Source organism: Streptomyces sp. NPDC016845, from assembly GCF_044332585.1.
Taxonomy (GTDB): Bacteria; Actinomycetota; Actinomycetes; order Streptomycetales; family Streptomycetaceae; genus Streptomyces.
On record NZ_JBIRPI010000001.1, the window covers coordinates 953,401 to 1,068,743 of the forward strand.

At 72.1% G+C, this 115,343-nt stretch carries 86 protein-coding genes, 1 tRNA gene and 1 pseudogene (1 of these 88 running past the window's edge); 62 read left to right on the top strand and 26 right to left on the bottom strand.

Features of this window, described 5'->3' with window-relative positions:
• The 6 genes from ACH4RC_RS04000 to ACH4RC_RS04025 form a co-directional block, all read left to right on the top strand.
• On the top strand, positions 1-888 hold the 3' portion of the coding sequence (locus ACH4RC_RS04000; RefSeq protein ID WP_398194752.1) for an MBL fold metallo-hydrolase. It extends 186 nt beyond the left edge of the window; the window shows 888 of its 1,074 coding nt (coding positions 187-1,074); the start codon falls outside the window, past its left edge; it ends in the stop codon at positions 886-888.
• A 75-nt stretch (positions 889-963) separates the two neighbouring features.
• Complete coding sequence (locus ACH4RC_RS04005) at positions 964-1,773, top strand: alpha/beta hydrolase (RefSeq protein WP_398195703.1); 810 nt, start codon at positions 964-966, stop codon at positions 1,771-1,773.
• Positions 1,770-2,576 (top strand): SDR family NAD(P)-dependent oxidoreductase, encoded by an 807-nt coding sequence (locus ACH4RC_RS04010; RefSeq protein ID WP_398194755.1) that lies wholly within the window; start codon positions 1,770-1,772, stop codon positions 2,574-2,576. Before ACH4RC_RS04005 ends, ACH4RC_RS04010 begins: the two co-directional genes overlap by 4 nt.
• A gap of 59 nt (positions 2,577-2,635) precedes the next feature.
• The gene (locus tag ACH4RC_RS04015; protein WP_398194758.1) at positions 2,636-3,649 is read left to right on the top strand and encodes an alpha/beta fold hydrolase; all 1,014 of its coding nucleotides are present in this window, start codon (positions 2,636-2,638) and stop codon (positions 3,647-3,649) included.
• A 43-nt stretch (positions 3,650-3,692) separates the two neighbouring features.
• On the top strand, positions 3,693-4,172 hold the full coding sequence (locus tag ACH4RC_RS04020; protein WP_398194760.1) for a cupin domain-containing protein: 480 nt from the start codon (positions 3,693-3,695) through the stop codon (positions 4,170-4,172).
• 191 nt (positions 4,173-4,363) lie between these two features.
• The gene (locus ACH4RC_RS04025) at positions 4,364-5,212 is read left to right on the top strand and encodes an alpha/beta fold hydrolase (protein WP_398194762.1); all 849 of its coding nucleotides are present in this window, start codon (positions 4,364-4,366) and stop codon (positions 5,210-5,212) included.
• Between the two features lie 244 nt (positions 5,213-5,456).
• On the opposite strand, the gene ACH4RC_RS04030 is transcribed toward ACH4RC_RS04025, so the two are convergent.
• The gene (locus tag ACH4RC_RS04030; protein ID WP_398194764.1) at positions 5,457-8,228 is read right to left on the bottom strand and encodes a helix-turn-helix transcriptional regulator; all 2,772 of its coding nucleotides are present in this window, start codon (positions 8,226-8,228) and stop codon (positions 5,457-5,459) included.
• A gap of 49 nt (positions 8,229-8,277) precedes the next feature.
• On the bottom strand, positions 8,278-11,130 hold the full coding sequence (locus tag ACH4RC_RS04035; protein ID WP_398194766.1) for an AAA family ATPase: 2,853 nt from the start codon (positions 11,128-11,130) through the stop codon (positions 8,278-8,280).
• 242 nt (positions 11,131-11,372) lie between these two features.
• Here ACH4RC_RS04035 and ACH4RC_RS04040 point away from each other — a divergent pair, with 242 nt between their 5' ends.
• The 16 genes from ACH4RC_RS04040 to ACH4RC_RS04115 all read left to right on the top strand — a co-directional run bounded on the left by ACH4RC_RS04040 (position 11,373) and on the right by ACH4RC_RS04115 (position 30,870).
• Entirely contained in the window at positions 11,373-11,672 is a 300-nt protein-coding gene (locus tag ACH4RC_RS04040) for a hypothetical protein (protein ID WP_398194769.1), read from the top strand.
• Between the two features lie 43 nt (positions 11,673-11,715).
• Positions 11,716-13,281, top strand: coding sequence for a TIGR02677 family protein (locus tag ACH4RC_RS04045; RefSeq protein ID WP_398194772.1), 1,566 nt, complete (start codon positions 11,716-11,718; stop codon positions 13,279-13,281).
• Complete coding sequence (locus tag ACH4RC_RS04050) at positions 13,278-14,483, top strand: TIGR02678 family protein (RefSeq protein ID WP_398194774.1); 1,206 nt, start codon at positions 13,278-13,280, stop codon at positions 14,481-14,483. The genes ACH4RC_RS04045 and ACH4RC_RS04050 overlap by 4 nt, the downstream gene beginning before the upstream one ends.
• Positions 14,480-18,568, top strand: coding sequence for a TIGR02680 family protein (locus tag ACH4RC_RS04055; RefSeq protein ID WP_398194776.1), 4,089 nt, complete (start codon positions 14,480-14,482; stop codon positions 18,566-18,568). Before ACH4RC_RS04050 ends, ACH4RC_RS04055 begins: the two co-directional genes overlap by 4 nt.
• On the top strand, positions 18,565-19,845 hold the full coding sequence (locus ACH4RC_RS04060; RefSeq protein WP_398194779.1) for a TIGR02679 family protein: 1,281 nt from the start codon (positions 18,565-18,567) through the stop codon (positions 19,843-19,845). Before ACH4RC_RS04055 ends, ACH4RC_RS04060 begins: the two co-directional genes overlap by 4 nt.
• A gap of 385 nt (positions 19,846-20,230) precedes the next feature.
• On the top strand, positions 20,231-21,298 hold the full coding sequence (locus tag ACH4RC_RS04065; RefSeq protein WP_398194782.1) for a ScbA/BarX family gamma-butyrolactone biosynthesis protein: 1,068 nt from the start codon (positions 20,231-20,233) through the stop codon (positions 21,296-21,298).
• The gene (locus tag ACH4RC_RS04070) at positions 21,298-22,338 is read left to right on the top strand and encodes a 3-oxoacyl-ACP synthase (protein WP_398194783.1); all 1,041 of its coding nucleotides are present in this window, start codon (positions 21,298-21,300) and stop codon (positions 22,336-22,338) included. The genes ACH4RC_RS04065 and ACH4RC_RS04070 overlap by 1 nt, the downstream gene beginning before the upstream one ends.
• 73 nt (positions 22,339-22,411) lie before the next feature.
• On the top strand, positions 22,412-22,654 hold the full coding sequence (locus tag ACH4RC_RS04075) for a phosphopantetheine-binding protein (RefSeq protein ID WP_398194785.1): 243 nt from the start codon (positions 22,412-22,414) through the stop codon (positions 22,652-22,654).
• Positions 22,651-23,889, top strand: coding sequence for a beta-ketoacyl-[acyl-carrier-protein] synthase family protein (locus ACH4RC_RS04080; protein ID WP_398194787.1), 1,239 nt, complete (start codon positions 22,651-22,653; stop codon positions 23,887-23,889). The genes ACH4RC_RS04075 and ACH4RC_RS04080 overlap by 4 nt, the downstream gene beginning before the upstream one ends.
• A complete protein-coding gene (gene fabG / locus ACH4RC_RS04085) occupies positions 23,886-24,599 on the top strand; it encodes a 3-oxoacyl-ACP reductase FabG (RefSeq protein WP_398194790.1) in 714 nt (237 codons plus the stop codon). Before ACH4RC_RS04080 ends, fabG begins: the two co-directional genes overlap by 4 nt.
• 35 nt (positions 24,600-24,634) lie before the next feature.
• Entirely contained in the window at positions 24,635-25,618 is a 984-nt protein-coding gene (locus tag ACH4RC_RS04090) for a 3-oxoacyl-ACP synthase III family protein (protein ID WP_398194793.1), read from the top strand.
• 30 nt (positions 25,619-25,648) lie between these two features.
• Positions 25,649-26,377, top strand: a complete 729-nt coding sequence (locus ACH4RC_RS04095) for an SDR family NAD(P)-dependent oxidoreductase (RefSeq protein ID WP_398194796.1) — start codon at positions 25,649-25,651, stop codon at positions 26,375-26,377.
• Positions 26,365-27,078: an HAD family hydrolase gene (locus ACH4RC_RS04100; protein WP_398194798.1), complete on the top strand. Its 714-nt coding sequence runs from the start codon at positions 26,365-26,367 to the stop codon at positions 27,076-27,078. The genes ACH4RC_RS04095 and ACH4RC_RS04100 overlap by 13 nt, the downstream gene beginning before the upstream one ends.
• Before the next feature lie 140 nt (positions 27,079-27,218).
• A complete protein-coding gene (locus ACH4RC_RS04105; RefSeq protein WP_398194801.1) occupies positions 27,219-28,799 on the top strand; it encodes an MFS transporter in 1,581 nt (526 codons plus the stop codon).
• On the top strand, positions 28,796-30,439 hold the full coding sequence (locus ACH4RC_RS04110; protein WP_398194802.1) for an FAD-dependent monooxygenase: 1,644 nt from the start codon (positions 28,796-28,798) through the stop codon (positions 30,437-30,439). The genes ACH4RC_RS04105 and ACH4RC_RS04110 overlap by 4 nt, the downstream gene beginning before the upstream one ends.
• Before the next feature lie 41 nt (positions 30,440-30,480).
• Positions 30,481-30,870, top strand: a complete 390-nt coding sequence (locus ACH4RC_RS04115; RefSeq protein ID WP_398194804.1) for a PPOX class F420-dependent oxidoreductase — start codon at positions 30,481-30,483, stop codon at positions 30,868-30,870.
• A gap of 16 nt (positions 30,871-30,886) precedes the next feature.
• Here the strand turns inward: ACH4RC_RS04115 and ACH4RC_RS04120 are convergent, their stop codons facing one another.
• The 3 genes from ACH4RC_RS04120 to ACH4RC_RS04130 all read right to left on the bottom strand — a co-directional run bounded on the left by ACH4RC_RS04120 (position 30,887) and on the right by ACH4RC_RS04130 (position 36,742).
• On the bottom strand, positions 30,887-32,236 hold the full coding sequence (locus tag ACH4RC_RS04120; protein ID WP_398194806.1) for an MFS transporter: 1,350 nt from the start codon (positions 32,234-32,236) through the stop codon (positions 30,887-30,889).
• The gene (locus ACH4RC_RS04125; protein WP_398194808.1) at positions 32,233-35,631 is read right to left on the bottom strand and encodes an AfsR/SARP family transcriptional regulator; all 3,399 of its coding nucleotides are present in this window, start codon (positions 35,629-35,631) and stop codon (positions 32,233-32,235) included. The genes ACH4RC_RS04120 and ACH4RC_RS04125 overlap by 4 nt, the downstream gene beginning before the upstream one ends.
• A 268-nt stretch (positions 35,632-35,899) precedes the next feature.
• Entirely contained in the window at positions 35,900-36,742 is an 843-nt protein-coding gene (locus ACH4RC_RS04130; protein WP_398194810.1) for an alpha/beta fold hydrolase, read from the bottom strand.
• A 65-nt stretch (positions 36,743-36,807) separates the two neighbouring features.
• Between ACH4RC_RS04130 and ACH4RC_RS04135 the strand changes: the two genes are divergently transcribed.
• Entirely contained in the window at positions 36,808-37,341 is a 534-nt protein-coding gene (locus ACH4RC_RS04135; RefSeq protein ID WP_398194812.1) for a cysteine hydrolase family protein, read from the top strand.
• A gap of 20 nt (positions 37,342-37,361) precedes the next feature.
• Here the strand turns inward: ACH4RC_RS04135 and ACH4RC_RS04140 are convergent, their stop codons facing one another.
• A complete protein-coding gene (locus ACH4RC_RS04140; RefSeq protein WP_398194813.1) occupies positions 37,362-38,327 on the bottom strand; it encodes an aldo/keto reductase in 966 nt (321 codons plus the stop codon).
• Between the two features lie 164 nt (positions 38,328-38,491).
• On the bottom strand, positions 38,492-39,451 hold the full coding sequence (locus ACH4RC_RS04145; protein WP_398194815.1) for an aldo/keto reductase: 960 nt from the start codon (positions 39,449-39,451) through the stop codon (positions 38,492-38,494).
• A 113-nt stretch (positions 39,452-39,564) separates the two neighbouring features.
• Here ACH4RC_RS04145 and ACH4RC_RS04150 point away from each other — a divergent pair, with 113 nt between their 5' ends.
• Together ACH4RC_RS04150 and ACH4RC_RS04155 are read left to right on the top strand one after the other, a co-directional pair.
• Positions 39,565-40,014, top strand: a complete 450-nt coding sequence (locus tag ACH4RC_RS04150) for a hotdog fold thioesterase (protein WP_398194816.1) — start codon at positions 39,565-39,567, stop codon at positions 40,012-40,014.
• Between the two features lie 24 nt (positions 40,015-40,038).
• On the top strand, positions 40,039-40,524 hold the full coding sequence (locus tag ACH4RC_RS04155) for a MarR family winged helix-turn-helix transcriptional regulator (RefSeq protein ID WP_398194819.1): 486 nt from the start codon (positions 40,039-40,041) through the stop codon (positions 40,522-40,524).
• Positions 40,525-40,580: 56 nt separating this feature from the next.
• On the opposite strand, the gene ACH4RC_RS04160 is transcribed toward ACH4RC_RS04155, so the two are convergent.
• Entirely contained in the window at positions 40,581-41,609 is a 1,029-nt protein-coding gene (locus ACH4RC_RS04160) for a ketoacyl-ACP synthase III family protein (protein ID WP_398194822.1), read from the bottom strand.
• Positions 41,610-41,719: 110 nt separating this feature from the next.
• Here ACH4RC_RS04160 and ACH4RC_RS04165 point away from each other — a divergent pair, with 110 nt between their 5' ends.
• A complete protein-coding gene (locus ACH4RC_RS04165) occupies positions 41,720-42,526 on the top strand; it encodes an enoyl-CoA hydratase-related protein (RefSeq protein WP_398194825.1) in 807 nt (268 codons plus the stop codon).
• Positions 42,527-42,739: 213 nt separating this feature from the next.
• Here the strand turns inward: ACH4RC_RS04165 and ACH4RC_RS04170 are convergent, their stop codons facing one another.
• Both ACH4RC_RS04170 and ACH4RC_RS04175 read right to left on the bottom strand, forming a co-directional pair.
• A complete protein-coding gene (locus ACH4RC_RS04170) occupies positions 42,740-43,120 on the bottom strand; it encodes a MerR family transcriptional regulator (protein WP_398194827.1) in 381 nt (126 codons plus the stop codon).
• A 34-nt stretch (positions 43,121-43,154) separates the two neighbouring features.
• The gene (locus ACH4RC_RS04175; RefSeq protein ID WP_398194829.1) at positions 43,155-44,177 is read right to left on the bottom strand and encodes an MDR family NADP-dependent oxidoreductase; all 1,023 of its coding nucleotides are present in this window, start codon (positions 44,175-44,177) and stop codon (positions 43,155-43,157) included.
• Positions 44,178-44,633: 456 nt separating this feature from the next.
• Between ACH4RC_RS04175 and ACH4RC_RS04180 the strand changes: the two genes are divergently transcribed.
• Genes ACH4RC_RS04180 through ACH4RC_RS04190 form a run of 3 tightly spaced genes read left to right on the top strand, consistent with a single transcriptional unit; the run spans position 44,634 to position 46,623 of the window.
• On the top strand, positions 44,634-44,876 hold the full coding sequence (locus tag ACH4RC_RS04180) for a hypothetical protein (protein ID WP_398194832.1): 243 nt from the start codon (positions 44,634-44,636) through the stop codon (positions 44,874-44,876).
• Entirely contained in the window at positions 44,873-45,460 is a 588-nt protein-coding gene (locus ACH4RC_RS04185; protein ID WP_398194834.1) for an RNA polymerase sigma factor, read from the top strand. The genes ACH4RC_RS04180 and ACH4RC_RS04185 overlap by 4 nt, the downstream gene beginning before the upstream one ends.
• Positions 45,457-46,623 (top strand): hypothetical protein, encoded by a 1,167-nt coding sequence (locus ACH4RC_RS04190; RefSeq protein WP_398194837.1) that lies wholly within the window; start codon positions 45,457-45,459, stop codon positions 46,621-46,623. Before ACH4RC_RS04185 ends, ACH4RC_RS04190 begins: the two co-directional genes overlap by 4 nt.
• A 60-nt stretch (positions 46,624-46,683) precedes the next feature.
• Here the strand turns inward: ACH4RC_RS04190 and ACH4RC_RS04195 are convergent, their stop codons facing one another.
• Together ACH4RC_RS04195 and ACH4RC_RS04200 are read right to left on the bottom strand one after the other, a co-directional pair.
• Positions 46,684-47,202 (bottom strand): RNA polymerase sigma factor, encoded by a 519-nt coding sequence (locus ACH4RC_RS04195; RefSeq protein ID WP_398194839.1) that lies wholly within the window; start codon positions 47,200-47,202, stop codon positions 46,684-46,686.
• Positions 47,203-47,279: 77 nt separating this feature from the next.
• Positions 47,280-48,728: a protein kinase gene (locus ACH4RC_RS04200; RefSeq protein ID WP_398194841.1), complete on the bottom strand. Its 1,449-nt coding sequence runs from the start codon at positions 48,726-48,728 to the stop codon at positions 47,280-47,282.
• Positions 48,729-49,073: 345 nt separating this feature from the next.
• Between ACH4RC_RS04200 and ACH4RC_RS04205 the strand changes: the two genes are divergently transcribed.
• From ACH4RC_RS04205 to ccrA, 3 genes are all read left to right on the top strand, one after another.
• A complete protein-coding gene (locus ACH4RC_RS04205; RefSeq protein WP_398194843.1) occupies positions 49,074-57,830 on the top strand; it encodes an amino acid adenylation domain-containing protein in 8,757 nt (2,918 codons plus the stop codon).
• On the top strand, positions 57,823-61,680 hold the full coding sequence (locus ACH4RC_RS04210) for a type I polyketide synthase (RefSeq protein WP_398194845.1): 3,858 nt from the start codon (positions 57,823-57,825) through the stop codon (positions 61,678-61,680). Before ACH4RC_RS04205 ends, ACH4RC_RS04210 begins: the two co-directional genes overlap by 8 nt.
• Positions 61,681-61,763: 83 nt before the next feature.
• Positions 61,764-62,999, top strand: coding sequence for a crotonyl-CoA carboxylase/reductase (ccrA, locus tag ACH4RC_RS04215; protein ID WP_398194848.1), 1,236 nt, complete (start codon positions 61,764-61,766; stop codon positions 62,997-62,999).
• Positions 63,000-63,070: 71 nt separating this feature from the next.
• Here ccrA and ACH4RC_RS04220 read toward each other — a convergent pair whose 3' ends face one another.
• The 3 genes from ACH4RC_RS04220 to ACH4RC_RS04230 all read right to left on the bottom strand — a co-directional run bounded on the left by ACH4RC_RS04220 (position 63,071) and on the right by ACH4RC_RS04230 (position 65,506).
• A complete protein-coding gene (locus ACH4RC_RS04220; RefSeq protein ID WP_398194851.1) occupies positions 63,071-63,694 on the bottom strand; it encodes an enterobactin synthetase in 624 nt (207 codons plus the stop codon).
• A 79-nt stretch (positions 63,695-63,773) separates the two neighbouring features.
• Positions 63,774-65,252: a class I adenylate-forming enzyme family protein gene (locus ACH4RC_RS04225; protein ID WP_398194853.1), complete on the bottom strand. Its 1,479-nt coding sequence runs from the start codon at positions 65,250-65,252 to the stop codon at positions 63,774-63,776.
• Positions 65,252-65,506 (bottom strand): acyl carrier protein, encoded by a 255-nt coding sequence (locus ACH4RC_RS04230; RefSeq protein WP_398194855.1) that lies wholly within the window; start codon positions 65,504-65,506, stop codon positions 65,252-65,254. The genes ACH4RC_RS04225 and ACH4RC_RS04230 overlap by 1 nt, the downstream gene beginning before the upstream one ends.
• A 437-nt stretch (positions 65,507-65,943) precedes the next feature.
• On the opposite strand from ACH4RC_RS04230, the gene paaA reads away from it, so the two are divergent.
• From paaA to ACH4RC_RS04285, 11 genes are all read left to right on the top strand, one after another.
• Positions 65,944-67,050, top strand: coding sequence for a 1,2-phenylacetyl-CoA epoxidase subunit PaaA (gene paaA / locus ACH4RC_RS04235; RefSeq protein WP_398194857.1), 1,107 nt, complete (start codon positions 65,944-65,946; stop codon positions 67,048-67,050).
• Positions 67,047-67,433 carry a 1,2-phenylacetyl-CoA epoxidase subunit PaaB gene (gene paaB / locus ACH4RC_RS04240; protein ID WP_398194860.1) on the top strand — a complete coding sequence of 129 codons (387 nt, stop codon included), beginning with the start codon at positions 67,047-67,049 and terminating at the stop codon, positions 67,431-67,433. Before paaA ends, paaB begins: the two co-directional genes overlap by 4 nt.
• Positions 67,417-68,220, top strand: coding sequence for a 1,2-phenylacetyl-CoA epoxidase subunit PaaC (gene paaC, locus ACH4RC_RS04245; RefSeq protein ID WP_398194862.1), 804 nt, complete (start codon positions 67,417-67,419; stop codon positions 68,218-68,220). Before paaB ends, paaC begins: the two co-directional genes overlap by 17 nt.
• Entirely contained in the window at positions 68,217-68,717 is a 501-nt protein-coding gene (gene paaD / locus ACH4RC_RS04250; RefSeq protein ID WP_398194865.1) for a 1,2-phenylacetyl-CoA epoxidase subunit PaaD, read from the top strand. Before paaC ends, paaD begins: the two co-directional genes overlap by 4 nt.
• A 65-nt stretch (positions 68,718-68,782) precedes the next feature.
• The gene (locus ACH4RC_RS04255) at positions 68,783-69,934 is read left to right on the top strand and encodes a 2Fe-2S iron-sulfur cluster-binding protein (protein WP_398195706.1); all 1,152 of its coding nucleotides are present in this window, start codon (positions 68,783-68,785) and stop codon (positions 69,932-69,934) included.
• A gap of 74 nt (positions 69,935-70,008) precedes the next feature.
• Positions 70,009-70,785, top strand: coding sequence for an SDR family oxidoreductase (locus ACH4RC_RS04260; protein WP_398195709.1), 777 nt, complete (start codon positions 70,009-70,011; stop codon positions 70,783-70,785).
• A 59-nt stretch (positions 70,786-70,844) separates the two neighbouring features.
• Positions 70,845-71,699 (top strand): tryptophan 2,3-dioxygenase, encoded by an 855-nt coding sequence (locus tag ACH4RC_RS04265; RefSeq protein WP_398194868.1) that lies wholly within the window; start codon positions 70,845-70,847, stop codon positions 71,697-71,699.
• Positions 71,689-72,522: an alpha/beta hydrolase family protein gene (locus tag ACH4RC_RS04270; RefSeq protein WP_398194871.1), complete on the top strand. Its 834-nt coding sequence runs from the start codon at positions 71,689-71,691 to the stop codon at positions 72,520-72,522. Before ACH4RC_RS04265 ends, ACH4RC_RS04270 begins: the two co-directional genes overlap by 11 nt.
• Complete coding sequence (locus tag ACH4RC_RS04275) at positions 72,519-73,769, top strand: kynureninase (RefSeq protein ID WP_398194872.1); 1,251 nt, start codon at positions 72,519-72,521, stop codon at positions 73,767-73,769. Before ACH4RC_RS04270 ends, ACH4RC_RS04275 begins: the two co-directional genes overlap by 4 nt.
• A gap of 338 nt (positions 73,770-74,107) precedes the next feature.
• Positions 74,108-74,860 carry an esterase/lipase family protein gene (locus tag ACH4RC_RS04280; protein ID WP_398194875.1) on the top strand — a complete coding sequence of 251 codons (753 nt, stop codon included), beginning with the start codon at positions 74,108-74,110 and terminating at the stop codon, positions 74,858-74,860.
• 74 nt (positions 74,861-74,934) lie between these two features.
• Positions 74,935-75,546 carry a class I SAM-dependent methyltransferase gene (locus ACH4RC_RS04285; RefSeq protein WP_398194878.1) on the top strand — a complete coding sequence of 204 codons (612 nt, stop codon included), beginning with the start codon at positions 74,935-74,937 and terminating at the stop codon, positions 75,544-75,546.
• A gap of 84 nt (positions 75,547-75,630) precedes the next feature.
• On the opposite strand, the gene ACH4RC_RS04290 is transcribed toward ACH4RC_RS04285, so the two are convergent.
• A complete protein-coding gene (locus ACH4RC_RS04290; RefSeq protein ID WP_398194879.1) occupies positions 75,631-76,332 on the bottom strand; it encodes a hypothetical protein in 702 nt (233 codons plus the stop codon).
• Between the two features lie 225 nt (positions 76,333-76,557).
• On the opposite strand from ACH4RC_RS04290, the gene ACH4RC_RS04295 reads away from it, so the two are divergent.
• Positions 76,558-77,127, top strand: coding sequence for a hypothetical protein (locus ACH4RC_RS04295; protein ID WP_398194880.1), 570 nt, complete (start codon positions 76,558-76,560; stop codon positions 77,125-77,127).
• A gap of 405 nt (positions 77,128-77,532) precedes the next feature.
• Here ACH4RC_RS04295 and ACH4RC_RS04300 read toward each other — a convergent pair whose 3' ends face one another.
• Together ACH4RC_RS04300 and ACH4RC_RS04305 are read right to left on the bottom strand one after the other, a co-directional pair.
• Positions 77,533-78,120 carry a TetR/AcrR family transcriptional regulator gene (locus ACH4RC_RS04300; protein WP_398194881.1) on the bottom strand — a complete coding sequence of 196 codons (588 nt, stop codon included), beginning with the start codon at positions 78,118-78,120 and terminating at the stop codon, positions 77,533-77,535.
• Positions 78,121-78,250: 130 nt separating this feature from the next.
• Positions 78,251-79,144 carry a sigma-70 family RNA polymerase sigma factor gene (locus tag ACH4RC_RS04305; RefSeq protein WP_398194883.1) on the bottom strand — a complete coding sequence of 298 codons (894 nt, stop codon included), beginning with the start codon at positions 79,142-79,144 and terminating at the stop codon, positions 78,251-78,253.
• An 84-nt stretch (positions 79,145-79,228) separates the two neighbouring features.
• On the opposite strand from ACH4RC_RS04305, the gene ACH4RC_RS04310 reads away from it, so the two are divergent.
• Positions 79,229-79,999, top strand: a complete 771-nt coding sequence (locus ACH4RC_RS04310; protein ID WP_398194886.1) for an SDR family oxidoreductase — start codon at positions 79,229-79,231, stop codon at positions 79,997-79,999.
• Positions 80,000-80,051: 52 nt separating this feature from the next.
• On the opposite strand, the gene ACH4RC_RS04315 is transcribed toward ACH4RC_RS04310, so the two are convergent.
• Both ACH4RC_RS04315 and ACH4RC_RS04320 read right to left on the bottom strand, forming a co-directional pair.
• Positions 80,052-80,609, bottom strand: a complete 558-nt coding sequence (locus tag ACH4RC_RS04315) for an SUKH-4 family immunity protein (protein ID WP_398194887.1) — start codon at positions 80,607-80,609, stop codon at positions 80,052-80,054.
• A 74-nt stretch (positions 80,610-80,683) separates the two neighbouring features.
• Complete coding sequence (locus ACH4RC_RS04320) at positions 80,684-82,276, bottom strand: nucleic acid/nucleotide deaminase domain-containing protein (protein WP_398194889.1); 1,593 nt, start codon at positions 82,274-82,276, stop codon at positions 80,684-80,686.
• A 395-nt stretch (positions 82,277-82,671) separates the two neighbouring features.
• Here ACH4RC_RS04320 and ACH4RC_RS04325 point away from each other — a divergent pair, with 395 nt between their 5' ends.
• From ACH4RC_RS04325 to ACH4RC_RS04370, 10 genes are all read left to right on the top strand, one after another.
• Positions 82,672-83,625, top strand: a complete 954-nt coding sequence (locus ACH4RC_RS04325; RefSeq protein WP_398194892.1) for a helix-turn-helix domain-containing protein — start codon at positions 82,672-82,674, stop codon at positions 83,623-83,625.
• A gap of 102 nt (positions 83,626-83,727) precedes the next feature.
• Positions 83,728-84,552: an ABC transporter ATP-binding protein gene (locus ACH4RC_RS04330; protein WP_398194895.1), complete on the top strand. Its 825-nt coding sequence runs from the start codon at positions 83,728-83,730 to the stop codon at positions 84,550-84,552.
• A 77-nt stretch (positions 84,553-84,629) separates the two neighbouring features.
• Complete coding sequence (locus ACH4RC_RS04335; RefSeq protein WP_398194898.1) at positions 84,630-85,718, top strand: iron-siderophore ABC transporter substrate-binding protein; 1,089 nt, start codon at positions 84,630-84,632, stop codon at positions 85,716-85,718.
• A gap of 38 nt (positions 85,719-85,756) precedes the next feature.
• Complete coding sequence (locus ACH4RC_RS04340; protein ID WP_398194901.1) at positions 85,757-87,859, top strand: iron ABC transporter permease; 2,103 nt, start codon at positions 85,757-85,759, stop codon at positions 87,857-87,859.
• The gene (locus tag ACH4RC_RS04345; RefSeq protein WP_398194903.1) at positions 87,856-88,995 is read left to right on the top strand and encodes a peptidase C39 family protein; all 1,140 of its coding nucleotides are present in this window, start codon (positions 87,856-87,858) and stop codon (positions 88,993-88,995) included. The genes ACH4RC_RS04340 and ACH4RC_RS04345 overlap by 4 nt, the downstream gene beginning before the upstream one ends.
• A 204-nt stretch (positions 88,996-89,199) precedes the next feature.
• Positions 89,200-90,444: a GNAT family N-acetyltransferase gene (locus ACH4RC_RS04350; protein ID WP_398194904.1), complete on the top strand. Its 1,245-nt coding sequence runs from the start codon at positions 89,200-89,202 to the stop codon at positions 90,442-90,444.
• 204 nt (positions 90,445-90,648) lie between these two features.
• Positions 90,649-91,122 carry a DUF2563 family protein gene (locus tag ACH4RC_RS04355; RefSeq protein WP_398194907.1) on the top strand — a complete coding sequence of 158 codons (474 nt, stop codon included), beginning with the start codon at positions 90,649-90,651 and terminating at the stop codon, positions 91,120-91,122.
• Between the two features lie 70 nt (positions 91,123-91,192).
• Entirely contained in the window at positions 91,193-92,959 is a 1,767-nt protein-coding gene (locus ACH4RC_RS04360) for a hypothetical protein (protein WP_398194910.1), read from the top strand.
• Positions 92,960-92,961: 2 nt separating this feature from the next.
• On the top strand, positions 92,962-94,287 hold the full coding sequence (gene mycP / locus ACH4RC_RS04365; RefSeq protein ID WP_398194912.1) for a type VII secretion-associated serine protease mycosin: 1,326 nt from the start codon (positions 92,962-92,964) through the stop codon (positions 94,285-94,287).
• Between the two features lie 8 nt (positions 94,288-94,295).
• Positions 94,296-94,372: transfer RNA gene (locus tag ACH4RC_RS04370), tRNA-Trp, on the top strand.
• On the opposite strand, the pseudogene ACH4RC_RS04375 reads toward ACH4RC_RS04370, so the two are convergent.
• From ACH4RC_RS04375 to ACH4RC_RS04385, 3 genes and pseudogenes are all read right to left on the bottom strand, one after another.
• Positions 94,363-95,007 (bottom strand): annotated as a pseudogene (locus ACH4RC_RS04375) (cytochrome P450); the annotation flags it as partial. The gene ACH4RC_RS04370 and the pseudogene ACH4RC_RS04375 overlap by 10 nt on opposite strands.
• Before the next feature lie 132 nt (positions 95,008-95,139).
• Positions 95,140-97,185: a GxGYxYP domain-containing protein gene (locus tag ACH4RC_RS04380; protein ID WP_398194914.1), complete on the bottom strand. Its 2,046-nt coding sequence runs from the start codon at positions 97,183-97,185 to the stop codon at positions 95,140-95,142.
• A 118-nt stretch (positions 97,186-97,303) separates the two neighbouring features.
• Positions 97,304-97,990, bottom strand: coding sequence for a DsbA family protein (locus tag ACH4RC_RS04385; protein WP_398194916.1), 687 nt, complete (start codon positions 97,988-97,990; stop codon positions 97,304-97,306).
• Positions 97,991-98,351: 361 nt separating this feature from the next.
• On the opposite strand from ACH4RC_RS04385, the gene ACH4RC_RS04390 reads away from it, so the two are divergent.
• Entirely contained in the window at positions 98,352-105,098 is a 6,747-nt protein-coding gene (locus tag ACH4RC_RS04390; protein WP_398194918.1) for a glycoside hydrolase domain-containing protein, read from the top strand.
• 234 nt (positions 105,099-105,332) lie between these two features.
• Here ACH4RC_RS04390 and ACH4RC_RS04395 read toward each other — a convergent pair whose 3' ends face one another.
• Together ACH4RC_RS04395 and otnK are read right to left on the bottom strand one after the other, a co-directional pair.
• Positions 105,333-105,965 carry a class II aldolase/adducin family protein gene (locus ACH4RC_RS04395; RefSeq protein ID WP_398194921.1) on the bottom strand — a complete coding sequence of 211 codons (633 nt, stop codon included), beginning with the start codon at positions 105,963-105,965 and terminating at the stop codon, positions 105,333-105,335.
• A 5-nt stretch (positions 105,966-105,970) separates the two neighbouring features.
• Positions 105,971-107,257, bottom strand: a complete 1,287-nt coding sequence (gene otnK / locus ACH4RC_RS04400) for a 3-oxo-tetronate kinase (protein ID WP_398194922.1) — start codon at positions 107,255-107,257, stop codon at positions 105,971-105,973.
• 176 nt (positions 107,258-107,433) lie between these two features.
• Between otnK and ACH4RC_RS04405 the strand changes: the two genes are divergently transcribed.
• From ACH4RC_RS04405 to ACH4RC_RS04415, 3 genes are all read left to right on the top strand, one after another.
• Entirely contained in the window at positions 107,434-108,825 is a 1,392-nt protein-coding gene (locus ACH4RC_RS04405; RefSeq protein WP_398194925.1) for a homoserine dehydrogenase, read from the top strand.
• Positions 108,822-110,180 carry a gluconate:H+ symporter gene (locus ACH4RC_RS04410; RefSeq protein ID WP_398194928.1) on the top strand — a complete coding sequence of 453 codons (1,359 nt, stop codon included), beginning with the start codon at positions 108,822-108,824 and terminating at the stop codon, positions 110,178-110,180. The genes ACH4RC_RS04405 and ACH4RC_RS04410 overlap by 4 nt, the downstream gene beginning before the upstream one ends.
• A gap of 127 nt (positions 110,181-110,307) precedes the next feature.
• On the top strand, positions 110,308-111,099 hold the full coding sequence (locus ACH4RC_RS04415; protein ID WP_398194931.1) for a DeoR/GlpR family DNA-binding transcription regulator: 792 nt from the start codon (positions 110,308-110,310) through the stop codon (positions 111,097-111,099).
• A gap of 134 nt (positions 111,100-111,233) precedes the next feature.
• Here ACH4RC_RS04415 and ACH4RC_RS04420 read toward each other — a convergent pair whose 3' ends face one another.
• Entirely contained in the window at positions 111,234-111,725 is a 492-nt protein-coding gene (locus ACH4RC_RS04420) for an FBP domain-containing protein (protein WP_398194933.1), read from the bottom strand.
• 77 nt (positions 111,726-111,802) lie between these two features.
• On the opposite strand from ACH4RC_RS04420, the gene ACH4RC_RS04425 reads away from it, so the two are divergent.
• Genes ACH4RC_RS04425 through ACH4RC_RS04435 form a run of 3 tightly spaced genes read left to right on the top strand, consistent with a single transcriptional unit; the run spans position 111,803 to position 115,112 of the window.
• Positions 111,803-112,378 carry a TetR/AcrR family transcriptional regulator gene (locus ACH4RC_RS04425; protein ID WP_398194935.1) on the top strand — a complete coding sequence of 192 codons (576 nt, stop codon included), beginning with the start codon at positions 111,803-111,805 and terminating at the stop codon, positions 112,376-112,378.
• 45 nt (positions 112,379-112,423) lie between these two features.
• Positions 112,424-113,617 (top strand): GDSL-type esterase/lipase family protein, encoded by a 1,194-nt coding sequence (locus ACH4RC_RS04430; RefSeq protein ID WP_398194938.1) that lies wholly within the window; start codon positions 112,424-112,426, stop codon positions 113,615-113,617.
• Between the two features lie 34 nt (positions 113,618-113,651).
• Positions 113,652-115,112 carry a glyceraldehyde-3-phosphate dehydrogenase gene (locus tag ACH4RC_RS04435; protein ID WP_398194940.1) on the top strand — a complete coding sequence of 487 codons (1,461 nt, stop codon included), beginning with the start codon at positions 113,652-113,654 and terminating at the stop codon, positions 115,110-115,112.
• Positions 115,113-115,343: the final 231 nt, after the last annotated feature.

Here is a 115,343-nt window from a genome sequence, read left to right on the forward strand (position 1 = left end):
GGGTACTTCGTGGGTCGGATCGACGGAAATCTTCACTGGGTCACCGACGGGTTCTACCAGGCGATGTTCCTCAGCACCCGGGAAGGCGTCGTCCTGGTCGACGCCCCGCCGACCATCGGGCACAACCTCCTGCGGGCGATCGCCGACGTGACGCGGGTCAACGGCCGTCCCGCGAAGGTCACGCACCTCATCTATTCGCACTCGCACGCCGACCACGCCGGGGCCGCCTCGATCCTCGGCAAGGACGTGGTGCGCATCGGTCACGCCGAATGCCGGCGCCTGCTGCTGCGTGACAACGACCCGAACCGGCCGGCGCCGACCGTGACCTTCGAGGACCACTACACGCTCCATGTCGGCGGCGAGCGCCTGGAGTTGGCCCACCACGGGCCGAACCACAGCCCCGACAACATCTTCATCCACGCCCCGGAACACAAGACCCTGATGGTCGTCGACGTCCTGTACCCGGGCTGGGTGCCGTTCAAGAACCTCGCGGTCTCCCAGTCCATCCCGGCCTGGCTCCGGGCACAGGACATAGCGATGGGGTATCCCTGGCGGACGCTGGTCGGCGGTCATCTCGGCCGGCTCGGCAGACGCGCGGACGGCGACCTCCAGCGCGCCTACATGGCCGACCTCGTAGCCTCCACACGCGCGTCGATGAACCTGGACCCCACGCCGTACTTCGACAAGTACGGCCCCCAGGGCAACTCCTGGGCGGTCTTCAAGACGTACCTCGACGCGGTGGCGGCGCAGGCCGCCGCGCCGGTGGCCGCGAAGTACACCGGTGTTCTCGCCGCGGCGGACGTGTTCACCCTCGACAACGCGGCGACGCTGGTCGAGTCCTTCCGCATCGACGCCGGGACGCTCGGCCCGTTCGGCATCCACCCCTGACCTCCGTACCCGTATCTCCGTACCCGCGTCTGCGTACACGTCCGCTGATTCCGTACCCGAGGAAGGCCGATGGCCGTGACCCACCCGTTCCCGGTTCTCTTCATCCATGGGCTGTGGCTGCACAGCACGTCCTGGCAGCCCTGGATCGACCTGTTCCGTAAGGAGGGCTATGCGCCGTCCGCGCCGGGCTGGCCCGGCGACCCCGACACCGTCGAGGAGGCGCGTCAGAACCCGGAGAGCATCGCCGACCGCGGGATCGACGACGTCGTCGACCACTACGCGGCGATCATCCGCGGCATGGAGGCGCCGCCGATCCTCGTCGGCCACTCCTTCGGCGGCATGATCGCCCAGAAGCTCCTCGGCCAGAACCTGGCGGCGGCGGCCGTGGCGATCGACGCGGCCCAGATCAAGGGGGTCCTGCCGTTGCCGCTGTCCGCGCTGCGCTCGACGCTGCCGGTGTTCAGGAACCCGGCGAACAAGCACCGCGCGGTGTCCCTGACCGCCGAACAGTTCCGCTTCGCGTTCGGCAACGCCCTGACCGAGAAGGAGTCCGACGCACTGTACGAGCAGTGGACCATCCCCGCGCCGGGCAAGCCGCTGTTCGAGGCCGCCGCGGCGAACTTCAACCCCTCCTCGCCGGCCAAGGTCGACACCGCGAACTCCGGGCGCGGCCCGCTGCTGCTGATGTCGGGCGGCCAGGACCACACCGTGCCGGAGACCGTCACCCGCGCCACGGTCAAGCAGTACCGGCATTCCGAGGCCGTCACCGAGTTCCTGGCCTTTCCCGACCGCGGGCACTCGCTGACCATCGACAGCGGCTGGCGCGAGGTGGCGGACGAGGCGCTGGCCTGGCTGCGGCGACAGCACCTGGAGGCCCGACGGTGACCGCTCCCGCCTTCGACCTCGGCCTTGCCGGTCAGCGCGCCGTCGTCACCGGCGCCGGCCGGGGCATCGGCCTGGCGGTCACCGAGGGGCTCCTGGCAGCGGGGGCCCGGGTGGTCGCCGGGACCAGGAACCGTACCGAGGCACTCGACGCCCTGGTCGCGAAGGGCGCCGAGCTGACCGTCGTCGAGGTCGACCTGGCCACTCCTGGCGGCCCGGGCACGCTCGTCGCCGCCGCGGCCGAACTCCACGGCGGGCTCGACGTCCTGGTGAACAACGTCGGCGCGGTACGACCACGGGTCGACGGCTTCCTTGCCACGACCGACGCGGACTGGGACTGGACCTTCACGACCAACCTCATGAGTGCCGTCCGCGCCACCCGCAGCGCGCTGCCGCACCTGATCGCCACCGGGGACGGCCGCATCGTCACGGTCTCCTCGGTCAACGCCCGGCTTCCCGACCCACTGGTCATCGACTACGGCGCCGCCAAAGCGGCCCTGGTCAATTTCTGCAAGGCGCTGTCCAAACAGGTCGGGCCGCAGGGTGTGCGCGTCAACTCGGTGAGCCCCGGCCCGGTCGAGACCTCGCTGTGGAAGGGCGCCGACGGCGTGGCCGCCACGGTCGGGGCCAGTACGGGCCTGGCCCCCGGCGCTGTCGCGGACACCGCCGCGGCGCAGGCGGTCACCGGCCGTTTCACCCTGCCCTCCGAAGTGGCCGGCCTGGTCGTGTTCCTGGCCGGCCGGCGTTCGGGCAACGTCACCGGGGCCGACTTCGTCATCGACGGCGGCATGACCGACGCCCTCTGATCCTGCCCCCGGACTGACCATTCACCACTCACCAGTCGCAACTCACCTTGGAGCACCGAGTGAGATTCCCCCTGCCCAAGAACCGTCGGCTGTTCGGCATCGTCCTGGCCGTGGTCATCGCCCTGGGCACCGCCACGACGACCGCGGCCCCCGCGGCCCCCACCCCCGTGTCGGCCCCCACCCCCGTGTCGGGCTCGAGCGCCGGCGAGCGGCTGCCCGCCGGGTTCAGTGAGCACAAGACCCGCGTCGCCGGCATCGGCCTGCACTACGTCACCGGGGGCCACGGACCGACGCTGGTGCTCCTCCACGGCTACCCGCAGACCTGGTACGAGTGGCACGACGTCATGCCGGCCCTGGCCGCGCACTACACCGTCATCGCCCCCGACCTGCCCGGCGCCGGCCAGAGCGACGCCCCGCGCTCCGGCTACGACAAGAAGACGATGGCCGCCCAACTGCACGCCCTGCTGGTGTCGCTCGGCAAGGACAGCGACGTGCGGATCGTCGGCCACGACATCGGCACGATGGTCGCCTACTCCTACGCCGCGCAGTACCCGGCCACAGTGAAGAAGCTCGTCCTGAGCGAGGCCCCGATCCCGGACCTCAGCATCTACAAGATCCCCTCGCTGACCGCGCGAGGCCCCGGGGTGTGGAACTTCGGATTCTTCAACCTGGCCAGCGGCCTGCCGGAAGACATGATCAAGGGCCGCGAAGTCGCCTGGACCGCAGGCTTCATCGGCGGGTTCGAGGGCGTCCCCGGCGCGGTGAGCCCGGCCGACATCCGGGTGTACGCCCACTACTTGCGCGATCCCGCCCACATGAGGGCGAGCCTCGCCTGGTTCCGCGTGTTCCCACAGGACATTCGCGACAACGAGCAGTTCCAGAAGGTCCCGCTGCGGATGCCGGTGCTCGCCATCGGCGCCTCGGGAAGCCTCGGTGAGGCCGTGGGGGACCAGGTCGAGCAGTACGCCTCCGACGTCAAGGGGGTCACCGTCCCGGACTCCGGCCACTGGATCTACGAAGAGCACCCCGAGGAGCTGACCGCCATGCTGCTCGACTTCCTCGGCCGGAACTGACCGCCCCGACCCGCCCCAACGGCCCACCGCCCCAGGAGCGTCGATGATCAAAGGATTTCCCTCCTTCGAGGCCACCCCCGCGCGTGAACCGTTCTGGTTCCTCGGCGGGCAGGCCCGGATCCTGCTTCCGGGCTCCGCGACCGGCAACGCCGTGAGCCTCATGGAGTTCTCGGACCCGACCGGCCACGCGCCGCCGCAGCATGTGCACGAGAACGAGGAAGAGCTCTGGTTCGTCCTGGACGGCGAGGTGTCGTTCTTCGTCGGCGACGAGCGCCATGACCTGACCCCCGGGCAGGTGGCCCACGGCCCGCGCGGCGTGCCGCACAGCTACCTGGTCCGCTCCGACGGAGGCGCCCGGCTCGCGGTCGTCTTCAGCCCGGCCCGCATCGAGGAGTGGTTCAGGGCCAACGGGACCCCGGTCGCCGAGGCCGGCGACCTGCCGCCGGCCTTCGACCTGACGGCCGTCGTGGCCTCGGCCGAGGCTTTCCGCCTGCGCGTCACCGGCCCGCCGCCGACCCTGTGACCCGGCCCTGTGATCCGGCCCACTGATCCGGCCCTGCGACCCGTACCTGCGACGCGTACCAGTGACCCGGCCCTCTGACCCGTACCCGTACCCGTACCTGGTGTTCCACGGCCCACGGCCCACGGCCCACGGCCCACGGCCCACGGCCCACGGCCCACGGCCCACGACCCACGACCTCTGAGGAGATCGAGATGACCGACATCGCGCCCGCGCCGCCCCGCGCCCGGCCTCTGTGGCGCCGTAGAAGCGTCGTGATCCCCGCACTGGTGGCCGCCCTCGTCGCCATACCGGCGAGCTCCCAGGCCACCCCGAGCACGTCGGGCACAGTGGCCGCGCACCCGGTCAAGCCGACGATCGTCCTGGTGCACGGCGCCTTCGCCGACTCCTCGAGCTGGGACGGCGTCGTGGCCCGGCTGGAGCATGAGGGCTACCCGGTCGTCGGCGTGGCGAACCCACTGCGCGGCCTGGAAGGCGACTCCGCCTACCTGTCCAGCGTCCTCGACACCATCCCTGGGCCGGTGGTCCTGGTCGGGCACTCCTACGGCGGCGCGGTCATCACCGACACGGCCGCCGATCACGCCAACGTCAAGGCGCTGGTCTACGTCGCGGCCTTCGCGCCCGACCAGGGCGAGAGCGCACTGGAGATCACGGGTGGGCATCCGGGCAGCCAACTGCCGTCGGCGCTCGTGGTGCGGGCGTTCCCCGGCGGGCAGGACGCCTACATCGATCCGGCTTCCTTCCGGAAGGTCTTCGCCGCGGACGTGCCGTCCCGCGAGGCCCGCCTCATGGCCACCGCGCAGCGCCCGGTCGCCCTGGCCGCGTTGGGGGCGCCCAGCAGCGCACCGGCCTGGCGGACCATCCCGTCCTGGTACCTGGTCGCGGGCGCCGACCGGGCCATCCCCCCGGCGGCGGAGAAGGCCATGGCCCAGCGCGCCCACGCCCGCACCGTGACCATCCCGGGTGCGTCGCACGCCGTGACGGTCTCCCACCCAGGAGCCGTCGCGGACCTCGTCGAGGCGGCTGCCCGGGCCACCAACTGACCCGGCGCCTACTGATGGGCGGGACCACGCGAATACGTGTGGTCCCGTCGTCTCCTGTGGGTAACTCCTGTGGGTAAGCGGACCCCTACTCCGGGGCCCGCGACCACCGGCTCGTCCGGAGTCGGCCTCGGACCCGGCGATGACGGTTGGCGCCTTGGTCGGAGGGACGTGTCGGGCCGCCCCCCAGCGAACGGTGAACGCGGTCGGCTGGAGGAGGGCTCCGGTGGTGCGGCTCCGCCCGGCCTCAGCCCTCCTCGCTCAGCACGGAGCGCAGCCGCCGCCGGGAGGTGATGTCGAGCTTCCGGAACACCTTGTTGAGGTGGTACTCGACGGTCGACCGAGTGACGAACAACCGAGCCGCGATCTCGGCGTTCGTCGATCCCGCGGCGGCCAGGACGGCGATCCGCCGCTCCTGCGGCGTCAGTTCGTGGCCGGTGTGCGAAGTTCGTTTCCGGGCGCGCTCGCCGGTGGCCAGCAGTTCGACCCGCGCGCGCTCGGCGAAGGCATCCGCGCCCATGCACCTGAACATCTCGTGCGCGGTGCGGAGTTCGATCCGAGCGTCCGCGCGTCGCCTGCGCCGGCGAAGCCATTCGCCGTGGAGCAGGTGCGTCCGCGCCAGGTCCGTCCGCACCCGCGTGCGGCCGAGCAGGGTCACTGACTCCGCGAAGAAGGCCTCGGCCTGCTCGTCGTCGGCCATCAGCGCCCGGCAGCGGGCCAGCAGCCCCAGAGCCCAGTCCGTACCGGCCAGCGGCGCGCGCTCCTCCAGCCGTCTGAGGGCCTCCTTCGCTTTGCGGTGCTCACCGCAGCGCACCGCGGCCTCGACGAGGTCCGGCAGTACGCGGGGGACGGCTCCGGCGTTGTCGTGGGCGAAGGCCACGTCGGCGTGGGCCACGGCCTCGGCGTAGCGTCCGAGGCTGAGCTCCAGCACGGTCAGGCAGTTGCGGGCCCAGTCGCCCAGGCCACCGTGCGCATGGCGCGTCGCCAGGTCGCGGACGAGTGCCTCCGCAGCGGACCGGGCCTGCGTTTCCTGGCCTCGCCATGCCAGTAACTCGACCCGGAAGGCCAGGCCCGACGGCTGGCCTATGACGGCCGCGAGGTCCTCGGACTCGTCCAGGCAGGCCGTGGCCGCGGCGAACCGGCCGGCCCGCAGCTCCCAGGTGGACCGGACCAACAGGGTGGACCGCAGCGCGCCCAGTGCGCCGATGCGGCGCTCGTGCACTTCGAAGAGCCTGGCGGCCTCGTCGCCCGCCTCGTCGTCCCAGATTTCCTCGGCGGCATAGAGAGCGAGTGCCGCCAGGCGTACGCCGTGTTCGGTCACCTCGCTCTCCCGGCCCACGGCGGCGAGCGCTGCCCGGAGCACGGGGACCGCCGGGGGATAACCGCTGTGCACCCGCAGGGCGAAGCCTCGAAGGAGGAGATCCGCGCCGGTCGGCGCTGCGGGCCGCAGGGCGGGCGAGGCCAGGGCCGCCGCACCGAACTGCTCGAGCGCGACCGGGTCGTGGTCGCTGCACAGTGCCGCGAGAAGGCCTTCCATCAGCATCGACCGGGCCAGGGCGGGGTCGGAACCGGCCACCGTGTCGGCCGCGGCCATGAGCCGCGACAGGACGCCCCCGATGCGCTCGAAGTAGATGTCGGTCGTCGCCCTGGTGTGCAGAGCCCGGGCACAAAGCATGGGGTCGCCGGAAACGAGGAGCGGATCGGCCTGTTCGAGCATGGTCTGCGCCGTGGCCGGGTCGCCGAGGACGAGGTGGGCCCGGGCGGCTGCGACGAGCCGGACCGCCCGGTCCGCGACCGACAGCCGCGCCGCACGGGCCAGGAACGCGGCCTGCGCGGCGTAACCTCCCCGGGCCCGCGCCAGTTCCGAAGCCGCGTCGAGCTCATCGGCCACTTCGTCGTCGAGCCCGATCGTCGCTTCCGCCCGGTGCCAGGCCCGGCGCTCGGGGAGCCGGAGCCGATCGCTGGCCGCGGCGAGCGCGGCGTGGACCCGGCGGCGCTCGACGGCGTCGGCGCCGCCGTACACGGCCGACCGGATGAGCGGGTGGCGGAATTCGATGCGCTGGTCGTGGATGAGTACGCCGACTGATATCGCCGCGTCCGCGGCTGTGGCGGGGACGCCGAGTTCGCCGGCGGCGCACCACAGGAGCAGCGCGTTCTCGGGCGCCGCCGCCAGGAGTACCAGGAAGGTCCGGGTCTCGTCGGGCAGGCCCTGGATCAGCCGCCCGAAGTGGTTCTCCAGGCGGGCTCCGACCGGGAGCGGCTCGCGCAGCGGCGCCGTCCCGGCGAGGTGGGCCGGGCTGAGCGTGTCGGCGCTCTCGATCAACGCCAAGGGGTTCCCGCCGGTATCGGCGATGATGCGCGCGGACACCGCCGGGTCCAGCCGGCCGGTGACGTTCCGGCCGAGCAGCTCGTGCGCGTCGGCGTCGGCCAGGCCGCGTACCGGCAGGACGACGAGCCCTTCGAACGCCCCCGGCCCGGGCATGTCCTCACGGCCGGCGACGACGAGACCGACGGCTTCGGCGCCGAGCCGGCGGCCGACGAACGCCAGTGCGTCGCGTGACTCGCGGTCGAGCCACTGCAAGTCGTCGACCAGGCACAGAAGAGGTTGTGCCGAAGCCGCGTCGGCCAGCAGCGTCAGGGCCGCCAGGCCGATGAGGTAGCGGTCGGCGGGCGGTCCGGCGAGCAGCCCGAAAGCCGAGGCGAGGGCCTCGTGCTGGGGAGCCGGCAACGTGTCGAGGCGGCCCAGGAACGGACGGAGCAGGCGATGCAGTGCCGCGAAGCCCAGCTGCGCCTCGGACTCGACCCCGGCAGCCCGGACGACGCGCAGGTCCGTCGAGACCTCCGTCAGATGGTCGAGCAATCTGGTCTTGCCGATGCCGGCTTCGCCGACGAGGACCAGAGCCGCACTCATGCCGTCGCGGACGCCTGCCAGCAGGGTGGTCAGGACCTGCAGTTCTTCGTGCCGGCCGATGAGCGGAGTCCGGCGGGGACGGGCGCCGACCGGGAGGTGTCCTGCCATGGTTCCCAGAGAAGCACTCAGCTCCCCGGGGGGACCCTAGGGACGGACCCTAGTCCGGTCGCCGACGTGTCTCGGGCTGCTGCGTCCGTAGTGATCCCGCCAGCTGGCGACGGGATGATATGCCGAGTTTGGTGTAGATGTTCGATAGGTGGTACTCCACGGTCTTCTGGCTGATATAGAGCTCTGCCGCGGCCTCCTGGTTCGTCCGCCCGCCGGTGACGAGGTGTGCCACCGACAGCTCTCGCTCGGTCAGGGCCGGCGCATGACTGCGGGCCTGTGCGGGGGCGGTGAGCCCGATCGCTGCCAGGTCCGCGTCGCAGCGCTCCAGGAACGGTGCGGCCCGCAGTGCGCTGAACCGGTCGCGGGCCGACTTGAACCATTTCGCGGCCTCACGGCGGGAGCCGGAACTGGTCGCCACCAGAAGCCTGCCGTAGCCGTGCTCCAGCATCGCGCGGAACAGGGGAGCGGTGTCACCGCCCTCGTCCGGCGCCCCGGTGACGGCGTGTGCGTAGATCGCCAGCGCGTCTCGCGGCCGCCCCTGGGCTTCGGCCAGTCGGCCGCCGAGCCGGGCCAGGACGACCCGCAGGTACCCGGTACCGTCGTAGCCCGCTCGGAGGTCGTCCAGCGCGAGGGCCGCGGTGACCAGTTGTCCGGTTCCGGTCAGCGCTTCGACCAGCAGCGACTGCTGCCACAGCCAGAAGGGCTTGAACCGAAGGCGGATCCTCTCGTCTCCGTCCGCGGCCTCGCGGTCGATCAGCGGTTCAAGCGACCGCAGCATGGCCGCGTGGTCGGCCCTGGCCTGCGCCAGCATCGCCTGGGCCAGCGCGGCGTAGACGGTCTCCGTCCGCGGCGACCCCAGTGTCTCGGTGACCCGGCTCAGGGTGTCGGCATGACCTTGCGCGGCCTCCCACTGTCCGCGGCCGGCCTCGACACACACGGCCGCGAACCAGGCCGCCGCGTCACCGAAGACATGGTCCTGGATCGCGGCGATCGCGAGCGCCCGATCCGTCGCGGACTCGCTGGCGTTCCAGTCGCCCGCCAGATATTCCAGGACCGCCAGCATCGACAACGACAGATGGCTGAGTTTCGACCCCGCGCCTTGCTGGTCGCGCCGGGCCACCGTCGCCAGATCGGTGCGCGCCGCGGGGAGCCGGCCCAGGAACAGATGCATGACTCCGCGGGTGGCCAGCGTGTCGAGTTGGTGGTCCGCCGCCTCGGCGGCCACGGCGGGCAGGTGCGCCACGTCCAGCAACGCGGCGCGCGGCCCCTGGTCCCACATCCGGCCGGTCGCGAGCACCGCCCGGGTCAGGTCGGACGTGGCGGGGTCGAGGTCGCCGGTGGCCAGTGTCTTGCCGGCGATGTCCACGGTCTCGGCGCCGCGGCCGTGCCGGATCGTGACGACGGTCAGGAACGTCCCCGCCAGGACGGCGGTCCAGGCCGAACCAGGATCGGCGAGCGCCTCGCGCCAGGCCTCGGTGAGCCGGGCCTCGGCGGCGACGAACCGGCCGTCCAGCAGGTCCATGACACCAAGGACGCAGGTGCGCAGGGCTCCCGGCGCGCACTCCTCGACCCGCGGTCTCAGCTTCACGGCGGCCAGCGGCTGCATGGTGAGCAGCGACTGGGCGCAGGCGGTCAGCAGACGCCGTTCCCGGTCCGCGCGGTCGACGGACAACGACGAGGCCCACAGCAGGCGCGTGGCCGCCAAGGCGTTGTGGCCGACGACGGCCTCGGCATACGCGGACCGCTCCAACTCCGCGGCCAGGGCGGGATCGGTGGACGTGGCCGCGGCGACCCGGTGAGCCCAGGCCGCGGCCGTGCCGACCGCGCCCGCGGCGGCGGCATGCAGGGTGCGGCGGCGCTCCGGATCGATCGCGTCGTAGACGGCGTCCCGCTGGAGAGGGTGCGTGAGGGCGACAGGGCTCTGCGGTTCGGTCGGCCACCATCGCGCGAGCCCGGCCGTAAGAGCTGGTTCGAGTGCGCGGACAGGGTCCAAAAGCGCGGCTGTCTGCGCGACGGTCACGAGGGGAAGCCGGGTGTCCAGCACCGCCATCGCTTCGAGGAGCGCCACGGAATCCGGGGGAAGGCGGTCAAGGAGAGACGTGACGCCGACCCGGAGTGTGCGGGCGATCGGCCACCGCTCCACCGCCTCGTCCTGGAGCGTCGGGACCGGCACCTCGGCCAGAACCGTCCGCAGGTGCAGAGGGTGGCCCCTCGTGTAGCTGTGCAGACGCTCGACGAGGCCCGGCGCAGGACGGACATCGACCAGCCGCCGGACCACCCGCGCCACATCGTCCTTGTCGAGCCCGCCGATCTCGACCCTCACCGCCCGGTCCAGGGACCGGACCAGTCTGTCGAGCGTCTCGAGTGTGCGCTCCGCGTCCGACCGGGTCAGCAGAACGGTCAGCACGCGGTCCGCCCAGAGCCGGCGGAGCGCGAACCCCAGCACCTGCAGCGACAGCGGATCGGCCCAGTGAACGTCGTCGACGACGACGGCGACCGGGCCCCGGGACTCCTGCAGCGCGCCGAGCAGCAGCAGTAACTGGCCTCCGATGGCGTGCGGCGACACCCCGGCCATGCTGTCCTGAGCCAGCAACGGGAACGCGGCCACCACGTCGCGGTCCACTCGCCGCGTCAGTTGGCTGACCACACCGCCGGGGAGGTCGGTCTCCGACGGATCGCCGGTCGCCCACAGGACCGTGAAGTCCCGCAGCGAAGCCGCCGTCCGACGCGCGAGAGCGCTCTTGCCGATACCGGCCTCGCCCTCGACGACCGCCAGCCACGCCTCGCCGTCGCGCGCCTTGGCCGCACAGGCCACGAGCTGGTCGGTTTCACGAAGGCGACCGACGAATACCTCGCCCTGGCCGTCTGCGGTCGCACCCGCCGTGCTGAAGGCCCCACTCATGGTTCGGTCTCCCAAAGACGGTCGGCCGGTGGGGCGGCGCGAGCGCGAGCGGGATCATACTAACGATGCTCCGAGCTGCTGGGGCGGTTGCGAACCGCCGAATCACCCGTGTGCGGCGCGTAGTTCCGCGGATCGCGTCGTACGGGGGCCGGCGGGGCGCAGGTGAAAGGGCCGTTTTCGAACGGTCCTTTTCTGTTTTCGGCCCGCTCCCAGGGGGCGCGGGAGCGGGGTCGGGTGCGGCGGTGCCCGAACCGAGGCGCCAACACCACGTCAGGAGCGCCCGCGCGCCCGCGAGCCGGTTCGTCCTTGCGTGCAATCTGCGTGCGAGGACGGGGCTCGGGATCGAGAAGCCGGACGAGTGGACGGGCGACGACCGGGACGGTCACCGCGGGCAGGTGCCGGCCCACCTGCTGCTGCGGGCCGCGCACCGGGCGCGGGTGTCCGATCGCGGCGTCGACGACATGGCGGCGCTGGTCCGAGCGGCGATGCCGACGCAGGGCAAGGGCGAAGAGTCGCTCCGTGCCGCCGCCCGCAGTACGTGAAAACGCCCCTGGCGGCGTCGTTGATCAGGAAGAATGGACCGCGATGACATCCTCGGACGGCGGCCGGGACGCGCCTGACCTCACATCCCTCTCGCCCTTCACGCCCTTCACCCACCTGACCGTTCCGCACTCCGCCCTCTACCGGGACATCATGGCGGCGTTCCTCGCCGCCAAGGAGCGGTTCGCCGTCCATCTGCGGCCCGAGGACGTGTACGCGGCGCTTTCGCCGGAGCGGCGGCCCGGCGAAGTCGAGGCTGTCGGCAAGGCGCTGGACGCGCTGGTCGGGTGGGGAAATTTGCGGGCCGACCCGGACACCGCTCGGGTCACGGCGGTCGAGGACTTCTACCGCAAGCGTTTCATCTATCAGCTCACCAAGGCGGGTGAGGCCGCCGAGGAGGCGCTCGCCGTGTACGGGGACGCGCTCGGGCGGCGTGGTGCGCTGCAGGCCGTGGCGCTGCATGACATCGTCACGCAGCTGCGGGCGCTGCTGGTCCTCGCGGCCGAGGACGCTCCGGACCCGGCCAAGGTGCATCTCGCGCTCGATGCGCTGAGCAGCCGGTTCGCCGCACTCGCGGAGAACGCTCGCGCGTTCATGGGGTCGTTGCAGCGCACCATCGATCTGCACGAGATCGAGGTCGATGACTTCCTCGCCTACAAGGACCGGCTGATCCAGTATCTGGAGCGGTTCATCCAGGACCTGATCACGTTGGGCGGACGCATCGCCCGTCTGATCACCGAACTCGATGAGTGCGTCGAGCCGTTGCTGCGCATCGCCGCCGCACGCGAGGCCGCCGACGCCTCGCCCGGTGAGGCGGAGTACGCGGAGAAGGCCGCCCTCGATCGGTGGCGCGGGCGCTGGTCGGGGCTCGGGGCCTGGTTCCGTTCCGAGGAGGGGCGCGAGGCGCAGGCGCGGCTGCTGCGCGGCCGGGCCCTCGGAGCCATCCCTCAACTCCTGGCTGTGGTACGGGTGTTGAACGACCGGCGCAGCGGGCGGTCGGACCGCTCCGCCGATTTCCGGACGCTGGCCCGTTGGTTCGCCGAAGCGGACGGCGACGACGAGCGGCATCGCCTGTGGCGCGTCGCCTTCGGACTGTATCCGGCCCGGCACCTGACCATCGATGCCGATACGCTCGCCGCGCGCGACGCCACCCCGGTGCCACCCGTCACCCCCTGGGCAGCCGCCACACCCCTGCGGATCAGCCCGCAGTTGCGGCGCACCGGCAGCTACGAGCGGCGCGGCAAACCCCGCCGTGTCGCGGACCGGTCGGCCGGGCGGCGCCGGCTCGCAGAGATCGCGGCGCGCCAGAACGCTGAGATCTCGGCGGCCCGCGAGCGGCTCGTCACCGACGGGGAGACACGCCTCTCGGAGCTCGGCGAACTCGACCCGGTGGCGTTCGGCCTGTTTCTGCAACTGCTCGGTGACGCCCTCGCGACCTGGCGGCCCGGGATGACCCGGACCGTCGCCACCAGCAACGACGGCTCGATGGAGATCAGGCTCGCGCTGCTGCCCGGCGACACCGTAGCGGAGATCCGTACCCCGCACGGCACCCTGCGCGGCCCCGACCACCGCGTGCGCATCGTCGACCTGACGGAGGTGCGCGGGCGATGAGCACGCCACTCGCCGAAGTACTCGACGGGCAGCGCGACGCGGAACTGCGCCGCGCCGCCCGCGCCCTGCTCAAACGGCCACTGCTCCTCGCCCACGGCGGGTACGCGGACGAGTTCCGGCTGGTGCGCCGCCACGCGGCCGAGCTGCGCGAGTGGTTCGAGCGGAACACGGGCTGGGGGCTCCAGGTCGACGCGGAGTCCGCCCGGCTGCGCAAGACGCCGGGACGGCTGGACGACGCCGGCCACCCGGCCCGCGAGACCAACCGCGCACAGGCTCCCTTCACCCGCCGCCGCTACGTCCTGCTCTGCCTCGCTCTCGCCGCTCTCGAACGCGGCGAGAACCAGACCGCGCTCGGGCGGCTCGCCGACCACATCGTCCAGGAAGCCTCCGACCCCCGACTCGTGGCCGCCGGTGTCGAGTTCACGCTGGAGCGCCGGGACGAGCGCCTCGACCTCGCCGCCGTCGTCCGCCTGTTGCTGGAGCTGGGGGTCCTGCGGCGGGTCGCCGGGGACGAGGAGGCGTACATCAGTGGAGCCGGTGACGCCCTGTACGACGTCGAGCGGCGCGTCCTCGCCGGGTTGCTCGCCACCCGCCGGGGGCCCTCCACCCTGACCGTCGCCTCCCTCGACGCGCTGACCGCGGAGAGCGGACTCGACACCGACGAGCTGCGCTTCCGCGCCATCCGCCACCATCTGACCCGCCGCCTCCTGGACGACCCGGTGCTCTACTACGACGAGCTGAGCGACGCCGAACTCGCCTACCTGACCAAGCAGCGGCCGTTCATCCTCGCGCGGATCAACGAACTGACCGGCCTGGTCGCCGAGGTGCGCGCAGAGGGCATCGCGATGGTGGATCCGTCCGACGACCTCACCGACGTACGGATGCCGGAGCAGGGCACCCACGGGCATGTCACTCTGCTGCTCGCCGAGCACCTGGCGGGTGTGCGGCGTCCCGTTCGCGACTCCGAACTGCGCAGTCGTGTACGGGCGTTGGCGGCCGAGCACGCCGGATTCTGGTCGAAGTCCGCCAAGGCGCCCGGCGCCGAGGCCGAACTCGTCGAGCAGGCGCTCGTCAAGTTGGCCGCGCTCGGCCTCGTCGACCGTACCCCCGAGGGAGCCGTCGCCCGCCCCGCTCTCGCCCGGTACGCCGTCGGTGCCACGGTCGTTGTCGAAGCCGCTCCACGAAAGGCCCACCAGCAGTGACCGTACCCCGTACGCTCCCCGCCCCTGCCCGCACCCGCTGGCAGCCCCTGCGAACCGGACTCGTCGACCTCTTCTACTACGACGACGAGGAGTTCTGGTTCCGCGACGGGAGGCTTCTGCTGCGCGGGAACAACGGCACCGGCAAGTCCAAGGTCCTCGCCCTGACCCTGCCGTTCCTGCTCGACGCCGACCTCGCCGCGCGCCGCGTCGAACCCGACGGCGACCCGAAGAAGCGCATGGAATGGAACCTGCTGCTCGGCGGCGAGCACCCGTACCCCGAGCGGCTCGGCTACACCTGGATCGAGTTCGGGCGGACCGACGAGGCGGGGCGAGTCCATTTCCGCACGCTGCTGTGCGGACTCAAGGCAGTGGCCGGCCGTGGCATCGCACGCCACTGGTTCGCCGTCACCGAACAGCGCATCGGCGAGGAGCTGTCCCTCCTCGACGCGACCGGCACCGCGCTCGCCCGTGACCGCCTCGCCGAGGCGATCGCCGGACACGGCATGGTCTACGACCAGGCGGGGGCCTACCGCAGGGCCGTCGACGAGGCACTGTTCGGCCTCGGTGAGCAGCGGTACGGGGCACTGGTCGACCTCCTCGTGCAGCTGCGGCAGCCACAGTTGTCGAAGCGGCCCAACGAAGCGGCCCTGTCCAAGGCGCTCACCGAGGCACTGACGCCGATGGACCAAGCCGTCGTCGCCGATGCCGCCGACGCGTTCCGTTCACTGGACGAGGAGAAGGACGAGCTGGCCGCCGCCGTCGAGGCACAGCGCGCGGCGGACGCCTTCCTGGAGCACTATCAGCGGTACGCGCGCGTGGCCTCGCGCCGCCGGGCCCGGCTGCCGCGCACCGAGCACGCCCGTTACGAGCACCTGCACCGCGAACTGGCCCAGGCGCAGGATGAGCGGGCCACGGCCGAGCAGGAGCGGGAGGCGGCCGAGGAGCGCGGCGCCGCACTGGAGGAGCAGGCCGCGCGGCTGCACGCACAGGACGCGGCGCTCCGCGCCGGACCCGAGATGCGCAGCGCCCGGGAGCTGGAGCGCGCCGCCGGGGAAGCGGTGCGCACGGACGAGGCGCGGCGACAGGCCGAGGCCGACCGCGAGCAGGCCGCGCGCACCCACACCCGGGCCCTCGAACGGCTTGCCGCCGACCGGAACAGGCTCGCGGCGGCGGGGGAGCGGGTGACAGGCACCCTCGCGCAGGCACGGCAGGCCGCGACCGCGGCGGCCCTCGACGGTGAACCGCGTACCGAGGGCGGTGCACTGCCCGAACTGCGACGTGCGGCGGAGGAGTCGGTGGACCGCCGCCGCCGTACCGTCGACCACGTCGACCAACTGATGGTCAGCGCCGAGCGGGCCGCCGCCGAGCGGACCACCGCACAGAACCGGCTCGACGAGGCCGCCACCGAACTCGGAGAGAGTGTCCAGCGGCAGCAGCGCGCCGAGCGGTCGGCGGCCGAAGACGGACACGCGTTGCTGGGACGGGTACGCGAACATGTCGACCGCTGCGTCGAGTTGGCTGTCCCGGACCCGGTCGGGCTGCTCGACGAGTTGCAGGACTGGGTCGTCCATCTGGAGGGCCCGTTCCCTGCGCGGCGCGAGGCGGAAGCCGCTCATCGAACGGCGAGCGGGCACCTCGCCGACCGCACCGCCGAACTGGGCCAACGGCAGGAGCTGACCGGCGAGCGGGTGCACGCGGTACGTGCCGAGCTGGAACGGCTGGAGTCGGGCGGCCAGCGCGGGCCCGAGGCGCCCGCCACCCGCACACCGCGCGTACGGGACGGCAGACCCGGCGCGCCGCTGTGGCGCCTGATCGACTTCCGCGAGCACGTCGGTGAGCCCGGGCGGGCCGGACTCGAAGCCGCACTCCAGGCCTCGGGACTGCTCGACGCCTGGGTCCTCCCCGACGGGACGGTCCTCGGCGCCGACGGTCACGACGTCCTGCTCGCCCCGTCCGCACCCGTGACCGGGGCCGTACTCGCTCAGGCTTTGCGGCCCGCTGTCGACCACGGGGACCCACGCGCCGTCGCGGTCGGCGAAACGGTGGTGGAGCGGATCCTGGGCGCTGTCGGTCTCGGCGAGGGTGCCGGCACAGTCGGCACGTGGGTCTCCTACGACGGGCGCTTCCGGATCGGCGCGCTCGCCGGAAGCTGGGCGAAACCGGCCGCCGAGTACATCGGCGAAGGAGCCCGCGAAGAGGCACGGCGCGCCCGCATCGACGTACTCCGCCAGGAACTCGGTGCGCTGGAAGCGGAGTTGACCGGCCTGCAGGAACAGCGGGCGGCGCTCACGGGGCGGCGACGGGTGCTCGACGCCGAGCTGGCCGCGCTCCCCGGCGACACCGCGCTGCGGCAGGCCCACGCCCGCGCCGCGGCCGCCATCGACGACACCCGGCGCGTCCGTGAGCGGCACGCCGAGCGAGCCGATCGGCTTGCCACCGCCGTGCGCGGTGCCGAGCAGGAGGCCGCCGTCCTGGCCGAGACCGCCGCGGACCTCGGGCTGCCCGCCGAGCGGTCCGCGCTCGACGCGGTGAGCCGGGCCCTGACCGACTACACCGTCGCGCTCGCCGCCCTGTGGCCCGCCCTGCGAGAGCACTCCGCGTCCAAGGACGCCGTGGCGGCGGAGCAGGCCGAGGCCGAGCGGGCCGGCGCTCGCACCGCCGAACTCGCCGCGCGCACCGAGGAGTCGACCCGTGCGGCGGCCGCTGCCCAGGAGCACCACACCACCCTCCGCTCCACCGTCGGCGCCGCCGTCGCTGAACTGGAGCGCCTTCTCACCGACACGGCCCGCGCCCTCGACGACACCGGTCGGGCTCTGCGCGCCGCACACGACGCGCGCACCTCGGCGGACCGGCGCGCGTACCGTGCCGCCGGCCGTATCGAGCAGTTGGAGCAGGACGTTACCCAGGCCACGGCCGCCCGCGCCGACGCCATCGTCACCCTTCAGCGGTTCGCCGCCACCGGACTCCTCGCCATCGCGCTGCCCGGCCTCGCCGTCCCCGACCCGGCGGGTGAGCCCTGGGCCGCGACCCCCGCCGTGGCCCTCGCGCGGGCCATGGAGGCCGAGCTCAGCCGCACCGACGACTCCGACGCCGCCTGGGAGCGCGTCCAGGGCCTGCTCAACGCCGAGTACAAGAAGCTTCAGGACGCCCTCTCCCGGCACGGGCACACCGCCTCCGCCCGCATGGTCGAGGACGGCATGGTCGTCGACATCGTCTACCAGGGCCGCGAGCGCGCCGTGCCCGAGCTCGCGACCGCGCTCGCCGTCGAGGTCGCCGAACTGCAGCGGATCCTGTCCGCACACGAGCGGGAGATCCTGCAGACCCATCTGCTCATCGAGGTCGCGGGCACGCTCCAGGAACTGATCGGCGCCGCCGAACGACAAGTGCAGGAGATGAACCGGGAGCTGCAGGAGAGGCCCACGTCCACCGGAATGCAGCTCCGCCTGGTGTGGCGGCCCTCGCGCAAGGCGCCGCCCGGCCTGGGCCAGGCGAGGGAGCGGCTGCGGCAGTCGGCCGACGCCTGGACGCCCGAGGAACGCACGGCGGTCGGGGAGTTCCTGCAGGAGCAGATCGCCCGGCACCAGTCGGGGGACGCAGCGGGCAGCTGGCTGGAACATCTGACCGCGGCGCTCGACTACCGTGACTGGCACGAGTTCGCCATCGAGCGCCGTCAGCACGGCCGCTGGGTACCGGCGACCGGTCCCGCATCCGGCGGCGAACGCGTCCTCGCCGTCTGCGTTCCCCTGTTCGCCGCCGCCTCCTCCCACTACGCGAGTGCCGCGAGCCCGCACGCGCCACGTCTCGTCACCCTCGACGAAGCGTTCGCCGGGGTCGACGACGACTCCCGCGCCAAGTGCCTCGGTCTGCTCCACGCGTTCGACCTGGACGTGGTGATGACCAGCGAACGCGAATGGGCCTGCTACCCGCAGGTGCCCGGCGTCGCCATCGCCCAGCTGTCCCGCGTCGACGAGATCGCTGCCGTACTCGTCACCCGCTGGGAGTGGGACGGCACTGCGGTGGCCCGTGGCACCGACCCGCGGGCGGACGCGCCACCGACGGCCGTCGATGAGGGACTGTGGGCGTGACAGTGGACCTGGAGCGACTCCGACGCCTGCTCGGCACCGGTGAGCTGACCTGGTTCGTGGACCGGGCCCGGCGGCGTATGGCCCGAGAGGAGCTGTTGACCGGGCCGGTCACCCTGACCGCGCCGAGCCCGGCCCAGCGCGCCGCGGTCGAGCGACTGCTCGGCCGTTCCCCGGGGGCGGGGCGATCTCTGAGCGTGCGCTTCGAGACGGTGGACGCCGTCCTGCGCCGCTCCGGCATCAGCCCCGACGGACTCGCTCCCGCGTTGATCGCGCTCGGCGGTCCCGTCGAGGCGGTCCGCACAGCGCGCGAGCGCGAGGACCGGGCCTGGCGGACCGCGTACGCGCCCCTCGCCGAACTCGCCACACGCGCCGGCGGCACGCTGGCCGAGTGGGCGGAGCGGCTGCCCCGCGAAGGGCTCGTACGCCGCCTGTCCCCGACGCCGGCGGATGCAGCGGCCATGGTCGGCCGGGCTGTACGCGCGCTGCAAGCGCTGCCCGCCGAACCCCCCTGCTCCCTCAGCGCCTTCGCCGCCCGTGTGCTCGGCGACGCCCACGCCCTCGACGACGGAAAACCGCTGGCCACCGTCCTGCTCTCCGGAGTACGGGCGCTCACCGGGCGCGACCGGGAAAGCGGTGCGCAGGGGCGTCGGTCCGCATGGGCCGCGGTCGGGCTCCTCAAGGACGACGTCTCCTCGACCGTGCTCACGCTGGGCCTGCGCGGTACACCGGCCCTCGACTGGCATGCGGACGCGGGCGAACCGGCCGTCCTGACCCTGCGGCAACTGAGCCGGCATCCACCGGCCCTCCAGCACGCAGAGCTGCGGATCTGTGAGAACCCTGCCGTCCTGTCGGGTGCCGCGGAGGCGTACGGACAAGACTGCCCGCCCCTGGTCTGCCTCCAGGGCCAGCCCTCGGCAGCCGCCCTCACCCTGCTCCGCCAAGCGCACTCGCAGGGGATCACCCTGCACTACCACGGCGACTTCGACTGGGGCGGCGTCAGAATCGCCGCCGGACTGCTGCGGCACGTGCCCTGGCAGCCATGGCGCTTTCGCACGGCCGACTACCGTGAGGCAGCCCACCGCCCCGACCTTCCGCCGCTCACGGGGCCGCCCGCGGCGGCGCCATGGGATGCGGAGCTGGCACCCGCGCTGCGGAAGCTGGGCGTACGTGTGGAGGAAGAGACCGTCCTCGACGACCTGCTCGGAGATCTGGACGCGCAGCGGGCGACCCCTGAGGACGCCGGAGAGCGTCCGGACCGCCCTGTCATGGGTGCTTGACCGAGGTGAGCGGCGGCGGGCCCGGTGGAGGCGGGAGCGGATGGTGCCCACGGGGCGGGGAAGGGTTTCGGCCAAATCTTCGTGAAGTGACCCGGGAGAGCGCAGAAGTGAGCTGAGCGGTCCGTCGTTCGTACCCGCGGCCCGTCGCCGAACACCTGGCGACGGGCCGCTTTCACGTCTCCACAAGGCCCGGACCAGCGGCTGGCGGGCATCGGTCGGACGTCTGCGGCGCTCGCTTACACGCTCCGACAGAAGGACGAAAGACCCCGCGACTAGCTTCTCGCTCTGTCGGCGGCCGCGGAGTTGCAGGGACGCGGCGCCACACGACGAGACAACGAGAGCGGCGCGTGAACCGCCGCGCTTCACGGGAAGGGGGTGCCCGCAGATGACGGTGACGACACATGGCTCCGCTCGACGTCCGGGCGACTTCGAGCAGCGGCTGCGCTTCGACGAGCCGTTGGAACGGGCGCTGGTGCACCGCCATGCGGCCGACGAGGTCTTCGTCACCGATCATGTCGCGCTGGACGACGGCCGCTTCGCGGTCGCGGCCCGGCTGCCCTCCGCCCACCCGTACTTCACCGACGACCCGCGGCCGGGGGCGCCCCTCGACGCGATGCTGCTGCTGGAGTGCTCGCGGCAGGCCGGAACCGTGGTGGCCCACCGCCACCTCGGTGTCCCGGCGGACACGGCGTTCCTCATCGCGGAGTGGTCCATCGCCCTCGATGACGAGCTGCGCGCCCCAGCGCTCGCAGTGGGCCCCAAGGGCGCCGGCCTCGGTCCCGGTGAGCTGACGATGATCACCGAGGTGCGAGATCCGAAGCAGCGCGGCGAGGCTCTGCTCGGGGCGACGCTGCTGAGTGAGCTGTACCTCGCCGGGCGCCGGGTGGCGACCAGCACGGTGATCACCGGATACCCGTCCCGGCCCGGGTACGAGAGCTTCCGGACCCGGCGCCGCGACTCACCGGCGCCGCTCTCCGACGCCATGCCCCCGCGCCTGGGCGGTACGCCGGCGGACAGCCGAGCGGTGGGGCGCACGAGCGAGGCGAACGTCGTTCTGTCGGGGGTGCGCCGTGCTGACGGGCAGATCGTCGCGGGCCTCGATGTGCCCGTCGCGCATCCGGTGTTCTACGACCATCCGCTCGACCACGTACCGGCCACCGCCCTGCTGGAAGCCGCTCGCCAGGCCGCGCTTCTGGCAGTGGCCCCGGAGGCGGGCCCGGTCGGTGAGGCGGCAGCCGCCTGGCGGGTGAGCGCGCTGAGCGCCCGGTTCGAGCGCTTCGTCGAACTGGACAGCCCGGCGGAGGTCTCCGCGCGCGTGGAGCGCGTCAGGGACGGTCACGCCGTTCGTGTGCTCTTCGAGCAGGGCGGAGCGCTCGCCTGCGACTGCGCCGTCACCGTCTCCGTACCGCCGCTTCCGGCGGGTTCGCCGGCCGTCGCCGACGGAGGCCGGTGATGCGGCTGAGCGGGGCGTACGGACTTGTCTGCGCGGCCTGGTACCCACCGGGCCGGCAGACCGTCGAGGAGGCGCTGGCCGTCGGCGACGTGGACCGGCGTGGCGCGGCCGATCTCGGCTACACGGCGCTGCCGGTCAGCGAGGACACCGCCCCGCCGGACATGGCCGTCGCCGCGGGACAGCAGGTGCTGGGGCGGGGCGAGTGCCCGGCGCACACGCTGTCGATGGTGCTGCATGCGAGCGTGCACCATCAGGGACACGACGCCTGGTCGGCGCCGCACTACATCGCCAACCGGCTCGAGGCGCACCATGCGGTGCCGATCGGGCTGCTGCAGCAGTGCAACGGCGGGGCCATCGGGATCGAGCTGGCCGTCTCCCGGTTGCAGGGCGATCCGCAGGCTGGGCCGGCCCTGGTGACCACAGGGGACCGGTTCCTGATGCCGAGCTGGCACCGCTGGCGCACCGACTACGGCATGGCCGCGGGCGACGCGGGGACGGCGGTGCTGGTGCATCGGGGCGCGGGGCTCCCCTCCGACCTCACCCTGCACGCCCTTTCGACCACCGTCGCGGCCGAGCTGGAGGTCATGCACCGGGGAGAGGACGGACTGAACGCGGACCCGCTGGGCCACGGCCCGATGATCGACGTGCGGCGTCCCAAGCGCCACTTCGTCCGCACCTTCGGCATCGAGCACTTCACCAAGCTCGCCCACGACCGGATCCGGGAGGCGGTCGGCGAGGCGCTCGCCTCCTGCGGCCTCGCCCCGGACGATGCGCGGCTGCGCCACGCCGTGCTGCCCCGGCTGGGCAGCAAGGCGATGGCGGAGGCGTACGTACCGTCCCTGGCGGAGTCCGTCTCCGCGCCCCTGCTGGATCTCGGGCGGGCCACCGGCCACCTGGGAGCCGGTGATCTGAACGCCTCGCTGGCCGACCTGGCCACCGGCGACTGGCTGCGGCCCGGGGAGTACGCCCTCGTGCTGAACGGCGGTGGGGGTTTCACCTTCACCGCGGCCGTGGTCAGCCGTACGGACCCGGCTGCCTGACTCCGCTTCGAAGAGACCACCCGGACGGCACACCGCCCGGGCAACCGCACAACCCACCGACAGGAGAACCGTCATGAGCAACGTCCAAGACCGCTTCTACTCCCTGCTGAACGCGAAGATCGGTGTGGAGACCGAGGCGCTCACCGAGGACACCACCCTGGAGTCCCTCGATCTCGACTCGCTCCTCATCGTCGAACTGAGCGTCGCTGTGGAGAAGGAGTTCCGTGTGGTGCTCGACGAGACCCAGCTCGCCCCCGAGCGCACGGTCGGCGAGGTCCTCGGCACCCTCGACAACGAGCTCAAGGCGGCTTCGTGACCGCCGTACGCGGTGAACGGTTCGACGTGGCCGTCACCGGCCTCGGGCTCGTCACCCCGGCCGGGATCGGGGTGAAGGCCAACGTGGCGCGGATCTGGGACGGCCGCTCCACCGCGAGCAGGAGCCCGGAACTGGAGGGAATGGCCGTCGACTTCTCCTGCCGGGTCGACGACTTCGACCCGGCCGCCGAGCTCGGCCGGCGCGCGATGCTGCGGATGGACCGGGTCAGCCAGCTCGGAGTGACCGCCGCGCGGCTGGCCGTGTCGGACGCCGGTCTCGATCCCCAGTCGTGGGACGGCGCCCGGGTGGCGGTGGTGATCGGCACCTCGTTCGGCGGTTCCGCCAGCTTCGAGCGCGAGCACGAGACGTATCTGCAGAGCGGGCCCACGGTGGTCTCACCGCAGCTGATGGTGGTGGCGCCGGTCAACATGACGGCCGGCCACATCGCGATGGACTGCCAGGCGCTGGGCCCGAACCAGGTCGTCTCGACGGCCTGCGCCTCCGGCACCACCGCCATCGGTCTCGGCCGGATGCTGCTGGAGGCCGGACTGTGCGACGTGGTGCTGGCCGGCGGCTCCGAGGCGGCTCTCACCCGTACCGGCATCGCCAGCCTGCACAAGATGGGCGCGCTCTCCCGGCGCGCGGGGGACCCGGCAGCCGCGTCCCGCCCGTTCGACGCGGACCGGGACGGCTTCGTCGCCGGTGAGGGCGCCGGTGTGCTGGTGCTCGAGCGGGTGGCCGACGCGCGGGCCAGAGGGGCCAGGGTCCGTGCCAGGATCAGCGGCTTCGGGGCCTCGGCCGACGGCTACCATGCCTCCGCCCCCCACCCCACGGGCGACGGCGCGGAGCGGGCGATGCGGGCGGCGCTGGCCGACGCCTGTCTCGACCCGGCGGAGATCGCCCACGTCAACGCGCACGGCACGTCGACGACGAAGAACGATGTCACCGAGGCCGGGGTCATCCGCCGCGTCATCGGTGACCACCCCCTGGTCACCTCGACCAAGGGAGTGATCGGCCATCTGATCGGCGCCGCGGGCGCGGTCGAGGCCGCGTACACGGTCCTGGCGGTCGAGCAGGGGTCGGTGCCGCCGACCGCGAACCTGGAACGCGTCGACCCCCAGGTGGAGGTGGACGTGGTCGCCGGGCGGCCCCGCGAGGCGACCATCGGCGCGGCGCTGTCGAACTCCTTCGGCTTCGGCGGGCAGAACGCCGTCGTGGTGGTGACGGCGGCATGACGCGCACCGGCCGCTCCGTCCTGGTGACCGGGGGCAATCGGGGCATCGGCCTCGCCATCGCCCGCGACCTGGCCGCGCAGGGCGACCGCGTGACGGTCACCCACCGCGGCAGCGAACCCCCGCCCGGCCTGTACGGGGTGGCCTGTGACATCACCGACCCCGACGCGGTGGCGCGGCTCTTCGAGGCGGTGAGCGCTGAGCAGGGACCGGTGGAGGTGCTGGTGGCGAACGCCGGCATCACGCGGGACGCGCTGTTGCTGTCGATGGCCGACCGGGACGTGGACGAGGTGCTCGACACCAACCTCCGCGCGGTGATCCGGGTGGTCAAGCACGCTTCCCGGGGGATGCTGGCCGAACGCTGGGGGCGGCTCGTCCTGATCTCCTCCTCGGCCGCGTTCACCGGCTCCCCGGGCCAGACCAACTACGCGGCCGCCAAGGCCGGCCTGATCGGCATGGCCCGTTCGCTGGCCTGGGAACTGGGGCCGCGGGGCATCACCGTCAACGTCGTGGCGCCCGGTCTGATCGACACCGACATGACGCGCGGCCTGAGCGAGGCCCGGCGCGAGCAGTTCCTGAGCCGGACACCGCTGGGAAGGCCGGGCAGCGCCGAGGAAGTGGCCGCCGCCGTCCGCTTTCTGGCGAGCGCCGAGGCCGGCTACGTGACCGGTGCGGTACTGCCGGTCAGCGGCGGTCTCGGCATGGGCATCTGACGACTTCTCAGCTAAGAGGAACAAGAGGCTGATACATGGCAATCGGCGTGATATCCGTCGGCGCTCACCTTCCCGAACGCGTCGTGTCCAACCGCGAGATCGCGGCCTGGGCGAACGTCACCGAGCAGTGGGTCGCCGAACGGACCGGGATCCTGGAGCGGCGCTACGCCGCGGACGACGAGGCGACATCCGATCTGGCTCTGCCCGCCGCGCGCGCGGCGCTGCGGGCGGCCGGCCCGGAGGCCAGGGAACGGCTCGCGGCCTTGATCGTCGCGACCTGTACCCCCGATCACCCGCAGCCCTCGACGGCGGCGGTCGTGCAGGCCGGCCTCGGTCTGCCGGCGCTGCCCGCCTTCGACGTGAACGCGGTGTGCAGCGGCTTTCTGTACGCGCTCACCGTTGCCAAGGCGATGCTCGAAGCACAGCCCGGGCAGAGCGCCCTGGTGGTCGGGGCGGACATCTTCTCCCGGCTCATGGACCGCGGCGACCGCAAGACGGTCAGCCTCTTCGGCGACGGCGCGGGCGCGGTGGTGCTCGGTACGGTGCCGGAGAGCTACGGCATCCATGCCAGCACGTTGCTGGCCGACGGCGAACTGCACGACTACGTGAAGGTCGCGGCCGGCGGCAGCCGGACCCCGCTGGACGAGCGGGCCCGCGCGGCGGGTGAGCACCTCTTCCGCATGGACGGCAGGGCTGTCCGGGAGTACGCGATGACCACGTTGCACAAGGTGGTCGGCCAGACCCTCGCGGACTGCGGCGCCCGCATCGAGGACGTGGACCGGTTCGTCTTCCACCAGGCCAACACCCGGCTGCTCGAGGCCTTCGCGGCCGAGGCCGGGATCGACCCGGACAAGGTCGCCCTGACGGCACCGAGCCTGGGCAACACCGCGGCAGCCTCCGTACCGCTGACGCTGCACCACGCCCACGGCGTACGCCCCCTGCGGCGCGGGGAGCGCGTTCTGCTGGCCTCCATCGGCGGCGGGATGACGGCCGCCGCCACCCTCTTGACCTGGTACTGAGACGGAGCGTTGATCATGAGACTTGACGGTATGTCAGCCATCATCACGGGTGGCACACGAGGCCTCGGCCGCACGATCGCGGAGAGCTTCCTCGCCGAGGGCGCGAACGTCGTCTGCGCCGCCCGCAACCAGTACGACGTGAAGGAACTCATCGACCGACATCCGGGGCGGGTCCGCTACCAGTACGCCGACGTCACGGACGAGGAGTCGGTGGCGGAGCTGATGGAGGCGGGGCTCGCGGCCTTCGGCCGGATCGACGTGCTGGTCAACAATGCCGGGGTCAGCCGCGACGGCACCATCAGCAGACTCTCCACGGCGGACTGGAACACCACCGTCGCCACCAACCTCAACGGTGTCTTCCTGTGCACTCGCGCGGCCATCCGGCCGATGAAGGAGCGGGGCGGCGGCCGGATCATCAACGTCTCGTCCTGCGTGGCCAGCCGGGCCGTGGCAGGCGCGGCCGCCTACAGCGCCAGCAAGGCCGCCGTGGAGATGTTCACCCGGGCGTCGGCTCTCGAACTGGCCCCCAAGGGCATCACGGTCAACTGTCTGTCGCCCGGCTACATCGACGAGGGCATGGGCAAGCAGGTCGCCGCGGACGACCGCATCTGGGAGAGCTACCGCAAGCGGCTGCTCTCCGGGCGCCTGGGCCGGCCGGAGGAAGTGGGGGCGGCCGCCGTCTTCCTCGCCGCCTCGGACAGCTCCTATGTGAACGGGCACGTGCTGGAGGTCAACGGGGGACTGAAGTGGGCCGCCTGACACCGCCCGCCGCTCCGGTGGCCTTCTTCGATGTCGACGAGACCCTGGTCGCGATGAAGAGCCCGTTCGCACTGTTGCGCTACCGACTGCGCGAGCAGGGCGACCGGGACGGCTCGGCGTACCGGGCCAAGGCCGACCCGATCCGGCGGTTCGCCGCTCAGGGCGGCGCGCCGGCGGAGGCGAGCGCGATGTTCTACCGCGCCCTCGCCGGCGTCCCGTGGAGCGAACTGCTGCGCCAGGGCCGCGACTGGTACCGGGAGCTCCATGGCCGGGGAGTCCCCTTCGTCGAGGCCACGCTGCGTGCGCTTCGGCACCACCAGAGCCGGGGGCACCTCACCGTGGCGGTCTCCGGCGCGTGGCCCGCGAGCCTGCGGCCGCTCGCCGATGACCTGGGCTTCGACCAGGTGTTGTGCACCCAGCCCGAGGTGGACCGGGCCGGGCTGCTGACGGGCCGGATCGAGCGGGCGATGTTCGGCCCGGCCAAGGGGGCCGCGGTGCGTGCCGTCCTCGCGGCACAGGGTGCGGCGGCCGGAGAGTGCTTCGCCTACGCCGACGACCCGAGCGATCTCGACATGCTGCGTCTGGTGGGCCGTCCCGCCGTCGTCGGCGACCATCCCGTGCTCGCCGGGATGGCGGCCGAGCACGGGTGGCAGGTGCTGTCCGGCGCACTCGTGCCCGGCGCCGAGCGCATCCCCGTCTGACCGCCCGTCCCGTTCGCCGCCGCTCACATACAGGCCACTTCCTTTCGGTAAGGCTCGTGTGAATGACAGGGTTCTGCTATAAAGGTGAGCCCTGCGCCAAGACTATTCTGTATGACGTCCATGGAGGGATGACAGCTCACATGAGCACAGCGACCTCGGGCCGCGCCACGGCACGGCCCACGATCATTCTCGCCGCGGTTTGCGTGGCAGTCCTGATCCTGCCCGCCTCGCTCACCGGCAGCTCGGTGGCCCTGCCCGACATCGCGTCCGGCCTGGACGCCGGCATCGTGCCGCTGCAGTGGGTGGTCAACGCCTACAACCTCGCGTTCGCCTCCTTCATGCTGGCCTGTGGCTCGCTGGCCGACATCGTCGGCCGCCGGCGGCTGTTCGCCGTCGGCACCGGGGTGTTCGTCCTCGCTTCCCTGGCCAGCGGCGTCTGCGGCAACGTGCTGCTGCTCGACGTGGCGCGCGGCGTGGCCGGCCTCGGCGCCGCCGCGGTGATGACCAGCGGCAGCGCGATCCTGGCCACCACCTTCCAGGGAGCCGCCCTCGGCCGGGCCTTCGCCGTCCTCGGATCCTCGGCCGGAGCGGGCCTGGCCCTCGGCCCGTCCGTCTCCGGATTCCTCGTCGGGTCGCTGGGCTGGCGGTGGGTGTTCATCGTGCACGCCCTGGTCGCGGCCCTGGCCCTGCTGGCGCTGCCCGCCATTCCCGAGTCCCGCAACAGCGAGGGCGCCAAGGTCGACTGGTGGGGCACCGTCACCTTCACCTCCAGCCTCTTCCTCCTCATGCTGGCCGTGGTCCAGGGGCCTCAGATCGGCTGGACCAGCGCCGGGGTGATCGGCCTGTTCGTGGGCGCGGCGCTGCTGATCGTGCTGTTCTTCGTCGCTGAGAGCCGCCAGGCGCACCCCATGTTCGACCTGGCACTCTTCCGGCAGTCCCGGTTCCTGGCCGTCTGCCTGCTGCCCGTGGCCATCGCCTTCGGCTTCGTCTGCCTGCTGGTGCTGCTGCCCTCGTGGTTCAGCGGGGCCAACGGCGCCTCGGCCGACGCCGCCGGAGCGACCATGATGCTGCTCACGCTGCCGGTGCTCGTGGTGCCGCTCGGCGTCAACCGGCTGGTGAAGCTCGGCCTGTCGACCCGCGCCGTCCTCAGCCTCAGCCTCCTCCTAGTGGCGCTCGGCGGTGTCTGGCTCCTCGTGCTGCACCCGGGCATCTCCACCCTGGAGCTGGCCGGCCCGCTGTTGCTGATCGGCGCCGGAATGGGCTTCTCCGCCGGCCTGATCGACGGCGTGGCGATCACCTCGGTCGCCCCCGAACGCGCCGGTATGGCCGCGGGCATGTTCAACACGATGCGGCTCGCCGGTGAAGCGGTCGCCATCACCGTGATGAGCACCGTGCTGGTCTCCCTCCTTCAGGGCCGGGTCGCCGACGGCCTGCGCGGCTACGGGCTTCCCTCCGGCGACGCGGCCGAGGTGGCCAACCGGGTCGCCAGCGGCGACCTCGCGGGCGCCGCCCAGCGCGTCGAGCCCGGCAGTCGCGACCGCTTCGGCGACTTCCTCGCGGACAGCTACACCGGCGCCATGCACTCCGTTCTGTGGCTGCTGGCCGCAATCTGCGCCGTCGCCACCGTCGTCGTCTACCTGATGCTGCGTGACCGCAAGGAGACGGCGACCGACGCCCCGGTCACCGAGGACACCACCGCCCAGGAGGCGGCCCGCGTATGACCTCCCACGACCAGCTTCCCGTCCTGGTGGTCGGTGCGGGCCCGTCCGGCCTCACCGCCGCCGTGGAACTCACCCGCCGTGGTGTGCCGGTCCACTGCGTGGACCGCGCCGAAGGCCCGAGCGCGTCGACGAAGGCGCTCGGAGTCTGGCCCCGCACCCTGGAACTGCTGCGCAGGATGGGGGCCGAGGACGAGATACAGCGGCGCGTCCTGCCACAACGGGCCATGCGGTACTACTCCGACGGCCGGGTGATCGCCGATCTTCGCTTCCGCGACCCTGACGTGCAGCCGGTCTGCCTGCCGCAGCCGGACATCGAACACATGCTGAGGGACGCCCTGACCGCGGCCGGCGGACAGCTCACGTGGGGCACCGAACTGGTCGGGTTCCAGCAGGACGGGCCGGCGGTCAAGGCGGTGCTGCGGGGCTCCGACGGGACCGAGCGGACCGAGGAGTTCTCCTGGGTGGTGGGCGCCGACGGCGCGCGGAGCCGCGTCCGGGAACAACTGGACATCGACTTCCGGGGCGCCACCCACGAACTGTCCTTCGTCGTCGCCGACATCGAGCTCGACGGGCCGCTGGAGCCGGACGTCACGCACTACTTCTGTTCGCCGCGCGGCATTCTGGTGACATGTGGGCTGCCCTCCGGGCGGTTCCGGGTCTTCACCTCGGCGCCGCCCGGCCTCCGGCGCGACGAGGTGGACCTGACAGCCGTCCAGCGCCTCGTCGACGAGCGGGGGCCTGGCGGTCTGCGGCTGCGCGACCCGGACTGGATCAGCGTCTTCTCGGTGCATTCCCGGCACGCGGAGCGCACCCGCGACGGAAGGGTCTTCCTCCTCGGCGACGCCGCCCACATCCACAGTCCGGCCGGTGGCCAAGGTCTGAACACCGGTATGGCCGACGCCCACAACCTGGCCTGGAAACTGGCTCTGTGCTGGCACGGCCAGTGTGACAGCACGCTGCTCGACAGCTTCGAGAGCGAGCGCGGACAGGTGGCCCGGGCCGCCATCAAGCAGGCGGACGTACAGACCAGGATGTGGCTCCTGAACAAGCCGCACCAGGTGGCCCTGCGGGACAACGCGCTGCGCGTCGCCTCGGCGCTGCGCCTCTTCCACCTCGACTACCTGCCCTGGCTGGCCGGACAGCGGATCGTCTACACCCGGCCCGGCCCCCGGCGCCGTCGCCTCACGCTCCCCGCGGGGCGCCCGTGGCCCGGCTCCGGGGGGTTCGTCGAGGGTGGCCTCGTCCCCCGTACACAGATCTGGGACACGACGAGCTCCCGGCGGGTGCCGCTGCGCTCGGCCCTCTCCGACCTCCGCCACACCCTCCTCCTGCAGAGCGACGGACCACTCGGCGGCGAGGCCGTACGGCTGGCCGCCTGGGTCCGCGAGCACTGTGCCGAGGTGGTCGGGGTCCAGGTGCTGCAACCGCGCGCGGCGCGGCTGCGGCCCTGGACCCCGACACCGCACGAGGCGTCAGGAAACCCGGGCGCCACCCGGATCGCTCTGGTCCGGCCGGACGGAATCACCGACCTGGTCTGCCCCGCGCGCCAGTCCTGGCGCGCGCGGCGGCGGCTCGAGGAGCTCTTCGCCCCCCTGCTCACGCCCGCCGAAGCGCCCGGTGCCCGCGCCGAGACGCTGTAGCACCCCGCCCCGAACCCCCTCGACGTCTACCGGAGAGCACCATGTCGATCATCCCCGAGACCCACCGTGACCTGCTGGAGCGCCCTCTCTTCGCGCACCTGGCCACCATCAGGCCGGACAACACGCCGCAGGTGAACCCCATGTGGTTCAGCTGGGACGGCGAATACCTGTACTTCACCAACACCACGACCCGGTACAAGTACCGCAACGTCACGGAGCACCCGGTCGTCTCGGTCTCCATCAACGATCCCGAGCAGCCGTACCGTTACCTGGAGATCCGCGGCGCCGTCGAGCGTATCGACCCGGACCCCGAGGGCGCCTTCTTCCTGCGGCTCGCCGACCGGTACGCGCTCGAGTTCGACGGGCCGCCCGCGGACGCGGAGCACCGGGTGGTGTACGTGATCCGCCCGACGGGGACCAGCAAGCAGTGAGCCGGCCCCCCGGCGGTCAGCCGCGGCCGGTGCTGCCCACCGCCGGGGCACGGCCGGTGTCCTCGACGGCGGGCACGGCGGTGAGGTCCGTGCCCGCCGTCCCCCGGTAGCGGAAGAAGAAGACCGTGCTGACCGCGCACAGCCCGACGACGTACCAGGGGTACAAGGCGGCGTGACCGAGCGTCGAGAGGTACTCGTTGAGGTAGGGCGCCGTACCGCCGAACAGCGCCACCGTCAGCGCGTACGGCAGCCCCACGCCGCTGGACCGGAGCGATGTCGGGAACATCTGCAGCGTCGCCGGCGCCGCGGCAGTCGCGTAGCAGCCGAACAGCAGCAGCGCCGCCGTCATCACCGTGAACAGCCGTACGGCCGAACCCGACATGAGGGCGAACAGGAGCGGGGTGAGACAGACGAAACCGCCGCCGAACGCCAGCAGCATGGGGCGTGGGCCGAAGCGGTCGGTGGCCAGCCCGAGGAAGGGCAGCGCGACCATGAACACCGCTTGTGCGGCCACGGCCGCCCACAGCGCGGCGTTCGCCGTCACGCCGTGGTGGACCTGGGCGTACAGCGGCAGATACGAGGCGAAGGTGTAGTAGACGACGGTCGCCCCCAGCGAGAAACCGGCCACGCGCAGGACACGGCGCGGGTGCGAGCGCAGCACCTTCCAGGCGGGATTGCGCTGCCGCTCGGACGCCACGTCGAAGGCCGGCGTCTCGTACATGGTGCGGCGCATCTGCCATCCGTACAGGGAGAACAAGGCACCGAGCGCGAAGGGGGCGCGCCACCCCCACTCGCTCAACTGGGCCGGTGTGAGGACGTGTTGCAGGAAGAGCGCGAGGAAGGTGGCCGCGAGGGTGCCGAGCGTGGTGCTGACGTAGATGGCACTGGAGTACAGCCCACGGCGCCGCCTCGGCGCGATCTCGTTCACGTACGTACTCATCGCCGTGCTCTCGCCACCCGCGGACAGTCCCTGCAGCGCCCTGGCCACGACCAGCAGCGCCGGGGACAGCACGCCGACCGTCCGGTGGGGAGGGGCGAGGGCGATCAGGAGACTGCCCGCGCCCATCATCAGCAGCGACAGCCGCAGCGCCCTGGTGCGGCCGCGACGGTCGCAGTAGGCGCCGATGAGGAGACCGCCGACCGGCCGGAACAGGAATCCGACGGCGAACACGGACAGGGTCTGCAGGACGTTCGTGGTCCCGCTGCCGGAGGGAAAGAACTGCGGACCGAGCACCGCCGCGAACGTCACGTAGACGGACCAGTCGAACCATTCCGCGACGTTGCCCAGGGAAGCGAGCAGGGTCTGGCGCAGACCACCGTGCCTTGTCGTGGCGGGTGCCTGAGCCGCTGGAGCAGCCGAGTTCATGATGCCGGCCTCCCCTGGCACGAAGAGGTCCCGAGCCGCTCCAGGAGATCGGTGTCCACGATGACGCCGATGTCGGTGAAGGTCTCCAGCGCGCTGCCCCAGTGTGCGCGCGCCCGTGCGTGGTCGCCGTTGAAGGCGGCTACGGTCCCCAGGACCTTCTCGGCCCTGGCGATGTTGAGACGCTGCGCGCCCGGCTGGGACAGGCCGAGCACTTGGCGCGCGCATTCCTCGGCCCGGTCCGGTTCGCCCAGGGTCAGATAGAGCTGGGCCAGCTCAAGCAGGATCTTGCTGCGGGCCATCCTGTTGGTGCTCGTGTCGGCCAGCGAGCGTGCCGCCTCCGCGTTCCCGGCGGTGTCCTGGCGACCGAGCAGTTCGTCGGCGGCGGCGAGGCGTGCGAGGGCATAGGCCTCACCGTCCACGTAGCCGATCTGCCGGGCCCCGTCGAGCGCCGTGGCCGCGTAGTGCGCCGCCTGTCCGGGCGAGCCCAGGCTGCCGCTGATGGCGGACAGCAGGCACAGCGTCTCGACCTCGTAGGTGCGGTCACCGCACTCCTGGAACGAGCTCAGGGCCCGCCGGGCCGACTCGCACGCGCTCTCGTGCCGTCCGATGTCCAGGTCGACGAGGGCGAGTCCGTACAGGGAGACGCTCCGGTCGTAGGAGGAGTCGATGGACTCGGAGACCTCGAGCGCCTGGCTGAAGTAGGACCGTGCCTCGGTCAGGTCCCCGGTCGCCTGATGCACCAGGCCCAGGTTGCGCAGGCCGTACGAGCTGATGTGGTGCAGGCCGAGTCCGCTGGCGGTGGCCAGGGAGGCCGTGAGGAGCTCGGTCGCACTCTTCATGTCCCCCCGCGTCCAGTGGATGAACCCCAGAACTCCCTTGGCGGTGGCCTCCAGACGCGGCGAGAGGATGGCGTGCGCGATGTCGAGTGCGCGCTGTGCCGCCTCCTGGGCGCGGCCTCCGCGGCCGAGGCTGAGATGGGCGAGGCTCATGTTGTTCAGCGTCGCCGCGGCCTCCTCGGCCATGCCCAGCCGGTCGTGCACGGCGAGGCTCTTCTCCTGGTGCACGATGGCCCACTCGTAGTCGCCCAGCGTGTTGGCGAGATTGGCGAGGCTCCGGTGCATCGCGGCGATGCCGCGGTCGTCGGCGAGCGACTCGGCGGCGGCCAGGGCGGCGCGGGTCGTCTCGCGCCACTCGGTCCGGTACTTGCCCGTCCAGAAGAAGCCGCGCAGCGCGTCGGCGATGTGCCAAGCGAGGTAATGCGGTCCGTGCGTACCGAAGTAGTGGACGCACGCCATCAGATTGCGCCGCTCGGACAGCAGCCATGCCATCGAATGACTCTCGTCACCGTGCCCGGGCGCATCGAACCCCGCCTCCGCCTGCGCCGCCGGTTCGGAGAGCCGGACGAACTCCGAGTAGAGGACGTCGGCCGCCGCACAGGCTCCCGCGAGGTACCACCGCCCGAGCCGCTCCAGGGCTTCGGCCCGCTCCTGCTCGGGGTGTTCGTCGACGGCGCGGTCCTGCGCGTACGCGCGTAGCAGGTCATGGAACTGGTACCGGCCCGGCGCGGGTTGCTGCAGGAGGCTCGCCATCTCCAGACGGCTCAGACCGGCCCGTGCCTGTGCCTCACTGATGTCGGCGAGGACCGAGACGGCGGCGGGGGAGAAGTCCGCGCCGGGGAAGAGCCCCGCGAGACGGAAGATCACCCGGTCGTCCGGTGACAGGGCGTAGTAGGACAGGGCGATGGCCGTCGAGACGGCGGATGTCGTGTCACCGTCGACGGAGAGCGCGGTCAGGCGGTTGCCGCGGCGCAGACTCTCCAGGTACACCTCGGTCTGCCCGCCCGGGGCCCCGATGAGGTTGGCCGCGGCGATCCGCAGCGCCAGCGGCAGGAACGAGCACAGTGCGGTGACCTCCCGCACGATCTCCGGATCGACGACCACCGCGGCTTGCCGCATCATGCCGGTGACCAGGTCCACGGACTCGCGGGGGCTGAGCGTGTCGATGCGGATGAGCTGGGCCCCGTGTGTGACGACGAGGGACCTCAGCTGCTGTCTGCTGGTGATCAGCACCGAGCAGCCCCCGTCGCCCGGGATGAGCGGGACGACCTGGTCGGTGCCGGCGGCATTGTCCAGTACCACCAGCACCTTCTTGCCGGCCAGCTTCGACCGGTAGAGGTTCGCCTGCTCCACGACGTCGACCGGGATCTGCTTCGCCGGCACCCCGAGTGCGCCGAGGAACTGCGAGAGCACCTGCTCGGTGGGGAGCGGCTCGCGCGCTCCGCCCCGCTCGTATCCGCTCAGGTCCACATACAACTGTCCGTCGGGGAAGGCCGGCCGCACCCGCCTGCCGATGCACACCGCCAGAGCGGTCTTGCCTACTCCGGGCGGCCCCGACAGCACCACGACGGGGACGCTGGTGCGCCCCGGCGTGGGCGGGAGCGAGGTCTCGATCCGGTCGATGACGGTCTCGCGACCCACGAAACCGGCGCCGAGCGGCGGCAGTTGCGCCGGAACGGGGGCGGCTTCGCCGACGGCGGGGCCCAGCCCGTCGGGCGCCGCGAGCGCCGGATTCGACTCGAGGATGCCGGTGTGCAGGGCGCGCAGCCGCTCGCCCGGCTCGATGCCGAGCTGCTCGACCAGTTGCCGCCGGGCCTGCTGGTAGACGTCCAGGGCCTCCGCCTGCCGGCCGGAGCGGTAGAGGGCGAGCATCAGCATGCTCCAGAAGTTCTCCCGCAGTGGGTTGTCCATGGCCGCGGCACGAAGCTCCCGCACCAGCAGGGCGTGTCTGCCGAGTTGGAGATCGGCCTCGAAGTACGCCTCCAGGACGGCCAGTCGCTCGTCCTCGAGGGCCTGGCACTCGTCCTGGTGCAGGGAGCTCGACGGGATGTCCGCAAGTGCCGCGCCCCTCCAGGTGGCGAGCGCCTCGGCGAAGAGGTGCGCCCGCTTCTCGAGGACCTCGGACCGCTGGGCCGTGCGGACGAGCCCGCGGAAGCGCCTCAGGTCCAGTTCGCCCTCGGGGACGTCGACCCGGTAGCCGCCGGCGACCGTCTCCAGTGGGAGGGCGTCACCGAGCAGCATGCGCAGGCGCCGGACGTAGGTGTGCAGGGTTCCGCGGGGATTGGACGGCTTGCGTTCGTCCCAGAGCCATTCAGTGAGGCGTTCGACGCTCACGACGGCCCCGCTCCGTATGAGCAGCGCCGCAAGTAGTATTCGAAGTTTCCCGGAATCCAGCGCCAATTCCTTTCCCGCAATCGATATCGAGAGCGGTCCCAGAATTCCGAAGTTGTTTTCGTAGCCTGATGTCGCAGCGTTGTCCGACGCGACGGCAGTTGATCCTGCCACGCAGTTCACCTTCCCCCGTTGGCCTGCTTGCGCAGGGCCTTCTCGCGCACGCATACGGCACCGTCGACGGAAGATGCGTGCTACGAGATGTTCTCAGTCATGCACATGCCGCAACAGCTTGACACTTTTCCGACGGTCGCGGGGCTGCTGCGGAGCAGCCCCGGGGTGACGTTTCTCACCGCGCCCCGAATTCGCGGTAGGCGGCGGATCCCTGATATGGAACCGAGGATAAAGACTCCGGAAAATTTTTCTCGCAACTATTCTGACGTGGGGTTTTGCCGGTGCATAAGGCGCCTGGACGTCTTCCGATTCGGGGCCGACATCAGGTCCGCCGCACATGGTCGAGGATCAGCGCGCCGATCATCGGTGACCAGTGCGGCGGGAAGATGTGCCCCATGCCGGCGATCCGGCGGAGCCGTGCGCCCGGAATGGCCCGGTGCAACGCCTCACCGTGCTGCACGGGGTAAATCCGGTCCTGCTCGCCGTGCACCACGAGCGTCGGCACGGCGAGTGAGGCGATGCGGCCGGTCAGTGCCGGCGTGCGCGCCATCGCCGTCAAGTGACGTCCGGAGGTGTCGGGTCGGCGGCTGTGCGCCGTCACGCGGTCGACCAGGTCCGTCCAATAGGCCCGGTCGAACAGCGCCGCGTGCCCCACCAGCGCCCGCCAGCCTTCGACCGCCATGGCCCGGTGCTCCTCGGGCTCGGGATCGAGCGCCGCCCGCTCCTGCACCGGGACGTGAGGATCCGGCGGTCCGCTGCCCGCCGGCGGCGAACCGGCGTCCGCGCCGGGGGAACTGGACAGCAGCACCAGCGACCGGACGAGTCCGGGACGGTCGAGCGCCAGCAGCAGGGCGATCGTCCCCCCTGCCGACTGACCCACCACATGCGCCCGGCTCAGGCCGAGCCCGGCGATCACCGCCGCGGCGTCCGCGGCCATCGTCGACAGGTCGTACGCGCCGCCCGACTTGCCGGACCCGCCGGTGTCGCGGTGGTCGTAGCGCACCACGTAGTAGCCCGCCGCGGCCAGCAGCCGGCACAGTGCGTCCGGCCATACGAGGCCCGGCGCGGTCGCGCCCATCACCAGCAACACCGCGGGACGGCGACGGTCGCCGAACGTCTCCGCCCGCAGAAGTAGGCCGTCCCCGGCCGGAATTGACCTCTCCACTGACCTGACTTTTCCCTTGATAGTGTGGCGTGGACGCTGTTGATCTCTCCCAGGGGGAGCACATCATGACCCGCGCGCGCACGGCCCTCGTCCTGATCGATCTGCAACGGTGGATCGTCGACAGGCCCTGGCAGCCGGTGAGCGGTGCCACCGTGACCGACGCCTGCGGACGGCTGCGCGAGCACTTCGCGTCCGCGGACTCCTCGACCGTCGTCCTCGTCCGGTACGTCCGTGCCGACGGCGCCGACGGCGGTCTCGGCGCGGCCCCCAACCACCTGGTTCCCGCGCTCGCTCCGCGTGCCGGGGAGCACGTGGTGACCAAGCACGGCCTCGACGCGTTCGACGACACCGACCTCGGTGATCACCTGCGTCGGGCGGGGGTCACGCGGATCGTACTGGCGGGCCTCTCCACCGCGCACGGCGTCGCGTCCACCGCCACGACCGCGCTGCGCCTGGGGTACGAGGTGGTAGTCGTCTCCGACGCCACCGCCAGTGAGAGCGACGCGCAACACCGCGAGACCCTGGACCGGCTGACCGGGCTCGGCGCACGTACGGGGCCAGTCGCCTCCCTCGTGACCTCGGAGGTCGTCGGAGGCTGACGCGGCTGCCGAAGCGTCGTTCAGTACCGGCTGCCGACCGGAGCGGGCAGCGCGCCAAGATCGGCGAAGTCCTCCTCGCTCAAATGGACTTCCGCCGCGGCCAGATTTTCCCGGAGGTAGCGGGGGTTCTTGGTGCCGGGGATGGGCACGACCTGCTCCCCCTGGGCGAGGGTCCAGGCGATGGCGACCTGGGCGGGAGTGACCGACCGGCGGTCCGCCACCTCCCTGATCCCGTCGACGATGCGCTGGTTCGCCTCCATCGCGGCGCGGTCGAACCGCGGGTTCGCCGTCCGGAAGTCGCCGCTCTCGAACTGGCCGGCGCGCAGCGTCCCGGTGAGGAAGCCGCGCCCCAGGGGTGCGAAGGGGATGAAACTCGCTCCCACGCTCTCGCACCAGCCGACCATGCCGCCCGACGCGCCCGCGAGCGCATCACGCGTCCACAGCGAGAGTTCGGACTGCACGGCGGTCACCGGGTGGATCGCGTGCACCTCCCGGGCCTGTGCGACGGTCGCCTCGGACAGCCCGAGCCAGCGCACCAGGCCCTGGTCCACGAGTTCGGCCATGGTGCCCCACGTCTCGGCCAACGGCACCGTGGGGTCGACGCGGTGCACGTAGTAGAGGTCGATGACCTCGAGGTTCAGGCGTCGCAGACTGGCCTGCACGGCCTTGCGCAGGTAGGCCGGCGAGCCGTCGCGGTGGGCCGCCCGCAGGCGGAGGTCCTCAAGGACGAGGCCGGCCTTCGTCGCGATGACGGCCTCTTCCCGCCGGCCCGCGACCGCCTTGCCGAGAAGGGTCTCGTTGTGCCCGGCGCCGTAGACGTCGGCTGTGTCCAGCAGATTCCCGCCGAGGTCCAGAGCCTCGTTGATGACCCGGACGGACCGCCTGTCGTCGCGGGAGGACTCCTGGTACAGCCAGCTCATTCCCATGCAGCCGAGGCCGATTGTGCCGATCTTGGTTCCCGTGTTGCCCAGACTTCTCAGGCGCACCGTTCTCCCTTTCCTCTCGGACAGCCACCGGATACTGCCGAGGAAAGCTAGCCACGAGATCTTTCATCCCACTGTCGGAACCCGCAAGTGACGGTGGTACGAGCACCACCGTGCGACCACGTCCCGCACAGGTCACAGTCGGGGCGGAGCCCGTGGAGGATGGGTCAGTACCGTGTTCCCACGGCGGTCGGAACGTCCTCGAGGGCGGCCAGCGCATTCTCGTCCAGCGTGACCCCGGCCGCGCCCGCGTTCTCCTCCAGGTAGCGAAGGTTCTTCGTACCCGGGATCACCACCACGTTCTCTCCCTGGGCGAGCACCCAGCCCAACGCCACCTGCGCCGGAGAGGCCTTCAGGCGTTCCGCGACCTGTCGGAGCCGGTCGACGATGGCCAGGTTCGCGGCGAGCGCCTCGGACTGGAAGCGGGGGAGCCGGTGCCGGCCGTCGGACTTCGGCAGGTCGTCGGTGGAGCTGATCCGCCCGGAGAGGAAGCCCCGGCCGAGGGGCGAGAAGGCGATGAGGGCGATGCCCTGCGCGCGGCAGAACTCCAGGACCCCCGACTCGATCGTGTCCCGGCTCCACAGGGACAGCTCACTCTGCACGGAGGCCACGGGGTGCACCGCCTGCGCCCGCCGGATGTCCTCGACCGACGCCTCGGAGAGACCGATGGCGCGCACCTTGCCCTCCCGCACCAGATCCGCCATGGCGCCCCAGCTCTCCTCGACGGGCACCTCCGGGTCCACCCGGTGCAGCTGGTAGAGGTCGACATGGTCGACGTCCAGGCGTCGCAGACTGGCCTCACAGGCACTCCGCAGGTGCTCCGGCCGTCCGTCGCGGTGGCTGGCGTAGCTCTTCGGATCGTCCACCACCAGACCGCCCTTGGTGGCCAGCACGACCTCGTCCCGCCGACCGCGCAACGCCCGGCCGACCAGCCTCTCATTGGTGAACGGGCCGTACATGTCCGCGGTGTCGATCAGGGTGCAACCCAGCTCCACGGCACGGTGAATGACCTCCACGGACGCCATGTCGTCCCGTCCCAGCTCGTCGTAGGCCCAGGACATACCCATGCAGCCCAGACCCACGACGCCGACCTCGGGACCCGAACTTCCCAGCACAGTGCGGCGCATCGCAGCCTCCCTCTCGTCAATGAGGCTGTAACAGTACACATACGTGATAGCCATAGCTACCATAAGACAGAACACGTACACTCACCCGATCTCGCAGAACCACGGAGAGTCGAATGACGCAGTCGGCGGAGACGCTGGGGCCGGTGCCGGTCCTCCCCAACTACCTGGACGAACAGTTGGTGACGCGGATGGGGATCGACATCCTCACCTGTACACCGGACCTCGTCGTGGGCACCATGCCGGTGGCGGGAAACCGGCAGCCGGTCGGCATCCTGCACGGCGGTGCCAGCGCGGTCCTCGCGGAGACGCTCGGCTCGCTCGCCGCATGGGTGCACGCCGGGCCGGACCGGATCATCGTCGGCCAGGAACTCTCCTGCACCCACCACCGCGCGGTGCGCTCCGGCCTGGTGACGGGCGTCTGCCGGCCACTGCACGTGGGGCGCGGAGTGGCCACGTACGAGATCGTGATAACCGACGAGCGGGAACAGCGGGTCTGCACCGCCAGGCTCACCTGCGGGCTCCCCGCCCCACGGCGACAGACGCGCCCCGAAAGGGATGCGTAGGCTCATTCATGGGAGACTACTGATATGGCGGACACCAAAGCGACGAAGCGCGCGCCGGCTTCCAGTGCACCCACGACGACGGTGGTCACGGACAGGCTCGGGAATACCATCAAGCGGGCGGAACAGGCCCTGATCGCGCGCAAGACCCAGGCGCTGCGCCAGTTCGACCTGACGGTTCCCCAGTATTCCGTGCTGCTGCTGCTCTCCCTCTTCCCCGGAGGAATGTCCGCGGCGCAGCTCGCCCGGGAAAGCATGGTGACGCCGCAGACGATGTCGACGGTCCTCACCAACCTGGAGAAGCACGGACTGATGGAGCGCGAGCCCTCCCAGCTCCATCAGAAGGTCATCGTCAACAAACTGACCAAGGCCGGACGCGCCGTACTGAAGAAGGCGGACAAGGAGGCCTTGCGAGTCGAGGACGGACTCAAGGCCGAATTCAGCGCGGAGGAGCTGGAGCGGTTCGAGAATTACCTGGAGCGGGCCATCGAAAAACTGGGCGAGACACGCTGAACCGGGTGGCTCCGCGAGCGAGCCACCCGGTCCGGGTCGTCTTGACCGTCCACCGGTCAGGCGGCGCTCACCAGCAGACACGACCAGGTGAACCCGGCCCCCGCGCTCACCACCAACGCGTACTCACCCGGCGCGAGGCGGTGCCCGGCGCGCAGCTCGGCCAGGCTGGCCGCGGCGTCACCCGCGCCCAAGTGCCCCGTGTCCCGGCCCACCACCAGAATCTCGGCCGGCAGCATCTTGCGGAGGGCGGGCGCATAGGCGAGGTCGATGGTCTTGGCGCCCAGCCGCGGCGGAACGACGTAGCGCAGCGCCGGACTGTCGGACGCCAGCCCCCCGGCGGCGAGGCAGCGCTCCACGACCGCCGCCAGACTCTCGCCGCTGGCCCGGGTGAACGCCTCCATGCCGCCTTGTTCGAAGAACGCCTTCTTCGTACGGCGGATGTCGACCCGGTCGCTCACGGAGCGCGGCACCAGACCGAAGGCGTCGCGTCCGCGGTGCATCCCTTCCAGGTGCGGTGCGGCGACGGTGGTGACGGCGTGCAGCAGCAGGTCCGCGGGGCGCTCTTCGGCGGAGTGGAGCAGCAGAGCGGTGGCGCCGTCCCCGTACGCCATCCCGTAGTCCCCGCGCCAGCGGTCGAAACCCGGCGCGGCGAAGCGGTCCGCCGTTGTGATCAGGGCGTAGCCGAGGCCGGGGTCCGTCAGCAGCCGGGCGGCGCCCACCCCGACGGCCGCCGCGCCGCCGTTGCAGACTTGCTGGATGCCCATGGGCTCGGCCTGCCGGGCGCCCAGCTGATCGGCGATGTAATGGGGAGGGGACCAGAGATCGTGCCCCTGGTAGTACATCCAGGAGTGCAGGACGAGGCCCAGCTCGTCCGGTGTGACGCCGGTGCTGTCCAGAGCCGTTCGCGCCGCCAGCACCGCCATCTCGGGAGCGGCCTTGTCCGCCACCGGCAGAGCCGCGTAGCCCAGTTCCTCGGCGGTGTCCGCCTCCACCAGACCTTGTTCGACGGCTTGCAGGGCGGTCTGACGTGGACCGGGTATCCACGTGCTCAGGCCGGACAGACCCAGCGGTCTCGGTAGTCGCACAGCAATGCTCCGCTCGTCATCAGGGCCTTCATGATAAGCAGCCCACTTAGGAAAGACAGTAGTCTGGCATTTATTCTGTCACTCAGTCTGTCACTTGGGGGTTGACACATATGTCGAAGAGCACCACGGGCATCGAGATACGGACCGATGGCCCGGTGCGGACGATCACCTTCGCCCGCCCCGAGCGCCGCAACGGCATGGACCTGCCCATGTTCGGCGCCTATTACGACGCCTTGGCCGAGGCCGAGGCCGACGACGGCGTCCGTGCCGTCGTCGTCACGGGCGCGCGCAGCAGCTTCTGTTCCGGGGCCACCCCCGACCTGCTCGCCCAGCTCGCCGGAGCGGACGGTCACGAGGGCGCCGCCGAGAAGAGCATGGACGCGGTCCTGGGGCACCCCGCGCATCTTCCGCTGACGATGGGGACCCCGTTGATCGCGGCGATCAACGGCAGCGCGGCGGGCCTCGGCCTCGTGCACGCGCTCTTCGCCGACGTCCGGTTCATGGCGGACGAAGCGCAGCTCTCCGCCGTGTTCAGCCGGTTCGGGCTGATCGCCGAGTACGGCGCGGCCTGGCTCCTGCCGCGCCTCGTCGGCGTCGGCCATGCGATGGACCTGCTGCTCTCCTCCCGGGCGGTGGGCGCCGCGGAAGCTCTGCGCATCGGCCTGGTACAGCACACCGCGCCCCGCGACACAGTGCTGGCGGCGGCGCACGAGTACGCCCACCGACTCGCCGAGACCTGCTCGCCTGCCTCCATGGCCGTCATCAAGCGCCAGATCCTCGACGGCCTGCGCACGCCCGCCGACGAGGCCGTGGCGGCATCGGTCTCCCTCATGCGGGAATCCTTCGGCCGCCCGGATTTCCCCGAGGCCATGGCCGCGCTGCGGGAACGCCGGCAGCCGGTGTTCCCGCCCCGGTAGAACATGCTCCCCGGTTCGCCGCACCCCGGTGGCAGCCGGCCGGGCCCGTGCAGGCGCGCGTCAGCAGCCCGGGCCCCGCCAGGCGGCGCGGCACGCGCCCTCCCGTTCTCGCTGTCGGCGACGGCGCCCGCGGCTTCCGGCACGCGCTGAACGAGGTCTTCCCGAAACCCGCCAGACCCTCGCGGCATAAGGTCTTGGTGAACCGCTGCCGGCTCACGACTCTTGACGAGCACTCGCCGCGAGCTGCCGCACCAGTCTGTCTCGCAGAGTCAGGAGACGCGAGATCTCTGTGTTCAAGGCGTCGACCCGCTGCTGGACGACGCCCGGCGCGGAACCCGGCACGGGCGCGGTGCAGGTGCGGCCGGGATAGGTGAGGAGCAGGTCGATACGGTCGGCACAGGCCCGTACGTCCGCCACGGTCAGGCCGAGCGCCAGCAGTTGCCGGATCGCTCGGACTCGCGCCAAGTCCTGTGGCGAATAGTCCCGTTGGCCTGTCGCCGTGCGGCGCGGAGGCGGGAGGAGGCCCCGCTCCTCGTAGAAGCGCAGAGCGCGCGGGGTGGTTCCGGCGGCGGACGCCGCGTCTCCGATGCGCATGCGAGAGCCTCCCTCTCGTCGGTGGTGCGGACGGTCAGACGTTCACGACCAGGGCTCCGAAGTGCCGTCCCTGGTGCAGTTCCTGCAACGCTGACGGAGCCCGTTCGATGCCCGGCAGCGCCGCATACGGGTAGACGATCTCACCGGAGCGGAGCCAGTCCGTCAGTCGCTCGCGCCACTCCTCCTCCACCCCCGGGTGATCGACAGTCTGGTAGCCGAGCAGCGACACGGAGCGCTTGATGAGGAGGAACGTGTCGATCACGGCAGGTGAGGTGGAGCCGGGGAGGGTGGGATCGAACTGTCCCGACAGCGCCCCGACGACCCCCACACGGGCGCCGGATCGCGTCAACTCCAGTGCTGTGGTGAGCTGTTCACCGCCGACATTGTCGATGATCACGTCGTAGCCGTCCGGTGCGGCCTCGGTGAGCTGCTCGGAAAGCGCTCGCGGACCCGGCACCACCACGGCGTCGTATCCGAGTTCCTGCCGGAGCCGCTCCGCCTTGCCGGGGCTGCGCGTCGTCCCCACCACCCGCCCCGCGCCGAGCAACCGCGCCACCTGGCCGGCCAGTGTCCCGACCCCGCCCGCAGCGCCCGTGACCAGTACGGTCTCGCCCTGCTGCACCCCGGTGAGCCGGGTCAGCGCGCCGTAGGCCGCGGATGCCGTGGACAGCAGCGCCACCGGATCGGGATGCCCGTCGGGCACGACCTGTACGGCGCCCGCGTCGACGACCGCGTACTCGCGCCAGCCGAGCATGTGGGTGACGAGGGCGCCGACCGGGATGTCCGTCCCGCCCGAGCCTGCCGCGACCACCTCACCGAGCGCGGGCCCGAACAGCGGTTCGCCGGGCTTCAACGGAGGGAACGGGAATCCCTTCGCTTCACGTGAGATCAGTGTGCGCAGCCCTGCGAAGACGAGGAACTGCCGGTTGCGGATGAGCAGTTGGCCGGACGAGGGGTGGGGTACCGGGGCCTCGGTGACCCGGAAGTGCTCGGGGCCAGGCAACGCCGAGGGGACGTCGGCCAGTTGTACCTCGAGGCCGGTGGACGGTGCGGACATGGGTGACCTCCTGGAACGGGAACGTACGGGCTGTGTGGTGCCCGGACGCTAACCCCTGACGTGCGGGTGAGGGGCAAGGCTGCTGCACAGAAGGGGGGACGGCACCTCGGTGTGGCCGGACGGGCGGCTGGTCGCCGTGCCCGCGCCGGCCGAACGGCGCGGCAGCCGCCCCGGCGGACGGTGACGGCCCGGTCCCGGAGGGAGAAGAGCGAGGAGCCGCGCATGGCCACCTCCAGCCGCGCACGAAGCCCAGGAGGCTGATGTCCGCCAGCGTGACACGGCCCATGGTGAAGAGCGCTTGCTCGTCCTGTCCGCGGTGGTCCCGTCTCTCAGTTCCCCTTTTGCCTCTGGTTGAACGATTTCGGCGGCCGGGTTCACGCAGCGGGGCTGTTTCCCCTCTCCCTGGCAAGTGGAGCCGTACCCGGCTTCACGACCCGCGCGAAGGGGGCGCCCTCCATGGACTGGGCCACCGCCACTGTTTCGCTTCTCCTCGGTCAGGGGAGCGCCCTACTGGGCCTGTGGCTGCGCCTGAGCTGGCGAATACAGCACGAGTACGCACAACGCCGTTACCTCGCCGCCTCCGTCGAGGCGGTGGCCCACGGGGGGCGTCTGCAGATCGACGAGCACGGCAGCGACGGGCGCCGACTGCGTATGGAGCTCACCTGCAGCCAGGCCAGGACGAAGGAAGGAAAAGCGTGAGCACCCACGAACCGGCGGAGGGCACCGAGCCTTCGGCGGCGGCCGCCGCAGCGGCGACCGGCCACCGCGTGCCCGACCGGCGCAGCCCTCAGCGCCTGTCCATGGACCAGGAGTTCTCGGTCTTCTACCGCAGTACCGTTCGCGGTCTCACTGGTTTCCTGGTCAACCAGGGCGCTTCGCTGCCGCAGGCCGCGGACATAGCTCAGGACACCATGCTCCAGGCATACCGCAACTGGACCGCGCTTCGTACGCCGCGCGCCTGGGTGCACACGGTCGCCTCGCGTGCCTACATCCGGCAAGTCGCCGACGTGCGGGAAGAGCCTGTGGACCCACCGCCCGAGTTGGCCTCACGGCTGCTCAGGCCGAATGCCGTCGAGGAGTGGGAAGCCTGGCACACCGCGCTGCAGTGGGTGCGAGCGCTCCCGCCCCGGCAGCGCCAGGTCCTGGCCTGGAGTATCAGCGGATTCACCCCCACCGAGACGGCCGAGGAGCTGGGGCTGTCCCCGGGAGCGGTACGCGCCAGTCTGCAAAAGGCCCGGCGCACCATCACCGCGGTGCTCAGGCGAGAGCGGGAGGACCAGTGACCGGCCGCCGTAAGACCCCCGTGGTGGAGCGCTGGCTCGACCGGCAGCGCGCCGTACTGGACGGCTTCGGCACCGTTCTCGATGTCGAAGCGGGCCTGCGAGAGGTGTTGCTCCTGGCCCGTACGGTCACGGTCACCGACGACTTCGGCACCGTTCTCGACGTCGAAGCGGGCCTGCGCGAGGTGCTGCCTGCGGACCCGCTCCCGTTGAGCGTCTGGTCATGGGCCGATGCCGCTTCCGATGCCGCCGGCAAGGGTTCCTCGTCCGTTGAGAAGCTGTTGCCGAGCGTGCGTCCTCAGGCCCGTCTGCGGCTGCGTGCTCGCCCTGATGTCGCAAGCGCCTACCGCATTCTCGTCCTCAGCGTGGCCCTGGACCGTTACCTCACTCTCGACCTCGCTCTCGCCCTCGGGCACGATGTCGCGCACGCGCAAGCCCGCGTCTTGATGAAGGCCCTCACGCGAACGCTGGAACTGGCCCGCGAACTGGCCTCCGCCCTCGGTCCCGCGGGTGCCCAGGACCCTGATCTGTTCCGGGTACTCACTCTGGCTCTCGCCCTCACCCTGGAGTCCGCTCGCCGCCACGGCCTGAAGCTCGTCCGGGGTGACGACATCGCTGCCGTGCGCGGACTCGCTCACGACGTCTTCCGGCAGTTCCCGCCCAGCTCCGTCACCATGCCTGAGCATGTCAGCACCCTGCTCGGCACCCTCGACCACGCACTCGACCGCCACCATGAGGTCGACCGCGACGATTGCCGGACCCTCGGTGGCGCCCTTGCCCACGTCCACGGATCCGCTTCCGGGCTCGCCCGCGGAGGCGTTCACGGACCGGCCGCCATCCACGTTCTTGCTCGCGGCCTGGTGCGTATCCGCGTGGAGCGGGTGAAACGCGTCATCGGCAGCGTGTTGGACCGGACGGTGCCGGACGTCGATGCGGATTTCGTCGAGGAGTTCCTCAACGACTTCACGACGTCGGACTTACGCCGTGCCGATCTGGACGGCCTTGACCTCGGTGGAGTGCGCTGGTCGACGCGTGCGACGCGGTGGCCGGAGGTGGTCGACATCGAGCACCTCAAGGCCCGTTCGAAGGAGACCTTCGAGGGCAGCGGCGTCTGGACGGTGCAATGCGGCACCGCGACAGTGGAAGGCGCTGTGGCATCCCCATGACTGCTTCGCGGGGTGTGCGCCCTGTGTCCACCGGGCCTCGGGTCCCGGGCCGGACCCTCCTCACGCCGCCGACGGCTGCCAAGCCTCCTGGAAGCGGCGGCGGGCTCGGTGCAGGCGGGAGCGGACTGTGCCTACCGGGAGGGAGAGGGTTTCGGCCATCTCCTCCTCGTTGAGGCCGTAGGCGCGCAGGGTGAGGACCTGGCGATGGGCGTCGGAGAGGCGGTCGAGGACGTCGGTGATGTGCACGGTGTCCAGCGGGTTCGTCGCCCGGCCGACCTCCACCTGGGAGTACGCCGTCTCCGCGCCGCGTCGTTTCGCGGTGCGGACGGCTTCGCGGACGGTCACCGAGCGCACCCAGCCGTAGAACGCCGCCGGTTCACGGAGCGAGCCCAGGCCGCGGTAGACGGCGAGGAGCGCCTCCTGTGCGGCGTCGGCACCGTCGTCGTGGGTGATGGAACGGCAGATGCGCGCGACGTACGGGGCGATGTCGGCGAGCAGGGTGTTCATCGCGCGCTCGTCACCCGCCTGGGCACGCCTGAGCAGCGCCGGGAGAGTCGGGATGTCGCTGACGGTGTTCATTGCGCGGAGCGCTCCTCAGGGCAGCCGGGGCGGGTGTGACGAGGGGGGAGTGCCGCTCGGTTCGGATTCGGCTCGGGTCAGCTCGCGGTCGTCGGTACGCGTCCGTCTCCGGGTACGGGTACGGGTCCTGGTACGTGTTCGGGTCCCGGTACATGTTCGGGTTCGGCGGTTTCCGCGAAAGCGACCAGGCCGTCGCGGACGTCGTCGCGGAACGCCCGCACGTACGACGGGCTGAAGCAGGACGTGAAGTGGGGGAACTCGACGGCCAGCCGGCCCTCGAAGGAGACCACGCACGCCATCACCGGGCTGCGGCCCGCCTGCGGGAAGTAGTTCTCGCGGGCCGGGACAAGGCGGACGTCCGTCGCGCGCAGTCCTTCGGGGAGGCGAGGGCCGGGGACCACGCCCATGTTCGTCACGATCACGGTGGCCAGTTGCAGCGTCGGGTGGCGGGGGATCTCCGGCATGATCCGGAGCTCCTGGATGTGGTCTCCGCGGTCGATGTGGTCCCGCAGCCCGGTGTGCAAGGTCCGTGCCAGCGCGAGTGGTTCCGTCTCCCGGTCGACCTCGACCGTCTGCAGATGAGTGGCGACCGCGGCCACCATGACGGAGGGCGACAGCGGCGGGGTCAGCCGGGAACGCAGGTCCACGGGTGACAGGCAGCCCAGTGTGCGAGCGGCGTCGCCGTCCAGGCGGCGCCGGGCCGCGCGCACGACCGCCGCGCTCACCAGCGCGTGCACGGAGACACCGGAGCGGCGGGCGGCCTGCCGGAGCAGCGCCGTGTCCTGCGGGCCCAGTGTCAGCCGGGCGGTCTCGATGTGTCCGTCGGGCGCAGCGGAGGTGGAAGCCGAGGCGGGGGGCTCGGCCGCCGGGCGCGGTACGTCGTACGGGACCAGGTCCACCTGGCGCGTTGCCGCCCGCTCCACGCGCTGCGCGAGGTATGTCGCGGTGTCGGCCTCGTCGCCGTGCGGCAGCAACTCGCTCACCGGGCGGGGCCAGCCGCCTCCATCCTCGGGGGCCGTCTCCGAGCTCCCCTCCGACAGGCTCCGGTACCGGTCCCACAGACTGTTGTGCAGCGTGATGCTGCTGTGCCCGTCCGTGATCGTGTGGTCCACCACCAGTACGAACAGGTGGTGGTCGCCGTCCTGGTCCCCCTCCGGCGCGCTGACCAGCACCGCGCGGACCAGCGGACCGCCGACCGGCAGCGGGGCGTTCAGCTCCGCCGCGTACGCCTCATCGAGGTCGCCGGTACGCGTGATCAGCCGGGGCGTCTCCTCCTCGGGGAGCAGTCGCAGCGCGTACCCCGCCGGGCCGCCGGGCACGATCCGTGACCGCAGTGTCGGCTGCTCGGCCGTGACGGCGTCGAACGCGGCCGACAGCGTCTCAGCGTCGACGTTCCCGCGCAGCGCGCAGGAGAGCACCGCTCTGCTGCGCTGGCCCACGTACAGCGCCTCGGCCGGACACAGCGCCCGCTCCGGGCCACTCGGGCCACCCGAACCGTTCGAGCCGTCAGTCATCTTCTCGTCCATGGTTTTCCGCGTCCGTGCTTTCCAGAAGGGATAAGGAGGATCAGACAGGAGTCAGGAATTCGCGTTCTCGCCACGAGAGTGCAATGCCACGAGAGTGCAACGCCACGAGAGTGCAACGCCACGAGAGTGCAACGCCAAGAGAGTGCAACGCCGGGAAGAGCCGGATCAACCTGTCGGCATTGTGCGGCCGGTAATCGCGTGATTTCCCTAGAACCACCGGGCCCGCCTTGCCATGAGCCGGCCGGTGAATCAGCGTAATGAGTCGGCCGGACCGGTGACCCCCGTCCGACCGGGCCGGATGTTCCCCGACCGTGTGATCACGGCTTGTCACGTGAGGGATGTGCCATGTCACTCCACGAGGACGATCGTCGAGCGTTGAGCCTGCCGCTGACCGGAGCCCAGGAGGGTCTTTGGTACGCACAGCGGCTTTCTCCGGACAGCGCCGCCTACAACACCGGTGAGGCCGTGGAAATACACGGTCCCGTCGATGCCGACCTGTTCGAGAACGCGTTGCGGCGCACCGTCGGCGAAGCCGACACGTTCGCTCTGCGTTTTCTCGACACGGACGACGGACCCCGGTGCGGGCGGGCACCGTACGCCGATGACTGGGCGCTGCACCGTATCGACGTCAGCGGCGCGGACGATGCCGAGAGCGCCGCCTGGGAATGGATCCGGGCGGACCTGGCGGCTCCCGTGGACATCGACAAGGGGCCGCTGTTCTCGCACGCCCTGCTCACCCTCGCTCCCGACCGGCACATCTGGTTCCTGAGGGCGCATCACATCCTGCTCGACGGCTACAGCTTCAAGCTCATCGGACGTCGGCTCGCCGACACCTACAACGCGCTGGCCTCGGGCGGGCAGCCGGCCCCCGCCGTCTTCGCCCCGGCGGACCGGCTCCGCAGCGACGAGGCGGCCTACCTCGCCTCCGACCGGTACGAGCGCGACCGCGCCCACTGGGCCGAGCGGCTGGCCGGGCTGCCCGAGCCCGCCCGGCTCACCCGCAGGACGGCCGCGCCCGTCGCCCCGTTCCTGCGCCGCACCGCCGAGCTGACCTCCGCCGAGGCCCAGGCGCTGGCCGCGGCCGCCGCCCGCCTCGGCGTCACGCGTACCGACCTGCTTGCCACCGCCGTCTTCACGTTCCTGCACCGGATGACCGGCGACGAGGACCTGGTCCTGGGCCTGGCCACCATGAGCCGGCTCGGCAGCGCCGCGCTGCGCACCCCGGGCACCGCCTCCGACGTCCTGCCGCTGCGCGTGCCCGCCGCCCCCGGCGCGTCCGTCGCGGAGCTGGCACGTACCGTCGCCGCCGAGCTGAAGGCGTTGCGGGACCACCAGCGCTACCGGGGCGAGTTCCTCCGCCGCGACCTCGGCCTCCTCGGCACCGGCCGCCGGATGTACGGGCCGGTCCTCAACATCGTCCCGTTCACCGAGTCGCTCGACTTCGGCGGGCACGCCGCCACCTGGCACCACCTGTCCGGCGGCGCCGTCGACGACCTCCAGATCTCCGTCCGGCCCGGGACGGAGCCCGACGGACTGTGGCTCGCCTTCGACGCCAACCCGGCGCTGTACGAGGAGGACGAACTCGCCCTCCACCGCGACCGTTTCCTCCTGCTGCTGCGACGGCTGGCCGCCGCCGAGCCGACGTCGGCGCTGCGCGACCTGGACCTGCTGCTGCCGGGCGAGCACCCGCGGGACACCCCCGTGCGCGCCCCCGCCGCCACAAGGCCCCGCACCGGAACCCTCACCGAGCTCTTCGAGCAGCGCGCCGCCGCCGTGCCGCAGCGGACCGCCGTGACATCCGAAGGCGACAGCCTCACCTACGCGGAGCTCAACGCCGAGGCCAACCAACTGGCCCGGCTGCTGACCGAGCGCGGCGCGGGCCCCGGCCGGGTCGTGGCCCTCGCGATGCGGCGGGGGCTCAAGCTGCTGCCCGCACTGCTGGCCGTGCTCAAGACCGGCGCCGCCTACCTGCCACTGGACACCGGCCACCCGGCGGAGCGGCTGCGGCTGGTGGTGGAGGACGCGCGGCCCGTCCTCCTCGTCACCGACGCCGACCGTGCGGAGCTGCCGTTCGCCGCCGGTGTCCCGACGGTCTCCCTCCATGATCCGCAGGTCCGGCAGGAGCTCCTCCGACGGCCGGCCGGTGACCTCACCGACGCCGAGCGCGGCGGCCCGCGCGACCCGTCCGACATCGCGTACATCATTCACACGTCCGGTTCCACGGGCCGCCCCAAGGGCGTACCGGTCCCGCACGCGAACGTCGCGCGGCTCTTCACCGCCGCCGCAGGCCACTTCGACTTCGGCGAGAACGACGTGTGGACGCTGTTCCACTCCTACGCCTTCGACTTCTCCGTGTGGGAGATGTGGGGCGCGCTGCTGCACGGCGGCCGCCTGGTCGTTGTGGAGTACGCCGTGAGCCGCTCGCCCCGGGACTTCCTGCGGCTGCTGCGCGACGAAGGTGTCACCGTCCTCAACCAGACGCCGTCCGCGTTCGAGCAACTGATCGACGCCGACCGCGAGTCGGCGGCAGAGTCCGGCGCGCTCCGGTACGTCGTCCTCGGCGGCGAGGCGCTGCGCCCCGAACGGCTGCGCCCATGGGCCGACCGGTACGGACTCGACGCCCCGGCGCTGGTCGACATGTACGGCATCACCGAGACCACCGTGCACGTCACCCACCACCGTCTCACCCGCGCCGACCTGGACGACCCCCGCCGGGGCAGCGTCGTCGGCACGCCCCTCGCGGACCTGCGCGTGTACCTCCTCGACCCGGCGGGGCGCCCGGTGCCGACGGGCGCCACCGGCGAGATCTACGTGTCAGGACCCGGGGTGGCCGTCGGCTATCTGAACCGGCCCGACCTCACCGCCGAACGCTTCCTCGACGACCCCTACGGGCCACCCGGCAGCCGCAGCCGGATGTACCGCTCCGGCGACCTGGCGCGCCGCCGCGCCGACGGCACCCTCGAGTACCTCGGGCGGGCCGACGCGCAGGTGCAGCTGCGCGGTTTCCGTGTCGAGCCCGGTGAGATCGAGGCCGTCCTCGCCCGGCACCCGCGGGTGGTACGGGCCGCCGTCGTCGTCCGCCGCGCCGCCGACGGCGCGCAGCAGCTCGTCGCCTACACGGTCGCGGCAGCCGGGGAGGCGGCACCGCACCCCGCCGAGCTGCGTGCCCACGCCGCCGCGCACCTGCCCGAGCACATGGTCCCGGCCGCCTGCGTCCCCGTGGACGCGCTGCCGCTGACCGCCAACGGGAAACTCGACGTACAGGCCCTGCCCGCACCGGACTTCACCGCGGCAGCGGCCGGGGCCCGCCCCACCACACCGCGGCAGACCCTGCTCTGCCGGCTGTTCGAGGACGTGCTGCGGCTGCCCCGGGACACCGTCGGCGTCGACGCGAACTTCTTCGACCTGGGCGGCGACTCACTCTCCGCGACCCGGCTCCTTGCCCGCCTGCGCGCGGAGACGGGCACGGAGGTGCCCATCACCGCCCTGTTCGACGGGCCGACGCCGGCCGCACTCGTCGAGCGGCTCACCGCACAGGGCGACACGGTCCGTCCGCTGCCCGCCCTGGGGAACGTCGTCCGGCCCGAACGCCTGCCGCTCTCCTTCGCCCAGGAACGCATGTGGTTCCTGAACCGGCTCGACGACGGGGCCGCCACCTACAACATCCCGCTCGTCGTCCCGCTGCGGGAGCCCGTCGACGAGGAGGCGCTGCGGGCGGCCCTCGGCGACGTCACCGACCGGCACGAGAGCCTGCGGACCCTGTTCGCCGAGCACGACGGAGTGCCCCACCAGCGCATCCTCGCGCCGGGGGAGCTGTGGCCCGGGCTGCGCCGTGTGGACTGCCCCGCCGAGGAGGTCGGCACCCACGTCGTCGCAGCCGCGCGGCACCGCTTCGACCTCACCCGCGAAGGCCCGCTCACCGCGGCCCTGTTCGGCACCGGACCGGTACGCACCCTGCTGTTCGTGCTGCACCACAGCGCGGCCGACGGCTGGTCGCTGCGCCCGTTCGCCGACGACCTGAGCACCGCGTACGAGGCGCGCCGCGCGGGCCGGGCGCCCGTATGGGAGGCGCTGCCGGTGCAGTACGCGGACCATGCCGTGTGGCAGCGCGCCCTCCTCGCCCCCGAACCGGAGGGACCGGGGCGCCTCGAGCGGCTGACGGCCCACTGGCGCGAGACGCTCGCGGACCTGCCGCCGGAGTGCACGCTGCCCGGCGACCGGCCGCGCCCGGCGGCCCCGCGCGGCGGCGGCGCACACGTCACGGCGACGGTCTCCCCGGAACTGCACCAGAGGCTGCTGCGGCTCGCGGACCGCTCGGGCGCCAGCCTGTTCATGGTCCTGCACGCCGCCGTCAGCGCCCTGCTCACCCGCTGCGGCGCCGGCGAGGACGTCGTCGTCGGCACTCCGGTCGCGGGCCGCTCCGAACCCGCCCTGGACGACGTCGTCGGACTGCTCACCAACACGCTGGTCCTGCGCGCCGACACCGCGGGCGACCCCGCCTTCCGCGACCTCGTCGCCCACGTGCGCGGGCACGACCTGCGCGCCCTCGACCACCAGGACCTGCCCTTCGACCGGCTGGTGGAGGAGCTCAACCCGCCCCGCCATCCGGCCAGGCACCCGCTGTTCCAGGTGATGCTGGCGCTCCAGAACAACGCGCGCGCCGTACTCCGCCTCGACGGACAGGTCCTCCCGCTGCGGCCGACCGCCACCGGCACCGCCAAGTTCGACCTCTTCGTCGACGTCCTCGAACGGCACGACGGCACGGGCGCGCCCGACGGCCTCGACCTGCACGTCGAGTACGCGACCGACCTGTACGACGCCGGGACGGCCGAGGCGTTCGCGCACACCCTGCGCGAGGTCCTCGCGGCCGTGTGCGCCGACCCCGACGTACGGGTCCACGCGCTGCCGGCGCTCCCCCCGCGCGCCCCGGGCGCCGTGACGGAGGCCGGCACCGGGCTCATGGAGGCGGAGCGCACGGCGCTGTCCGTCCCCGGCATCCGCGACGCGGTCGCCCTGCCCGCGCCGGACGGCGGGCCCCCGCGCCTGTACGTCGTGCCCGGCCGCGCGGACGCCGCCGAGCGGGTCGAACAACTCCTCGGCGCCGACGGGGAGAACCCGGTCCGCGTCACGGCGGCCGGCGTCCTGCCCCGTACCGCCGACGGCTCCGTCGACGCCGACGCCCTGCGCGCCCTGCCCCTCGTCGACCGCACCGCCGCCGACTCCTGGCGCGAGCGCCTCGCCCGCATCCCCGGCGTGACCGCGGCCGACGTCACGGTGGAGGACGTTCCCGAGGAGCTGGGCCGCCGCCACGTCGGCGCCCCGCGCCGCTTGGGCCCGCCGGAGCCGACAGAGGCGCCCACCGCGACGACCGCGCCCTCCGCCGCCCGGGTCCCGGCGCTGAGCGAGGGCCCGGAACTCACCGGAGTCTCCGTGTCCGGCTGGGGTGAGGCGCTGGTGCGGGCCGCGCAGAGCCCGTACGGCGAGGTCGTGCACGTCCACGCCGACGGCAGCGAGCACCGGCGCACTTACGCGTCGCTGGTGACGGAGGCGTCCCGGGTCCTCGGCGGACTGCGGCGGGCCGGGCTGCGCCCCGGCGACCAGGTCATCCTCCAGTGCGACGTGAGCGAGGACTTCCTGGCCGCGTTGTGGGGCTGCGTCCTCGGTGGCTTCGTCGCCGTCCCGCTCACCGTGCCCGCCTCGTACACCACGCCCTCCGCCGCGCTGGCCAAGCTGGAAGGCATCTGGAAGATGCTCGGCCGGCCCTGGATCGTGTGCTCCCCGGGCCGTGAGGCGGACCTGCGCGGCCTCGCGGACCGGCGCGAGTGGCCCGAACTGCGGCTGACGACGGCCGACGCGCTGCGCGAGGCGCCGGAGGACCGCGACTGGTACGAGGCGCGCCCGGACGACCTCCTCCTGCTGCTGATGACCTCGGGCAGCACGGGCCTGCCGAAGGCCGTACGCCAGAGCCACCACGCCGTGCTGAGCAGGTCCGCCGCGACCGCGCAGCTCAACGGGCTCGGTGAGCAGGACACCACCCTCAACTGGATCCCGCTCGACCACGTCACCGGCGTGGTCATGTTCCACCTGCGCGACGTCTACCTGGGCTGCCGCCAGATCCACGCGCCCACCTCCTGGATCCTGGAGGACCCGACGCGCTGGATGGACCTCGCCGACCGGCACCGGACCACCGTCACCTGGGCGCCCAACTTCGCCTTCGGCCTCCTCGCCGAGCAGGCCGACCGCTTCCGCGACCGGAGCTGGGACCTGTCGCCGGTGCGGCTCGTGATGAACGCGGGCGAGGTCGTCGTCGCCTCCGCCGCCCGCCGCTTCCTGCACGCCCTGAAGCCGTTCGGGCTGGCGCAGGACGTGATGCACCCCGGCTGGGGCATGTCCGAGACCTGCTCGGTCGTCACCGACGCCGTGCTGCCCGGCGAACCGGACGGCTCCGACGAGTCGTTCGTCAGCTGCGGCCGCCCCTACCCGGGGTTCGCCATGCGCGTCGTCGGCGAGGACGGCACGCTGCTCGCCGAGGGCGAGGTCGGCCGGTTCCAGGTCCGCGGCGCCTCCGTGACGAGCGGCTACCACGACAACCCGGCGGCCAACGCCGAGGCGTTCACCGGCGACGACTGGTTCGACACCGGGGACCTGGCGTTCCTGCGCGACGGCGAGCTGTACATCACCGGCCGCGCCAAGGACGTCATCATCGTCAACGGCGTCAACCACTACAGCCACGAGATCGAGGCGTGCGTCGAGGAACTGCCGTGCGTCGTACGGAGCTACACCGCGGCCGTCGCCGTGCGCTCCGACCCGTCGGCGGCCACCGACGAACTCGCGCTGTTCTTCCACCTCGCCGAGGGCCAGGACCCGGCCGACGCGATGCGCCGCATATCCGGCAAGGTGACGCGCGAGATCGGCGTCAGCCCCGCCTTCCTCGTCCCCGTGGCCGAGAACGCGATACCGAAGACCGAGATCGGCAAGATCCAGCGCACCAAGCTGCGCAAGGCCTTCGAGGCGGGCGACTTCGACGGGGCGGTCCGCGAGGCCCAGTTGCTCATGGGCACCGCCGCCACGCTGCCCGACTGGTTCCTGCGCCCGGTGTGGCAGCGCGCCACGCGGCACCGCCCCCGCGCGGTTACGGCCGGACGGCACACCCTCGTCCTGGCGGGCGGCGACCCGCGCGCACACGATCTCGCGCGGCGGATCGCCGAGGCGGTGCGGGCGGACGGCGGACTGTGCACCGTGGTCACGGAAGGGGCGGCGTACGAGCGGATCGACGCCGCGCACTACCGGGTCAGGCCGGCCGAAGAGACCGATCACACCTCCCTGTTGCGGCAGTTGGACGCCGACGGGCGGCCCGTCGACGCCGTCGTGCGCTTCGACGGGCCGCACACCACCGCGGCGTCGCCCCTGGACGACACCGGCCCCGGCTCCCTCCTCGCGCTCGCCCGCGCCCTCGCCGCCCGGCCAGGACATCAGCGCCCCGTCGACCTGCTGTACGTGACGGCGGGCGCCCAGGCCGTGGCGCCCGGGGACGACGCCGCCCCGGCGCACGCCATGGCGGGCGCCTTGCTGAAGTCGCTGGGGGAGGAGTTCACCTGGCTGCGCGGCGTGCATCTGGACATGGCGCTCGACGATGCCGAGGACCCCGTACCCGTACTCCTCGCCGAGGCCGCGGACGCGTCGCCCGACGCCGAGGTCGCGTGGCGCGACGGCCGACGGTACGTACGCCGCCTGGCCCCGCTGCCCGACCAGCCGCCGCACGCCGGACTCCCGGACGGCGCGCACGGGTTCGCCCTGCTCAGCGGTGGCCTCGGCGGCGTCGGCAGCGAGGTCGCGGCGCATCTGCTGAAGACGCCCGGCACCCGCCTGCTGCTGCTCGGCCGCACCCCGCTGCCCGCCGAGGACACCTGGCCGCACCACCTGGCCGAGGGCGGCTCCGTGGCCGGCCGCATCGAGACGCTGCGACGCCTTTGCGCCCTCGGCGAGGTCCGCTACGCGTGCGCCGACGTCACCGACGAGGCCCAGGTGCGGGCGGCGGTGGACGAGGCCGCCGAGGCGTGGGGCGCGCCCCTGACCTCGGTGCTGCACCTCGCCGGGGTGCGCGACGAGCGGCCCGTACGGGAACTGGATCCCGCGTCCTGGCACCGGGCCGTGGCGGCGAAGGCGCACGGCGCGTGGACGCTGCACCGCGTCGCCGCCGACCACCCGGTGACCTCCTTCACCACCTTCTCCTCCGTGAACGGCTGGTTCGGGGGCGCCATGAACGCCGCCTACGCCGCCGCCAACGCCTTCCTGGACGCACTCGCCCTGCACCGCCGCGCCCTCGGCCTGCCCGCGCAGAGCCTGGCCTGGAGCCTGTGGCACGAGCGCGGGATGAGCCGCGGCTACGGGCTCGCCGCGCTCGGCGAGGCCCGCGGCTACCGGACGCTCGACACCGCCGCCGCGCTGCGCTCCTTCGACCTGGCCCGCACCGTGGACGAGCCGCACCTGCTGATCGGCGCCGACCGCGCCGCCCCCTGGGTGCGCAGCCACGCCACGGGCCCGGCCCGGCAGGTGCGGCGGCAGGCCGCGCGGGTCGCCCTGGCGGAGGGCACCGATCTGGGCACCCTGTACGGCGCGGCGGCCGATGCCGCACGAGCGGCCGGCCTCGGCGACGCGTGGGTGCTGCGCTCGGCGGGCAGCGCCGCGCAGCCGGCCGGCCCGGACACGGGGGAGCGGCTGCGGCGCCTGGAAGGTGAACTGGCCCGACTGTGGTGCGGCGTTCTGGGACGCGACCGGGTGGGCCGGGACGAGAACTTCTTCGACCTCGGCGGCAACTCCCTGCTCCTGGTCACCGCCCAGGTGGCGATCAACAAGGAGTTCGGCTGCGAGCTCTCGGTCGTCGACCTGTTCGCGCACCCCACCGTGCGCGACCTCGCCCGCCACCTGTCCGCCCTGACTGACGTGGCGGACGTCGAAGCGGCCGGTGCGCCGCCGGAGCCGGAGGCCCCGGCCGCCCCGGAGCAAAGTGGCCTGGACAAGGCCAAGGAACAAGCACGGCGGCAGCGCGCGGCCCGGGCCCGCCGCTCCGCCCGCAACGGGAAGGACCGAGGCCATGCGTGACACCACCTCCCCGCAGGACACGTACCAGGACACGCACGAGGAGGAGGCGCCCGCCATCGCCGTCATCGGCATGGCAGGCCGCTTCCCCGGCGCCGACGACCTGGACGCCTTCTGGGACAACCTGGCGTCGGGCCGCGAGTCGGTGCGGCCCGTCACGGACGAGGAGTTCCTCGCCGCGGGCGGCGACCCGAGCGACCTCGACGACCCCTCCCTCGTCCGCATGGCGTCGGTCGTCGACGGCATCGACCGCTTCGACTCCGGGTTCTTCGGTTACAGCCCGGCCGAGGCCGCCGTCGTGGACCCGCAGCAGCGGCTGCTCCTGGAGACGGCCCACCACGCCCTGGAGGACGCCGGCTGCCTCGGCCCCACCGCCGAGGCCGAGGCCGAGGCCGAGGCCGGGACCGGCACGGTCGGCGTGTACGCGGGCAGCGGCGACAGCCGCTACTACCCGGCGCACGTCCACCCCCGCTTCGCCGGGCAGCCCGGCTCTGTGGCGCTCGTGCACGCGGCCACCGCCAACTCCCTCGGCACGCTCGCCACCCGCGTCTCCTACGAGCTGGGTCTCACCGGCCCGAGCGTGTCCCTGCAGACGGCCTGCTCCACCGCGCTCGTCGCCGTGCACACCGCCTGCCAGGACCTCCTCGACCACCGGTGCGACACCGCGCTCGCCGCCGCCGTCTCCCTCAACCCCTCGGCGCGGCTCGGCTACCGGCACGTGCCCGACGGCCCCTTCTCGCCCGACGGCCACTGCCGCGCGTTCGCCGCCGACGCGGCCGGCACCTCCTCCGGCGACGGCGTGGGGGCGGTCGTCCTCAAGCGCCTGGAGGACGCCCTCGCCGACGGCGACCGGGTCCGCGCCGTCATCCGGGGCAGCGCCGTCAACAACGACGGACGCCGCAAGGTCGGCTTCAGCGCGCCCAGTTCCGCCGGGCAGACCGAGGTGATCCTCGCGGCGCAGGCGCAGGCGATGGTCGACGCGGGCACGATCGGCCTGGTCGAGGCGCACGGCACCGCCACCAAGCTCGGTGACCCCATCGAGGTGTCCGCGCTGACCGAGGCGTTCCGGCAGAGCACGGACCGCACCGGGTTCTGCGCCCTGGGCTCGGTGAAGACCAACATCGGCCACCTCGGGGCCGCCGCCGGGATCGCCGGGCTCATCAAGGCCGTACTGGCCCTGGAACACCGGCAGATCCCGCCCAACCTGCACTTCGAGCGGCCCAACCCGCTGATCGACTTCGCCGCCGGACCGTTCCGGGTGCCCACCGCCCTGGAGGAGTGGCGGGCGGACGGCCGGCCCCGGCGGGCCGCGGTCAGCGCTTTCGGCATCGGCGGCACCAACGCGCACGTCATCCTGGAGGAGGCGCCGCCGGTCTCGCCCGCCCCGCCCCGGGCGCCCGAGGACGGCCGCCGCCTGGTCCTTCCGCTGTCCGCGCGGACGGCCGGCGCCCTGCCCGGCCAGGCCGAGGCCCTCGCCCGCCACCTCGAACACCGGCCGGACCTGCGCCTGGACGACGTCGCGCACTCGCTGCGCACGGACCGGCCCGCGCTGCGCCACCGCCTCACCGTGACCGCCGCCTCCCGCGACGAGGCGCTGACCGCCCTGCGCGCCGCCGCGCCCGCCGCACCGGCCCTGACCGACGAACCCGCCCGGGTGGCGTTCCTGCTGCCGGGCGGCGGCACCCAGTACCCCGGCATGGGGACGGAGCTCTACCGCGACCACGCCGTCTACCGCGACATCATCGACGAGTGCGCGCGCATCCTGCGGCCGACCCTCGGCGGCGACCTGCGCACCACCCTGTTCGACGACCCGAAGCCCGACAGCACCGCCCTGTTCGCCGGTCTGGTGGCGACCGAGTACGCGCTCGCCCGCACGCTCATGGAGGCGGGGGTACGCCCGGACGCGCTCATCGGGCACTCGCTCGGCGAATACACCGCGGCCTGCCTCGCCGGGGTCATGGACCTCGACGCCATGCTGCCCCTGGTCACCGAGCGGATCCGGCTCATCGCCTCGGCGGGCGGCGCGACGGTCGGCGTCGCGGCGCCGGCGCAGGAAGTACTGCCGCTGCTCGACGACGAGCTGTCCCTGGCCGCCGTGAACGGACCCGCCGCGTGCACCGTCGCCGGGCACGCCGACGCCGTCACGCGCTTCGAGGCCGAACTCACCCGCCAGAACCTGCCGTTCCGCCGACTGCGCATCCCCGCCGCGGCCCACTCCCACGTCCTGGACCCGGTCCTGGAGACGTTCGAGAGCCACCTGCGCACCGTCACCCTGCGCCCGCCGCGCATCCCGTACGTCACCAACGTCACCGGCGCCTGGGTCACCGACGCGCAGGCCACCTCGGTGAGCCACTGGCTCGACCACACGCGCCGCACCGTCCGCTTCACCGACGGCGTCACGGCCCTGTGGGAGCGGCTCGCCCCCGTCCTCGTCGAGATCGGTCCCGGCGACACCATGACCAAGCTCGCCGCCGCGCAGCTCGCCGAGCACACACCGGCCACGGTCACCACCATGCGGCACGCCAAGGCCGACGCCCCGGACGGCTTCGTCCTCGCCGAGGCGCTCGGCCGCCTGTGGAGCGCGGGCGTGGACGCCGCGCTCCCGGAGGTGCCGGGCAAGCCCAGGCGCGTACCCCTGCCCGGGTACGCCTTCGAACGGCTCCGCCACTGGATCGACGCGCCCGGCGCCCGCACGGACCCTGACGCGCCGGACACGCCCGCCACGACCGGACCGGGTACGGGCCTGGCGCCGCGCCCGCGCCTGACGACCGCGCACGTGCCGCCGCGCACCGACCGCGAAGAGACCGTGACGCGGCTGTGGGAGGAGACCCTCGGCATCGGCGGCATCGGCGTCCACGACAACTTCTTCGACCTCGGCGGCGACTCGATGCGCGCCGTGCTCCTGGCGGGCCAACTGCGCCGGGCCGGTGTACTCGACGTGCCCGCCGCGACCCTGCTCGCCGCGCCCACGGTGGCCGGCGTCCTCGCGGCGGCCGACGAGAGCGGCGCGGACGGCGGCGAGCACGGAGCAACCGCGCTCGGCCCGCTCCTGCCGCTGCGGACCGAGGGAAGCGCCGCGCCGCTGTTCTGCGTCCACCCGGGCGCGGGCGTCTCCTGGCGCTACACCGGTCTGCTGCCCCACCTGGGCGGCGACCAGCCCGTCTACGGCATCCAGGCCGCGGGGCTCGACTCCACCCGGCCGCCGGCACCGGACGCCGCGGCCATGGTCGCCCACTACGTCGACCTCGTGCGCGAGGTGCGACCGCACGGCCCGTACCGGCTGCTCGGCTGGTCGTACGGCGGCTTCGTGGCACATGCGATGGCCTGCGCGCTGCAGGAGCGCGGCGAGCGGGTCGAGCTGCTCGCGATGCTCGACGCACCCCAGCCGTACGGCAGTGCCCACGACGCCGGAGCGGCCGAACGGCAGGTGGCGGCCCTCCTGACGCGAGTGGCGGGGCTGCCCGTAGAGCCGGGCGCGGAGCTGCCGGACGTCGACGCCGTCCTCGACCGCATCGGCACGGCGGTCACGGCGGACGCCGCGGGTTCCCCCGTCACCCGCGCCGAGGCGGCCGCCATCGCCGAGGTCATGCGCAACAACCTGCGTATCGCCCCGCAGTTCGCCCCCGGCGCCTACCGGGGGGACGTGCTGTTCTTCAGCGCCGCCGAGGAGGGGGCGGAGGGCTCCGGGGACCTCGCGGTCATGCCGGGCAAGGCCGACGCCTGGCGCCCGTACGTCGACGGCGCCCTCCACGACCACCGGGTGCCCTGCGGCCACTACGAGATGACCGAGCCCGATCCCATCGCCCGTATCGGCGCGGTCGTCGCCAAGGCGCTGCGGTCGGCCTCCGCCTGACAGCCCCGCGCCTCGCCTCGCCTCGTCCCGTCCCGTCTCGTCCCGTCTCGTTCCGTCCCCGCTCCTGTCACGAAGGGCCTCCTGTGCACGCGACCGCGACCAAGAACCTGTACGAGCTCGGCGACGCACCGCCGCTCGGCACCGCGCCCAAGCAGATGTACGCCTCCCTCATCCGCCAGGAGCGCTACGGGCAGCCCGTCGACGCCTTCCGCACCGAGGTCGTCGACGTCCCGCCCGTCGGCCGCGGGCAGGTGCTCGTCAAAGTGATGGCGGCCGGCGTCAACTACAACAACGTGTGGGCGGCGCTCGGCGAACCGCTCGACGTGATCGCCGCGCGGCAGAAGGCGGGCGCCACCGAGGACTTCCACATCGGCGGCTCCGACCTGTCCGGCGTCGTCTGGGCCGTCGGCGAGGACGTACGGGGCGTCGGCCTCGGTGACGAGGTCGTGGTCCTCGCCAGCCGGTGGGACGAGGCGGCCGAGGACATCCGCCTCGGCGCCGACCCGGCCTTCTCGACCTCGCAGCGGGTGTGGGGGTACGAGGAGAACTACGGCTCCTTCGCGCAGTTCGCGGTCGTCGACGACTACATGCTGCACCCGAAGCCGAAGCGGCTGACCTGGGCCGCGTCCGCCTGCTACATGGCGACCGCGGCGACCGCCTACCGCCAGCTCTTCGGCTGGGAGCCGCACACGGTCCGGCCCGGAGACCCCGTACTGGTCTGGGGCGGCGCGGGCGGCCTCGGCTGCATCGCGATCCAGCTCGTCCGGCACGTCGGCGGCGTCCCCGTGGCGGTCGTCTCCAGCGAGGAGCGGGGCGAGTACTGCGTACGGCTCGGCGCGCAGGGCTGGATCGACCGGCGCGAGTTCGACCACTGGGGCCGGCTGCCGGACACGTCGGACGAGGAGGCGATGGGCCGCTGGCTGAAGGGGGCGCGCGCGTTCGGACGGCGGTTCTGGGAGGTGCTGGGAGAGCGCCGGGCCCCGCGCATCGTCCTCGAGCACTCGGGCGCCGACACCATCCCCACGTCGATGTACATGTGCGACAACGGCGGCATGGTCGTCATCTGCGGCGGCACCACCGGCTACAACGGCGACGTGGACCTGCGCTTCCTGTGGATGCGGCAGAAGCGTCTCCAGGGCTCCCACGTCGCGAGCGCCCGCGAGGCCCGCGAGATCACCCGCCTGATCGACCAGGGCGTCGTCGATCCGTGCCTGTCACGGACGTTCGGCTTCGAGGAGATCGGTCTGGCGCACCAGCTCATCCACGACAACCGGCACCCGGCGGGCAACATGGCGGTCCTGGTCGGCGCGCGGGAGTGAGCATGCGGTGACCTGTGAGGGGGCGCCGCCGGCATCCCCTCACAGGTCACTCGTACACGTGGCTTCACAGGTCACTCGTACACGTAGCTGAAGACGCCCGGTCCGACCGGCGCCACCCGGACGAGCACGGCGCGGTCCGGGGCCGCGCGTACCGCGATGCGCAGACCACCACCGTACGGCTGTGCCCGCAGGGCACGCAGGCTCCTCGTCCCCGTCCCGCGGGAGAGGCGCAGGGCCTTCCACGCGGCCTCCTTCGCGGAGAACAGCGATGTCACCGGCCACGCGTCGCTCAGCAGCGCTTCCTCGTCCTCGCGCAGCACAAGACGTGCCGCGCCGTCGGGCAGCGGGCGCAGCTCCACATCACAGCCGAGCGGTGCGACGTGACCCGCCGCGCGGGCCGCGGCGACCGCGACGCCCGCGCTGTGCGAGATCGATGCCGCGCGTCCGGGCGGGAACAGCGGCAGGCGGCCCGCCCGCGGGATCTCGCCGCAGTCGAGGCCCACCGCGCGCAGGGCGCGCCGGGCGGCGAGCCGGCCCGCCAGGAACTCGCGACGGCGGTGCGGCGGCATGTCCGCCGCGGCGGCCTCCTCGGCGGGTCCGGCGGGGACCGCCCGCTCGTCCGAGGCGAGGGCGACGCCGAGACCGAGCCCGGCCGCCGCGCACAGCGGCCGCAGCCGGTCGAGCTCCGCGAACACCCGTGCCTCCGGGGGACCGCAGGCAGGACCGGCCGTCGCGCACGACGGCCGGTCCTGACGAGAACGCGCGGGCATGCCCTCAGACCCGCAGCGACTTCTTGATGATCTTCCCGGCGGGGTTGCGCGGCACCTGCTCGATGAACTCGATACGGCGCGGGCGCTTGTACGGCGCGAGCAACCGCGAGACGTGGCTGAGCAGTTCGACGGTACCGGTCCCGTTCTCCGCCACGACGTACGCGAGCGGCACCTCGCCGTAGTCCTCGTCGGGGATGCCGACGACCGCGGCGTCGCGGACGGCCGGATGCGTCATCAGGGCACGCTCGATCTCCGAGGGATAGACGTTCTGGCCGGCCCGGATGATGAGGTCCTTGCTGCGGTCCACCAGGTGGATGCGGCCCTCCTCGTCCATGAAGCCGAGGTCGCCGGTCCTGACCCAGCCGTCGAGGAGGATCTCCTCGGTGGCCGCCGGATCGTTCCAGTAGCCCCGCATGACGCCGGGGCCGCGCACGACCATCTCGCCGATCTCGCCGCGCGGCAGCTCGCGCCCGGCCCCGTCCACCGCGCGGGCCGACATGCCGGGCACCACCCGGCCGCAGGGGATGCGGGCGGTCACGTCACCGGGGACGGGGTGCTCGTCGGGGCCGAGGGTGACGAAGGGCCCGCCGACCTCGGTCATGCCGTAGACCTGGCGGAAGCCGCAGCCGAGCCGCCGCACCGCCTCGGCGTACACGTCGAGCGGCATCGGGGCGGCGCCGTAGAGGATCTCCCGCAGTGAGGACAGGTCCGTGCTGTGCGAGCTCTTCGCCTGGAGCATGAAGCGCAGCATCTGCGGGACCAGCCACATGTGCGTGGCGCGGTGCCGCTCCACCGCGGCGAGGGCGCGCTGCGGTGTGAAGCCGGGTGTCAGCACCACCGTGGCACCGGCGGCCAGGTACGTCAGGGACACGACCATGCTGCCGTGGTACAGCGGGCAGCAGTTGACCATGACGATGTCGTCGGTGGGGCGCGCCATGACCAGCCAGCCCAGGGCGATGGCCCGGAACGACGCGGAGTCGACCGTGACGCCCTTGGCCTGCCCCGTGGTGGCCGAGGTGTGCAGCACGGCGATCGGGTCGGTGTCCGCCACGACGGGCAGCTCGCGCTCCGCCGCGACCGTGCCGAGGGCCGCGAACTCCGGTTTGTCCAGGGCGATCCGGATCCGCACCGACGCGGGCAGCGTCGGGTGCCGGTCGAGCAGGTCGGACTCGCCGAGGACGGCCACCGCGCCGACGCGCTCGATGACGCCGGCCACCTCGGGCCCGGCCAGGCTGTGGTTCAGGGGCACGAACAGCGCGCCGAGCCGGGCGAGCGCGAAGTAGCTCTCCAGAACCTCGATCCGGTCCTTGGACAGTACGGCGACCCGGTCACCGCGCCCGATGCCCGACTCGGCCAGGCCGAGGGCGAGTTCGGCCGTACGGTCGTGGAACTCGGCCCAGGTGACGCTGCGCACCTCGTCGACCAGCGCGGTCCGGCCGGGGAAGCACTGGCGGTTGCGTTCCAGCAGCTGGGTCAGCCACATCACGCACCGCCGGCGGCACCGGCGACCGGGCGCCCGGCCACGAACCGCTCGTAGTCGGCGATCGTACGGAGCTCCTCCATGTCCTCGGCGCTGATCTCCACCCCGAGGCGCTGCTCGACGAGCAGGACGAGACGCACCAGGTCACCGGAGTCGATGCCGCTGGCGGCCAGGTCGACGTCGTCACCGATGGCGCCGGTGTCGGCGTACTCGGCGGTGCCGGTGAGTTCGACCAGCAACTCCCTGATGGTGCTCATGGCTTCCCCTTTCGCTGCGGCACGCCTGCCGCCGTACGGGCCTGATGTGTCACCCGATGCAGAGGCGCACGGGACACGTCACATTCCCTCGGGTGTGGCGTGACCTTTGTCACGCGGCCGCCGCGCACGCGAGGGGATAGCGGGGCCCGCTCGCCGCCTCTTTCCGGGACGGAGGTTCCGCTATACGGCTCACTCGTGGGGCTGGTGGCGGTCCGAGGTCGTCCGTGGGGCGGTGTCGACGCTGAGGGAGTGATGCGAGTGCCCAGGGAGTGCGTGCGGGGTTCGGCCGGCCGGCGGCACGGGTCCGCCACGGGGCGGACCCGTGGCGGAGGTGGCGCGGGAGGCGACAGGGCCGGGGCGGGGACAGGAGCAGGGGCGAACGACGTGGCGAACGACGTGGCGAACGACGTGGCGAGGGGCGCGGCGGGTGGCACGGCATGAGCGCACCCCGGACCGCTGCCGGCCCCGTCGCGCCCCCCGCCGCGCGGGAGGAACCGTCCGCCTCCGGGCGGGACGAGGCGCCCGACGCCCATCGGGGTGAGCACGCGGCCGCTCCGCAGGACGAACCACCCGCCTCGCAGGACGCGTTGCTCGCGCACTTCGACGCGCTCATCGCCGCCGGTGAGACGGTCGAGCCGCGCGACTGGATGCCCGACGGCTACCGCCGGATGCTGCTCCGGCAGGTCGCCCAGCACGCCCACTCCGAGATCATCGGCATGCAGCCGGAGGGCGCCTGGCTGACCCGGGCGCCCTCCCTGCACCGCAAGTCGGTGCTCATCGCCAAGGTGCAGGACGAGGCGGGCCACGGCCTGTACCTGTACTCCGCGGCCGAGACGCTGGGCGTGGACCGCGCCGAACTCCTCGACGCCCTCCACCGGGGCCTGCAGCGCTTCGCGGCGACCTTCAACCACCCGGCCCTCACCTGGGCGGACACCGGCGCCATCGCCTGGCTGACGGACGGCGCCGCCGTCATCAACCAGGCCCCCCTGTGCCGGACCTCCTACGGTCCCTACGCCCGCGCGATGCGCCGTGTCTGCCAGGAGGAGGCCTTCCACGTACGGCAGGGCTACGACCTGATGCGCGCGCTGTGCGAAGGCACGCCGGAGCAGCAGCGGATGGCACAGGACGCGGTGGACCGCTGGTGGCTGCCGGCCGTGGCGCTGATGTTCGGCCCGCCCGACACCGAGGCCGGGGGAGCGGGCGCGCGCACCGCCGCGCTCGGCGCCGCCGTCTCCCGCCGCGCCATCGCCTGGGGCATCAAGCACCACACCAACGACGAGCTGCGCCAGCGCTTCGTCGACAGCGTCGTCCCGCAGGCCGAACGGCTCGGACTGACCCCGCCGGACCCGGCGATCCGCTGGAACGAGGAGCGCGGCCACTACGACTTCACCCCCGTCGACTGGGAGACGTACCGCGACGCGCTCGGCGACGACACGCACTGGGCCCGGCAGCGCATCACGCACCGGCGCGCCGCGCACGAGGACGGCGCGTGGGTACGGGAGGCGGCCGCCGCGTACGCCGCCCGGGAGGAGGAGCCCGCATGAACACCACCACCAGCAGCACCACCACTACCAGCACGAGCACGAGCACCAGCACCATCGCCAGAACGAGCGCGGAGCGGGAGGGCGCGCCCGCGTCCTGGGAGGTCTTTCTGCGGCCCCGCCGGGGCCTGGCGCACCAGCACATGGGATCCGTACGGGCCGACGACGCGGACATGGCCCTCGGCCGCGCCCGCGACCTCTACGTCCGCCGGGGCGACCCGCTGTCGCTCTGGGTGGTCCGCTCGGACGCCGTGCACGCGGTCTCCCCGGACGAGCGCGACCCCTACTTCGGCAACGCCCGCCACAAGCCGTACCGGTATCCGGAGCAGTACGCCCCGCTGACCGGACCGAGCGAGAAGGAGCCCGACGGTGTCCACGACCAGTGACACGGCGCCGACGGCGGAGACCGTCCGCACCGGCCCGGACCCCGACCTCGCCACGCACCTGCTGCGCCTCGGCGACGACGCGCTCGTCCTCGGCCAGCGGCTGTGCCAGTGGATCACACGGGCGCCGACGATCGAGGAGGACCTGGCGCTGTCCAACATCGCCCTCGACCTGGTCGGCCACGCCCGGACCCTGTTCACCCGCGCCGGACGGCTCGACGGGACCGGCCGCACCGAGGACGACTACGCCTTCACGCGCGCGGACCGCGAGTTCACCAACGCCCTCTTGACCGAGCTGCCGAACGGTGACTTCGCCGCGACCGTGGCCCGTCAGCTCGCCTACACGCACTACGCGGTCCTGTACTACGAGGCGCTGGCCGGCTGCGCGGACACCGACCTCTCCGGGTTCGGGGCGCGGGCCGCCAAGGAGGTCGCCTTCCACCGGATGCACGCCGACAACTGGACGCGGCGCCTCGGGCTCGGCACCCCGGAGAGCGCCCGGCGCATGCAGGCCGGCCTGGACCGGGTGTGGCCGTACACCGCCGAACTGTTCGACGAGGACGAGGTGGTGCGTCGCCTCGTCGGGGCCGGCACGGTGCCGTCGCCGGGCCCGTTGCGCGCGCCGTGGGAGCAGCGGGTGGGCGAGGTCGTCGGCAGCGCCGGACTCACCGTCCCGGCGCCGCGATGGCGGGCCCGCGGAGGGCGGACCGGCCTGCACACCGAGGAGTTCGGGCCGCTCGTCGCCGAACTGCAGTCGGTGCGGCGCCAGTTCCCGGGAGGCACCTGGTGAACGCGTACCGCCGCTCCACCGAAGAGGTCCGGGCGCGGGTCGAGGCCCTGCCGGACCCGGAGCTGCCGATGATCGGCCTCGGCGACCTCGGCGTCGTCCACTCCGTGGCGCCGGACGCCGAGGGGGTGCTCGAGGTGCAGATCACGCCGACGTTCCTGGGCTGCCCGGCCCTGCCCGCCATCACCTCCGCCGTCGAGGAGGCCCTCGCCGCATGCGGCCACCCCGACGGGCGCGTACGGCAGGTCCTGTCACCGCCGTGGACGACGGACCGCATCACCCCGGTCGGACGGGAGAAGCTGGCGGCGCACGGCATCGCGCCGCCCGCCCCCGCCCCAGCGCCCGGGGGACCGGTCCTCGTCGAGCTGGGCGGCGTGCCCTGCCCGCACTGCGGATCGCGGGCCACCCGGCCGCACAGCGCCTTCGGCGCGACCCGCTGCCAGTCGGTGCTGCGGTGCACGGCGTGCCGGGAGACGTTCCCCCATCTGAGCGCGGTGTGAGGCCCACCATGTCCACGAGCACCAGCGCCAGCACCGGCACCGGCACCAGTACCAGCACCACGACCATGACCACGGCCGCCACCGGCACCGCCGCACCCCGTGCCCGGCGCACCGGCTGGCACCGGCTGACGGTCACCGACGTACGCCGGCTGACCGAGGAAGCGGTCGCGGTCACCCTGCACGTCCCCGACGACCTTCGGGACACCTTCGCCCACCGTCCCGGCCAACACGTCGTCGTACGGCACAGGAACACCGGCCGCGAACTCCGCCGCAGCTACTCGGTGTGCCCCCCGGTCGGCGACCCGGACGCCTTCCGCCTGGTGATCAAACGGGGCGCCCCCGACGGTTTCGGCGCGTACGCCACGACCGTCCTGGCCCCCGGCGACGACCTCGAACTCTCCCCGCCGGACGGCGCCTTCGCCCTGTCGGACCCTTCGGGCCTGTCGGACCTGTCGGGCCTGTCCGGTGCGCACCACCACGTGCTCATCGCGGGCGGCTCCGGCATCACCCCCCTGATCGCGATGGCGGCAGCCGCGCTGCGTGAGGACACCGCCTGCCGGGTCTCCCTGGTCCACGCGGTGCCGACGACCGCGACCGCCCTGCTGGCCGACGAACTCGCCGAGCTGAAGGACGCGTTCGTCGACCGGTTCACCGTGCTGCACGTCCTCACCCGTGAGGACCGCGGCAGCGAACTGGTCAGCGGACGCGTCGACACCGCCAGGCTGCCACGGCTGCTCACCGCGCTGGACGCCCGCCCCGGACCCGGCACGACGTTCGCCCTGTGCGGTCCGGACGGCCTGGTCACGGCGGTCCGGCAGGCGCTGATCGCGTGGGGCGCGGATCCGGCGTCCGTCGGCTCGGAGGTGTTCACCACCGCCCCCGGTCAGCGGCGGGACGCGTGCCAGGACACGCGACCCGAGACAGCGCCCGGCGCCCGGCCCGCCCGGATCACCGCACTGTTCGGCGGACGCCGCGCCGCCGTCACCGCGGAGCCGCAGGAGGACGTGCTCCTCGACGCGCTGCTGAGGGCGCACCCCGAGGTGCCGTACGCCTGCCGGGAAGGGGTGTGCGGCAGTTGCCGCGCCAAGGTCCTGACCGGCGAGGTGGAGCTGGGCGACCAGTACGCCCTCGACGCCGACGACCTGGCGGCGGGCTACACGCTCGTCTGCCGGGCCCGGCCACGCAGCACCGAGGTCACCCTCGACTTCGACGCATGACCGCACCCATACCCGTACCTGTACATGACCCGTACCCGTACCCGAACCCCCTCTAGGACTTCCAGGAGATGAAGTTGACCACCGACATGCGGCACGAGGGCAAGACCGCTCTGGTCACCGGCGGCAGCCGCGGCATCGGCCGGGCCATCAGCCGGCGCCTGGCCCGGGAGGGCGCCCTGGTGGCGGTCCACTACGGGCACGACGAGGCGGCGGCCGAGCGGACGGTCAAGGAGATCGACGCCGAAGGCGGCCGCGCGTTCGCCGTCCGCGCCGAGCTGGGCGTGGACGGCGACGCCGCCACTCTGTGGGGGGCCTTCGACCGGGCCCTGGCCGGGCAGGACGCCGAACCGGGCCTGGACATCCTCGTCAACAACGCGGGGATCACCGTCCCGCGCACGATCGCGAACGTGACCGAGCAGGACTACGACCGGGTCTTCGCGATCAACACCAAGGCGCCCTTCTTCATCATCCAGCGCGGGCTCGACAGGCTTCGCGACGGCGGCCGGATCGTGAACATCTCCTCGGTGGCCACCCGGGTCGGCCTCCCCGCGATCGTCTCCTACACCATGACCAAGTCCGCCCTCGACCACCTCACCCTCGCCCTCGCCACGGAGCTCGGACCCCGCGGCATCACGGTGAACAGCGTCGCGCCCGGCTACACCGAGACGGAGATCAACCCCACCCTCCGCATCCAGGAGATCCGGCAGCGCTACTCGGACGCCTCCGTCTTCGGCCGCCTCGGCCAGCCGGCGGACATCGCCGATGTCGTGTCCTTCGTGGCGAGTGACGAGGCCCGTTGGGTGACCGGCCAGTGGATCGACGCCTCGGGCGGCGCCCACATCGGCGCCTGAGACCGCACCGCCGCACCGCCCGTACCGCCGCTCCGCCGCACCGCCGCACAAGGAGAGCCATGACCGACAGCACGTCCGCCCTCGCCGAGCCGGCCGCGGACTCCACCCTGACCCAGCCCTTCCAGGGCCCGAGCCCCTACGACGAATACGTGCACGCGTCCGTGCTCAACTCGCTGCAGCAGCCGCTGACCGAGGCCGCGGACGAGATGGGCTTCCTCGTCACCACCCAGGTGATGGAGCTGTGGTTCACGCTGGTCGTGCACGAGTGGCAGACGGCACGGCAGGCGTTCGCCAAGGACGATGCGGACGCCGCCATGGACGCGCTCACCCGCAGCGGCCGCGCCCTGACCGCGCTCAACGCCTCCTGGAAGCCGATCGCGGCCCTGACACCCGCCCAGTTCAACGGGTTCCGGGAAGCGTTCGGCAGGGCGTCGGGCTTCCAGTCGGCCATGTACCGGCACATGGAGTTCCTCCTCGGCCAGAAGAACGCGGGCCTCTTGAACGGCCACCGGGGCGACCCCGCGGTCCACGAGGCGCTGGCCGAGACCTACCGCGCCACCTCCCTCTACGACGAGGTGCTGCGCTTCCTGCACCGGCGCGGTCTGCCCGTCCCGGAGCACGTCGCGGAGCGGGACGTGACCGCCCCGTACACGTCGGACCCGGGCGTGGTCGAGGCGTGGCGGCGCGTCTACGCCGGGCCCTGCGCGGACCGGCCCCAGTTGCTCGCCCTGGGCGAGTCGCTCACCGACCTGGCCGAACTGGTGGCGCGCTGGCGCTTCGACCACGTCATGGTCGTGCGCCGCGCCATGGGCGCCAAGCCCGGCAGCGCCGGCTCCTCCGGCCTCGCCTGGCTGGAGCGGCGCGCGTCCCGCCCGGTCTTCCCCGAACTGTGGGAGGTGCGCAGTGAGCTCTAGCACCGAGAGGGTCGTCTCCGCGTTCGCCGCCGAGGAGGAGCAGCGGGTCCTGAGCCTGAAACCGGTCCTGGCACCGGCACACGGCCGCTACGGCGACCACCCCCACCAGGTCTACGACGCGTGGCCGTCCGACGACCCCGACGCCCCCCTGGTGATCCTCCTGCACGGCGGGTACTGGCGCTACGACCGCATGCACCTCACCCCTTTCGCCGCCTACCTCTCCCGGCAGGGCTTCGACGTCCTGCTCCCCGGCTTCCGCAGGTCCGGCGGCGCGGGCGGCTACCCGGAGACGTTCGACGACGTCGCCCGGATCGTGGACACGCTGCCGCGGGGGCGCCCGTACGTCCTCGCCGGGCACTGCTCCGGCGGACACCTGGCCCTGTGGTGCGCGGCCCGCGGACTGCTGCCCGCCGGCTCGCCCTGGCACACCACCAGCGCCCTGCCGACGAGCGTGCTGGCGCTCGCCCCGCTGACCGACCTCGCCGCCACCCGCCGCGACGACCTCAGCAACGGTGCCGCCGTCCAACTCCTCGGAGGCGAAGCCGAGTTCGACGAGCGGATGGGCTCAGTCGACCCGCTCACCCTGCTGCGCGGTGCGGGCACGACGGGAGTGCCCACCGTGCTGCTGCACGGCGCCGTCGACGAGGAGGTGCCGCTCACCCAGTTCACCGATTACGCGGCCGTGCACCACGACCTGAGGACGATCGTGCTGCCCGGCACCGGCCACTACACGCTCATCGAGCCGGAAGCGCCCGGCGCCCGCGCGGTCGCGGACACCCTCCGCGACATGGCGGCGGCCAGCAGGAAGGCGGTGCGACCGTGACGACCCATCCCGCCACGATCGGCGACGAGGCCGCGAAGCTCGACGCCGACGACGCCCTGGCCCCGCTCAGGGACCGCTTCCTCCTCCCCGAGGGAGTGGTCTATCTGGACGGCAACTCCCTCGGCCCCCTGCCCGCGGCGGTGCCACCGGTCCTCACCGACGTCGTGCACCGCCAGTGGGGCACCGGTCTGATCAGGGCGTGGAACGAGCACGGATGGTGGGACGCGCCCCTCAGGGTGGGCGACGCCATCGGCCGTCTCATCGGCGCCGGGCCCGGACAGACGGTGGCGGGCGACTCGACGAGCGTGCAGTTGTTCAGCGCGCTCGGCGCCGCCGCCGCGCTGCGCCCGGACCGGCCGCTCCTTGTCACCGACCCCGGCCATTTCCCGACGGACCGCTATCTGGCCGACGCCGTCGCCCGTCGCGGAAACCTGGAGGTCAGACACGTACCGCCGACCGCCCTCGAACAGTTCCTCGCGTCCGAGGGCCACCGGGTCGCCGTCGTCAGCTACTCGCCCGTCGACTTCCGCACCGGCGAGCTGTACGACATGAGGGCGCTGACCGATGCCACGCACCGCGCCGGCGCGCTCGTCCTGTGGGACCTGTGCCACGCCGCCGGCGCCCTCCCGGTGGGCGTCGACGACCTCGGTGTCGACCTGGCCGTCGGCTGCGGCTACAAGTTCCTCTCCGGAGGCCCGGGCGCCCCCGCCTTCCTGTACGCGGCCCGCCGCCACCACGAGGCTCTGGAGACACCGCTGACCGGCTGGACCGGCCACGCCGACCCGTTCGGCATGGCGCCCGGCTACACACCGGCGCCGGGTATCGCCCGGGCCCGCATCGGCACCCCGCCGATCCTCTCCCTGCTCGCGCTCGAAGCGGCCCTGACGGCGTTCGACGGCGTCGACCTGGAGCGGGTCCGCGCCAAGAGCCTCTCCCTGACGGGCTTCTTCCTGCACTGCGCCGACGAGCTCCTGACACCGCTCGGTTTCGAGCCGGTGACCCCGTCCGCCCCGGAGCACCGCGCCAGCCAGGTCTCCCTCCGCCACCCGCACGCCTACGGACTGGTGCAGGCGCTGGCGGAGAAGGGGGTGATCGCCGACATGCGCGCCCCCGACCTGCTCCGTTTCGGCGTCAATGCCCTCTACACCACCCACCAGGACATGCTCACAGCAGTGGTGCGCCTGAGGGACGTCGTACGCGGCAACGCCTACGATCCGACGCCACAACCGTCCGGCCGGGTGGTCTGAACTCCGGTGGGTCCACGCGGCTCCCAGAAACTTTCTGAGGTGCCGGGTGGTCTCCTCAGGAGCTTCTGCCGGGAAGAAGTGTCCTGCGTCGTTCGGTGCTCCTTGCAACTCGTCGCACCAGCACCAGGAGGACTCCGAGGCCGACGAGGGGCCACTGCCGCCCGCTCTCCGCCGTCCATGTCGTGTACGAGAACGGGGCCGGCCCGTAGAACTCCATCGCCTTGCCGCTGTCCGACGGCTCCAGCGGGTTTGGCGACCGGTGATTTCGCCGATGGCGTCCGGGGCCGGTGCCACGACCCTGGTCGGACCAGAAACCCGCACCCCTCCAGGAGGGCTCCATGGGCTCCGCATCCCGTCGTTCCCCGCGCCGGCCGCTCGGCGTACTGGCGGCCACCGCCGCCGCGCTCACCCTCTTCTCCTCGGTCACGACGGCAGGCGCCGCCGAGTCCGGTTCCGCGCCCGCACAGGCACAGGCACGATCCGCCGCCGTGCAGCCGCTGTCCACCAGTACGCCGGTCGTCTTCGTGCACGGCTACACCGGCAACGCCTCCAACTGGGTCACCGCGATGAGCGTCTTCCGCGCCAACGGCTGGTCCAGCGCGAACCTCTTCGCCTACGAGTACAACTCGTACGGCAACAACGTCACCAACGCCCAGGGCCTCGCCTCCTACGTCAACACCGTGAAGGCGCGGACCGGCGCGAGCAAGGTCGCGATCGTCAACCACTCGATGGGCGGCCTGGTCAGCCAGTACTACCTGAAGGTCCTCGGCGGCAACACCAGCGTCAGCCACCTCGCCTCGATCGCGGGAGCCAACCACGGCACCACCTACGCGGGCGCCTGTCTGATCTACACGACCTGCCAGCAGATGTACCCGGGCTCCTCGTTCATCTCCCAGATCTCCTCAGGCGACGAGACGCCCGGCTCGACCAAGTACGCCACCTGGTACTCGGCGTGCGACGGCATCATCCTGCCCTACACGAGCACCCGGCTCGACGGCGCGACCAACAACAACGTGGTCTGCCAGACCCACATCGGGTACCTGACGGACACCGTCGTGCTCGGGCAGATCGCCCGCTTCGTCGCCTCCTGATCAGCGCCCCTTGATCAGCGCCCCTTGATCAGTGTCCTGATCGTCTCCGCCCCGGCCGACCTATAGTCGATCACATGAGTCGCTGGCAGGAACTGACCGGTGGGACGTCCGGGGAAGAGTACGCCGCCCGCTTCGACGCGCTGCGCCGCAGCGGGAAGGACGTGCACGGCGAGGCCGCGTTCTGCGCGGCCCTGGTACCCCCCGGGGCGCGGGTGCTGGACGCCGGCTGCGGTACCGGGCGGGTCATGATCCGGCTGGCGGAGCTCGGGTACGACTGCACGGGGATCGACCTGGACGCCTCGATGCTGAACGTGGCGCGGGAACGGGCGCCGCACCTGCCCTGCTTCCAGGTCGATCTCGCCGCATTCGATCCGGCCGCGCTCGGCATCGCCCCGGATTTCGATCTCGTGGTCGCCGCCGGCAACGTCCTGCCGCTGCTCGCGCCCGGTACGGAGGCCACGGTGGTCGAACGCCTCGCCGCGGCCATCCGTCCGGGCGGCCTGCTGGTCGCGGGGTTCGGCCTGGACGCGGCGCATCTGCCGGTGCCGCCCACCATCACACTCCCCGAGTACGACGCCTACTGCGCGGCGGCCGGCCTCACACTCGTGGACCGGTTCGCCACGTGGGACGCGGCCCCCTATGACGGTGGGGGCTACGCGGTCAGCGTCCATCGCACCCTCGACTGAGCGGCGGCGCCGCGGCAGCGCCCCGGTCCGGCGCCAACTGCGCGGGGTGCGCCGCCATTGGCGTACGCGCATCCGTCCGCCGTCCTACCGCGGGACCAGCGCCGTGAGCCACTCCGCCTCGCGCGGCCGGTAGCCGTAGCGCCCCATCAGGCCCGACACCAGCGCCGGGACGTGCCGTGCCCCGTAGACGACGGCCACGCGCATCGGCTCATCGGCATGGTCCGCGTGTATCTCGCCCAGTGCGTCGAGCAACCGCTCGTCCCGCCGGGCGGTCATCGCCCGCTCGACAGGATCGTCGGCCAGCATCTCCGCGCGCAGCGTCGACGGCAGGTCGTCGACCGCCAGGTCGTCGTCGAGGAAGACGCGCGGACCGCGCAGCGCGAAGACCAGGCCGAGGACGGGGGCCGAGGCCATGAGCAGCAAGTACGTCGACCGGGGCAGCGCCCGCAGGTCCGCCATCGCCTCCTCCGCGGTCACGTCCGGGTGGATGACCGGCACGGACTCCGGCAGGAGCAGCGCGTCACTTTGCTCTTGCAGGCCGTTGCGCCGACGCCGCGGAGCGAATCGGTAGGCGAGCGTCAGGGCGCTCACGCCGGCCGACTTGCCTCGGATTCCCTCCATGACGATGAGGTCACACGCCCTGAGTCTGGTGCGCACCTGCGCGTAGAACGTCGGCGCGGCCACATGCAGCATCGGGAAGATCACGAACTCGAGCGGTCTGCCCGTGCTTCTCATGGTGAGCACGGCGGATCGGACGGCGTAGCCGGTGACCTCGATGATCTGCATCGTCCCCCCGATGCGCGACGACCGTGTTTCCGGGCATCTTCGGCGCTCTGGGTGTCCGGGTCCAGAGGTGACCCACGACCGCTTCCCAAGGGGATAGAACGTTCGGTCTTGACAGGCCCGGCCGTGCTTGCCAATCTAAGGGTACAGAACGTTCGTTCTTGTCAGTTCTCGCGGCGGGGGTGGCGGCTGTACCCCTTCTCCGCATGCCCACCGAAAGGGATCACCGTGACCACCACGCTCGCCACCGCTTCACCCGGCATCACCAACACGGCAGCCGCTCTCCGACGGCTGTACTTCGTCCGGTTCGGCTTCGCCGTCGTGTGGGCGCTCGTGATGTTCACGACGGCCGACAGGATCAGCCCCGTCGCGGCCGTGCTGCTGACGCTGTACCCGCTGTTCGACGTGGGCGCGGCCGTCGTCGACGCGAGGGCGTCGCGCACCACCGGATCACCCACGGTGCTCTACGTGAACATGGCGGTCAGCCTCGCCGCGGCCGTCGGCGTCGCGATCGCCTCCGCGTCCGGTATCCCGGCGGTCCTGCGCGTGTGGGGCGCCTGGGCGATCCTGTCCGGCCTGGTCCAGCTCGTCGTCGCCGTGCCGCGCCGCACGATGGGCGGGCAGTGGCCGATGATCCTCAGCGGCGGCATCTCGGTCCTGGCCGGAGCTTCGTTCGTGGCGTCGGCCGGCGCGGACGAGCCCGCCCTCACCAGCGCGATCGGCTACGCGGTTCCGGGCGGCATCTTCTTCCTCATCTCGGCGCTGCGCCTGGGCCGGGCCGCCAGGGAGAATCAGTGATCGCCGCGTCTCGCACCGAAAGGGAGTCGGAGCAATGAGCCGGGGTCACCGCCGACAGCCGCCACTTGCACGCTGAATCCGCTCCACGGCGTACGGTCGGCTCGCTCGGCCCGTTGACCGGCCTGGTCATCGAGCGGCTCCGCGTGAGGAACAGGTCCCGGCACAGGTCCGTCGGCAGGCGGACGAGGCCGGAGTGGACCCCGACGCGGCGACGGACTCCCTCCGTGACCAGATCGCCGCCGGCAAGGTCGTGCGGCGCGGGCTGTTCGACCGCTGGACCGCACACCCCGACGAGCCCCCCGCAACGCGCCGCGAGGCTCGACCTGCTGCACCGCCAGGCCCCGCACACGGCGACGCAGTCCGTTTGCTGACGGCCGACGCGGTGCGGGGCCCGTCGGTGAGAGATCAGGCGGCGGCGCGCGCTACCAGGATTCCTTCCACGCCCTCCAGGAAGGTCTCGGAGACCAGGACGGGGTCGGACAGGCAGCCGGAGGCCATCGCGCCGTCGCGGAGCATGACGAGATGGCGTCCCGCGGGTTCGGCCGGTGTCTCGCCGGTCCGGGCCAGCAACTCCGTGACGGTGTCCAGGAACCACTGGCGGTGCGTCAGAACGGCCCGGTGCACGGGGTGGTCCCGGTCGGGGTACTCCGCCGCCGCGTTGAGGAAGGCGCAGCCCCTGAAGCCGGGGGACTGGATGCCCGCCGTGATGGTCCGGCAGACGGCCCGGATCTGGTCCGCCGCCGACTCCGCACCGGCCTGAGCGGCCTCGGCCTGCCCCCGCAACTCCCGGTCCGCCAGGTCGAGGTAGGCCAGGACGAGGTCTTCCTTGCCCTTGAAGTGGCGGTAGAGCGTGGCCCGCGTGACCTGCGCCTCCGCGATGATGCGGTCGACGCCGACGGAGTGGATCCCCTCCGCGTAGAAGATCCTGGTGGCAGTGGTGAGCAGCCGCGTCCGTGCTTCAGAGGTGCCGGTCCCTTTTGTGCTCTGGGTCATGGGGCCAGGTTAGCGAAGAGTGAGGAGAACGGTCTGTATCGGAGGGAGGTGCCCCCGGGCGACAGGGACACCTCCGACACACCCTCAGACTCCGACACACCCTCAGGGCTCAGGGCTCAGGGCTCAGGGCTCAGGCCACCGCCACCGCCACTTCCACCGCCGCCAGCCGCTTCGGTTCCGCGATCACGTCGATCGCGGTGATCAGGCCGCTGTCGGGGTGGGTGGTGAAGGTGAGGAGCACGCGCAGGTGGCCGTGCGGGGCCATCGCCAGGCCGTAGGCGCCGTCCAGGAGGGCGGGGCCGGTGAACTGGGCGCGTCCGGTGGCGGCCATCGCGCCCTTGGCGACGGTGTGCGCGCCGAGGACGACGACCGGCTCCGGGGTCGGGATCACGGCCGGATCGGCGGTGAGGACGACGTCCGGGTGGAGCAGGGCGACGAGGGCCTCGAAGTCGCCGGCGCGGGTCGCCGCGAGGAAGGCGCTGACGGCCTGCTGCCGGCGGGAGGCGTCCGGTGTGGCCGGGGAGGTGCCGCGGACCCGGCGCCTTGCGCGGCTGGCCAGCTGTCGGGCGGAGGCGGGGGTGCGTTCCAGGATCGCGGCGATCTCGTCGAAGGGGATCGCGAAGAGGTCGTGCAGGACGAAGGCGAGGCGTTCGTCGGGCGTGAGCGTGTCGAGTACGACGAGGAGCGCGATGCCCACCGCGTCGGCGGCCTCCACCTCCTGCTCGGGGGTGGGACTGCCGTCCGGGCGGTCGGCCCCGTACGCGGTCTGCAGGTCTTCCTCGCGGCGGGCGGCGCGGGAGCGCAGGGCGTTCAGGCAGGTCCGGGTGGTGACGGTGGTCAGCCAGCCGCCGATGTTGCGCACCTCGCCGACATCGGCGGCCGAGGCGCGCAGCCAGGTCTCCTGCACCGCGTCCTCGGCCTCCGCGAGGGAGCCGAGCATGCGGTAGGCGACGGCGCGCAGATGCGGGCGGTGCGCCTCGAAGATCTCGGCCCGCAGGCTCGTTCCAAGATTTTTCCCGGCCATCTGTCACATCCCCCCACGGCGGCGTGTCAGAGCAGCAGAACCGCAGACCGCACGCCACACGAACGATCAACTGAGGAGTACATCATGCCTGTTGACGCCACGATCCTGGTCACCGGCGGCACCGGAACGCTCGGCCGCCACGTGCTGCCCCTGCTGCGCGAGGCGGCGCCGGGCCGCCCGCTGCGGGTGCTCAGCCGCGGTGAACACCAGGACACCGAGGGGATCACCTACGTCACCGGCGACCTGATGAGCGGCGAGGGTGTCGCCGCCGCGCTGGCCGGGGTGGACACGGTGCTGCACCTGGCCGGCGGCGCCAAGGGCGACGACGTGGTGGCCGAGCACCTGGCCGCGGCGGCCCGGGAGGCGGGGGTGCGGCACCTCGTGCACATCTCGGTGATCGGCGCGGACCGGATGCCGATGGCCTGGTTCGCGACGCAGCGCCGGGCGGAGGAGGCGATCACCGGTTCGGGGATCGCGTGGACGATGCTGCGGGCCGCGCAGTTCCACGACCTGGTGCACCAGATGGTCGCCAAGATGGCGAAGCTGCCCTTCGTCCCGGCGCCCGGGATGCGTCTGGAGCCGGTCGACGTCCGTGACGTCGCGCAGCGGCTGGTCGAGCTGACGCTCGGCGAACCGGCCGGTCTGGTCGCGGAGCTGGCCGGGCCGAAGGTGTACTCGATGGACGACGTGGTCCGCTCGTACCTGACCGCCGCCGGGCGCCGGCGCCCCGTCCTGGGGATGCGGATGCCGGGCAAGGCCGGTCGCGCGTACCGCGACGGCGTGAACCTCGCGTCGGTGCACGCCGTGCACGGCGACCGCACCTGGGAGTCGTTCCTGACGGAACGGGCCGCCTGAACTCCCCGACCGGTGCGGCTTCAGGATGTGGTCGCTTGCGTGGGAGCGCGGGTCACCACATCCCGTCCTCGAACTCCTGCAGCGACAGGTTCCACTGGGAGTCCTCGTCGGCGAACGGCGTGGGGTCGAATTCTCCGACGACGCGCCTGAACCGTTCGCTCAGCTCCTCGGGCTCCGACGTCTCGTTGTCGTGGTCGACCTCCAGCTTGCGGAACTCGATCAACGCGAAGAGGAGGGATTCGATGTCGCGGTGCAGCAGAATGTATCCCTCTTCTCCTTCCGGGAACGCGTACACCTTCCCGGACTTCGGGTCGAACGCGATGAGCGATGTGAACAGGTTTCCCAGCATCCACCACGATCGGCTCTCCGCCGGGCACGGGAATCCGTAATGGTCGAATCGGCTGCCGAGAGCCACAGGGTCGAAGTCGGGGGAGTACGGGTCCTCCGGGTCGATGCGTGAGGAGAATACGTCGGAGTGCGGCAGCCCCACCAGACTCAGCAGACTGCCGGACCCCGGATCCACTTCTGCGGCTGTGTACTGAGGAAAGAAGACCACGTTTTCCAGACCGTAGGCTTCGATCATTCCTGTCGGCGTCACGGTGAAGTTCACTGGCACATCCTACAACACGGGTTTTACGGTGATCACGGCGATTGCGGCGAGTTCGGTGAATTCGGTGAATTCGGTCAGAGGTTGAGGATCTTCTTCAGGTTGTTGACGTATGCGATGTGTTCCTTGTTCGTCGTTTTCCCGTTGTCGTAGTAGTCGGCCGCGTGCGTGACTTGCAAGTTGTCGCTGAAGTGATAGCTCAGCCATCGCGCGCACACGGGGTTCTTCTGGCAGGGCTCGCGTGAGCTGAACACCTCGGTGAGGCCGTCCTGCAGCCCGGCGTGGATCAGTGGGCGGCCGATCATCCGCTCGGAGTGCCCGAGCTTGTTGCTGTAGCCGACCAGTACGGACTCCCTGCCCTCCCGGTCGAAGTAGCGGCCGGCGGCGTAGTTGGTGCCCTTGTCGTCGCCCCGGGACTTGCGCGCCGCGTGGGTGGCCTCCGCGAGGTCGTACCCGTACGGGGAGACCTTCTGCGAGACGACCCGCTTCTTGTGCTCGCTGTCGGCGTGGAAGTCCGCCTTCTCCTTGTCCGTCTTCGGGATGTAGAAGGTGTCGTCCGGCCTGGCGACACCGTCGAGACGCATCCGGTCGTGGTCGTCGAGTTTTCCCGTGGTGCCGTCCGGATGGAGGCGCTGAATTGATCCGTCGGAATGGAGAAGATAGGTCCGCTGTTCCGCGTCGGCGCCGCTCTTCGACTCGATCTTGTTGACCTTGTCCTTGACGTCGTGGTCCTTGTCCTTGTGGACCTTGGACGCCGCCTTGACCTGGTCGGGGATGGTCTCGGTGATGTGTTTCGAGATTTTGACGAGCGCTTTTTCCGAACCGTTCAGCGCGCCGTGCAGAACGCCGTCGAAAGCCTGGGTGAACGGGTCCTTGCCTTTGCTCTTGCCGAAGGCGGTCTTGGCTTTCGTCAGATGCGTCGTGGCATTGAGGTGCAGTTCCTTGCCGTGCGTCGAGACCTTTCCGGCGCCGTCCTCGAACTCGAAGTGGTCGATGTGCGTGACTTTGGCCCCGGAACCGCTGACGCCGCTGGCCGACGCGAGGTGCATGCCGCCGTGCCCGCCGCCCTTGCCGTCGCCCGCGCCGGTCTGCGCGCTGAACGCGCCCTCGGCGAGGTCGAGGACCATGTCCTCCACCAGCGCCTCCAGCTTGGCGTTGATCGGCTCGGTGATCTTGGCGAGGACCTCGTCGATGATCCGGTCCACGGCCTCGTCGATGATCCGCTTGACGAGCCGGCGCATCGCGGCGACCTCGGCCGCGCCGATCAGGGCGGACAGCCCGCCCGTGACCACGGCCAGACCGGCCGAGATGCCCACCGAGGCGGCCATGACGCCCAGTTCGATCTCGGCCTTCGTCTTCATCCCGAAAATGATGTCGGCGAGCACGTCGCACGCGTCGGCGAACAGCCGCGCGAGCTCCGGGACTTTCTCCAGATGGCTCGCCTTGATCTTGCCCCAGTGCTTCTCCATCGAGTCGACGGCCCAGCCCTCGGACGACGACAGGATGCGCGAGAAGGCCTTGTGCGCGTCGCCGCCGTGCCCCTCGAACTTGTCGGCGAACTCCCGCATCGCCGTGGCCATTTCGCGGTAGTCGTCCTCGTCGACGTTCGGGAAGTTGATCCCGATGAAGTCCAGGACGTCGTCGAGCCAGCCCGGAATCGTGTAACCCATCCCCCGTGCATCCCTTCCCCGTCGTGCTCATGATGCCCACGAGAAACCGTAGCGACCGGCACTGACAGGCGGTAGGAGGCGTACGAGGGCTATGGCACGACTGTGACAACGCGGGACGGAGTGATGACCGGGGCGGCGGGTTCGGGATCCGGTGCGTCGAACGTCGCACCGGTCCTCACCGTCGTGGCCACGCACGGTGCCTGTGACGACGGCCCCGGCATACGGGACTGGCCGAGGGCTTCCCGCAGCTGGAGTCGAACGCTGGAGCCGAAACGGCCCCTGGAGGGGCAGGAGGAGACCTTTCGAGGGGGAGGAGGAGACCTTTCGAGGGGGAGGAGGAGACCTTTCGAGGGGCAGGAGGATGAGCGTTCAACCACCCGGATAAACTGCGCACCATGGTTCGAACCTCCCGAGGTGACGCGACCCCCGGGATGTGGCGGCGGGAGACCGGCACCGTAGTGCGGCGGGCCGAGGCCCTGCCCGTGGAGGGGGCCGGGTCCGCCGGCGCCATCCTGGCCGGGTTCCGCATAGTGCGGGACCCCACGGAGTGGTCGCCGCACTCGCACCCCCTGCACGAGCTGGTCTGGGTGCGCGGCGGAACGCTGACGTCCCGCGTGGGGAGCCGCGTGCTCACCGTGGTCGAGGGGCACGGCCTGTGGATGCCCGCCGGTGTGGTGCACGCGGGGCGGGCGACGGCGGGGGCGGAGTTCTCGGACGCCTTCTTCGCCCCGGAGCGGACGCCGTTCGCGTTCGAGGAGCCCAGGTCGATCGCGATGACACCGCTCCTCGAGTCACTGCTGACCCATCTGTCCCGTACGGATCTGGACGCGGCGGCCAGGGCGCGCGCGGAGGCGGTCGTCTTCGACGTCATCGAACCCTCGGAGCGGCAGTTCGCGTTGCAGCTGCCGGGCGACGCCCGGATCGACGCGATAGCCGAGACGCTGCTCGACGACCCCGGCGACCGCCGTTCCCTGGAGGAGTGGGCCCGCCGGCTCGGCACCAGCGACCGTACGATCACCCGCGCCTTCCGGCAGGCCACGGGGCTCTCCTTCGCGCAGTGGCGGCAGCTGCTCCGCGTGCACCGGGCGCTGCTGCTCCTGTCCGAGGGCTTCGACGTGACGACGATCTCCGAGGTGCTCGGCTACGCGCAGCCCAGCTCCTTCATCGCCGCGTTCCGGCGGGTGACGGGGACGACGCCGGGCGCGTTCTTCGCCGCGACGGAAGGCGTACCCCGGGATGCCCGGACTGCGGATGCCCGGACTGCGGGTGTCCGGACTGCGGCTGTGCGGGATGCGGCTGTGCGGGATACGGCTGTCCGGAATCCCGTATCGCGTGGCGAGAACTCCTGATTGTCGACGTCGCGAGCGGAATATAACCTTCCCTGAGTTAGGTAACCCTTAGTTGTTGCGGGGTGCCACTCTCCTCGCCCCTGCGATCGTCCGGATCCACTCATGTTCACAAGCCCCTCGCGGCAGGCGCTCAGCGGGCACGACCTCGTGCTGCGCTACGGCGGCAGCCCGGTCGTCCACGGCGTCTCCGTCGCCCTGGAGCCCGGCCGCGCCACCGCCCTCGTAGGACCGAACGGCAGCGGCAAGTCCACGCTGCTTCGCGCGCTGTCCCGGCTGCACCGGGTGGACGGCGGCCGGGTCACGCTCGGCGCGCCCGGCGAGGCGCCCGCGCGGGACGCGGCCCTGCTCAGCCCCCGGCAGTTCGCCCGCGAGGTCACTCTCTTCTCGCAGTCGCGGCCCGCGCCCCAGGGGCTGACGGTCGCGGAGGTCGTCGCGTTCGGCCGCCACCCCTACCGGCGCGGCTTCGCCGGACCGACCGCCGAGGACCGGGCCGCCGTCGACCGCGCCATGGGCGTCACCGGCGTACGGGACATGGCGGGGCGGCAGGTCGGGGAGTTGTCCGGCGGCGAGATGCAGCGGGTCTGGCTCGCCGCCTGCCTGGCCCAGGACACCGGCGTCGTCCTCCTCGACGAGCCCACCAACCACCTCGACCTGCGCTACCAGTTCGAGACGCTCGACCTCGTACGTGATCTCGTAGAGAAACACGGCCTCGCGGTCGGCGTCGTGCTGCACGACCTCGACCAGGCCTCCCGCGTCGCGGACACGCTCGTCCTCATGCGCTCCGGCCGGGTCCACGCGGCCGGCCCGCCCATCGAGGTCCTCACCGCCGAGAACATCGGCGAGGTCTACGACATCCGGGTCGAGGTGAGCGCCGACCCGCGGACGGGCCGCGTCCGCATCGACCCGCTCGGACGCCATCTGTCCTGAGCCCCGGCCTCGGCCCCACCCTCCCAGCCTGTTCCACCAGCCTGCTCTCCCCGCCTGTTCCTGGAAAGAAGACCCCGATGAACCGTGCCCGTACGCATGCCCGTGCCCGTCGTCTGGCGGCCGTGGCCGCCACCGGCATCGCTCTGCTCGCCGCGTCGGCCTGCGGCACCACCGATGTCGACAAGGTGACTTCCGGCAGCGGCGCGGACGCGAGCGCGTCGCCCGCGTCGAAGGACTGCGCCTCGGACACCACGGCCACCTCGACGGAGCCGGTCTCCTTCAAGGACGGCGTCGGCCGCACCGTGAAGCTCGACAAGCCCGCCAAGCGGATCGCCGTCCTCGAATGGCAGCAGGTCGAGGACGCGCTGACGCTGTGCGTCACCCCCACCGCCGTCTCCGACGCCAAGGGCTACAGCACCTGGGTCAGCGCGGAGAAGCTGCCCAAGGGCGTCACCGACATCGGCACCCGCGAGGAGCCCGACCTCGACACCCTGTACGCGGCCAAGCCCGACCTCATCGTCGTCGAGGCGTTCGACGCCAAGGACGACATGATCAAGAAGCTGGAGAAGCGCGGCGTCCCGGTCATGGCCACGCGCGGCGCGAACCCGAAGGACCCGATCGGGAACATGCGGGACGTCTTCGGCATGATCGGCAAGGCGACGGGCCGCACCGCCCGCGCCGACCAGGTGCTCAAGGAGTTCGACGACCACCTCGCGACGGCGAAGCAGAAGGTCACCGACGCCGACCTGCCGACCAAGGACTTCCTCTTCTTCGACGGCTGGCTCGAGGGCGGCAACCTCACCGTCCGTCCCTACAGCGACGGCGCACTGTTCACCGAGATAGGCAAGGAACTCGGTATGAACCCCGCCTGGACCAACGACGTCAACAAGAAGCACGGCGACGGCGGTGTCGACCCCGCCTACGGCCTCGCGCAGACCGACGTCGAGGGCCTGACCGCCGTCGGCGACGCCAACCTCTTCTACGCGAACGACGAAGGCGCCGGCGGGTACGTCGCCGCGCTGGCCAAGAACCCGATCTGGAAGAAGCTCCCGGCCGTGAAGGAAGGCCGCGCCCACGCGTTCCCCGCGCGCGTGTGGGGCGCCGGCGGCCCGCGCTCCACCGAGCAGGCGATCGACGCGTACGTCGACGTGCTCGACAAGAAGTGAGCGACGAGAAGTGAGCGAGAAGAAGTGAGCGTCCAGAAGTGAGCACCGTACGTACAGCGGTGACCGACGGCGGGCCGCTGCCACGCGCCGAGCGTGATGGCGGCGGCCTCGCCGGGGCGGCCGTTCTCGGCGCCCTCGTCCTCGCGACCGTCCTGGTCGGCATGTGGCACCTGACGCAGGGCACGTCGGGCGTCGGCGTCGGCGACCTGCTGCGCCACCTCGCCGGGCACGAGGACGCGGACGGGGCGCCGGTCGGCGAGATCCTCACCGGCTCGCGCCTGCCGCGCCTCTTCGCGGGCGTCGCGGTCGGCTTCGCCCTCGGCTGCGCGGGCACGCTCCTCCAGTCCGTCACGCACAACACGCTCGCGTCGCCCGACACCCTCGCGGTGACGGCGGGCGCCTACTTCACGCTCACCCTCGTCGCCGCGTTCGGCCTGTCCGTCCCGCTGTGGGCGTCGGGCGCCGTCGCCTTCGCGGGCGGCCTCGTCGCCGCGGCGCTCGTCCTGCTCCTCGCCGGACGGGCCGCCGGGACCGCGGGCACCCGCCTCATCCTCGCCGGATCGGCGACGGCGATGGCGCTGGACGCGGCCACCGGCATGCTCCTCATCCTCTTCAGCAAGAACACCACCGGCCTGTACGCCTGGGGCAGCGGCTCGCTCGCACAGCTGAACATCGACGCGTCGATGCGGGCCATCCCGCTCATCGTCGTGATCCTCGGCGGGGCCTTGGCGCTGTCCCGGCGCCTCGACGTCATGAACCTCGGCGACGACACCGCCGCCACCCTCGGCGTCCCGATCCGCTCCACCCGCGTGATCGCCGTCCTCTGTGCGGTGCTCCTGACCAGCACGGCGGTCACCCTCGCGGGCCCGATCGGCTTCGTCGGCCTCGGCGCGCCCGTCCTGGCCCGCATCGTCGCGGGACGCGTCGGCGCGCTCCGCCGCCACCTCTACCTGGTGCCCGCCGCCGGACTGCTCGGCGCGCTCCTCGTCCTCCTCGCGGACGCCACCCTGCGCGCGATCCAGGGCGCCGACGCAGCGGCCTCCATCCCCACCGGCGTACCGACCGCGCTGCTCGGCGCCATCGTCATCGTGGTCCTCGCACTGCGGCTGCGGGACACGGGCCACCTGCGGCAGCCCCCACGCGCGCGCGTCGCCGCACGTTCCCGCCGCGCCTTCCTCCTCGTCATGTCCGGCGCGGTGGTACTGCTCGCGGTGGCCGCCCTGGTCGGCGTTCTCGCCGGAAGCCTGTGGCTGCGTACGGGGGACATCGTGCAGTGGGTCCAGGGCGGGGCCCCGGACCTGATCGGCCAGGCGCTCGACGACCGGGTCCCGCGCGTGACCGCCGCGATCCTCGCCGGCGCGGCGCTCGGACTCGCCGGATGCGTCGTCCAGGGCTCGGTGCGCAACCCGCTGGCCGAACCGGGCGTGCTCGGCATCACCGCGGGCGCGGGGCTCGGCGCGGCGGCCGTCGCCACGTCGGGCCTGGGCGGCGGACAGCCCGTGCTCGTCGTCGTCGCGGTGGCGGCGGGCCTGGCCACGTTCGCGGTCATCGCCCTGCTGTCCTGGCGCGGCGGCTTCCTGCCCGACCGCTTCGTCCTCATCGGCATCGGCATGGGCTACGGCCTCAGCTCGGTCACCACCTTCCTGCTCCTGCGCGCCGACCCGTACGACACGCCCCGCATCTTCACGTGGCTCTCCGGTACGACGTACGGGCGTACGTTCCCCGACGTCGTACCGGTCGCCGTCGCCCTGGCGCTCGCCCTGCCCGTCCTGCTGTTCATGCGCGGCAGGCTCGACCTGCTCGCCGTCGACGAGGACACGCCGCGCATCGTCGGCGTCCGCGTGGGCCGCACCCGCTTCGTCGCTCTCGCGATCGCGGCGGTGCTCGCCGCGTTCAGCGTGATCGCCGTCGGCGTCGTCGGCTTCGTGGGCCTCGTCGCCCCGCACCTCGCCCGCTCCCTGGTGGGGACGCGCCACGGCCGCTCGATCCCGGTCGCGATGCTGCTCGGCGGAGTCCTCGTCTGCGTGGCGGACGCGCTGGGCCGCACGGTCATGGCGCCCGCGCAGGTGCCGGCGGGGCTGATGATCGCGCTGGTGGGGGCGCCGTACTTCGTGTGGGTGATGAGGAGGTCCGGAACATGAGCAGGGATGTGGACGCGAACAGGCACGCGGACGCGAACAGGCACGCGGAGGTGATCAGGAACGTGAACGTGGAACATGTCGTCGTCCGCTACGAGCCCGACGACCTGCCGCGCCAACTGGTGCGGCTCGCGGCGCGGCTCGCGGACGGTGCGGTCCTCGACCGCTGGCGCGCGGTCGACCGCTCGGCCCACGCCCCGCACCTCGTGGCCGTGCCCGACGAGACGGGCGAGGACTGGCGGGCCGCCGCGCTGGTGACGGCGCGTCCTGGGACGGCGTACCTGAAGATCGTCGACACCGTCGGGGAGGTGACCGGGGCGGTGCGGGCCGTAGAGGCCGAGGCCCGTCGGCGCGGACTGGCACAGCTCAAATGGGAAGGCTGGACGGCGAGTCGCGAGGACGCCGCTGCCGCCGGTTTCACGCCCCTGAACGCCCCGCTGTCGCAGTCGGAGGGGGCAAAGGGCCCGGCGACGGGTCATGTCCGCTGGTTGCACGACGCCACGGTCGCGGGGTCTGCCGAACCCCCGTACTACGGCCAGACCACACACTTCACCTGCGGCGCCGTAACCGCCCTCGTCGCGCGGGCGCACGCGGGGACGCTGCCCCGGCAGGCGCTCGACCGGCAGGCGGAGCTGACCCTGTGGCGCGACGCCACCAACTTCAACGCCTGCGAGCCCGTCGGCCTCGGCGTCGCCCTGCGCCGCGCCTGGCCCGCGTCCCCCGTCACGGTCCACCTCGACACGGACCGCCCGGTCATGCTCGACCACCTCCCGGAGGCTGACCAGGACTGGCGCGCCGTACTCCAGCGCGCTTCCCGTGCGGAGGCGGAACGCGTCGGAGTCCCGGTCGATCCGAGCCGTCTCTCCCTGACCTCGATCCGGGAGACGCTCGCGGCCGGGCGCGACCACGTTCTGCTTCTCCTCTCACTCGCCGAGATGCAGGGCTTCGACGTACCGCACTGGGTGCTGTGCCATGGCGTCGTACCCGGCGCGGTCGTCATCGAGGACCCCTGGGCGAACGCGGCGACGGGCGACACATGGGTGGACGCGCATCTGCTGCCGGTCCCCGACGCGGCGCTGGAGGCGATGGCGGCGATCGGGCCGGAGGGTTTCCGTGGGGCTGTGACGATGGGGTCCTGAGGCTGCGGTCCTGAGGCTGCGGTCCTGAGGCTGCGGTCCTGAGGCTGCGGTCCTTAGGACGCGGTCCTCGGGACGCGGTCCTGAGAATGCGGTCCTGACGACGCTGTCCTGAGGCATGGACGTGGCAAGGCAATCCCGGGGGTTTCGAGGCTGCTTCGCGGCTTCGTGGCTTCGTGGCTTCGCAGAGAGTGAGCTGGAACAACGATGGACATACGCCCCACGACCGACGACGACCTGACCGTCTTCGTCGACACGGTCCACACGGCGTTCGGGCAGTTCCCGGAGACCCCGGTCGCGGACGGCGGTCGCTGGTGGTCCGCGCTCGAGATGGAGCGCGGCCTGATGGCCCTGGGACCGGACGGGCGGCCCGTCGGCACGGCGGCCGCGTACTCCCTCGACCTGACGCTCCCGGGCGGGGCGATCACCCCTGTCGCCGGTGTGACCACGGTCGGCGTCCTGCCCTCGCACCGGCGTCGCGGCGTGCTGAGCGCGCTGATGCGGCGCCAGCTCGCCGACGTACGGGCCCGGGGCGAGTTCCTCTCGGTGCTGCTGGCCTCCGAGGCGCGGATCTACGGCAGGTTCGGGTACGGCCCCGCGACCTTCACGGCTCCGGTGACGGTGTCGCGCCACCGGGCGGAGCCGGCGGTTCCCCGGGCGCGTACGACGACGCCCGCCGACGCGGGCGACGCGGCGGCGGACAACGGGTCGGTCGAGGTGCTGCGGCGATCCGACTGCGGTGACCTGCTCGAAGAGGTCTACGACCGCTACCGCCGCGCCCAGCCCGGCGCGCTGTCCCGGCCGCACCGCTGGTGGGAACTGGGCGCGGGGCAGCCGCCGGTCTCGCGGACGCCGCGCCACGTCGCCGTGCACCGGAACGCGGACGGGGTGCCGGACGGGTACGCCAGCTACTCCACAGGCGGCGACCCCAACACCCTGACGGTGGACGAGATCATCACCACCGACGACGCGGCCTTCACGGCCCTGGCCCGTTTCGCCCTCGGGCACGACCTGGTGTCACAGGTCGTGTTCCGCCACGTCCCGCCCGACCATCCGCTGCGCTGGCAACTCGCCGACCTGCGCGCGGGCGAGGCCGGCGGCCCGGGCGACTGGCTCTGGGTGCGCCTCCTCGACATCCCGCGCGCCATGGCGGCCCGCGGCGGCTGGTCCGCGGACGGCGAACTCGTCCTGGACGTCGAGGACCCGTTCCTGGCCGAGCACGGCCGCTACCGGCTGACCGTGCGCGACGGCGAGGCGACCTGCGCCCCCACGGACAGGGACCCCGATCTCTCCCTAAACGTACGCGACTTGGGCTCGCTCTACCTGGGAGGCGTCACGCCGAGCACGCTGGTGCGCGCGGGTCATGTCCTGGCCCACCACGCGGAGGCGTCCGCGCGCGCGGACACGCTGTTCCGTACGGAGCGGGCTCCGCATTGCCTGCACTGGTTCTGACGCGTCGGCGGGTATCAGGGAATGTCGGCGGGTGTCGGGAGGTGCCCGGCGGCGCCCCGTCAACCTCTCCCGCCGGGCGCCCGCACCGAGCGGGGGCTCCGAGTGCCTCGCGGGGGTCGCTCGTGCTAAAGATGGGACGCCCGCGACAAGCGTCGGCGGGCCGGGAGCATTGCTGACGAAGGTTGTACGGGGAGGGGCGGGATCGTGTCCGACGGCACGGGGGGTACGGCGCGGGCGGCGGCAGCGGCCCGGGGCGGCGCGGCGAAGGCCATGCTGGTCGAGGGCGAGACGCTGTCGACGTTCAAGCGCCGGGTCGACGCGCTGCTGCGTGACCTGGAGAGCTCCAAGGCCGCGCCGAAGTCGATCGCGGGCGGGACGCTGCCGAGCGGACGGCTGGGCGCGTTCGACGAGGCCGACGGGTTGCACTCGGCCTACACGAAGGTGCACAGCCAGCTGGAGAACCTCTCCGAGATGCTGGCCCTGCAGATCGAGGGGCTCGTCGCCACGGTCGACGCGTCCAAGACGGGTTACGACAACCTCGACGACGAGGTGCGCGCGCGCCTCAACCGCATCCGGACCCAGGCCGACGCCCTGACGCACCGCTCCGGGCACGGGCACGGGCACGGACACGGGGCCGCGGGCCCGAAGACGACGGACGGCGAAGCGGGTGGTCTGTGATGGAACCCAGCACGTGCGGTGACATCGGCATCGGCATCGGCGTCGGCATCGTCGTGGAGAGGCACGGGGTATGAGCGACTTCGGTTCCCAGATGTGGGGCATGGCCAAGTCGTACCGGTTCGCCGTGCACAGCCCGGAAGAGCTGTGGACGATGGTCGAGCCGGCGGACGGTTCCACCGCGACGGACCTGGGCGCGCTGCTGACGGCGGCCGCCAAGACGATCAAGGAGATCGGCGGCGACCTCAAGACGCACAGCACGGCGGTCGAGTGGAAGGGCGAGGGCGCCGACGCGTTCCACAAGTGGGTCGACCAGGCGGCGCGGGCCACGCTGAGCCTCGGTGACTACAGCGAGAGCGCCGGGAAGTGGCTGGGCCACGCGGCGGACACCCTGCACGAGGTCAAGCCGCAGCTGGAAGCACTGAAGAACTCCAGCGCCTCGGCCCGCTCGGTCCTGGACGCGCACGACGCGGCTGCGAAGGACGTCGGCAACCACGGCGGCGGCCCGTCGACGTCCTCGGTGAAGACGGCCAAGACGCAGTACGACAACGACCGCGCCGAAGCGGCCTTGTTGATGACGAAGCTGGCCCAGTCGTACTCGGCGTCGACGGAGCAGATCGACGCACTGCAGGCGCCGGAGTTCCCGGCCCTTCCCAAACGGTTCGTGCCGGAGAACCGCGACGATGTCACCCACCGGCCCGGTGAAGTCTCCGGTGAGCCGTCGAACGCGGGGACCGCGGCGGCGGTGAGCGGAGCCGGTGTTCTCGCGGCAGGTGCCGCCGTGCTCGGCGAAGCGGCGCACGGTGCGTCCCTGGCCGGAGGAGGTCACCAGACGGCCGCGGCCGCGGGCTCGTACAGGGCGCTTCCGGACCTCGCCTCGGGCGGTCCCGCCACTTCGCTCGACCGGGCCGCCACGCTCCCGTCGGCCACCGCCCCGGCGATGCCCTCTCCCGCGTCGCCGCCGTCCGCGTCGCCCGGTCATCTGCCGGGCATGCCGCCCGGGGGTCCTGGAGCACCGCCTCCCGTGTTCGGCGGAGCGGGCCGTTCCGCCGCCGCTCAGCCTCAGGGGCCGGCCCGTGGCCGGGGGCCGGCGTCACCGGTGCTGCGTGGGCCGCTCGGCCTTCCGGAGGGGACCGGCGCGCCCGGCGCTCCTCGTGGAGCGACGACGGGACGCGAGATTCCCGCGGTGGGACGGACGGGCATCCCGGGCGTACAGGGAGGCACAGCCTCCCAGGTGCGCGGACCGGGGGACGCGGGTCCGGCACGGTCGTCGAACGCTATCGCCGGTGGACGTCCGGTCCCACAGCAATCGGGGCGCGGTGCGAGCGCGATTCCCCGGGGCACCGTCGTCGGCGGATCACCCGCCGAGCAGGGAAGCGGAGGCCGCGGCGGTGCGTCAGGAGGGTCGGCACGTGGTGGAACCGCGCCGGGTCGCGCCCTCGCCTCCGACACGGAGCGTGGGACCGGCGGCGCGGGTGGACGGGCACCTGCTAGGTCGGACGGGGTCACCGGCGGTCAGCCGCGGCAGTCCCCGAGGGGGCGGAGTGCGTCGTCGGCATCCACTCGTGCGACAGGCGTCGCAAGCGGTCCGACGGTGAACCGTCGCAACGCGCCGGGGCAGCGCGACGGTGACGAACCCGCTCGCGGATCCTCGTCCGCGGCACGTCATGATGGCGCGCGAAGCGCCCCGGCGCGACGTCTGCGTGAGGAGGCGCCGGAGCGCGAGGACACGGAGGCTCCCGGGGTGGGGGATCCCGAGGTGAGGCGGCCGGAGCGCGGGGCGCCCGAGCTTCGCCTGCCCGACCCGCCCCATACGGCCCGGCGCCACAACGAAGGATGATCATGGCTTCCCGTACTCAGCAGGTCCGCCGACTCCGGCTCGCGTCGGCCCTGACCGGCGTCGTGCTCGCAGGCGTCGCCGTGACGCCCGCGGGCGCCGAGTCCGTCCGGGCCGAGCAGTGGTACCTGGATGCCATGCACGCCGACCAGATGTGGAAGACCGCCGACGGTAAGGGCGTCACCGTCGCGGTCGTCGACTCGGGTGTCGACCCCGACCTCGCCGACCTGCGAGGACAGGTTCTGCCGGGCAAGAACTACTCCAGGCATCCCGGTGACGCGCAGGCGGACTACGCGGGACACGGCACCCGTATGGCCGTCCTGATCGCGGCCACGGGGGCGAGGGGCGGGACGCAGGCCTCGTACGGGCTGGCCCCCGGAGCCAAGATTCTGCCCATTCGGGTCCCGGACTTCATCGAGAAGAGCCGCACGGACGGCAACCCGGACGACTACCCCACCTACATCTCCAAGGCCATCCGTTACGCCGCCGACTCCGACGCCCGGATCATCAACATCTCGTTGGGCAGTGAGAGCAACTCGAAGCAACTGGACGACGCGGTCGCCTACGCCCTGTCGAAGGACAAGCTTGTCTTCGCGGCCGTCGGGAACACCGGCTCCGGGTCCAACAGCGCGGAGTACCCGGCGGCCACCCCCGGAGTGGTCGGCGTCGGTGCGATCGGCAAGGACCTCAAGGTGACCAGCGAATCTCAACGCGGTCCGCAGGTCGACCTGGTCGCTCCTGGAGCGGAGATCGTAGCGGCCTGCAAGGGCGGCAGCGAGGTGTGCGACTCCCATGGCACCAGCGACGCCACCGCCCTGGCCTCCGCATCAGCCGCCCTCATCTGGTCGAAGCACCCGGACTGGACCAACAACCAGGTTCTGCGGGTCATGTTGAACACCGCGAGCGGCCCGGTCAGCGGCAAGGAGCGCAGTGATGAGATCGGTCATGGCGCCCTGCGGCCCCGCATCGCTCTCACCGACCCGGGCGACCCGGGACCGGCCGACGAGTACCCCCTGCCGGACTACAAGGCAGGAGGAACGGCGCCGCGGGGCGATAGTGCGAGCGCCGGGCCGTCCAATGGTGCGTCGACGGCCCCTGCCGCGTCGTCCGACGGCGAGTCGTCGAGCGCCTTGCCGTGGATCGCGGCGGGCGTCGGTGGGCTCGTGCTGATCGGCGCGGTCGGCGGGGTGCTCGCCGTACGGGGTCGTCGGCGTCGGGCCGCGCCGGTGCCGCAGCCCGGGTGGGCGCAGCCGCCGTATCCCCCTCGGCAACAGCAGGAGCAGGGGCATGCCTGGCCCCACCAGGACAGGCAGGACCGGGCAGGACACTGATCGGGCGGGCCGGGACGGTAGCAGAGGTCGACGCGCGCGGTCTCCAAAACCGCGAGGACGCCGGTTCGAATCCGGTCACCCGGCCCGCACTTCGTCCCCGGGGCCGGTAGTCCGGTGCAGACGGACCGGCAGGGTCAGGTGGCCGTTGCTGATCAGGGTCGGGAGAGGCCGCAACTCGGTGGCCGGTACCGCCAGTTCGATGCCCGGGAAGCGGGTGAAGAGCAGGCGGAGCGCCGTGGCCACCTCCAGGCGGGCCAGCGGGGCGCCCAGGCAGAAGTGGACGCCGTGGCCGAACGCCAGATGGTCCTTGGCCGGGCGGGTGACGTCGAAGCGGTCGGCGGTGGGGCCGTGCCAGTCGGGGTGGCGGTTGGCGGCGGCGTAGGAGGCGAGGATCGCGTCGCCGCGGGGGATCGTCCGGCCGTCGGCCAGGGAGATGTCCGTGAGGGCGTAGCGCAGGGGGAGGTGCTTGATGGCGGGTTCGTGGCGCAGGGTCTCCTCCACGACGTCTTCCCAGGTCGCCCGGCCCGCGCGGAGGTGGGCCAGTTGTCCGGGGTCGGTCAGGAGGGCGGTCACCGCCTGGTCGATGACGTTGACCGTGGTCTCGTAGCCCGCGCTGATCATCAGCAGGAGCGTGTCGCGCAGTTCGCCGTCGGTGAAGCCGTTGCCGTCGCCCTCGTCGTCGCGGGCGGCGATGAGGAGAGAGGTCATGTCGTCGGCGGGGCGGACCACGTCGGGTGCCGGTCACGTCCGGTGCCGGTCACGTCCGGTGTCGGGCACGTCCGGTGTCGGGTACGGACAACTGATCGTGCGGCTCGCCGACTTGTGACACCCCGGCGGGGTCAGCGCCCCGCGTCACGCCTTCTTCAGCAGATCGAAGAACACGTCGCCGCGCACCACCTCGAACGGTTCCTCCAGCAAGGCGGCGACCGCCGCGATGTCGCTCGGCGTCCAGCTCCACGCGTTGATCGCCGCCGCGATGAAGGCAGGGGCCGACGGGTCCCGGTCCTCGATGTGGTGCAGGAGCGCGTCGCGGAACTCCGCGCCCTTGCCCTGCGGGTAGAAGTTGCCGATCACCGGGATCCCGGCGGTCCGGGTCCGCAGATCGCCCGTCTCCCAGGACTGGATGATGCCGCGCAGAGGGGTGTGGCGGGCGTAGGAGGTGACGACGCGTTCGTCGAAGGGGATCCAGCCGTCGCCCGCCGCGTTGCGCGGGTTGTAGGCGTACACGAGGTCCATGCCCGTACGGCGCAGATAGCGGCCGGTGAGTTCGGTATAGGCGGCCAGGTGCTCCTCGGGCCAGGACGCGGGGTACGTGTAACCGGCGCCGGACGGGCCGCAGACGAGGAGGTCGTTCTCGGTGGCGGTGCGCTGGTAGTGGGCGAGAAGGGCGGGGCCGAGATCGGCGAGCAGGGGGCTGACGGTCCAGTTGACGGGGACGGTGCCGCGCGCCGGGTCGTCCCAGATGTCCCGCATCCGGCGCTGGCAGTACTGCGCGTTGTCGCCTTCGCCGACGGTGAAGGTGACGTAGACGCGGTTGCGGAGTTTGCTCCTCGGCCGGGTACGGACACGGCTGGAGATCTTCGCGGGCACCCCCGCGTGGACCGTCGCGTTCATGTAGAAGTCCGTGGCGACGACCTCGATGCCGTGGCGCGAGGCGCGGTCGACGCCGCCCCATTCGCCGGCCACGTCGTTGGGGAACCAGCCGGTGTACGGAGTGGTCGGGGCGTAGCGGCTCAGCGTGTCGTCGAGCAGGTCGCCCGTCGCGCCGGCGGGCGGCAGCCACACCACCATGGCCTTGCTCGCGACCACGTAGTCACGGAAGTTGGGGAACGGTTCGACGCGGGTGGGCGCCGTGGTGGTGGCGGTGACGAGGAACTGGTTCCACAGATCGACCTGGGCGACCAGCCGTCTCGTACCGGCGGGGACGGGGAAGCGGTAGACGAAGTAGCCGCCGCTGCCGTCGCCGAACCGGTTGGAGTCGCCGCCGACCGAGGAGTTCAGGCCGTCGAAGAGGTACGGGGACTCGGCGTCGGTACCCGGGGTGAAACGGGCGATCTCCGCCCCGTCGTCGGCCGTCACGACCACGGAGCCCACGGACGCGCCCCACCCGTCGTCGCCGAAGGAGTCCTGGAACCGCAGGTAGACCGCGTCCAGCGGGTCGCCGCCGGTCAGTTCCGGGCTCAGGTCGAGCGCGCGGACCCGGCGGTTGGAGCTGTCGCGTACGCGCGTCGTCTCCCGTGCGACCTCGCGCCACCGCACCCCCGGGACACGGACCGTGCGGGTCGGCGGGAGACCGGCCACCAGCGTCCGGGCGCACCGGGGGTAGAGATGTTCCAGCTGCCAGCGGTAGGTGGCCGGTACGTCGTCGGGGTCGAAGCGGCCGCGCAGATCCGAGACCGTTCGCAGGCCGTACGCGCGCGCCTGCTCGGCGGTGGCCGCCACCGCGTCCGTCAGGCCGGCCAGGGTCGTCGCGACGTTGACCGAGTCGGGCACGTCCGGGTCGGTCAGCACGGCGCCACGCACCTCGCCGCGGTACCGGTCGAGGAGGTCGAGCGCGTGGCCGTGGTGGGTGACGGCCGCGCCGGTGCCGGACAGCCAGCGCAGGTTGGTGTCGCCGTTGTCGCCGCTGTCGAAGCTGAAGTAGAGGCGGGGCGCGCGGCGGTTGACGACGCCCTGGAGGGTCGTGAGGAGCAGTTGGTCGTCGCCGTCCAGCGCGCTGACGTCGGACACGTCCAGCTTCGTGGGGCGGCCGAAGGACGGGAGGAGACGGCCGGTCCGTCGCGGTACGCCGGCCGCGGGAGGAGCGCCGACCGCTTGGTGCGCCGGCAGGGAGAGTCCGAGTCCGCCCGCCGCCAGCACCGCGCCGCCCGTTCGCAGCAGACCTCGCCGAGTCACCATCGATGATCTCCGTTCCCTCGCGCGGGCCGCCGCGCTCGGATGTCGACATCGTTGTCAGTCGTCGCCGAAACGTAACGACGGGACACGGCAGTTGTCCATGGTGCGATCAAGACAGTCCTCAGTCGAAGCGGAGGCTCCCGGTCCGTTCACGCTTGAGCTCGAAGAAGTCCGGGTGCTTCGCGAGCGTGCGTACGGCGTCGAAGAGCTGAGCCGCTTCGTCGCCGCGCGGGATGCTGTTGAGTACGGGGCCGAAGAAGGCCGCGCCGTCGATGTGCAGGGTGGGCGTGCCGACGTAGCTGTCCGAGGCCGGGTCCTTGCCCGCGTCGTGGCTGTGGCGCAGGGCGTCGTCGTGGTCGGTCGTGCGGGCCGCGTCCGCGAGGCGGGCGGGGAGGCCGAGTTCGGCGAGGGCGTCGGCGGCGACGGTGTCGAAGTCCTTCTCGCCGCGGGTGTGGATGCGCGTACCGAGGGCGGTGTACAGGTCGCGCAGCACGTCGGGGGAGCTGTGCCGCGAGGCCGCCACGGCGACGCGGACGAGGCCGAGGGAGCGGTCGACGAGGTCGCGGTACCAGTCGGGCAGGTCGTTGCCCTCGTTGTGCAGGTAGAGGCTCATGACGTGGAAGCGGACGTCGAGGTCGCGCAGCGGCTCCACCTCGAGGAGCCAGCGCGAGGTGATCCAGGCGAACGGGCAGGCGGGGTCGAAGTAGAAGTCGACCCGGGTCGTGGGCGGGGTCGTGGGCGTGGGTGCCGGTGTGCCTGTACTCGTACTCGTGGTCGTGCTCGTCGTTGTGCTCGTCGTCGTGGGCATGGGTGCAGCGTAGGTGCGTATTGGCCCGTATCCCGGGGCCAATTGGCTATGAGGTGGCTGGGCCATTTCGGGCGCGTGCCGCCTGCCGCCTGTCTCACCTGCGCCTGATCCTTTTCGTGCGCACCCTCTGTACGGATCCCGTTCGCCCGTTGTACGAATTCTCCGTATGTGATGATCCCGATTGCGCACCCGCCGGTCGCCGCTTGACAACGTTGTCGGACGGTGCGGCCGACGATGCGCGCGTACCGCGACGCTGGAGAAGTCCGTGCCCAGAAGACCCGCAGGATCCGCAGGATCTGCAAGACCCTCAGGCTCCGCAAGACCCTCAGGCTCCGCTAGACCCTCAGGCCCCGCAAGACGTATGCAACGCACCAGACCGCGCGCCGCCCTCGCCGCCCTGCTGGCCGGTGCGCTCGGCCTCGCCGCGCTGACGGCCGGCGGCGCCCCGGCCGCCGCGGCACCCCTCGCGGCGCACTCCTCGGGGACGGTCTCCGCCTCGTCCGGGGGCACGGACTACACCAAGCTCGTCGACCCCTTCGTGTCGACCGCCGGTGACGACGGCAACGACCTGCCGGGCGCCCAGGCCCCGCACGGTCTCGCCAAGGTCAACCCGATGACCACGCCGGACCGCAACCACAGCGGCTACGACTACAACGAGGACCACATCGCCGGGTTCACGGCAACCAACCTCGACGGGGTCGGCGGCTCCGGCGGCGGCGGTGACCTGCTCGTCGTGCCGACCTCGGAGACGTACGAGAACCGCCCCGCGACCAGCAGCTACGCCCACGCGTACAGCCACGACGACGAGACGGCCGCGCCCGGCCACTACCAGGTGGGGCTCGATTCGCCCGCCGGGACCATCGACGCCGAGATGACGGCGACGACCCGCACGGCCCTCGAGCGGTACCGCTTCCCCGCCGGGTCCGAGCCGAAGCTCGTCCTCGACCTGGCCAACAACTTCACCAGCCGCAGCCGCGCCACCCTGGACGCGAAGAAGCTGGCGGACGGGACGACCGCGATCAGCGGCATCATCGCCGGATCGTTCAACGGCGCCTCGTACCGGATGTACTACCACGCCACCACGAACGTCCCGGTGAAGTCCCTGCGCACCTGGGGCGACAAGGGGCAGATGAGCGGCGCGACCGCGCAGGACGGCACCGACACGGGCGCCGTCCTCGCCTTCGACGCGGCCGACCGGGACGACATCGAGCTGCGTATCACCCTGTCTCCGGTCAGCGCCGAGCAGGCCGCGACCGACCAGGCGAACGAGGTCGGCGGCCTCTCCTTCGACCAGGCACGCGCGCGTGCCGAGGCCGACTGGAACCGCACCCTCGGCGCCGTCGCCGTACAGGCGTCCAGGAAGGCCGACCCGGACTCGTCGCTCACCAAGCTCTTCTACACGCACCTGTACCGCATGTACGCGCTGCCGGTGAACGCCACCAGCACCAGCGGGACCTACCGCGGCGCCGACGGGGCGGTGCACAAGGCCAACGGTTATACGTACTACGACGGCTGGTCCTCCTGGGACGACTTCCGCAAGTTCTCCGTCGAGGCATACATCGACCCGGCCACGTACCGCGACATGGTGCAGTCGGCGATCACCCTCTTCGCCGACACCCGCACCACGGGCAAGAGCCTCGGCAGCCTCACGCACTCGGTGCCGACCGTGCGCTGGGAGCGGCTGCCCGTCGTCATCGCGGACGCGATCTCGAAGGGGTACGACGGCTTCGACCGGCTCGACGAGGCGTACCCCGCGCTGAAGTCCTACGCCGGGTACTACACGGGCGAACAGCTGCGGCAGGGCTACATCGCGGGCGACCCCGGCACGACCGTGCAGCGCGGGTACGACCAGTGGGCCCTCGCCATCGTCGCCGACGCGCTCGGCAAGGACGCGGACGCCGAGGAACTGCGCGAGCAGGCGACCATGGCGACCGACCACCTCGTGAAGTCCGGCGCGTGGACCGCCGAGGACGGCACGAAGGTCGGGCTGCTCACCCCGCGCGACGGTGACGGCAACTGGCAGAGCGTCGACTACGAGAAGTTCGAGGAGGCCAGGCTCTACCAGGGCACCCTCTGGCAGTACCACTGGTACGACGCGTACGACATGGGCGGCCTCATCAAGGCCATGGGCGGCGACAAGGCCGGCAGGGCCGCGGTCCTGCACATGTTCGGCGAGGACTCCGACGCCGACGACGGCTCCACGATGCTGCACTCCAACGCCAACGAGATCGACCTCCAGGCCCCGTACCTCTTCAACTACGTCGGCGAGCCGGGCCTGACGCAGAAATGGGTCCGCTCCATCTACACCGGCGAGACCTGGAACCGGTACATCGCGACCGGCTCCACGGGCGAAGCCCCGAGCTCCGGCGGCGAACTCCGGCCGCCGGTGAGGACCAGGGTCTACAAGCCGGCCCCGGACGGCTTCCTGCCGACCATGGACAACGACGCGGGCACCATGTCGACCATGTTCGTCGCCGCGGCCCTCGGACTGTTCCCGGTGACGGCCGGATCGAGCGAGTTCCAGATCGGCAGCCCGTTCTTCGACTCCACGACGATCACCTACGCCAACGGCAAGAAGTTCTCGGTGCGGGCGGACGGCGTCTCGGCGGACAACTACTACGTCCAGCGTGCCACGTACAACGGCAAGCGCTTCGGGAACACCTGGCTCGACTACGCGCAGATCATCAGCGGCGGCACCCTGGACTTCACCATGGGGTCCAAGCCGTCCGCCTGGGGCAAGGACACCGAGCCCGCGTACTCGCTGAACACGGACACGGGCGCGCCAGGAAGCGGTGGATCCGGCAAGGGCGAGAGCGTGCTCTCCGCCCGCCCGGAAACCGTCGCCACCGCCGCGAACGGCCAGGTCGACGACCGTATCGAACTGACGTCGACCGGCAAGGCGACGTTCGCCGCGCGCAAGGGCACCAGCCTCACCCGGACCGGCGCGGCCACGGTCACCGGCCTGCCGGACGGGGTGACGGCGGACCTCCGCGTCGCCGGTTCGCGCAAGGCGACCCTCACGCTGAAGGGCTCGACCACGACCGACGTACGGCTCGGTCTCACCTTCCGCGACGCGGCCTTCGCCCACAAGGTCCCGGCCTCCACCGTGACCGGCACCGGCATATCCGTGACCGACCCGCTCGTCATCTCCGCGGCGGCGGTGCAGCGCGCGACGCTCAGGTCGCTCGTCGACGACGCCCTGTCGGTGCGCCCCGGCAACTACTCCGACGGCTCGTACGGCCTGTTCCGCACAGCGCTCGAACGCGCCCGGACCGTCCTCGCCGACCCGGCCTCCGCCACCGGCACGCTGATGGCGGCGCACGACGCGCTGCGGTCCGCCGCCGACGCGCTCACCCTCGACGAGGGCGGCTACGCCGTCCTCCAGGCCGAGGACCCCGACCGGATGGAGGGCCCGAGCCTGGTCAAGGAGGCGTATTACTCGGACGGCGACCTCGGCGGCGTCACCGAAGGCGCCTGGGAGCAGTTCACCGGCCTCGACTTCGGCGGCGTCGCCCCGCGCAGCGTCTCCGTCCGCTACGCCAACTCGCAGGCCGCGACCGCCACGCCGAGCAGCGTGGACATCCACGCGGGCGACAAGGACGGGCCCGTCGTCGCCGGCGTCAAGCTCCCGGGCACCGGTGCCTGGTCGACCTACACCACCGTCCAGGCGCCCCTCACCAACGCGCAGGCGCTGCTCGACGCGGGCAGCGCGACGATGGTGTTCCACGCGCCGTCGGGGCAGCAGTGGGTGTCCAACTTCGACTGGTTCCAGTTCTCGCCGTACGACGCCCCGTCGTCCGGCGGGACCACCACGCTCGCCACACTGACCGCGCCCGGCACCACGGCGACGGGCGGCGGCTCGTCGCCGCTCAAGCTGTCCGGCGGCATCTTCGAGAACGTGACGAACGGCGCGTGGGCCGAGTGGAAGGGCACCGCTCTCGGTGACGGCGCGGACACCGTCACCATCAGCTACGACAAGCCCCGCTCGCGCGCGGCGTCGGACTCGCACATCGAACTGCGCCTCGGCAGGAAGGACGGCCCGGCCGTCGTCGACGTCCCGCTCGACTACACCGGTTCGGGCTGGGGGACCATGGCCAGTACGAGCGTCACGCTCGACCCGGCCGTCTTCTCCGGCACCCAGGACGTGTACGCGGCTTTCGCCTCCAGCACGCAGACCGATGCCCAGCCCTACGTGGCGAACGTCTACTCGCTGACCGTGACGCGGAGCGCCGACACCCCGGTCGCCTTCGACGCCACGGCGTGGAAGGCGAACAGCGGCGGCGGCCTCAAGAGCGAGACGGCCACCTGGAGCGGTGCCGGGTCCACCACCTCCCTGGGTGGTACGTACGACGGGGCCTGGCTCGACTACGGCGACATCGATTTCGGCAGCCGCGCGAAGAACACCGTCACGTTCACATATGTCAACAACTCCGCCCGCTCCGGCACCGGTTCGGCCGTCGAGATCCACCTGGACGGCTTCGACGAGGACGCGCCCGGAACCCCGTACGCGACCGTCCCGCTCCCCGTCACCGGCTCCTCCTGGTCGTCCGGAGGGACGACGAGCCTCACCCTGCCCAAGGCCATCACCGGCAAGCACTCCGTCCACCTGCGGCTGACGACGCACGCGGACGCCTCGCACCCGTACGTCGCCAACGTCGGCCGGGTCACGTTCAGCCACGTCGAGGCGCCCGCCGAGACGGACCTGACCGCTCTGCGCAAGGCGATAGAGAGTTACGAGGGCCTGGCCGACGACGCGGACCGGTACGGCAGCATCGACTTCGCGGTGTTCCAGCGCGAACTGGCCGCTGCCCGCGCTCTGCTGGACGCCGACGACGCGACCCAGCTCGAAGCGGACACGCGGACCCGGAGCCTCACCCTGGCCGCCAAGCAGCTCGTCCCGCTGCCGAGGCTGCGCCTGGAGAACCTGGTCACCACCGCGTCCGCGCTCGACAAGGGCCGCTATACGGACGCGTCCTGGACGAAGTTCACCGACGCGCTCACCAAGGCGAAGGCCGCTGTCGCGGACGACACGGCGACGGACAAGACCCTCACCACCCGGTACGAGTCCCTCGACCGTGCCCTTGCCGCGCTCGAGCTGAAGCGCACGACAGTACCTACCGCGCCCGACGCGGTCTCGGCGACCGCCTCCGGCACCACGGCCGTGAAGGTCGCGTGGTCCGCCCCGAAGGACGACGGCGGCTCATCGGTCACCGGCTACGAGGTCACCCTCAGCGGCGGCCACCAGCTCACCGTCAAGGACCCTGACAGCAGGAGCGTGACCTTCACCAGGCTGAAGTCCCGTACGCCGTACACGGCGCGCGTCCGCGCGGTGAACGCCCGCGGCACCTCGGCCGCGAGCGCCGCCACGCAGCCCGTCGTCGTCGGCGGCAGCCGCCCGCAGACGCCGCACGTGACGGGTGTCGTCACCGACGGCAAGCGGGTCCGGGTGGACTGGCGGCCGGCCGGTGACGGCGGCTTCCCGGTCCTCGGCTACACGGTGACCCTCGACAACGGCACGACGGCGCACGTGCCCGGCGGCACACGCACGGCGCTGCTCACGGTCGGCGGCCGGAGCGCGGCGAAGGCGCACGCGGCGACGGTGGAGGCGGTCACGCTGGCCGGTGCCTCCTCGGACACGGCCGTGACGACAACCGCGTCCACCGCCGACCCGACGGCGTACGAACCGGCTCCCTTCCCCGACGACGTACTGAACGCGAAGTACGCCTCGGACGCCTGGCCGAAGACCGACGACGGGAGCGACTACTTCACCGATCTGCTCAGCGGCTTCGGTGACCTGAAGCCCACGACCCTCGGCGCCAACGCCAAGCTGCCCGCGGACACCGCGCTTACGGCGGAGAACGACAAAATCGTCGTCGGCATCAACAACGCGGCGACCCAGAAGGAGGTCGACCGCGCCGAGACGGACGCCACCAACAGCGCGACGCAGACGATGGCCGACGGCCTGGGCTCCCGCCTCGGCGGGCTCTACCTCGACGCCCTCAAGGGCGGCGCCCTGCCCAAGACCAGCGCCCTGTTCTCCCGCGTCACCAGGAACCTCGACACGCACGACGCGGCGAAGGAGCACTACAACTACCTGCGCCCGTACGTGCGGCTCGGGTTCGTCGGGGACGGCGGCCGGATCTACGAGTCGCAGGACGGCTCGTACGCCGGGCTCGCCACCAGCGGCTCGTACCCCAGCGGCCACACCTACAGCGGCTACGAGGCGGGCACCGTCCTCGCCACGCTGCTCCCGGAGCTGGCCCCGTCGATCCTCGCGCGGACCTCGGAGTACGGGAACAACCGGCTGGTCCTCGGCTTCCACTACCCGCTCGACGTCATGGGCGGCCGTATCGGCGCCCAGGCCACGGTGGCGCACCGCTGGGCCGACCCGGACTTCGCGCGGCTCCTGACGCAGGCCCACACCGAGATGGAGAACGTGCTGCTCGCCCGGTGCGAGAAGCAGGGCTACGGCACCACGCTCACCGCCTGCGCGGGCGACCCGTACGCGGGGCAGAGCACGGCCCAGCACCTCGACACGTACACCCAGCGACTCAGCTACGGGTTCTCCCGCGTCGGCAAGGCCGGACAGGCTGTCGAGGTCCCGTCCGACGCGGCGGCTCTGCTGCTCACGGCCTTCCCGGACCTGACCGCCGCACAGCGCACCCAGATCCTGGAGCAGACCGCGACGGACTCCGGCTACCCGCTCGACCTCACCGCCGACGGCAAGGCGAGCTGGCAGCGCGTCAATCTGGCGGCGGCCATGGCGGCGAACGTCCGCGTGGCCGCCGACGGTTCGGTCACGGTGACCAACGTCCCCGACGCCACCGGGGCGAGCGTCGCCGACGCCTCCGCACTCACCGTGGGCGGCACCGCGCTCGACGGGTTCGACCCGGACGTCTCCACGTATGTCGTGGACTGGCCGAAGAACGGGCGCATACCGGCGGTCGGCGCGGTGGCGTCGGCGTCCGGCGCGCGGGTGAAGGTCCGCGACGGAAGCGACGTCGTGTCGTCGAGGGGGACGCGCCTCACGGCGCGCACCGCCACGGTGACCTCGGCGAACGGGGCGGTCGTCCAGACCTACACGGTCGCCTTCCACCGCACGCGGTGATCATGTGCGCTGCCGCGCCTTCAGGGGCGCGGCAGCGCTGTGAAACGCGGCCCACCAAAGGCGTCACCGCCGTACGGGACCCATCGGTACGGACGTCCTACCGGGTTGGCGTCGGCCGCGGCCTGCTTCTTGTCGCTGCGTTCGCGGCGTTCGCGGCGTTCGCGGACCGCTGGGGCCGCACCGTTCATGACGCGCACGCCGACGCCGTTCGGGCCGTGATGCTGCTTGCCCCCCTCAACCCGACCACGGCATCCCGTACTTCTCCGCCATCGCCCCCGCCTCCTCCCGCGTGAGCACCCGCGCGGGCAGCTCCCCGAGCGTGAGGAGCAGGGCCGAGGTCTCCTCCAGCTCGACCGCCGCCGCGACGGCCGCCTCCAAGGTCGGGCCGGATGTCACCGGGCCGTGGTTCTGCAGCAGCGCGGCCTTGAACGGGAACGGCAACCGCTCCAGGTCCGCCGCCTGTTGCGCGTCACCGGGCGGGGCGTACGGGAGGAGTGGGGTCTGGCCCACGCGCATCACGAAGTACGGGGTGAGCGGGGGGAGCGCGCTGTGGGCGGACCAGGGGGGGCGGCAGGACTGGGCGGCGGCGTGGCGGGAGTGGAGGTGGATCACCGCGCGGGTCGCCGGGTCGCGTCGGTAGAAGGCGGTGTGGAGGGGGAACTCCTTGGACGGACGGGGGCCGTCGAGGTGGGTGCCGTCGAGGGCGAGGACCGTCAAGGCGTTCGCGTCTATCGCCGCCAGGTCCGCGCCCGTCGGGGTTATCAGGACGCGGTCGCCCTCGCGGATGCTCAGGTTTCCGGAGGAGCCGGGGCTCAGGCCCAACGAGGCGAGGTGGGCGCCGGCCTCCGCGAGGTCGTGAGGGGTCATGGTGCTCATGCGAGTGCGTCCCAGGCCGTGGTGAAGATGGTCGTGTCGCCGAAGTTGCCGGACTTGAGGGCCAGGTCGACGGCCTCGGTGGCGCCGTCCACGGTGAGGTGCGCGCGGGCCCAGGCGACGCCGGGGGCGATCTGCGCGCCGATGCCCAGCGTGCGGGCGCCGAGGGCGGTGGTCACGGCGCCGGAGGTCTCCCCGCCCGCGATCAGCAGGCGGCGCGCTCCCGCTCGTACCAACTCCACGGCGCACGCGGCGAGCGCCCGCTCGATCAGCTCGGCCGCGGGCACCGAACCCTCCGGCGTGTCGTGCTCCAGGTCGTCCAGGGAGCCGACCGCGTAGAGGAGGGGCGGGCGGCCGGGGTCCTCGCGCCAGCAGGAGCGGGCGAAGTCCACCAAGGCGGCGACGGCCGCCGTCGGGTCCGACCGGAGTGCCGCCAGGTCCAGCTTGCGGTGCGGCAGGTGTTCGCGGCCGTGGGCGACCTGGGCGCGGGTCGCCGCCGACGCGCTCCCCGCGAGGACCGCGCCGAAGTCACCGGGGCGGGAGGCCGCCGCGGCCCGCGCGGTGCCCTCGTGCGGCCCGGTCAGGCCGATGGCGAGCCCGGCCGCGCCGGTGACCAGGCGCATCGACGAGGTCGCGGTGGAGATCGTGCGCAGGTCCTGGTCCTCGGTGGCGTCGACGACGGTCAGGGCGTCGGCGTGCTCCGGCGCCGCCAGGGCCTCGCTCAACGCCTGCACCCCCGCCCGCACCGTGTCCAGGCCGATCACCCGTACCGGCCGCCGGGTCTGCGGCTCCAGGAGGCGTACGAGGTGCGAGTCGCGCATCGGGGTCAGGGGGTGGTCCCGCATCGGGGACTCGGCCAGCAGCTCGTCGTGGACGAAGAGGCGCGCCTTGTAGACCGTGCGGCCGGTGGCCGGGAACGAGGGGACGACGACGGTCGCGTTCTCGCCGAGTGCGTCCAGGAGGGCGTCCGTGACCGGGCCGATGTTCCCCCGCGGCGTCGAGTCGAAGGTCGAGCAGTACTTGAAGTAGAAGCTCTCGCAGCCGAGGCCGGTCAGGGCGCTCAGCGCGGCCAGGGACGCCTCGACGGCCTCCTCGACCGGCGCGGTGCGGGATTTCAGCGCGACGACCACGGCGTCGGCCTCGCGCGCCTCCCGCGCGGCTGGCCCGTCGGCCGTCAGGCCCTCCGCGCCGACGGCCACCACCGTCCGGAAGCCGCGCGCGACGAGCGCCGTGGCGAGGTCGGTGGCACCGGTGAAGTCGTCGGCGATGGCTCCGAGCAGCGGCATCGGACCTCCCTTGAGTCGATTCCTGTTCCGTCACCCGCGACGGCATGTGAAGTTATGTTAACAAGCTTTACTCAGATGAGAACGCCTGGTACATGTTGTTAATCGGCGGAGTGTTTCCAGCCAGCCACACGCTTCCATCACCGCACTCCAGCCTTCGCGCTCAACGAGGAGAGCCCATGAACCTGCACCATCTGTTCGCCAGCGCCGACGCCGGGCCGGTGCGCTACGCACTGTCCGGCGCCGGTGGCGGCTTCGCCCGGACTCTTCTCGCCCAGACGCTCCGCATCCCGGCGCTCCGCCCGGCCGTGCTGTGCGACCGGGATCTGCCGAGGCTGCGCGCGATGCTCGGCGAGCTCGGTTACGAGGACGCCCAGGTGACCGAGTGCGCGGACGCCGCCGAGGTCGAGCGCGCCGCACGCGACGGACACCTCGCGCTCGTGGCCGACGGCGCGCTGCTCACCGCCGCGGACTGGGACATCCTCGTCGAGGCGACCGGCAGCCCCGTGCACGGTTACGCCATGGCGAGGGAGGCGCTCCTCGCCGGGCGCCACGTGGCCATGGTCAGCAAGGAGGTCGACTCCGTCGCCGGACTGCACCTCGCCGAGCTCGCGGAGCGGTCCGGGCTCGTCTACACGACCGCCGACGGTGATCAGCCCGCCAACCTCATCTCCCTGGTGACCTGGGCGGAGCTGCTCGGCCTCGACATCGTCGCGATCGGCAAGTCCAGCGAGTACGACCTTGTGCTCGACCCGGAGACCGGGACCGTCACCCAGCTCGACACCACCGTCGAGGCGCCGGGCCTCGGCGAGCTGCTCGACCTCGGGGACGACGTGGCCGAAACCCTCGCGGCACGCGCGCGTACCGTCTCCGCGCTGCCCGTCGGCGCGACCGCCGACTACTGCGAGATGGCCGTCGTCGCCACCAACACCGGCTTTAAGCCCGACACCGAGCTGCTGCACTACCCGGTGGCCCGCATCGCCGAGCTGGCCGACATCTACCGGCCGCGCGAGGACGGCGGTGTCCTGCACAGGACCGGCGCCGTCGACGTGTTCAGCGCGCTGCGCCTGCCCGGCGAGGCGTCGTTCGCCGGCGGCGTCTTCGTCGTCGTCCGCACCGGTGACCCGGAGACCTGGGAGACCCTGCGCGGCAAGGGCCACGTCGTCAGCCGCGACGGCAAGTACGCGGCCGTCTACCTCCCGTACCACCTGATGGGCGTCGAGACGCCGGTCTCGCTGCTCTCCGCCGTACGTCAGCACCGCCCCTCCGGCGGCACCGACCCGCGCGGCCACGCGATCCTCGCCGGGCGGGCCCGCCACGACCTGCCCGCCGGGACCGTCCTCGACATGGGCGGCCACCACCACGACGTCACCGGCGTCCAGGCCGTCCTGCTCCGCGACGAGGACGCGCCCGACGACGTCGCCCCGCTCTACCTCGCCGCGCACACGACGCTGGCCCGCCCGGTGGCGGCCGGTGAACTCGTCCGGCTCGACGACCTCGCCGACGCCGACGCCGATCTCGCCCAGGCGTGGGCGGCCGGCCGCGCGGCCCGTCCGGTGGTGACCGCATGAGCACCGACGTCCAGCACCTGCTCCTCGGCGCGGCGGCCGTCGTCGTCCTCGTCGTGCTGATCACCAAGTTCAAGCTGCACCCGTTCCTCGCCCTGACGCTCTCCGCGCTCGGCCTCGGCCTCGCCGCCGGGATCGCGCCGGGCGCCACCGTCGAGCACTTCCAGGACGGCTTCGGGGACGCCCTCTCCAGCAGCGGCCCGACCATCGGCCTCGGCACGCTCCTCGGCGGCATCCTGCTCGGCTCCGGCGGCGCGGACCGCATCGCGACCGTGTTCATCGGCTCCCGGCCCGTCGTCTGGATCCCGACCGCGATCACCGCGGCGGCGCTCCTCATCGGCATGCCGCACCTGTTCGACGTCAGCTTCGTCATGCTCGTACCGCTGGTGTACGCCGTCGCCAAGCGCACCGGCTCGCACCTGCTCTACGTCGGCCTCCCGATGGCCGCGGGCCTGTACGTCTCGCACGGCCTGCTGCCCCCGCACCCCTCGCCGACGCTCGCCGTCTCCGCGTACGACGCCAACACCGGCCTGACGATCCTGTACGGGCTCCTCATCGGCATCCCGCTCGCGATCGTCACGGGGCCGCTGCTCACCAAGGTGGCCTCGCGGTGGTTCGGCCCCGCGCCCGACCTGGACCGCGGTCCCGTGCCGCAGGCCGACCCGGCGCCCGACAACCAGCGCCGCCCGGTCTCCTTCGCGCTCGCGCTCATCACCGTGCTGCTGCCGCCCGTCCTCATGCTCATCGGCACGCTCGGCACCTCGAACACCGCGAAGGGCACGCTGCCCTACTACTTCTTCGAGGCCTGCGACTCCTCGGTCCTCTCCCTGCTCGCGGCCGTCGTGTTCGCCTTCTTCGCCCTCGGCGTCCGCTCCGGGTTCGGCCTCGGGCAGCTGCAGAAGATGGCGGGCAAGGGGCTCGGCCCCGTCGGCGCGATCGTGCTGATCCTCGGCGCGGGCGGCGGCCTCAAGGCCATGCTGACCGCGACCGGCATAGACAAGATCATCTCGGATTACGCGGTGGACTGGTCGGTCCCGCCGCTGCTCCTGGCCTGGGTCGTCGCCGCGCTCCTGCGCATCTGCCTCGGCTCCGCCACCGTCGCCACCGCCGCGGCCACCGGCATCGTCGCCCCGCTGCTCACCGCATACCCCGGTGTCTCCCCGGAGCTGATGGTGCTCGCCACCGCGTCCGGCGCCGTGATGCTCTCGCATGTGAACGACTCCGGGTTCTGGCTGTTCAAGGAGTACTTCCAGCTGTCCGTCTCCCAGACGTTCCGCACCTGGACGCTGATGCTGTCCCTCCAGTCGCTGCTCAGCCTCGGCGGAGTCCTGCTGCTCAGCACGTTCGTGGGCGGCTGAGGTACCGGGCCCGGAAAGAAGATCATCGGCTACCGTCGCGTACGAAAGTACGAAAGAGACGGTACGAAAGAGACGTCGACGGTGACGCGACGGAGACGACAGCGTCACGAAAGAGAGGAGAGCGGCGATGACCGCTCAGGAGCCCCTGCCGCTCATCCCCGACCAGCGGCGCGAGCAACTCCTGCGGCACCTGCGCAGGGAAGGGGTGCTGAGCGTCCAGCAGATCACCCAGCTCTTCGGCGTCTCCCACATGACGGTCCGCCGCGACATCGCCGAACTGGAGCGGCAGGGGCTCGTCTTCTCCGTCCCCGGCGGTGTCCGGATCGCCAGCCATGTCAGCAGCGAGCCGAGCTTCCAGGACAAGTCCCTGGTCGGCAAGGCCGAGAAGGAGGCCATGGCGGCGCGGGCCGCCGAACGCGTCCAGGAGGGCATGACCGTCTACCTCGACGCGGGCACGACCCTGCTCGCCATGGTCCCGGCGCTCGCCCGCCTGAACTCCCTCACGGTGGTGACCAACGACTTCACCACCGTCGACCGGCTGATGGCCGCCCCGCACCTGGAGCTCGTGCACATCGGCGGCCAGGTCGACGTCGACAACCGCTCCAGCGTGGGCCGGCTCGCCGCCGCGACGCTGCGTCAGCTCGCCCTGGACATCGCCTTCATCAGCACCAGCTCCTGGGACCTGCTGCGCGGGGTCACCACGCCCTCGGAGCCCAAGGTCGAGGTCAAGCAGGCGGCCATGGAGGCGGCGGCCTCGTCGGTCCTCGTCGCGGGATCGGCGAAGTTCGGTACGTTCGGCAAGTACCGGGTCGCGCCGCTGTCGGCGTTCGACACGGTGATCACGGACGCCTCGCTGACCGAGGCCGCCGCGGAGGGGGTCCGGGCGGGCGGGGCCGAGCTGTGCGTGGCGCGTCCGTGATCGGTGCGCGGTTCCGGGCGGATCGGGCGAGCCGCGTTGTCGTCCCGCCCCGGCGGGTGCGGCCCGGCCCCTATCGGTCGCGACCGGGCGGTGGGTTGCCGAGGCGGCGGTGGACGGTTCGACCGGGCGGACGGTCAGGCGATGACCTTCGCGACGAACGTCGCCAGGTTGGCCATCGCCCGCTCGACCTTCTCCTCCAGCGTCAGCGTCTCGTGCAGCCGCGAGCCCATCCCCGCGTCCTTCTTGCCGCGCACGTACAGCGAACAGGCGAGATCGCTGCAGATGTACGCGCCCACCGAGTTGCCCTGCTTCCCGGCCTTGCCCGCCTTGGGCGCGACCATCAGCGAGACGCCCCCGGTGTGCGTGGTCACGCACACCGAGCACATGCTGCGCCGCGTCAGCGACGCCCCGGTGTGCGAGGCGCGCAGCGCGACCCCTCGCAGGCGGCCGTCGAGCTCGGCGACCAGGTAGGCGCGGTCGGGGGCCTGCGGGTCCCGCCAGCCGAAGTAGTCCAGGTCGTCCCAGGGGCGGTCGGCCAGATCGTGCGGGATCCTCATCCGCGTCGCCTCGCCCTTGGTGCAGTTCACGAATGCGGAACGGATCTCCCGTTCGGTCAGCGGCTTCATAACAGCGAGGCTAATTTGCCTAAAGGTTTTAGGCAAACGCATAATGCGTAGGGGGCCGTCGGAGAGGACATACGGGCATGGTGCGAGCAGGACTGAACTCGGAGCGGCTGGCGCGGGCCGGTGCCGAACTGGCCGACGAGGTGGGGTTCGAGCACGTCACCGTCTCGGCGCTGGCCCGCCGGTTCGACGTCAAGGTCGCGAGCCTGTACTCGCATGTGAAGAATTCACACGACCTCAAGACCCGGATCGCGATGATCGCCCTCGCGGAGATGGCCGACCGCGCCGCCGACGCGCTCGCGGGACGGGCGGGCAAGGACGCGCTCAGCGCCCTCGGCAACGTCTACCGGGACTACGCCCGCGAACACCCCGGCCGCTACGCCGCCTCCCAGTTCCGCCTCGACCCCGAGTCGGCCGTCGCGAGCGCCGGTCCCCGGCACTCCCAGATGACCCGCGCGCTGCTGCGCGGCTACGACCTGACCGAGCCCGACCAGACCCACGCCGTCCGCCTGATCGGCAGCGTCTTCCACGGCTACGTGAGCCTGGAGCTGGCCGGCAGCTTCAGCCACAGCGCACCGGACCCGGACGTGACGTGGTCGCGGGCGCTGGACGCGCTCGACGCGCTGTTGCGGAACTGGCCGGCGCAGAAGTCCTGAGCAGGGCCCGGAGCACGTAGAGCACGGAGAGAAGGCATCGACATCTTGAGTACCGGAACCCCCTGGGTCACCACCCCGCTCACCGCCGGACTGCTGCACGGCGCCCTCGACATCGAGCGCACCGAACGCGGTCTCCTGCCGCACCGGCTGCCCGCCTGGGCCCGCGCCCAGAACGCCGACGGCCAGCTCGCCATGGTCGAGGCCCAGCCCTCCGGCGTCCGGCTCGCTCTCCGTACCCGCGCGACCGTCATCGAGCTGGACACCCTGCCGACCAAGCGCACCTACACGGGTGTGCCGGGCCGGTCCGACGGCATCTACGACCTCCTGGTCGACGGGCGGCTCGCGCGGCAGGGCAGCGTCTCCGGCGGCGACACCCTCACCATCGACATGGCCTCCGGCACCTTCGAGCGCACCCCGGGCGTCCCCGGCACCCTGCGCTTCGACGACCTCCCCGGCGCCATGAAGGACGTCGAGATCTGGCTCCCGCACGACGAGACCACCGAACTCCTCGCCCTGCGCACCGACGCCCCCGTCGAGCCCGCCGCCGACCGTGGCCGCCCGGTGTGGCTGCACCACGGCAGCTCCATCAGCCACGGCTCCAACGCCGCGAGCCCCACGACGATCTGGCCCGCGCTCGCCGCGGCGCGCGCCGACGCCCACCTGGTCAACCTCGGGTTCGGCGGCGGCGCCCTGCTCGACCCGTTCACCGCGCGGACGATGCGGGACACCCCGGCCGACCTGATCAGCGTCAAGACGGGGATCAACATCGTCAACTACGACGCGATGCGGCTGCGCGCCTTCGGCCCGGCGGTGCACGGCTTCCTCGACACCATCAGGGAGGGGCACCCGACGGCCCCGCTGCTCGTCGTCTCGCCGGTCCTCTGCCCGATCCATGAGGACACCCCGGGCCCCGGCGCGCCCGACCTGAGCGCGATGGCCGAGGGGCGGTTCACGTTCACGGCCATGGGCGACCCCGCCGAACGCGCCCAGGGCAAGCTCACCCTGAACGTCATCCGCGCGGAGCTGGCCCGCATCGTCGAGCAGCGCGCCGCCGACGACCCGCACCTGCACTACCTCGACGGCCGCGCACTGTACGGCGAGAGCGACTTCGCCGAGCTGCCGCTGCCCGACGGCATCCACCCCGGCGCCGCCGCCCACCGCCGCATGGGGGAGCGGTTCGCGGAGCTGGCGTTCGGAGCGGGCGGACCCTTCGGGAAGGCTGCTGAGCGGGCGGGTTAGCATATGAGCGCCGCCTAGCTCGAAAGAGACGCACGTGACTGTCAATGACGACTCGTTCACCAATTGGAAGCACCGCGAGGAGACCGCGGAGTCGATGATCCCGGTCATCGGGAAGCTGCACAGGGAGCGGGACGTGAACGTCCTGCTGCACAGCCGCTCCCTGGTGAACAAGTCGGTGGTGAGCATTCTCAAGACCCACCGATTCGCCCGGCAGATAGCCGGCGCCGAGCTCTCGGTCACCGACACGATGCCGTTCCTGCGCGCCCTGGCCGACCTCGACCTGGGCCCCTCGCAGATCGACATCGGCATGCTCGCGACGACGTACCGCAGCGACGAACGCGGGCTGTCCGTCGAGGAGTTCACCGCCGAGGCCGTCGCGGGAGCCGTGGGCGCCGCCAAGATCGAGCGCGGCGCCGGACGCGACGTCGTCCTCTACGGCTTCGGCCGCATCGGCCGCCTCGTGGCCCGCCTCCTCATCGAGAAGGCGGGCTCGGGCAACGGCCTGCGGCTGCGCGCCATCGTCGTGCGCGGCAGCGGCGACCAGGCCGCCGAGGACATCGTGAAGCGCGCCTCGCTGCTGCGGCGCGACTCCATCCACGGCCAGTTCCAGGGCACGATCACCGTTGACGAGGCGAACAGCACGATCAACGCCAACGGCAATGCCATCAAGGTGATCCATGCCAACGACCCGTCGGAGATCGACTACACCGCGTACGGCATCCGCGACGCGATCCTCATCGACAACACCGGCAAGTGGCGCGACCGCGAGGGCCTCTCGCAGCACCTGCGCCCCGGTATCGACAAGGTCGTCCTGACCGCCCCCGGCAAGGGCGACGTGCCCAACATCGTGCACGGCGTCAACCACGACACGATCAAACCGGACGAGCAGATCCTGTCCTGCGCCTCCTGCACCACCAACGCCATCGTGCCGCCGCTGAAGGCGATGGCCGACGAGTACGGGGTCCTGCGCGGCCACGTCGAGACGGTCCACTCGTTCACCAACGACCAGAACCTGCTCGACAACTACCACAAGGCCGACCGGCGCGGCCGCTCCGCACCGCTCAACATGGTCATCACCGAGACGGGCGCCGCCTCCGCCGTCGCCAAGGCGCTGCCCGACCTCAAGGCGCCGATCACCGGCAGCTCGATCCGCGTGCCCGTCCCCGACGTCTCGATCGCCATCCTCAGCCTGCGCCTGGGCCGCGAGACCACCCGCGAGGAGGTCCTCGACCACCTCCGCCAGGTATCGCTGACCTCGCCGCTCAAGCGGCAGATCGACTTCATCAGCGCGCCCGACGCCGTCTCCAGCGACTTCATCGGCTCGCGCCACGCCTCGATCGTCGACGCGGGCGCGACCAAGGTCGACGGCGACAACGCGATCCTCTACCTCTGGTACGACAACGAGTTCGGCTACTCGTGCCAGGTGATCCGCGTCGTCCAGCACGTCTCCGGCGTGGAGTACCCCACCTTCCCGGCCCCCGTGCCGGTGGCCTGAACAGCACGGTCAACGCCGCCCCCGCCGAACGCGGGGGCGGCGCGCTATTGACGCGAAGATCATCCACGGCGCAGGATGAGGGCATGTTCACCTATCGCGCCCACGCTTTCGGAACGGCCACCGCGCCCGACCGATGTGGTTGCGCGCGCAGCGGCTTGTAGCGGACCACCGGTCCCTCGTCGCTTCTTCCCGTACGTTCCGCGGGCCCCCTCTGGCTCCCTGTAGCGGGCC

Bases quoted from the DNA above. Each gene is read 5' to 3' on its own strand.
- ACH4RC_RS04305 (WP_398194883.1), bottom strand. From the start codon at position 79,144: ATGGCCGGGAAAAATCTTGGAACGAGCCTGCGGGCCGAGATCTTCGAG.
- ACH4RC_RS04170 (WP_398194827.1), bottom strand. From the start codon at position 43,120: ATGCGCATCGGAGACGCGGCGTCCGCCGCCGGAACCACCCCGCGCGCT.
- ACH4RC_RS04025 (WP_398194762.1), top strand. From the start codon at position 4,364: ATGACCGACATCGCGCCCGCGCCGCCCCGCGCCCGGCCTCTGTGGCGC.
- ACH4RC_RS04020 (WP_398194760.1), top strand. From the start codon at position 3,693: ATGATCAAAGGATTTCCCTCCTTCGAGGCCACCCCCGCGCGTGAACCG.
- ACH4RC_RS04420 (WP_398194933.1), bottom strand. From the start codon at position 111,725: ATGAAGCCGCTGACCGAACGGGAGATCCGTTCCGCATTCGTGAACTGC.
- ACH4RC_RS04105 (WP_398194801.1), top strand. From the start codon at position 27,219: ATGAGCACAGCGACCTCGGGCCGCGCCACGGCACGGCCCACGATCATT.
- ACH4RC_RS04165 (WP_398194825.1), top strand. From the start codon at position 41,720: ATGTCGAAGAGCACCACGGGCATCGAGATACGGACCGATGGCCCGGTG.
- ACH4RC_RS04090 (WP_398194793.1), top strand. From the start codon at position 24,635: ATGGCAATCGGCGTGATATCCGTCGGCGCTCACCTTCCCGAACGCGTC.
- ACH4RC_RS04070 (WP_398194783.1), top strand. From the start codon at position 21,298: ATGCGGCTGAGCGGGGCGTACGGACTTGTCTGCGCGGCCTGGTACCCA.
- ACH4RC_RS04285 (WP_398194878.1), top strand. From the start codon at position 74,935: ATGAGTCGCTGGCAGGAACTGACCGGTGGGACGTCCGGGGAAGAGTAC.
- mycP (WP_398194912.1), top strand. From the start codon at position 92,962: ATGGCTTCCCGTACTCAGCAGGTCCGCCGACTCCGGCTCGCGTCGGCC.
- ACH4RC_RS04330 (WP_398194895.1), top strand. From the start codon at position 83,728: ATGTTCACAAGCCCCTCGCGGCAGGCGCTCAGCGGGCACGACCTCGTG.
- ACH4RC_RS04120 (WP_398194806.1), bottom strand. From the start codon at position 32,236: ATGAACTCGGCTGCTCCAGCGGCTCAGGCACCCGCCACGACAAGGCAC.
- ACH4RC_RS04075 (WP_398194785.1), top strand. From the start codon at position 22,412: ATGAGCAACGTCCAAGACCGCTTCTACTCCCTGCTGAACGCGAAGATC.
- ACH4RC_RS04200 (WP_398194841.1), bottom strand. From the start codon at position 48,728: ATGGACGAGAAGATGACTGACGGCTCGAACGGTTCGGGTGGCCCGAGT.
- ACH4RC_RS04180 (WP_398194832.1), top strand. From the start codon at position 44,634: ATGGACTGGGCCACCGCCACTGTTTCGCTTCTCCTCGGTCAGGGGAGC.
- ACH4RC_RS04030 (WP_398194764.1), bottom strand. From the start codon at position 8,228: ATGGCAGGACACCTCCCGGTCGGCGCCCGTCCCCGCCGGACTCCGCTC.
- ACH4RC_RS04300 (WP_398194881.1), bottom strand. From the start codon at position 78,120: ATGACCCAGAGCACAAAAGGGACCGGCACCTCTGAAGCACGGACGCGG.
- ACH4RC_RS04145 (WP_398194815.1), bottom strand. From the start codon at position 39,451: ATGCGCCGCACTGTGCTGGGAAGTTCGGGTCCCGAGGTCGGCGTCGTG.
- ACH4RC_RS04205 (WP_398194843.1), top strand. From the start codon at position 49,074: ATGTCACTCCACGAGGACGATCGTCGAGCGTTGAGCCTGCCGCTGACC.
- ACH4RC_RS04390 (WP_398194918.1), top strand. From the start codon at position 98,352: ATGCAACGCACCAGACCGCGCGCCGCCCTCGCCGCCCTGCTGGCCGGT.
- ACH4RC_RS04175 (WP_398194829.1), bottom strand. From the start codon at position 44,177: ATGTCCGCACCGTCCACCGGCCTCGAGGTACAACTGGCCGACGTCCCC.
- ACH4RC_RS04110 (WP_398194802.1), top strand. From the start codon at position 28,796: ATGACCTCCCACGACCAGCTTCCCGTCCTGGTGGTCGGTGCGGGCCCG.
- ACH4RC_RS04225 (WP_398194853.1), bottom strand. From the start codon at position 65,252: ATGTGGCTGACCCAGCTGCTGGAACGCAACCGCCAGTGCTTCCCCGGC.
- ACH4RC_RS04335 (WP_398194898.1), top strand. From the start codon at position 84,630: ATGAACCGTGCCCGTACGCATGCCCGTGCCCGTCGTCTGGCGGCCGTG.
- ACH4RC_RS04125 (WP_398194808.1), bottom strand. From the start codon at position 35,631: ATGCGTGCGCGAGAAGGCCCTGCGCAAGCAGGCCAACGGGGGAAGGTG.
- ACH4RC_RS04265 (WP_398194868.1), top strand. From the start codon at position 70,845: ATGACCGACAGCACGTCCGCCCTCGCCGAGCCGGCCGCGGACTCCACC.
- ACH4RC_RS04150 (WP_398194816.1), top strand. From the start codon at position 39,565: ATGACGCAGTCGGCGGAGACGCTGGGGCCGGTGCCGGTCCTCCCCAAC.
- ACH4RC_RS04065 (WP_398194782.1), top strand. From the start codon at position 20,231: ATGACGGTGACGACACATGGCTCCGCTCGACGTCCGGGCGACTTCGAG.
- ACH4RC_RS04395 (WP_398194921.1), bottom strand. From the start codon at position 105,965: ATGACCCCTCACGACCTCGCGGAGGCCGGCGCCCACCTCGCCTCGTTG.
- ACH4RC_RS04405 (WP_398194925.1), top strand. From the start codon at position 107,434: ATGAACCTGCACCATCTGTTCGCCAGCGCCGACGCCGGGCCGGTGCGC.
- ACH4RC_RS04045 (WP_398194772.1), top strand. From the start codon at position 11,716: ATGACATCCTCGGACGGCGGCCGGGACGCGCCTGACCTCACATCCCTC.
- ACH4RC_RS04385 (WP_398194916.1), bottom strand. From the start codon at position 97,990: ATGCCCACGACGACGAGCACAACGACGAGCACGACCACGAGTACGAGT.
- paaA (WP_398194857.1), top strand. From the start codon at position 65,944: ATGAGCGCACCCCGGACCGCTGCCGGCCCCGTCGCGCCCCCCGCCGCG.
- ACH4RC_RS04345 (WP_398194903.1), top strand. From the start codon at position 87,856: ATGAGCAGGGATGTGGACGCGAACAGGCACGCGGACGCGAACAGGCAC.
- ACH4RC_RS04320 (WP_398194889.1), bottom strand. From the start codon at position 82,276: ATGGGTTACACGATTCCGGGCTGGCTCGACGACGTCCTGGACTTCATC.
- ACH4RC_RS04425 (WP_398194935.1), top strand. From the start codon at position 111,803: ATGGTGCGAGCAGGACTGAACTCGGAGCGGCTGGCGCGGGCCGGTGCC.
- ACH4RC_RS04230 (WP_398194855.1), bottom strand. From the start codon at position 65,506: ATGAGCACCATCAGGGAGTTGCTGGTCGAACTCACCGGCACCGCCGAG.
- ACH4RC_RS04280 (WP_398194875.1), top strand. From the start codon at position 74,108: ATGGGCTCCGCATCCCGTCGTTCCCCGCGCCGGCCGCTCGGCGTACTG.
- ACH4RC_RS04115 (WP_398194804.1), top strand. From the start codon at position 30,481: ATGTCGATCATCCCCGAGACCCACCGTGACCTGCTGGAGCGCCCTCTC.
- ACH4RC_RS04360 (WP_398194910.1), top strand. From the start codon at position 91,193: ATGAGCGACTTCGGTTCCCAGATGTGGGGCATGGCCAAGTCGTACCGG.
- ACH4RC_RS04210 (WP_398194845.1), top strand. From the start codon at position 57,823: ATGCGTGACACCACCTCCCCGCAGGACACGTACCAGGACACGCACGAG.
- ACH4RC_RS04050 (WP_398194774.1), top strand. From the start codon at position 13,278: ATGAGCACGCCACTCGCCGAAGTACTCGACGGGCAGCGCGACGCGGAA.
- paaB (WP_398194860.1), top strand. From the start codon at position 67,047: ATGAACACCACCACCAGCAGCACCACCACTACCAGCACGAGCACGAGC.
- ACH4RC_RS04255 (WP_398195706.1), top strand. From the start codon at position 68,783: ATGACCACGGCCGCCACCGGCACCGCCGCACCCCGTGCCCGGCGCACC.
- ACH4RC_RS04035 (WP_398194766.1), bottom strand. From the start codon at position 11,130: ATGAGTGGGGCCTTCAGCACGGCGGGTGCGACCGCAGACGGCCAGGGC.
- ACH4RC_RS04310 (WP_398194886.1), top strand. From the start codon at position 79,229: ATGCCTGTTGACGCCACGATCCTGGTCACCGGCGGCACCGGAACGCTC.
- ACH4RC_RS04410 (WP_398194928.1), top strand. From the start codon at position 108,822: ATGAGCACCGACGTCCAGCACCTGCTCCTCGGCGCGGCGGCCGTCGTC.
- ACH4RC_RS04325 (WP_398194892.1), top strand. From the start codon at position 82,672: ATGGTTCGAACCTCCCGAGGTGACGCGACCCCCGGGATGTGGCGGCGG.
- ACH4RC_RS04380 (WP_398194914.1), bottom strand. From the start codon at position 97,185: ATGGTGACTCGGCGAGGTCTGCTGCGAACGGGCGGCGCGGTGCTGGCG.
- fabG (WP_398194790.1), top strand. From the start codon at position 23,886: ATGACGCGCACCGGCCGCTCCGTCCTGGTGACCGGGGGCAATCGGGGC.
- ACH4RC_RS04155 (WP_398194819.1), top strand. From the start codon at position 40,039: ATGGCGGACACCAAAGCGACGAAGCGCGCGCCGGCTTCCAGTGCACCC.
- ACH4RC_RS04195 (WP_398194839.1), bottom strand. From the start codon at position 47,202: ATGAACACCGTCAGCGACATCCCGACTCTCCCGGCGCTGCTCAGGCGT.
- otnK (WP_398194922.1), bottom strand. From the start codon at position 107,257: ATGCCGCTGCTCGGAGCCATCGCCGACGACTTCACCGGTGCCACCGAC.
- ACH4RC_RS04095 (WP_398194796.1), top strand. From the start codon at position 25,649: ATGTCAGCCATCATCACGGGTGGCACACGAGGCCTCGGCCGCACGATC.
- ACH4RC_RS04290 (WP_398194879.1), bottom strand. From the start codon at position 76,332: ATGCAGATCATCGAGGTCACCGGCTACGCCGTCCGATCCGCCGTGCTC.
- ACH4RC_RS04415 (WP_398194931.1), top strand. From the start codon at position 110,308: ATGACCGCTCAGGAGCCCCTGCCGCTCATCCCCGACCAGCGGCGCGAG.
- ACH4RC_RS04135 (WP_398194812.1), top strand. From the start codon at position 36,808: ATGACCCGCGCGCGCACGGCCCTCGTCCTGATCGATCTGCAACGGTGG.
- ACH4RC_RS04350 (WP_398194904.1), top strand. From the start codon at position 89,200: ATGGACATACGCCCCACGACCGACGACGACCTGACCGTCTTCGTCGAC.